This is a genomic window from Pseudomonas sp. NPDC087803, assembly GCF_044742995.1.
GTDB lineage: Bacteria > Pseudomonadota > Gammaproteobacteria > Pseudomonadales > Pseudomonadaceae > Aquipseudomonas.
In genome coordinates, this window is sequence record NZ_JBIUVO010000001.1 from 362,529 (window position 1) to 477,455 (window position 114,927).

Sequence of the window (114,927 nt, forward strand, 5' to 3'; positions counted from 1 at the left end):
ACCATGGGTTTCGTCAACGAGGTTAAGCTGGAGATCTACGACCAGATCCCGCAGGAACTGCGTGACGCCGTCGAAGACGTGATCCTCAACCGCACGCCGGAAGGCACCGACGCCCTCCTCGCCATCGCCGACAAGTACAAGGGCGACGGCAGCGTCAAGGAAGCCGAAACCGAAGAGTGGCGCAGCTGGGAGGTTAACAAGCGTCTGGAGCATGCGCTGGTCAAGGGCATCACCACCCACATCGTCGAAGACACCGAAGAGTCGCGCCAGTCGTTCGCCCGCCCGATCGAAGTGATCGAAGGCCCGCTGATGTCCGGCATGAACATCGTCGGCGACCTGTTCGGCGCTGGCAAAATGTTCCTGCCGCAGGTGGTGAAATCCGCCCGTGTGATGAAACAGGCCGTTGCGCATCTGATCCCGTTCATCGAGCTGGAAAAAGGCGACAAGCCGGAAGCCAAGGGCAAGATCCTGATGGCCACGGTCAAAGGCGACGTGCACGACATCGGCAAGAACATCGTCGGCGTGGTGCTGGGCTGCAACGGTTATGACATCGTCGACCTCGGCGTGATGGTCCCGGCAGAAAAGATCCTCCAGGTCGCCAAGGAACAAAAGTGCGACATCATCGGCCTGTCCGGCCTGATCACCCCGTCGCTGGACGAGATGGTCCACGTGGCCCGCGAGATGCAGCGTCAGGATTTCCATCTGCCATTGATGATCGGTGGCGCGACCACCTCCAAGGCACACACCGCGGTGAAGATCGAGCCGAAGTACAGCAACGACGCGGTGGTCTACGTCACCGACGCCTCGCGTGCGGTCGGTGTGGCGACGCAGTTGCTGTCCAAGGAACTCAAGGCCGGTTTCGTCGAGAAGACCCGTCTGGAATACATTGATGTGCGTGAGCGCACCGCTAACCGCAGCGCCCGGACCGAGCGTCTGAGCTACGCGGCGGCGATCGCCAAGAAGCCACAGTTCGACTGGGCCAACTACGCGCCGGTCAAACCGACCTTTACCGGGACCCGGGTGCTGGACAACATCGACCTCAATGTTCTGGCCGAATACATCGACTGGACGCCGTTCTTCATTTCCTGGGACCTGGCCGGCAAGTTCCCGCGCATCCTCGAAGACGAAGTGGTCGGTGAAGCCGCCACCGCGCTGTACAAAGATGCGCGCGAGATGCTTACCAAACTGATCGACGAGAAGCTGATCAGCGCCCGTGCAGTGTTCGGTTTCTGGCCGGCCAATCAGGTGCATGACGACGACATCGAACTGTACGGCGATGACGGCAAGCCCTTGGCGCGCCTGCATCACTTGCGTCAGCAGATCATCAAGACCGACGGCAAACCGAACTTCTCGCTGGCCGACTTCGTCGCGCCGAAAGACAGCGAAGTGACCGACTACGTCGGTGGTTTCATCACCACCGCCGGCATCGGCGCCGAAGAAGTCGCCAAGGCCTATCAGGACGCTGGCGACGACTACAACTCGATCATGGTCAAGGCACTGGCCGACCGTCTGGCCGAAGCCTGCGCCGAGTGGCTGCACCAGCAAGTGCGCAAAGAGCACTGGGGTTACGCCAAGGATGAGGCGCTGGACAACGACGCGCTGATCAAAGAGCAGTATTCCGGTATCCGTCCGGCACCGGGTTATCCGGCCTGCCCGGATCACACCGAGAAAGCCACGCTGTTCACCCTGCTCGATCCCGAAGCCAGCGAAATGCGTGCCGGACGCAGCGGCGTGTTCCTCACCGAACACTACGCGATGTTTCCGGCAGCCGCCGTCAGCGGCTGGTACTTCGCCCATCCGCAGGCGCAATACTTCGCCGTGGGCAAGGTCGACAAGGATCAAGTGCAAAGCTACACCTCGCGCAAAGGCCAGGACCTGAGCGTGACCGAGCGCTGGCTGGCGCCTAACCTCGGTTACGACGAGTGATCGGCCGGTCAATCCCCGGGGTGCCGGGGATTGACCTTCACCATGCCTTACGCGCCTGACAACGACCTCGACGAACCGGGCCGCGGTGCGCTGCCGGCCGTCTCGGCGATCTGTTCGATCTCCTGTCGCGACAACTCGATAAGCCGGGCATTGCGCGCGGCCGCCTGGTCGAACAGCCGGCTCAGATAGAGTGGGTCGTCGGCACTCAGCTCTTCATCCTCGCCCTCCTCCTGCCATTGCGCTTCATCCAGTTTGCTGAATGCTTCAGGCTGCCGCTCGCGCAGGTAGTCGAGCCAGTAATCGCGCTGAATCAGGTCCTCCAGAAACCGTTCGGAGCGTTCGGCGCTGAGGACTTCGGCCCGGGCGTTGACCAGTTGCTGCGGGGTGACACCGGACGCGAACGTCATGTTTTTCGGTTGTCCCGGCAATTCCAGCCCGTCGTCCCAGCCCCCGGTCAGCCCGATGCGATAGCCCAGGCGCACCTCCGCTTCGTCAAAACCGCTGCTCGCCGCCGCGCTGCGCGCCAGCTCATCGACTGTGTCCAGGCGAAACAGCTGGCGTGACAACGCCAACAAGGCCTGCCCCCTGATACCCGGACGGCCGGCCGGCAAATCGAGCAAGGCGTTATAGGTGAACACTTTGCTCTCCAGGCCGCTGAAGGTGAGGATGCGTCCGTCGACACACGTACCGTGGGTGGCGGAACCGGCGAAAATCACCTCCCTGAGTTCGCTGCTGGCTGCCGCTGCCTCCATGACCACCCAGACCCGCCGGGTCAGATCGGCGTTTGCCACACGAAATTCCTGGGTGTCCTGCAACCGGTCAAGCAAGTGGAAGAATGCTTCACTGTCCGGTTCTGCCGCCAACTGGTCCCAGAGCGTATCCCGCGACGCCAGTTGCTGCGGTGCCAGGTTGGCCAGCCATGGGGCTTTCTGCCGTGCATTCGCCTGCTCCCCGGGAAGGATTTCGTCCGACTCGATACTGCTGGTGGTTTCACTGAGCCCGCCAGCAATGTCGTCGGCCATTTCCTCGAGATCGGACCTGGAGAACCCCAGAACCCGCAGTCGCTCGCCCGAGGCCTGGTACGTCCTGAGCCGCTCGAGGGTTTCCTCCGACAAGTTGTAGTTGTCGGTAAGGTCAGTGCCCTCCATCAAGCGGTCATACCGCCCGTCCAGCGCCTGCTCGGGAATTGTGGTGATGTCGTTGCGACTCAGGTTCAGGCTCTGCAGGTGCTGCGCATCCAGCGCGCCAGCCGGCCACTCGGCCAGGTTATTGTTGCGCAGGTCCAGGCTCTGCAACTGCTCGAAGTAACTCACATCGAACGCGTCGAGATGGTTGTAGCTCAGGTTCAGCTCATGAAGCTGTGCGTGCCCGGCCAGCACGTCATACAAATGGTCGGTGTCGCTGAAGTTGTTGCTGGACAGTTCCAGCCGCTCCAGTGCCGACATTTGCCGAACAGCCTGGGGCAATGCCGCAAGCTCATTGCCACTGAGCGCCAGACTGCGCAGATGGGTGAAGGCCTTGAGAAAATCATTGCTGCCCTCGGCGGTCATCCGGCAGCCTGTCAGGTTCAAGTTGCCGACATGGGCGAAGTCCTGCGGCAGCGCGGGGAAATCGCCCAACTGCAAGCCGTTGAGATCCAGCACGGCATCGGCAGTGGCACTGGGCATGTGCAACCTCGCGCGCCAGCAAGTCAGAATGCGCCAGGCGGCGAGGCTGCGGGATTGCGAGGAAATGGTCCAGTCAGGACCACGGATTTCGCGGGTATACAGCCAACCATTGAGTTGGCGCACGAGCGTTTCAAAGGTCTGGTTCCAGGCGGATATCCGCTGACTCAGTTGTGCATCGGTTTCACCGCTGGTGCGCAGTTGCTCAATGACCACCAGGGCTTGCTCATCGGTAAACGCTGGCTGCATCCGCTGCAGGTTCCGGCGCATCAGGGCCAGCCCTTCTCCTGCGGGGGCCTGAGGGAGTGGCAGCAAATGCCGGGAAATCGACAGACCATCCTCCGCCGGTGGAAACACCGCAGGAACCGGCTCTGCGGCAAACGCCTCCAGCGCGCCATCGGGCAGGCCGATGGTTGATTCGAGCTGCTGTTGCGCCGCCCGCAGTGCCGCGGACGTCTCTGCCGTCAACGGCGCGCCCGTCAGGTTGGTAGTGAGCAGCGAAGTGCTTTCGAGCAATGCCCCACTCAGTGTGGTGATCCGAGTGTCGCGCAAATCCAGCCACGTCAATTGCGGCAGGTTTTCTGCTCCGAGCGGCCAGTTTTGCAGGTGCGTGCCCTGCAGATTGAGTGCCTTCAAACGCTGCAGGCTGCTGACATTCAAAGTGGTCAGCGGGTTGTTTTGCAGATTCAGCTGTTCGAGTGACGGCAACGCACGCAAGCCGGTTTGCAATGACGTTGTGTCGGTCAGCAGATTGTCCGCGAGGTTCAGACGCGACAGCCTGGCCAGCCTTCCCGGTTCGATCGGCCACTCAGACAAAGCGTTTTCGCTCAAATCAAGGTTTTGCACCCCGTTGAATGCACTGACAAAGCGGCGCAACTGCCCGGCCGCCACTCGCTGGTCCTGCAGCAACAGCGTGCGCACATGCGGGAAGGCGTCAGCGGGCAGCAGCGGAAGCTCACTGAGCTTGAGACCCGACAAATCCAGGGTTGAGGCGGTGATTGTCGCTCCGTAACGCTTGAACATGCCCTTGCGCCAATTCATCCTGAGGGCATGCGCGAGGTTGGATCGGCCGATTATCTCCGGCAGCGATTGCGGCGTTATCGGCAGGCTTTGCTGCCAGCGACCGAGCTCGCCGTCGAGCGCCGCGTATTGCTCGCTCAGTGCACTGATCGCACGATATCGCTGTTGTTCGTCAGGCCACTGCTCGAAGAAACGATTGAACACGCCCTCGGGCGATTCGCTCACGCCCTCACCCAGACGCCGCAGTTCACCCTGGCAATAATCCCTGACCATCGCCTCCCGGTCGATGAGGTGCTCGGGATGGCTCTTGACGTACTCGTACGCGCCCTTGAAGTTTTCACGGGAGAATCTTGACCAGTCCAGCGAAAGCCCCGACCAGAGCGTTTCATGCCCCTGAAGCAATCCGTCCGGCACCGTGTTGATCGCCGTGCCCCTGAGATTCAGACGCTCCAGATTCGGCAAGTCCAGCGCGCCGGCGGGCCAGTCGAATAATGAGTAGGCGATGATTTCCAGCTTGCGCAGGTGGCGCAAGCGGCTGACGTCAAACGCGATGGGCTGGTAACTCGACGAACTCACGCTCAAGGCTTCAAGCCTTGTCAGCTCGCTCAAGCGCAGCGGTACGTCGCTGGCAAACGGCATCGTGGTGTAGAGCGTCAGATCGGTGAGGTCCTGCATGCCTTGCAGCGCCGACGGCACCTTGCTGAATCCTTCACCGGTCGCATTGATGCGCAGCGACTGGAGTCCGGGAAAACTGCTCAGCAGTGAATCGGCATTGGCATCGGTAATGCAGCGGCCCCTGATGTGCAGGTCGCGCACGTGCGAGAAATCCGCCGTCAGCGCTGGCAAAGGTTCATCACATGTCAGGTCCAGACGCCCGAATCTGGCCTGAGTCTCGGCCAGTGGCGAATTGCGCCAGCTCTGCTTGAGGTTGCGGATTACAATCGGCTTGCCACCGATCATTGCCTGCAGCGACGGCTCCGGCGTCGGCACGCCCTCCCAGTGCGCCAGCGTAGATTCGAGCTCCTGCCATTCACGCATGCGTCGTTGCAGCAGGTCGTAGATCTGGGCGTCAGTCTTGCCGTCGGCCAGGTGTTTGAGAATGAAGCCGCCCGCCTGTTGGTCGGTGAGTGCCGGGTACACATCCTGTACCCGCGTCACCAGCAACGGGTTGACGCCCTGGCCGCGACCGCTGGCGTAGTAACCCAGACCGTGACCACGCACGCGTTCAGGCGCCTTGAACAGCTTTTTCGCCCCCCAGCGCTTGCTCGCCAATCGCGCCAGTTCACCTCGATTGAGGGCCACATGCTCGATCAGCGCCCGGCGCAGACTCGCACTCTGCGTGACATCGGCAAAACCCAGTGCCTGTCGCGATTGATCAGGCAATGCGTGCAGGATCGACGCGAAAAAGTTGTCGCCCTGACGCGGCATGCCGTTGAGTGCCTCCCCAAGCTCATTGCACGCCTGATACACCGCCCCGTGCTTGATCAGATATTTGCTTTGCCCGGCACTTTCGCTGCCGATGCTGTCGATCAACGGCCCGTGGATGCTGCCTTCGCGCACTTGCAGACGCAGCTGCTCCGACCATCCCGGCAGCCTCTCCAGTGCGCGCAGGGCCAGCCATTTGCTCTCGGCGGAACCAAGATTCTCCATATGCAGCCCCGCGACTGCGTGGTCAAAGCGCCTCTGCCGGGCATATTCGCGGCTGGCTTCGAGAAGCCTCAACGGTAGCCGCTTGCCGCTTTCCAGGCGAGCCAGTTCCTCGGCATCAGCCTCCAGCAGCACCCGGGTCGCCGCCGAACTGCCCAGCCCCGGAGTGGCTGCCTGCAAGCTGACGATTCGCCGGTCGTGCATCGGCGGTTCGGTATACAGCCGTTCAAACATCGCCGCTTGGCGTGTCTTCAAGAAGTCGGCCATTTGCTTGCGCAACTCGAGCGGTCTGGTTTCGACCACACGCGCCGGTTCGGCCCCCAGCAACCCGGTGATTTGCGCTTCATCCAGCGATTCAAGAATCCGCTCGGGCAACTTGCCGTCGAGCAATTCGGCGCGGGTCAGCCTGATGGCGGCTGCGGGTTGCTCATGCGGCAAAATGGATTCCACGCCATAGCTGCTGACGGCGCCGGACAATTGCGGTCCGTCGAAAACCTCGATCACTGTTCCGCGCGGCCAGCGCGGCATTTCGCTGAGCAGTGGCAAGGTCAGCTCGTATTGATCATCGAGGGCGGTGCCTTGCTCGACCTGTTCGATGATGCGTCCGACGCGCTGATCAACCTCGTACAGGCGCAGCGTATCGGCCAATGGCAGAGGTACAGGCTGATGCTCCAGGTGCATCTGGCACAACGCCTCGTCACTGACGCCACTGAGGTCGGCAATGTCGAGCAACTGTTGATCGGTGAAGGCTTCGGTCGAATGGCCGATACGCCGCAACAAGGTCAACCGGTCCCAGCTCTGCGGTCGCTCCAGGCTGTGCCGCCAGGCGCCCAGCCGGTTGTGCTCGAGGATCGGCTGATACGCCGTCGCGTCATGCGGATGCCGGATACGCCAGGTTTTCAGCGAATCGTCGTAAAACGTCTGGTAGACCTTGCCTTGCTGGCGAATGTAAAGCTTCTCATCGAGGCGATACAGGCCCTGCGCGTCAGGGCCCGCAGCGGCAGACAGCATGACATCGCACTCATAGGCGCTGAGATCGGGGCGCCACAGGCGCGAGGTGCCGTCGGCACGTTCGACCGGGTGCAGCTTCTCGATCACCGGCTCGGGCGCTACCCCGCCGAGTTTGCCCAGGCCCTTGCCGACACCGGCCATCACGCCGATCAGTGCCAGGTTCTCCGCGACATCGACCAGATGAGCCTTGGCGGCCTGCTGATCGCCCTCACTCCACTCGATGGCGCCCTCAAAGGATTCGTAGAGCAACTGACCGGCCATTACGGTCATCATGATCTCGCCCAGCACCGGCACGAACATCGACACCAGGTTCAGCGCCAACAGGCCGAATTCCAACAGGTGATTGAGTTTTTCCGCACGCGCCTTGGCATCGACATCCGCCGTGGGTACGGCGTGAGCGCGGGCGTCGGCGATCAATTTGGCACTGTGCTGTTCGTAGAGGTATTGCCACAGGTCGGTATTGTCGGCCCACAGGCCTGACACCCCTTCTCGCGTTACACCAAACGGGTCGAGAAAAGGATTGCTCTGCGGCTCACGCTTGCCCTGACGCTCGGGCGGCAGTTCCTTGATGCGAGTAATGCTGGAGATCGGCGGCAGCAACTGCGCGACCTTCACCCAGATCGAGTGCAATGGATCGCTCGGTGCGTCGGCGGCCACCTGGGTGAACTGACCGTAGTAATAGGGACGCTCGGCGTAGGCGACGAACTGACTGAAAAAACGCTGATAGGCCGTAGGCTCGCCATCGGGGGCTGCAGCATCTGTTGCGGTGAACTTGCGCCGGAACATCTCGCGCATCTGCGCCGAGGTGTAGCGCTTGAGTGGATGTTCAGGGTCATGCGGGATATAGACGATGAATTCATTGGTATAGCGATAACGCTCACTGATGCTGAACACCACGCAACCGGTCATCCGGCGCTGCATCAGGCTCAGGTCGCGAAACCAGACGGATTTGTTGCCCAACCGCGGAAAGATTTCGCCGTCGACGACGGACAGGATCATGCTGTAGTCGTCCGGCTCGATGTCCTTCTTCAGCAGTGCCAGCTCGGCAGCGGCGCGCAACGCGGTTTTCTGTGCGGTAATGAATTGCTGACGCAGCCCATCGGTTGACTGGAAGAATTGCTTGATCCGTTCCTGATAGCGGGCACCGACGTTCAACGAACGACAGAGCGACAAAAACTCCGGGACGGTGATCCCCACGCTGGCCGCCTGGAAGGTGCCGGGGGTCGCCGTTTCGATAACAAACCCGGATTTGCGGTGAAAAGCGTCCGCCTCACACTCGGCCTCCTCGAAGTTGTGCAGCGCCGCCTGCAGTAAAGGCAACTTCAACACTTCAAACGTGGAGACTTCTATCTCCAGCACGCTGACTTCCAGCGGGCGCCGCAGGCACAAGAGGGTCTTGCGCAGATCAAGCGCAATGTCGAAGCGGTCCTTGAGGGCCTTGGTCAGCAGCTTCTCGGCAAACGCCTCGACGTCTTCAAGCGCCGACATCGTTCGGTCCAGACTGGACTGGGCGAGAAAACTGCCGGTAACCCGATCTCGCAAAGCCTGTTGCTGCTCGACCGACAAGCGCTGATGCCAATCCGGCAATTGCGTGCCGGTGCCCTTAATAGCGGCCCGCCGCGCCGAGCTGGCAGACGCCAACCAGCCGGGAATCGTTTGTTCGATCAACTGGCCGTGGAGACTGGCGCCTGCGCCAGGCGCGGTGCGCGGCGTGTTGGTTGCCGTGGGTAATCTCGGGGGATGAGTGGACATCCTGTCTCTCCTGAAAATGGCAGGACAGGAGACCATTTGCGCATCGTCGATCGGCGGTACATATGTATCGCTTCGGCGCCGAGTTATTACCAGACGCTTCAACCACGGCACATCGCCGGGGTTTGACTATGCTGTCGGAACAGCCTTTGAGACGGGGGATTTATGGACGATCCAGTCGACAACAAGCCACCGAGCTTCTGGCAGATGCTGCACAGCGTCATGGCCGCGGCGTTTGGCGTACAGAGCGGGAAAAACCGGGCGCGGGACTTCACTCATGGCAAGCCCAGCCACTTCGTGCTGCTGGGCATTCTGTTTACCGCCGTGTTTGCCTTGACCCTGTTCGCCATCGTCAAGCTGGTGCTGCACTTCGCCGGGGTATGACGGGGCTCAGTGCATCAGGGTCTGCAGGTTGAAAGGGTAACGGTAGGACGCCGGTCGCCCCTTGGCCGAGAGCTTGCGAAACGGCACGCCGTAGTCCGGCGCGGCGCCCATTGCGAGCATTTGCCGGGCATGCGCCTTGTCGATCAGTTGCAACAGCGCAATCTGCCGGTCGCGGCCGCCGAATTGCTGCAGATCGACGCCCTGCTCCACGTCATGCAACTCCACCAGCGCCCAGCCACCCAAGGTGAAATGCCCGCCGAGCAGCGCGCTCAAGCGCCCGTCGACCAGCGCCTGCAAGGCTTCCGGCGACGTATTGACCGCACTGAACAGGGCATCCTTGCCGGGCGTCTTGCCGGTTTCGGCATAGGCGCGCATTGCGCCGAAGGCCATTTCATCGTTGGCCGACCAGACCAGCGACACCTGCGGATACCGGCTGAACAACTGTCGCGCCTGTTCATAGGCACGTTGCCGGGTCCAGCCGCCATACACCAGTTGTCGCAGGCGCACTTGCGGATGCTCGGCCAGGGCGCGGCGCATGCCGTCCTCGCGCAATTGCGCCGACGGGGTGATTTTCAATCCGGAGAAGGCCAGCACTTCGATGCTCTGGCCCGCGGCGACGGGCGGATGCAAACGGATCAGCTCCTTCATCATCAGGTAGCCGCCCTCTTCGTCATTGGGCACCAGGCTGCCGATCCGGTCCGCACGCTCACCCACCAGACTCAGCTGACTCGGCGTCAGCGCAGCGTTGACGATGAACAGCTTGACCCCGCTGCCCTGAGCCATGCGCAGAATCTGCGGGGCGACGTATTGTTCGTTGGCGAACATCAGATAGTCGGGACGCTCGGGGCCTTGCAGGGCAAGTCTGGCCTGAGCCAGGGTCAACTCGACATTGCGCTGGGCATAGACGATCCGCAGGTCGATGTGCAGATCGCGGGCAGCGGCCTGCATGAACTGCGAGTAGCTGACCCAGAACGCTTCCTGGGTCGAACCCGGATTAAGGAACAGCACCGACTCAGCGCGCGCGCCGGTGGCGGCAACCGCGCTTAACAGCAGCAGGCCGAGGTGGAAAAACTTGTACATGAATCATCCGGGCCCAATCAAAAATGGCCGCGCATTATAGCCATCCAGCCAGCGGCTATTGACGCCGGTTGCGGTTTTTTGTCCGACAATCGTCGGAACCGGGCCCGGACGGGTCGTTTATTGATGACTGACCCAGAATACCGCCGTGCCCACCACCAGAATGATCAGAAACAGAATGGCCCAGGCATCGACGCTGCTGTCGCTCTTTCTTGCTTTGATTGGGTTGCTCATTGCATCGCCTCTTGTCGGTTTTATCGGTGATTGCAGAAAGACTCGACCACAGTTAAGACGATGATTGTCCGCACGACAAATGTGGGTTAGTTGACAGCCATTCTCGTTAGGCGATTTGGTTCTTTACATATACTCAAACATCACTTTTGCGCATAACTGCAAACGGGTATATTGCCCCGGCTCCGTTAGGGAGTGCGCGGCCGTGCGCGCGTAATTGCAGAGGCACCATCGGACTCCAGCAAGCGAAAACGCAGCGTTTTCCGAGTAGCCCAAAGCCTGAGAACAGGACTTATATGTACGTATACGACGAGTACGATCAGCGGATCATCGAGGACCGCGTCAAGCAGTTCCGTGATCAGACCCGACGCTATCTGGCAGGTGAACTGAGCGAAGAAGAATTCCGCCCCCTGCGCCTGCAAAATGGCCTGTACATCCAGCGTTTTGCGCCGATGTTGCGCGTGGCGGTGCCTTACGGCCAACTGACCTCGCGTCAGACACGCATGATGGCCAAGATTGCCCGTGACTACGACAAGGGCTACGCCCACATCAGTACCCGGCAGAACGTGCAGTTCAACTGGCCGGCGGTGGAAGACATCCCGGACATCCTCGCGGAACTGGCCACCGTGCAGATGCACGCGATCCAGACCAGCGGCAACTGCCTGCGCAACGTCACCACCGACCAGTTCGCCGGTGTCGCCGCCGATGAAGTGATCGACCCGCGCCCGTGGTGCGAGATCGTCCGCCAGTGGACCACCTTCCACCCGGAATTCGCCTACCTGCCGCGCAAATTCAAGATCGCCGTCAACGGTTCGACCGCTGACCGTGCGGCCATCGAAGTCCACGACATCGGCCTCGAGCCGGTACACAACGCCGCCGGCGAGCTGGGTTTCCGTGTACTGGTCGGCGGTGGCCTGGGCCGTACCCCGGTGGTCGGCGCGTTCATCAACGAGTTCTTGCCGTGGCAGGACCTGTTGAGCTACCTCGACGCCATCCTGCGTGTGTACAACCGCTATGGCCGTCGCGACAACAAATACAAGGCGCGGATCAAGATCCTCGTCAAGGCGCTGACCCCTGAAGTGTTCGCGCAGAAAGTCGATGCCGAAATGGAACACCTGCGCGGCGGCCAGACCACCCTGACCGAAGCCGAACTGCATCGCGTCGCCAAGCACTTCGTCGATCCTGACTACAAGGCTCTGGAGAACCAGACGGCGGCTCTGGCCGAACTCGACCAAGAGCATCCGGGTTTCGCCCGCTGGCGCTCGCGCAACACCCTGGCGCACAAGAAGCCGGGCTATGTCGCCGTAACCTTGTCGCTGAAGCCGACCGGCGTCGCGCCGGGCGACATCACCGACAAGCAGCTCGACGCCGTCGCCGATCTGGCCGAGCGCTACAGCTTCGGTCAGTTGCGCACTTCCCACGAGCAGAACATCATTCTCGCCGACGTCGAGCAGAGCCAGTTGTTCACCCTATGGGGCGAGCTGCGTGAAGGCGGTTTCGCCACGCCGAACATCGGCCTGCTGACCGACATCATCTGCTGCCCGGGCGGCGATTTCTGCTCGCTGGCCAACGCCAAGTCGATCCCGATTGCCGAGTCGATCCAGCGCCGTTTCGACGACCTGGACTACCTGTTCGACATCGGTGAGCTGGACCTGAACATCTCCGGTTGCATGAACGCCTGTGGTCACCACCACGTCGGCCACATCGGCATCCTCGGGGTGGACAAGAAAGGTGAAGAGTTCTACCAGGTGTCCCTCGGCGGCAGCGCCAGCCGTGACGCGAGCCTGGGCAAGATCCTCGGCCCGTCCTTCGCTCAGGAAGCCATGCCGGACGTGATCTCGAAGCTGATCGACGTCTACGTTGAACAACGTACCGAAGACGAGCGCTTCATCGACACCTACCAGCGTATTGGCATCGACCTCTTCAAGGAACGCGTCTATGCAGCGAATCATTAAGAACAACGAGGTTGTCGACGAAACCTGGCACTTGCTGCCCAAGGACGCGACTCTCGACGGTATCTCCAACTGCGACGACCTGATCGTGCCGCTGGCCCTGTGGCGTGATCATGCTCACGCGCTCAAGGCCCGCGATGGCGGTTTGGGCGTGTGGCTGGACGCCGATGAAGAAGCCGAGGAAATCGGTAACGACGTCGCGCAGTTCCAGGTGATTGCCCTGAACTTCCCGGCCTTCACCGACGGCCGCAACTACTCCAACGCCCGCCTGCTGCGTGACCGCTACGGTTTCAAAGGCGAACTGCGGGCGATTGGCGATGTGCTGCGCGACCAGCTGTTCTACATGCGCCGTTGCGGTTTCGATGCGTTCGCCCTGCGCGCCGACAAGGACCCGTACGATGCACTGGAAAGCCTGAAAGACTTCTCGGTGACCTACCAGGCCGCCACTGACGAACCGCTGCCGCTGTTCCGTCGTCGTTAAGCCTCAGGTTTACTGCGCACACAAAAACGCCGGTCAATGACCGGCGTTTTTTATTGCATCGGGTTTACCAGAAACGTTGCTGGGTCAGGCGACTCCACCAGTTCAGCAACACACGATCGACCGAACCGCTGGCCGCCATGCCGATGCGCTCTTGCAGGCTTTTGCGTTCGGCGTAGTGCAGGTGATAGACCTCGGCCTTTTTCGCCCGGTCGGCGAGATATTCGTCGCTGGTCTTGAGCTCGTCCACCAGCTGTTTGTCCAGCGCCGCAACGCCGAGCCAGACCTCACCGGTAGCCACCTCGTCGATGGCCAGTTGCGGGCGATAGCGGGAAACGAAGTTCTTGAACAACTGATGGGTGATGTCCAAGTCTTCCTGGAACTTCTCACGGCCCTTCTCGGTGTTTTCACCAAACACGGTCAGGGTGCGCTTGTATTCACCGGCGGTCAGCACCTCAAAGTCGATGTCGTGCTTTTTCAGCAGACGATTGACGTTGGGCAACTGCGCGACAACGCCGATCGAACCAAGGATCGCGAACGGTGCGCTGATGATCTTCTCGCCAATGCACGCCATCATGTAGCCGCCGCTGGCCGCGACCTTGTCGATGCACACGGTCAGCGGCACGCCAGCTTCGCGAATACGCGCCAGTTGCGACGACGCCAGACCGTAGCTGTGGACCATGCCGCCGCCGCTTTCCAGACGCAGCACCACTTCGTCCTTCGGCGTGGCGAGGGTCAGCAGCGCGGTGATTTCGTGGCGCAGGCTCTCGGTGGCCGACGCCTTGATGTCACCGTCAAAGTCGAGCACGAACACCCGGGATTTGCTCTCGGGTTTGTTCTTCTGCTTCTTCTCGCCTTTCTCGGCCTTGGCCTGGCCCTTGCGCAGGGACTTGAGCTGATCCTTGTCGAGCAGGGTCTGCTCCAGGCGCTCGCGCAGCCCTTTATAGAAATCGTTGAGCTTGCTGACCTGCAACTGCCCGGCCGACTTGCGGCGGCCCTTGTTGCGCAATGCAGCGAAACTGGCCAGCACCACCAGAATGGCGACGACCAGGGTCACGGTTTTGGCCAGGAAGCTGGCGTACTCGGACAAAAACTCCACAGAGACTCCTTAAAGCAATGCGCGGATAAGAGACACGCGCGGGATGGTTCCAGCATACCCATGCGCCGGCTCCTCGGCCAGCCGTGAAACCTCTGGCAACAGGCCTGTAACGGGCATTTCAAACAAGCGTATGTTTTTTCATTGACAGCACTCCGTCATCCTCATAACCTCGCCACAACCTTCAACGTACCGGGATGACGCGGACGTGGGCAGCATCTATCTGATACGACATGGCCAGGCCTCCTTTGGTGCAGACGACTATGACGTCCTGTCGCCGATCGGTGTGCGCCAGGCGGAAATCCTTGGTCAGCACCTCGCTGATCTGGGGATCAGCTTTGATCGCTGCCTGGCGGGCGACCTGCGCCGTCAGCAACACACGGCCACCAGCGCGCTGGAGCAATTCACTGCCAAGGGCCTGTCGGTACCGACGCTGGAGACTGATTCGGCGTTCAACGAGTTCGATGCCGACGCGGTCATCCGCGCGCTGATCCCGGCCATGCTGGCGGACGAGCCGGAAGCCATCGAGATCCTGCGCAACGCTGCGCAAAACCGCGCCGAATTCCAGCGCATCTTCGCTCTGGTCATCGAGCGCTGGCTGGCCGGCACCTACGACACCCCCGGGCTGGAGAGCTGGCTGGGTTTCGTCGAGCGAGTTCAGGGTGGTCTGCAGCGCATCCTCGAGCAAGCCGACGGCAACCAGAAAATCGCCGTGTTCACCTCCGGCGGCACCATCACCGCCCTGCTCCACCTGATTACCCAGATGCCTGCCCGACAGGCCTTTGAACTGAATTGGCAAATCGTCAACACCTCGCTCAACCAGCTGAAGTTCCGCGGTCGCGAGGTGGCTTTGGCCTCCTTCAACAGTCATGCGCATCTGCAACTGCTGAAGGCTCCGGAACTCATCACTTTCCGCTGAGTCCGGATAATCGTGACCCTTGCTGTACTTCTATTACCCAAGAAAGGATCGAACCATGACCTCCGTAGCTGATGCCGTAAAAGCGATGCAAGCCAAGTTCAACCCAGCCGCTGCTGCCGGTCTGGATCTGGTTTTCGGTTTCAACATCACCGACGAAGACAAGCACTACGCGCTGATCGTCAAAAACGGTACTTGCGACATCCAGGAAGGTGAAAACCCAGACGCCAACTGCACCCTGGTACTGGACAGCGAAACTCTGAAAGACATCGTCAGCGGTGAAACCGACGGCATGCAGGCGTTCATGGGCGGCAAGCTGCGCGTTGAAGGCGACATGATGCTGTCGATGAAGCTGTCCGAGCTGTTCCCGTCGTAAGACCTGCAACCGGCTTCAAGAAAATCCCGCCCCTGTGGCGGGATTTTTGCGTCTGGCTCCCAGGTTTCGTCATAAACAGGCCATAGGCGGGAGGGGGCTTGCTCCCGAAGGCGTTGGATCAGCCACAACTTTTGCAGCCTGTCACACCGCTTTCGGGAGCAAGCCCCCTCCCACATTGGTCACGTGGCGCACCCTAAACTGCGGCATACACCTTCTTCTACGTTGGAACTGTCATCAACCAGCAAATGATGCCGCCAGCAGCTCTTGCGTATAGGGATGCTGTGCCGAGCTGAACAGCTTGCCAGTCTCACCGCGTTCCAGCACTTCGCCATCCTTCATCACAATCAGGTCATGGGCCAACGCCCGTACCACCGCCAGGTCGTGGCTGATGAACAGGTAGGTCAGGCCATGCTCCTCCTGCAAGCGCCGCAACAAGGCAACGATCTGCTTCTGCACCGTGCGATCCAGCGCCGAGGTCGGTTCATCGAGCAAGATCAAATCCGGTTTGAGCACCAGCGCCCGGGCGATGGCAATGCGTTGCCGCTGCCCACCGGAAAATTCGTGGGGATAGCGATGCCGCGTCGCCGGATCGAGGCCGACCTCGCGCAGCACATCAATCACCGCCTGCTCACGCTCGGCAGCATTCAAATCGCTGTGAACCTGCAACCCCTCGGCAATGATCTGAGCCACGCACAAACGCGGACTGAGGCTGCCGAACGGATCCTGAAACACCACTTGCAAGCGTTTGCGCAGTGGCCGCAGTTGCTTGCCGTTCAACTGTTCCAGCTCCTCACCGGCAAAGCGAATGCTGCCGTCAGCGTCGATCAGACGCAAAATCGCCTGACCCAATGTCGATTTGCCCGAACCGGACTCGCCGACAATTCCTAGCGTTTTGCCGCGCTGCAAATTCAGATCGATGCCCTTGACCGCCGCAAGGTAGGTTTTCGGCCGCAGCCAACCGCCGCCGAGACGAAAGCGCACATTCAGATCGCGCACCTGCAACAAGTCCTGCGCTTTCTCCCGACGCAGCGCTTCGCCACCCGGCTCGGCATCAAGCAATTCGATGCTGTAGGGATGCTGTGGCGCACGGAACAGCTGCTCGCACGGCGCCTGCTCGACGATCCGCCCGTCGCGCATCACCGCCACCCGCTGCGCGATGGTGCGCACCAGATTGAGGTCATGGCTGATGATCAGCAGCGCCATGCCGAGCCGCTGCTGCAAGTCCTTGAGCAACAGCAGAATCTTGCGCTGCACCGTCACATCCAGTGCCGTGGTCGGCTCGTCGGCGATCAATAGTTGCGGCTCACAGGCCAGCGCCATGGCAATCATCACCCGCTGGCGTTGACCGCCGGAGAGTTGATGCGGATAGGCCTTGAGCCGTTCGCGGGGCTTTTGAATCCCGACCAGTTCGAGCAATTCGAGAATGCGTGCTCGCGCTTGCGCGCCCGCCAGCCCTTTGTGCAGCGCCAGGCTCTCACCGAGTTGCCGCTCGATGGTGTGCAGCGGATTCAGCGAACTCATCGGCTCCTGAAAAATCATCGCGATACGGTTGCCACGCAATTGCCGCAGATAACGCTCATGTACACCAAGCAACTCTTCACCGGCATAGCGAATGCTGCCGTCGATCCGCGTGATGTTCGGGTCAAGCAATTGCAGGATGCTGTGGGCGGTCACCGATTTGCCCGAGCCGGACTCGCCGACCAGCGCCAGGCATTCGCCCGGACGAATATCGAGGTCGATGCCATGCACCACTGGCTGGCCGTTGAAGGCCACACGCAGGTCGCGTATTTCGATCAGGTTATCGCTCATCTCAAGCCCTCGGATCATAGGCATCTCGGCAGGCCTCACCGATGAACACCAACAGAGAAAGAATCAGCGCCAGGGCAAAAAATGCCGTCAGGCCCAACCACGGCGCTTGCAGATTGCTCTTGCCCTGGCCGATCAGTTCGCCCAGCGAGGCGCTGCCGGCGGGCATGCCGAAACCGAGAAAATCCAGCGCCGACAGGGTCGCGATCGCCCCGGTAAGAATGAACGGCAGATAGGTCAGGGTCGCGCTCATGGCGTTGGGCAAGATGTGCCGGCTGATCACCTGTGCATCGCCAACCCCCAGCGCCCGTGCGGCCTTCACGTATTCCAGGCCGCGGCTGCGCAGGAACTCGGCGCGCACCACATCGACCAGACTCAGCCAGGAAAACAGCGCCATGATTCCCAGCAACCACCAGAAATTCGGCTCGACAAACCCGGACAGGATGATCAGCAGATACAACACCGGCAGCCCCGACCACACCTCCAGCAGCCGCTGCCCGAGCAGATCGACCCAGCCGCCGTAATAGCCCTGCAAGGCGCCGGCAGCGATGCCGATCAGCGCACTGGCGGCGGTCAGTGCCAGGGCAAACAGCAGCGACACCCGCGTACCGAAGATCACCCGCGCCAGCACATCCCGCGCCTGATCGTCGGTGCCCAGCCAGTTCTCGCCGCTCGGCGGACTCGGCGCCGGCTCGGTCAAGTCATAGTTGACCGTGTCGAAGCCGAACGGGATCGGCGCAAACCACATTCGCCCGCCCTGCCCCTCGATCAGCTTGCGCACCTGGGCACTGCGATAGTCCGGCTGGAACGGCAGTTCGCCGGCGAAATCCTGCTCGGTGTAGCGCTTGAATGCCGGGAAATACCACTGGCCCTGATACTCGACCAACAACGGTTTGTCATTGGCGATCAGCTCGCCACCCAGGCTCAGGCCGAACAGCAGCAGAAACAACCACAACGACCACCAGCCACGTCGATGCGCCTTGAACCGCGCCCAACGGCGCTGTCCGATGGGAGATAAAGTCAGCATCAGGCAGTCCTCGCGGTGAAGTCGATGCGCGGGTCGACCAGCGTGTAGCACAGGTCGCCGAGCAGTTTTATCAGCAGGCCGAACAGGGTGAAGATGAACAGCGAACCAAACACCACCGGGTAGTCGCGCGACACCGCGGCCTCGTAACTCAGGCGACCGAGGCCATCGAGGGAGAAGATCACTTCGATCAGCAACGAGCCGCCAAAAAACACCGTCACCAGTGCCTGCGGCAGTCCGGCGACCACCAGCAGCATCGCGTTGCGAAACACATGGCCGTACAGCACCTGGCGCTGGCTCAGTCCCTTGGCCCGCGCCGTCACCACGTACAGGCGCGAGATCTCGTTGAGAAAACTGTTTTTGGTGAGGATGGTCAGCGTGGCGAATCCACCGATCACCAGCGCGCTGACCGGCAATACCAGATGCCAGAAGTAATCGGCCACTTTGCCCCACGGCGACAGCTCGGCGAAGTTGTCGGAGACCAGCCCGCGCACTGGAAACCAGTCCAGCGCGGTGCCGCCGGCAAACACGATGATCAGCAGCAGCGCGAACAGAAATCCCGGCATCGCGTAGCCGATGATGATCGCCACGCTGCTCCAGACATCGAACGCCGAACCGTTGTGCACGGCCTTGCGAATGCCCAGCGGAATCGACACCAGATAGGTGATCAGCGTCGCCCACAAACCCAGCGACAAGGTCACCGGCAACTTCTGCCAGATCAGCTCGGTGACGCTGGCGCCGCGGAAAAAGCTCTGGCCGAAATCCAGTTGCGCGTAGCTCTTGAGCATCAGCCACAGGCGCTCACCGGCCGGTTTGTCGAAGCCGTACTGACGCTCGATGTCAGCCACCAGTTTCGGGTCCAGACCACGGGTCGCGCGGGATTCGCCGCCGATGGTTTCCACGTGCCCACCGCCCACCGCCGCGCCGACACCAATACCCTGCAAGCGCGCAATCGCCTGTTCCACCGGACCACCCGGCGCGGCCTGCACGATGACGAAATTGACCAGCAGAATCGCCAGCAAAGTCGGCACGATCAGCAGCAGACGCCGCAGGCTATAACCCCACATGCGCATACTCCTTTTGCTGTTGCTGCATCTGCGTGGCAGTCAGCGCAGTCGGGCTGATTTCCCACCAGGTGTCGAGCCCGGCGTCATACAGCGGCGCCGTCGCCGGGCGACCGAAACGGTTCCACCACACCGTGGAAATCCCCGGCGGGTAATAGTTGGGAATCCAGTAATAACCCCACTGCAACACCCGATCCAAGGCATGGGCATGGCGCAACAGGCTTTCGCGGTTGTCGGCCTGCACCAGCCCTTCGAGCAAGGCATCGACGGCCGGATCGCGCAGCACCATGTAGTTGTTCGACCCGGGATCGTCGGCGCCGTCGGAGCCGAAGTAATTGAACATCTCGCGCCCCGGCGCCTGACTCACCGGGTAGCCAACGACGATCATGTCGTAGTCGCGATTGCGCACGCGGTTGGTGTATTGCGCGGTGTCGACCTGGCGAATATCGAAGCCGATGCCGATCTGCGCCAGGTTGCGCTTGAACGGCAGCAGCAGCCGTTCAAAGCCCTTCTGACCATTGAGAAAGGTGAACTGCAGCGGTTCGCCGTTGGCGTTCACCAGCTGATCGCCACGGGGTTTCCAGCCTGCGGCTTCCAGCAGCTTCAAGGCCTGCAACTGCTCGGCGCGGATGTTGCCGCTACCGTCGGTTTTCGGCGCTTCGAAGACCTCGGTGAATACCTCGTCGGGGATCTTGCCGCGCCACGGCTCGAGGATTTTCAGTTCCTCGGCGTCCGGCAACTCGGTGGCCGCCAATGCGCTGTGCGAGAAGTAACTGCGCTGGCGCAGGTACAGGCTGCGCATCATCTGCCGATTGCTCCATTCGAAATCCCAAAGCATGGCAATCGCCTGCCGTACCCGGCGATCCTGAAACATCGGTTTTTGCAGGTTGAACACGAAACCCTGCGAACCTTGCGCGGCACCCGGCGCCAGATGTTCGCGGAGCAATTTGCCCTGCTCCAGCGCCGCGCCGGCATAGCCGATGGTGTAACTGGTCGCGGAAAATTCGCGGTTGTAGTCGAAGCCGCCAGCCTTGAGTACCTGCCTTGCAACGTCGGTGTCGGCGAAGAACTCCACGCTCACGTGATCGAAGTTATAGAGACCGCGCGTGATCGGCAGATCCTTGGCCCACCAGTCGGCAACCCGCTGAAATTTCACGCTGCGCCCGGCATCGACCGCGCTGATGCGGTAAGGACCGCTGCCCGGCGGGATCTCGAAACCCGCGCCCTCGGCGAAATTGCGCGTACGCCACCAGTGTTCGGGCAACACCGGCAGCGTCGCCAGATCCAGTGGCAAGGTGCGGCTGTCGTTGTTCTTGAAGTTGAAGCGCACTTGCGTCGGCGACTCCACCACGACCTCAGCGACGTCACGAAACTGCTGGCGATATTTGAGGCTGCCCTGAGTGGTGAACAGCTCGAAGGTGTAACGCACGTCTTGCGCGGTGATCGGCGTGCCGTCGTCGAAACGCGCCTGGGGATTGAGGTAGAGACGCAGCCAGCGGCGATCCGTATCCAGTTCCATCCGCTGCGCCACCAGGCCATAGACGCTGTAGGGTTCGTCCTTGCTGCGATAGGCCAGCGGCGCGTAGAGCCAGCCGTCGATATCGGCGACGCCGGTGCCTTTGTCGATGTACGGAATCAGGTGATCGAACGGGCCGCTTTCCAGCGAAGAACGGCGCAGGGTGCCGCCCTTGGGGGCGTCGGGGTTGGCGTAGGCCAGGTGTTGAAAGCCGGCGGCGTATTTCGGCGCTTCGCCGTAGACCGTGAGGGCGGGTTGCGGGGCGGCCCAACTGACTGGGCTTAACAGCGCAAATGCGCTGAACAGAATGAGCCTGGGGAACATTGGCAGATCCTTTTTGCACGGTGTTGCTACTGGCCTCTTCGCGAGCAAGCCCGCTCCCACAAGGAAGTTGTGCCCACCGCTAATCCCCTGTGGGAGCGGGCTTGCTCGCGAAGGCGCCAGTACAGTCACCAAACCTTCTGCCTACCTGAGATGTGCAACAGGCCGGCAATTTTTATAGGGCAGGCTTTAGATCAATAAGTGACTAAAACCCGCCCCCTCTGGGCATTTTTCAGAACTTGTAGTTGATCCGCGTGTACAGCGTCCGCCCGAACGGGTCGCCGTATTTCGGGTCGTAGCCGCTCTGGAAGGTGTAGGTCTGGTTGCTGAACGGTGGCTCGCGGTCGAACAGGTTCTTCGCGCCGAGGGTCACGCTGAGGGTTTTGCGCCAGGTGTAGGTACCGGCCAGATCCCAGACGTTGTACGAGCCAACGTAATCGTGGGTCTCGCGGTCGGAGTCGTGGTAACCGCTGGTGTAGCGGTTTGTCAGGGCCACACCGTAGGGGCCGTAGTTCCAGCTGCCGGTCAGGCTGTGGCGCCACCGAGCCACGGCACCGGCAGAAGAAAAGTCGCCACCACGGAAATCGCCGAGCTTGTCGATGTAGTCGCCCTTGAGCTGCTGTTGGTATTCGTACCGATTGACGTAGGTGCCTTGCAGCGCAATGCCGAAATTGCCGTACGGGGTGCTCGGCAAGCGGTAATCGAAGCTGACGTCGACCCCATTGGTTTTGATCTTGCCGAGGTTGGCCAGGCCCGTGACGATGTGATCAATCGAGCCGTCAGGCTTGCGCACCAGGCGATCCGGGTACAGCTCCGGGTTCTCGAACACCGCCGACTCCGGAAACTCGGCGATCTGGTTGGCGATGTTGATCCACCAGAAATCCAGGCCGGCACTCAGACGTTCGAACGGCTGATAGACGAAACCGGCGGTGACGTTGCGCGCGGTTTCCGGGCTGAGGTCGGTGTTGCCACCGGTGCGGCTGTAGAACTGCTGGGCGCAGTCGCGGTTGGCGATCCCACCGTTGCTCGGATTGCCGCCGGCGCACAGGCGCGGGTCGTTGTAGTTGGCCACGGTGAAGGTGGTGAAGTTCGGGTTGTACAACTCGTACAACGACGGTGCACGGAAACCTTCACTGTAGGCACCACGCACCACCAGTTCCTTGAACGGCTGGAAGCGAAACGAGTATTTCGGGTTGGTGGTGCTGCCAAAATCGCTGTACTTGTCGTGACGCACGGCGGCGGACAATTCCAGGCTGTCGAGTACCGGCACGTTGACCTCGGCGTACTGCGCCGAGACGCTGCGATCCCCGGCGACGCTGGCATTGGGGTCGACGCCCAGGCTCTGCACATCGGCGGCGAACTGGGCGAAATCCTGATGGAAGTCTTCCTTGCGGTATTCGCCGCCCAGCGCCAGCGCCGACGGCCCGGCGCCGAACCAGTCACCGATCTCGCGGCTGACTCGTCCGTCAATCGCCTTCACTCGCCCGACTGCCGTGGCGTAATCGCCGTCGACCGCATTGGCCGCCAGCAGTGCCTGCCCGGCAGCGGTCTGCGCACCGAACGGGTTGATGATGCCATTGGCAATGCCGGCGCTGACGGCGCGGTCGTTGACGTAACCGGCCTCGATGGCATTCACCACTTTGTTCTGGTTATACGACGCGCCGACGTTGTAGTCCCAACCGACCACGCTGCCGTCGAAGCTCAACAGCAAACGCTGGCCCGTGTTGTCATCTTCATGCTGGCGCGCGCCGACCGCGGTTTCGCGCCAGTTCACATCGACCGGTTGCGTCGGGTCGAGCGCGAAGCCGTTGGGCCCCGGAGTGATGCCGTTGCCGGGATAAAAAGCGGAACCCGGATTGACCTGATTGCCCATCAGCGTGCCGGGACCGATCTGCGTGCGGTTCTCGTTGCGGGCCCAGAAGTATTCGAGGCTGACGTTGTGATCGTCCGCAAGCTTGCCGGTGGCTTTGGCGAAAGCCGAGGTCTTCTCGGTTTCCGGCACCAGATCGAGGTAGTTCCACAGGCTCTGACGGCAGATACCGTTGCGCGCCAGCAGACCCGGCGCGTTGCAGCCGGAACCGGCCAACGGGTTGGTGGCGTTGCTGCCCTGGCTCCAGTTGGCCGGCGATGCGGTGCCGGAGGTGTAATCGAGGCCGCGTCCAGGCTGATAGTTGTAGGTGTAGCCGCGGTCATCGGCGGCCAGCCGTTGCTGCTTGTCATAACTGACCACACCGAACACGTTGAACCGGTCATTCTGCAAATCGCCAAAGCCCCAGCTACCGCTGAAATTGCGACTCTCACCACCGCCGGCATGGGTCGGCGTGTCGTAGTTGGTGCTGAGCTGGCCTTCGGTGAGGCTGGTCTTGGTGATGAAGTTGATCACCCCGCCAATGGCGTCGGTGCCGTACAGCGCCGAAGCACCATCACGCAGCACTTCGACGCGGTCGATGGCGGCGAACGGAATGGTGTTCAGGTCGACCCCGGAACCATTGATCGCGTTGGTCGCGTTGTTGCTCAGACGCCGACCATTGAGCAGCACCAGAGTCTTGTTCGGGCCGATGCCGCGCAAATCCGCATACGATGCGCCGCCGCTGCTCGAACCCACCGAACGACCGGAGCCGACCGAGGACTGGTTGGCGGAAATCCGGCTGACCAGTTCTTCGGTGGTGCTCACACCCTGCTCGCGCAGTTCTTCAACTCGCAGAATGGTGACCGGCACCGCGGTTTCAGCATCGACCCGGCGAATCGCCGTGCCGGTCACTTCGACCCGTTGCAACTGGGTGGTCGGCTCGTCGGCCGCGACGGCCGGCAAGGTGTTGATCGCCAGCAGCAAGGCCAGGCTCAAACGGGATCTAACGGGTAAAAAATGGATCATGAACAGCCATCCCTGCGTTTTGGTTTATGCAGGGATGTGCAATCGACAGCGGTGTTTTATAGAGGCCGGTTTAGACCGTTGGGTGATGAGGTTATGCAAAAAACTGGCAACAACACATCAAGCCAATGCCATCTCCCTCAGCAACCGGGTATCCAGCCCAAACCGCTCCTGAGAGACCATCCTGAACTGCCCTTCCGCCAATTCGCAGCTCACCAGCAGATTCCACGAGTGCCGGGCTGCCGCCGAGGGGATCAGTACAAACGGATGCTCAGCGAGTAATGCATCGGCAAACAGTTGTTGATTCGGTGAAGGGTGTGCGGGGCTCAACCAGTAAGGATTCGGCACGTCCTCCGGTTGCACGACTTTCACTTTAGCTTCGCTGATGACCTCAAAACACGTCAGCACATAAGGTTCACTGTCCAGTGCATCAAAACTGCGATTGGCGGCCACCTCCAGAATCGCCGAGGAGGGATCGACTGAGGCATAAACCACTCGCCGCCCGGGTATGTTCCATCGGCCTCCATTCAGATTTGAACCCATTCCGCTGTCCCACGTCCCTCCGTAAACCTCGGGATCCAGCCGCCAGGCATACCAATGCTCGTCCCAGGGCAAGGGATTCATGGGTAAACCCCGTATATAAGTTGCCCCAGGTACTGCTCCACCATCTGAAACCCCAGTGAATGCCGGATAAACTCCATGGGGACGCGACCGCTCAGGTAGGTGCTGGGTTTGCGCAGCCAGTCCTCGGCCCGTGACTGTCCGCCGAAGGCGCGAATGGCCTTTTCCAGCACTACCGCATATTGGTAGGCGACGACGCTCTGCTGCGGGTCAAGCCGTACCGCTTTGCCTTCCTTCAGCAGTCGCCGTACGGTCGTGACAGACTTGCCGGTGATACGTTTGACCATATCGCCTTGCAGGTAAAGCTCAGAGGTTGAAAGCATGTTGACGACATCATTCAGCTCAAAACCTTCTTCGGTCAGGTGAACGATCAGGAAAGCGTCATCGCCGATATTCTGACCACGTACGAGCAGGTCGACCGGTTTGCCTTCAGCCCTCTTCACTCCGTTAAGCCGGGGTACCTTTGCGCTGGGCATCGCGACCTCCTCCACTGGGCATCTGGCACGGTTATCACGCCAGTGAAGGCGATGGGAATAAGCAGGCGTTTCGTATTCGAGGTGGTGAGTTCGCATGATCCATCCGTTATCAGAGGCCTGAGCGTCCAGGCCGTGCACGACTTCAATGTCAGCTCCGATGCTATAGATCTCGCTTCCGACGACCAACCTGAGAATGTCGTCGGAAATATCCCCACTACTGCGAAAATTCTTCCTGTTTCCGTAGGACGTTACTCACGAATACCGCGCACTCAACTGCCGAAGTGATAACTCACATCCAGCCACCATTGCCGTCCGTACGGGTCATAGTTGCCAGTCGGGTAATACGGCCAGCCGGCCGAGTCATCGTGCTTGATCTGGTTGAGCACGTTGTTCACGGTCAACCCGACGCTGGCACGGTCATTGAGCTTGTAGCGCGCACTGGCGTTGAACACCGTCCATGGCGAGAGGCGCCCGTCACCCGCGCCGTTGGTCACCGAGCCGTAACGAATGCCCATCAGCGTCGCCGTAGCCTTCTGGTAATCCCAGGTCAGGCTGGCGTTGACCCTGCTGCGCCAGTCGTAATTGGTCCGCGAAGTGCGCCAGTCCTGCGTCGGCGCCTCGTCGGACTCCTTGTAGAAATGCGACAGCACCAGGGTGTAGCCCAGCGCCGAGCTGAAGGCGCCGTACTGGCCGGCGCCCCAGCGGATGTTGCTCTTGAAATCCAGACCGCTGACCCGCTCGCTGGCGGCGTTGATCGCATTGACCCGCACCCGTTGCAACTGGTTGGGATCAATCGCGGCATTACCGGGATTGCGGTCGATACGCGCCAGGGTCGATTGGCAGTTCGCCGAGTTGATGTCCTGGGTGCCGTTGCGGCATTCGTTCTCTTGCTGCAACAGGCGGTTTTCGTCGACGGTGGTCAGCAGGTCGTCGATCTCTACGCGCCAGAAATCGGTGGAGAAATCGAAGTTGCGCGACGGCGACCAGACAAAACCATAGGTCCAGGATTTGCCGCGCTCGGACTCAAGATCCGGGGTGCCGCTCTGGGTATAGTCGACCCGCCCGCGATCACACGCGCCCTGCACGCCCTGACTGCAACCGTAGTAGTCGATCTGCGCCGGGTAGTAACCGTTGCTGTCGGACTGATAGATATAGTTCAGGTCCGGCGCACGGAAACTGGTGCCATAACTGCCGCGCAGCAACAGGCTGGTGACCGGACGCCATTCCAGGCCGAGGTTGTAGGTTTTCTGCTGCTCGCTGCGACCGCTGAACTTGTACTGGTCCCAACGCCCGGCGGCGGTGGCCAGTACGGTGTCGGTGACCGGAATGCTGAACTCGCCACCCGCCGCATAACGCTTGCGCGAACCACCGGAGCTTTGCGCCGGACTCACGCCATAAAAAGTGCCGTCATTCAGACCGTCGTCCGGATCGACGCGATACTCCTGCTTGCCCGCCTCCAGCACGCCGGCAAATCCGACCGGACCGGCCGGCAGGTCAAACAGATCGCCGTTGACCGAGGCGTTGTAGCTGGTGGAAACCGACTTGCTGTTCTGGGTCAGGTTGCTGCGAAACTGATCCCACTCCTGTGGCGTCAACGGCCGGTCGAGACGCGAAGCATCGGGAGCGAACACCGGGTAGCCGTCGCGTGTGCCCAGTTGCGGGCCGAGGTAGAAATCCTGAATCGAGGACAGCGGTGTGTAGCGCGTGGTTCTGACGCTGCGGTATTCCGAGCGGTTGGCGGCCAGATCGTAGCTCCAGCCGGTGTCGGCGATCTTGTCCGAAAGACCCAGGGTGCCGGTCCAGGAAGTGTCGGTCCACTTGCTGTTGTTGCTGGTGCGCCCGCCGATTTCCTCTGCGCCGTAACGACGATACCAGCGCTCCAGATTGCCGCTGTTCTGGTTGATGAAGTCCGGCGAAGTGAAGGTCGGGCCACGGGTGTTGTTCTGGATGTGATCGAGGCCATACATCAAGTCGGCAAACACCTGACCGCTGTCGCTGAAGTGCCAGGTGCCACGGGTGTAGCCGTCGTAGTTTTCCTTCTGGGTCTGAATTGTCCAGTAATTGTTGTACATCTGATCGGTGCGGCAGCGCCCGGCGTTGTTGAGCAGTTTGTTATCGAACGTGCCTTGATAGGCGCCGCAGCCGGGTCCGAGGTAGCGGTTGTTGCTCAGGTCGCGACGGTAACCGACGTCCGCCAGCGGGCCGCTCTGCATGAAGCCGCGATCATCGGCCCAGATCGGATCGCGGTTGGTCAGCTCCAGGCCGAACAAGCCGTCGAAGTCGCCCCAACTGCCGCCGCCGCTGATCTGCAGGCGCTGATTGTCACCACCGCCGCGCTCGCTGGTGCCGCCCTTGAGATTGACGTCGATACCATTGATCTGCTTCTTGAGGATGATGTTGACCACCCCGGCAATCGCGTCCGATCCGTAGATCGCCGAGGCGCCGCTGCTGAGAATTTCGATGCGCTCGATGACCGCCGAAGGAATGTTCGCCAGGTTGGTGAAGTTGACCTTGCCGTCGTACGGCGTCGGGTAGTCGGCGACGCGCCGGCCGTTGATCAGCACCAGGGTGTGGTTGGGGCCGAGACCACGCAGGTTGATCGCGCTGGCCGCCGGTTGCCAGGTGTTGCCGTAATCCTCGCCCTGGGTCATGCCGGTGTTTTGCGTCTGCGTCGCCAGCGCGTCATAGACGTTCTTGTAGCCGCGCGCTTCCATCTCTTCATGAGTAATGACGTTGACCGGGGTCGCGCCATCGCTTTGCGCACGGGCGATGCGCGAGCCGGTGACGGTGACTTTTTCCATGCGGTAATCGGCGCTGGTCGCCGGGGCCACGGCGCTGACCTTGGCCGCCACCGGTGTACTCGCCTCGCCTTCGCGCACGCTCAGGCCTTGGGCGCTCTGCTCGACTTGCAGGCCGCTGCCAAGCAACGCCCTCTCGACGGCCTGACGCCCGCCCAAGGCACCGCGCACGGCACTGCTGCGTTTGCCCTGCACCAGTTTCTGGCTGAAGGAAATCGGTACGCCGGTCTGCCGCGAGATGTCCAGCAGGACCTCATCGAGCGGGCCACTGGCGATGTCGAAAGTGAACACTTGCACGGCAGGATCCGCAGCGAAAACCGCCTGCGGCGTCAGCCCCATCGCCAACGCGGCGGCGAGGGTCAATCGAGGTAATTGTTGTTTGAATGAGAACATCGAGGGGCTTCCCTGTTGAAGGCGTCTGCAGGGAATGAGCAGCGGGCCGGCGCTTTTTATAGGGCGGTGATTAGGCCAAGAAGTCATAAACCTATAACCGGACTCCACACACATCTGTGTAGGAGCTGCCGCAGGCTGCGATCTTTTGATCTTGCTTTTAAAAGATCAAAAGATCGCAGCCTGCGGCAGCTCCTACCGGGTATTAGATGAACTTGAGGGCTGGATGCTGACCCAGTACGGGTTGTGCCAGGTGACGCGGATCGGCAGCGAACGCTCCAGCAGTTGCAAGGTGCGGTCGCTGTCGTCGAGCGGATACAGGCCACTCAGGCGCAGACCGGCCACCTCGGGGCTCAGGTGCAGGATGCCGCGCCGGTATGGACGCAGGCCGTCGATCACTTCACTCAGCGGGCGGTCGCGCACTTCCAGCCGACCTTGCACCCAGGCGCTTTCCTGCCCGCTGCTGCGCTCGAGGGCCAGGATGTCCTGGGCGTTGAACAGCAGACTCTCACCCGCCTCCACCACTTGCCGGGCACCGCCGGCGGTGACCACTTCGACCTGCGAATGCAGCATCACCAGCCGGGTAGAATCGTCGTTCTGTTGCACGAGAAATTTCGTCCCCAGCGCCCGCATCCGACCGTGCTCGGTCGCGACCACGAACGGCCGTGCAGGATCCCTGGCCACATCCACCAGCAACTCGCCCGTGCGCAACGCCAACAGGCGCTGGGTCGCATCGAATTGCGCCACCACCCGGGTTCGCGCATTCAGGCTCAATGCACTGCCATCCTCCAGGGTGAAATCACGCCGCTCGCCGGTGCCGGTCGCCAGCTCCCCCGCTTGCGGCAGCCAGCCGTAGCGCCGTCCGAGCAGCCCGGCCAGCACCGTGATGCCAAGCACACTCAAGCTGCCACTGACAAAGCGCCGTCGACTCGAAGGTGCGTTCAGGCTGTGCAGCAGGCTGTTGCGCGGTAGCCCGCGCAAGGTCGGGTTGCGCAGCAGGTTCAGGCCGCCGCCCATTTGTTCGATGATCCGCTGGTGCCGTGGGTCTGCCGCGCGCCACGCTTCGAACGCGGCGCGCTCGCCAGCGCTGGCTTCGCCGGACTGCAACAGCGCCATCCACTGCGCCGCCTCGTCGATCACCGCTTCGTCCGGCCTCATGCCTGCATCGCCTGATAGCAGCGTTTGAACGCCTCGACCATGTATTGCTGCACGCGACTGGTGGAAACCCCGAGCCGTTCGCCGATTTCGCTGTAGGTCAAACCGTCGAGCTGATGGTAGAGAAACGCGGCTTTGGCCTTGGCCGACAAGCCATTGAGCAAGCGATCGACCGCCAGCAACGCCTCGATCACCAGCGCGCGTTCTTCCGGCGATGGATGCACCGGTTCCGGCGCCAGCGCCAGGCTTTCCAGATAGGCGCGCTCCAGGTCCTGGCGGCGCCAGCCTTCATAAACCAGCCGCCGGGCGATGGTGGTCAGCAGCGCCCGCGGTTCGCGAATCGCGCTCGGATCCGGCAGGGCCAATACCCGAAGAAAGGTTTCCGAGGCGATGTCTTGTGCACTGTGCGGGCAACCCAGCGTGCGGCCAACGGCTGCGCACAACCAGCGATAGTCCTTTTGGAACATTTGCCCAATCAACCGGTAATGCGGGTTTTGAACATCACCCATGCCTTGCTCCCTGAAACGGGTCCCACCCGCTGCGAAAAACCATCGTTCTGCCGGGATCGTCCGGCTCCAGATCAGGGGGCGACTGTGCAATAGCGCTGCTTACATTTGAAGTAATTAAAAATCAGCATAAGCAAACTATTGAGAATAAGACGTTCCGTCGCCGCAGAAATATTGACTGACACAACCTTGACCCTGATCAGTGGCCCGCCCCCAGGCACTGACTAATCTGCCCGCTCCATCGAAAGCCAAGGACGGCTCACCGAGAGCCCGCGGCTGTCCCTTCAAGGAAGAAACCCATGCGATCACTGAAGATTATTCTGCTGTCCTCGGCATTCAACGGCCTGACCCAACGTGCCTGGCTGGAGCTGCGCCAGGCTGGGCACTCACCCAGCGTCGTGGTGTTCACCGATGAGGCGTCGGTGTGCGAGCAGATCGAACACAGCGGCGCCGACCTGGTGATCTGCCCGTTTCTCAAGGACCGCGTGCCGCATGCGCTGTGGAGCAATGCCCGGCGCCCAGTGGTGATCATCCACCCGGGCATCGTCGGTGATCGTGGCGCCAGCGCGCTGGACTGGGCGATCAGCAACGAGCTGACGCGCTGGGGCGTCACCGCCCTGCAAGCGGTGGAGGAAATGGACGCCGGCCCGGTCTGGGCCACCTGCCAATTCAATCTGCCGGCGGGCTTGCGCAAGTCCGAGTTATACAACGGTCGGGTCAGTGATGCGGCGATTCGCTGCATTCGCGAAGTGGTCGAAAAATTCATCGACGGTTTCCAGCCGGTCGCCCTCGATTACACCGACCCCAAGGTCCGGGGCCGCTTGCAGCCGAACATGAAGCAGGACGACCGCACGTTCAGCTGGCACGACTGCTCGCGCTTCATCAAACGCTGCATCGACGCTGCTGACGGCCAGCCCGGAGTCTTGGCGAGTCTGGCCGGCGGGCAGTATTACGTGTACGACGCGCATCTTGATCAGCGCAGCGGCATTCCCGGCCAGATCCTCGCCGTGCATGACGACGCGGTGCTGGTCGCGACCGGCGATCACAGCCTGTGGATCGGCTCGTTGCGGCGCAAACCACAAGCCGGCGAAGAAACCTTCAAGCAACCGGCGCGTCATGTGCTGGCCGGGCAATTGGCTGACGTGCCGAGCCTCGACTGGTCGATCGCCAGCCAACCGTTCAGCGACGAGGCCTATCAGCCGATCCGCTACCGTGAATCCGGGCATGTCGGTGAGCTGACGTTCGAGTTCTACAACGGCGCGATGAGCACCGAACAGTGCCAGCGCATGGTCGACGCGCTGCGCTGGGCCAAGTCCCGTGACACTCGGGTGTTATTGATCAAGGGTGGACGTGGCAGTTTTTCCAACGGCGTGCACCTGAATGTGATTCAGGCCGCGCAGGATCCGGGCGCCGAGGCGTGGGCGAATATTCAGGCGATCGACGATGTCTGCGCCGAATTGCTCAGCGCCCGGCAACTGGTGGTCAGCGGCGTGACCGGCAATGCCGGAGCCGGCGGCGTGATGCTGGCGCTGGCCGCCGATATCGTGTTTGCCCGGGCCGACATCGTGCTCAATCCGCATTACAAAAGCATGGGCCTGTATGGCTCGGAATACTGGACCTACAGCCTGCCCCGCGCCGTCGGCCCGGCGATGGCCGAGCAACTGACCGAGGCCTGTCTGCCGGTGAGTGCCACGCAGGCGCTGCAACTGGGCATGCTCCAGGAAATCGGCCCGCGCTGCCCGGATGAGTTTTCGTTGTGGCTGCTGCAACGGGCCAACGCAGTGCTGAGCGATCCGAAGTATGCCGCCGTGCGCGAGCGCAAGTTGCGGGTTGATCAGGCGCTGATCCAGCAATGCCGGGAAAACGAATTGCAGGAAATGCAGGAAGACATGCTCTACAACCGCAACCAGTTTGCCGAGAAGTGCCGTCATTTTGTCTACAAGCGCAAGGCCTGCGGCACACCGGCGCGGTTGGTGGAAGACTGGGCGCGGGTGCGTTCGACCGAGTTGGCCAGTTGATTTTGCGGTGACTGCCTTCCCCTCACCCTAGCCCTCTTCCAAGGGAGAGGGAACTGACCAAAGTGTCTGGCGCCCCGCATCGACCTGAAATATCTCGGTCGATTATGGGTTCAACGCTGATCGTTCAAGTCGGTGTATTTCTTCAATATTCCCCAATCAGTCCCCTCTCCCTCCGGGAGAGGGTTAGGGTGAGGGGCTTTTGCCTTTACAATGCCCGCACCTCAGACACCGGCCCGCCCATGGACATCGACCTCGCCCGCACCTTTCTGGAAATCGTCCGTCATGGCAGCCTCGCTGCGGCGGCGCAGAAGCTGTTCGTCACGCAGACGGCGATCACCGCCCGGGTGCAGAAACTCGAAAGTCAGCTGGGCAGTACGCTGTTCGTGCGCAACCGCGCCGGGGCGAAACTGACCGCCAATGGCGAGGCCTTCGTGGTCTACGCCAACCAACTGGTGCAGACCTGGGAAGCCGCGCGGCGCGACCTGCCGCTGCTGGACGGCTATCACAACGTGCTGCACATCGGCGGTGAAGTCAGCCTGTGCAACCCGTTGATGCTGAGTTGGGCCGCTGCACTGCGCGAGAACATCCCCGGGCATGCCCTGCGCATGGAAATCCGCGACGGCGAAAACCTGCTGCGCCAACTCGAACTTGGCGTGCTCGATGCCGCGCTGGTCTATCAGCCGGAATACTGGCCGGGCCTGCAGGTCGAGCAGGTGCTGGAAGAGAAGTTGATTCTGGTCCGTGCGCCAAACCGCCCGGATCCCTACGTCTACATCGACTGGGGTCCGGATTTCCGTCGCCAGCACGACGCCGCCCTGCCGGATAAAGCCAAAGCCGCGCTGAGTTTCAACCTCGGCCCGCTGGCCCTGCAATACATCCTCGAACACGGCGGCAGCGGCTACTTCCGTACCCGCGTGGTGCGCAGCTATCTGGAAAGCGGCGCGCTGGAAGCGGTGACCAAAGCCCCGGAGTTCGGTTACCCGACCTATCTGGTATACGCCCGCGAACGTGACTCGGCGACGCTGCAACAGGCCTTCGATCTGCTGCGTCAGGTGATCGCTACCGATGACGACTGGTCGCAACGCTGGAACCCGTTGAGCTGAGTCGGCCGCTTTACACCGGAGCATGGCGCAAGTGACCTCATGCTGCGGCCTGCACAAACGGCCGGATCGGCTAATCTGCCGGGTATAACAACAATACCCGCAGGTGAACGCATTGAGGCAGACCACCGAGGCATTCCGCAGCCGCTACCGTGCGGCCATTCATCCGTTGTACAACCCGTGGCTGCACGGCGCTTTCGTGCTGCTGTTCGGCGTGTTGGCGATCGGCGCCTTCTGGAGCAGCGCGCAGCAGGTGCAGCCGCTGGAATGGCTGAGCGTGCCGCTGACCCTGCTGTTCTTCAACTTTGCCGTGTACATGGTCCATCGCCATCTCGGCCATCACAAAAAGACCTTCGCCAAGCTCTTCTATGCCCGGCATGCCGGCGACCATCACAGCTTTTTCACCCCCGGCCACATGACGTATGACGGCGCCCGCGACTGGCGGGTGATTCTGTTTCCAGCCTGGCTGATCGTCGTGCATACACTGGTTTTCACCCTGCCGCTGTGGTGGCTGCTCGCGCAGTTCAACGCGAATATCGCCGGACTGTTCGGCGGCAGCATGGTCCTGGGTTATCTGGCCTACGAGGTGTTTCACGCCTGCGAGCATCTACCGCCGAATAATCCGCTGACCCGCCTGCCTTGGATTCGCCAGATGCGTCATCTGCATGAACTGCATCACCGTCGCGAACGCATGCAGGAGCGCAATTTCAATATCGTTTTTCCGCTGATGGATTACCTGTTCGGCACCCTGTACTGGGAGCCGCAACCCGCCCCGTTGCGCTATTCGAGATCGCCCATGACCCGCATGCAGCACCAGATCGATATTGCCGGCGAACCGATCGCCGTGCTCCGCTACGCCGCCAGCGTCAACCACTGGCCCGAGTGGCACCCGTCGTCGTTGAAAATCGACGGCCCGCAAGGCCCGCTGCATGCCGGTGCGCGCTTCGAGGAGGACATCCACGCGGGCGGGCGCGCCGGTCATTTGCGCTGGGAGGTAACCGAGTATCTACCCGGTCGCCGCTGGTGCGCCAAGGCGCGGGGCGATCATGGTTTGTCGTTGCTGCTGACCTACGAGTGCGCGGAGCAAGGTGACGGCACGCGGTTCGTGCGCACGCTGGATTATCAGTTCGAAGGACTGGGCATGCGCCTGGCCAATCTGCTGCTGCTCAAGCGCCGCATCGAACGTGAATCGGCGACCTCGATGCAGGCCCTGCGTGACATGGCACTCAGGCATCTGGCACGGACGGGGCACCCTTCATGAAGCGAGTGTTGCTACTGCTGGTGATCCTCGTCATCGCGTTTCTGTTGCTGATGCCGACCAAGGTGCAGCCAGTGGCGTGGAAGCCATCGGCGGCACCGTCTCTGAAGGAAGGGCCGTACGCGGAAAACCAGCGGCTTAAAGCCGCCAGACAGGTCGGCCCGGGCGATATCGACGGCCCCGAAGCACTGCTGCTCGAAGGCGATTTTCTGATCACCGGCCTGCATGACGGACGACTGATCCGCACCAGCCTCGATGGCAAGGAGCGCAAGGTCCTGAGCGACACTGGCGGCCGCCCGCTGGGTCTGGCGCGGCACCCCAATGGTTTGCTGGTGATCGCCGACGCGGTCAAAGGTCTGCTGTCGCTCGACGCCCAGGGTCGGTTGATTCCCCTGACCACCGAGGCCAATGGCCTGCCCTTCGGGTTTACCGACGACGTGGCGATCGACAAGTCCGGGCACTATGCCTATTTCAGTGATGCCAGCAGCCGCTGGGGTTACGGACATGACGGTGAGGCGATCATCGAGCACGGCGGCGACGGACGCCTGCTGCGTTATGACTTTCAGACCGGCAAGACCAGCGTGTTGCTGGACAATCTGCAGTTTGCCAACGGCGTGACCCTCGGCCCGGATGACGCCTACGTACTGGTCAACGAAACCGGCGCCTATCGCATCAGCCGTTACTGGCTGACGGGACCCAAGGCCGGCACCCATGACCTGTTCATCGACAACCTGCCCGGCCTGCCGGACAACCTCGCGTTCAACGGCAGCAACCGCTTCTGGGTCGCACTGTACGCACCTCGCAGTGCCTTGCTCGACGGTACCGCCAGGCATCCGCTGGTGCGCAAGATGATCGTGCGCGCGCTGACAGTGCTGCCGAAACCGGTGGAGAAACGCGGGTTTGTCCTGGGGCTGGATCTAGAGGGCAAGGTGATCGCCAATCTGCAGGACGCCAGCAGCGGCAATTACTCGCCGATTACCACAGCGCGCGAATATGGCGACTGGTTGTATCTCGGGTCGTTGAAGGCGACGCACATGGCGCGGTTGCCGTTGGCGGATGCATTGAAGTGAGTCTTGGCCAATGTGGGAGCGAGCCTGCTCGCGAAAGCGGTGTGTCAGGCAACAATGATTTCGACTGTGCAGGCCTCTTCGCGAGCAAGCCCGCTCCCACAGGGGGGATTGCATTCCAACTGTAGGAGTGAGCCTGCTCGCGAAAGCGGTGTGTCAGGCAACAATGATTTCGACTGTGCAGGCCTCTTCGCGAGCAAGCCCGCTCCCACAGGGGGATTGCATTCCAAATGTAGGGGTGAGCCTGCTCGCGAAAGCGGTGTGTCAGCCAACAATGATTTCGACTGTGCAGGCCCCTTCGCGAGTAAGCCCGCTCCCACAGGGGGGATTGCATTCCAACTGTAGGAGTGAGCCTGCTCGCGAAAGCGGTGTGTCAGGCAACAATCATTTCGACTGTGCAGGCCCCTTCGCGAGCAAGCCCGCTCCCACAGGGGGGATTGCATTCCAACTGTAGGAGTGAGCCTGCTCGCGATAGCGGTGTGTCAGGCAACAACGATTCGACTGTGCAGGCCTCTTCGCGAGCAGGCTCGCTCCCACAGTTAAGACGTAATCCGCCTGTGGGAGCTGGCTTGCCAGCGATAGCGGTCTGTCAGTTACCGGATCTATCAAACTTGTCCGGATCTTCGTCTTCAGGAAGATCCTCGTCCGGCTCTTCGGGAAAAGTGGTGGTGTGTGCCGGGCTGTTGGGTTCCGGATGTGTCGGCACCGGGTCGAAACCGCCCTGCTCTTCACTGGGGAATCTGGGTTTGTTCATGGGGCACCTCGCAAAGAGTCGCTGAGTAAAGACTCTGTACATTCGAGGTGCCGTTCGGGGGCTGCGTTCAGTCATTTCACCATTGTGAAGCGGTGAAGCGACTGACGGTCAGGATCGAGCCTGTAACTGCGCGACGATCTTGTCTTTGACCTGCAAGCGTTTCTCTTTGAGTTTCTTCAGGGTGTCATCGCTGGGTGCATCCGAGGTCGCCGTCTCGGCCTTGACTACTTCGGCGTCCGCCTGGGAATACTTGTTGATCAGTGCATCCAGAAATGGATCCTCGGTGCGTTTTTGCTGGACCTCTTCCTTCGTTAGCTTCAAATCCTGATACAGGTCATGAGTCACCGGCATGGAACACCTCCGTCAATTGATCGGCAACCAACGCGACCGATTGCGCTGGCAGTTATCAGAATGGCCTTGGTCGGGCCGTTCTGTCGACCTCCTGTCAGACCAGCGGTGGCCGTTCGTCGCCCTGTCGGAAACGCGATCAAACCTTTTCCCGCTTCGCTCCCTCCATTGCATAACGTCAACAAAAACCTGTGTGGAGAAACATCAATGGACGGATTCAACCTGCGTCATCTCGTCTTGGCTGTAGCCCTGAGCACCGGCATGGGCAGTGCCTTCGCCGCCACCTCGAACGACTTCGTCGACAACGCCGCAGCGGGTGGCATCGCGGAGATCGAAACCAGCCGTCTCGCCCTGGAAAAAAGTCAATCGGCAGACATCAAGGCATTCGCCAACATGATGATCACCGACCACAGCAAGGCCAACGATGAACTGGCCGGTATTGCCAAAGCCAATGACATCGAGGTTCCGGACACCACTACCCTGGTCAAGCAAGCCAAGGAAAAGATCCTCGATATGCGCGATGAGTCCTTCGACGCGGCCTACGCCAACAACCAGGTCAAGGCCCACGAAGAAACCATCGAACTGTTCAAGAAAGAAGCCAACACCGTGACCGATGACAAAGTCAAAGGCGCCCCCGAACTGAAAGCCTTCGCGCAGAAAATGCTCCCGGCGCTGGAAAAACACCTGACCGCCGCTAAAGAGTTGCAGGCCAAACACCCGAGCAAATAGACCGGGCGCTGCACACGAAAAAGGCCGCATTCATTGAATGCGGCCTTTTGTCGTTTCAGGGCGAATCAACCGCCGTCGGTGTCGATGTCGGCATCGGTTTCTTCACCGGGCTTCGGACGATCGGGCTCAGGTTCAAACCCCGGGCTGAACTCGTTGTCGTTATCGGTATGTTTGTTCTTCTGATCCACCGCCGGATCGGCACTTTGCGCTTGCTCGGTGCCACCCTTGGGTTGCGCGGGCGGACTCTGCCCCGGCACTTGCGGGTCGATAGCCGGGTCGTTGCGGTTGATCGGTTCGGCGTCCGGTTTCTGCTGTTGTTGCGATTGCTCGTTCATAGCCACCTCGTTTTGCAATGTTGGCGCGACTCAAACGCGCCAGCCTTGTATATTCGAAGCCACTACAGTGCCAATGTTCAAAACATCGCTGGATTCAGGGGCGCCGACTAGAGTTACCGGGGCATTCATTGCGCCGGATCAAAAATATCCTTGAGCAACCGAACAACTATTTTGAACGGCAAAGGTCACTGACTTCGCACCGGTCATTTTTTACAGAACCGGCCCCAATACGCTACGGAGCAACAGGCACATGGCAGCACTGCAGAACAGCACACTCGATGCGATGAAGAACAAACAAACACAACTGCTGGGCGAATGGATCAACGGACTGGAAACCAGCGGCGCCAACCGCAACCTCAAAGACCATGACCTGCAACAGCAGACCAGCGAATTCCTGCAATTGGTCATCAACGGCCTGCAGGACGACAACGGCACCAATATCAACACGCCGGGCTGGGAGTCCACCCGCCAGTTCCTCGAAAAACTCTCCCACAGCCGCGCCCTGCTCGGTCAGGATTCGCAACAGACCGCCAGCTTCATCTTCGCCCTCAAAGGCCCGCTGTTTTCCCTGCTGCAAAATCACTACCGCGAACAACCAGCACTGCTGGCTGAACAACTGTGGGAAATCTCCGAGTTGCTCGACGCGTTCGGCATGCACACCATCCGCACTTTCCAGAAGTCCCGCGAAGCAGTGATCAAGCGCCAGCAGGAAGAACTGCTGGAACTGTCCACTCCGGTGGTCAAGCTGTGGGACGGCGTGCTGGCGCTGCCAATGATCGGCACCCTCGATTCGCAACGCACCCAGGTGGTGATGGAATCGCTGCTGCAACGCATCGTCGACACCGGTTCGGAAATCGCCATCATCGACATCACCGGGGTGCCGACCGTCGACACCCTGGTTGCGCAGCACCTGCTGAAAACCGTGACCGCGATTCGCCTGATGGGCGCCGACTGCATCATCAGCGGCGTGCGTCCGCAAATCGCCCAGACCATCGTCCACCTGGGCCTCGACCTGCAAGGCGTGGTGACCAAGGCCAACCTGGCCGACGCCCTGAAACTCGCCCTCACCCGCCTGGGCATCAGCCTCGGCCAAGCGGTCTGAGCCGATGGAACGTATCCCGATTCTCCAAATGGGCAAGTTCCTGCTGGTGACCATTCAGGTCGACATGCATGACCAGCTCGCCCTCACGTTGCAGGACGACTTGTCCGAGCGCATCAGCAAGACCTCGGCGCGTGGCGTGCTGATCGACATCTCGGCGCTGGACATGGTCGACTCGTTCATTGGCCGGATGATCAGCACGATTTCCGCCCTGTCGAAAATCATGGACGCCGAAACCATGCTGGTCGGCATGCAGCCCGCCGTGGCGATCACCCTGGTCGAACTCGGCCTGACCCTGCCGGGTGTCAGTACCGCACTGAACGTCGAGCGCGGGATGAAACTGCTGCAGGAACGAGTAAACCGGCAATGACCGTACGCAGCAGTGGTACTCAACCCATCCATATCGAGCAGGATGTCGTGCTCGCACGCCAGACTGCCCGCAAACTGGCCACCGAATGCGGGATGCGCCTGATCGACCTGACCAAAATGGTCACGGCGGTTAGCGAACTGGCGCGCAACACCATGGTTTACGGTGGTGGCGGCGACATGGACTGGCAGATTCTCGATGAAGATCACAAGGTCGGTCTGCGCTTGACGTTCCGCGACGAAGGCCCCGGTATTGCCGACATCAAACTGGCGATGACCGACGGCTGGACCTCCGGCAGCGGCATGGGCTTGGGCCTGACCGGGGCAAAACGCCTGGTCGAAGAGTTCGAACTGGACACCGAGCCTGGCAAGGGCACACGTATAACGATCACCCGATGGACATGAATATCGCAGGGTCGCTGACCCAGGTGCTGCTGATCGAAGACAGCAGCCAGATCGGCCACGCCCGGCGCACCGCGCAACGGCTCGCCGAACAACATGGTTTCGATGAGACCGATGCCGGACGGGTGGCGCTGGTCGCCACCGAACTGGCGAGCAATGTGCTCAAGCATGCCAGTCGCGGCGAATTTCATCTGCGGCTGTTGCCGCGCCCGGGCGGGTTCGGCATCGAAATGCTCGCGGTCGATCGCGCCCAGGGTTTTGATCTGGACGCCTGCCTGCCCGATGGCTTTTCCACGGGTGGCACCCAGGGCATCGGTCTGGGTGCTGTAGCGCGCCAGACCGACGTCTTCGACGTGCACGCCGACGCCCATGGCGCGGTGCTGCTGGCGCGTTTGTATCCGCGCGGCGACCGTCAACCGGACTTGCGTTACGGCGTCAGCCAGCACTCGTTGCACAATGACCCGGCGTGCGGCGACACCTGGCACCTGGCGTACAACGGCGCCAACCTCAGCGCGCTGATCATCGACGGCCTCGGCCACGGTGAGGATGCCGAACGCGCGGCCAAGGCCGGCGAGCGGGTGTTCGCCGAGAACCCGTTCGCCAGCCCGGTGCTGCTGATGGAGGACATGCATCGCGACATGATCGGCAGCCGTGGCGGCGCCGCCGCGTTCGCCCAGTTCAATGCCGCCCGCGACGGCCTGACCTTCACGGGTGTGGGCAACATCGGCGCCAGCCTGATCACCGCCGACAAGTCGCGGGGCCTGGCCTCGCATCCGGGCATCGTCGGCGGTCAATACCGAAAAGCCCAGCCCTTTGACTATGCTCACGTGAACGGACATCTATTGATCATGTACAGCGACGGCTTGCAGTCCCGTTGGAATCTACAAGACTACCCCGGTCTGGTGCACCGCCATCCGGCCGTGATAGCCAGCGTCCTGCACCGCGACTTCTGTCGCGGGCGCGACGATGTAACGGTGCTGGTCGTTGCGCTGGAGGCCGCTCATGGCTGATTCGCCAACTCTGAACCTCGCCGAGCAGGCCGCGCTGATCGCCCGTTTGCAGAGCGAGACCGCAGCCCTGCGCGAAGAACTCGACGAAACCAATCAAGGCGTGCTGGCGCTCTACGCCGAGCTCGATACCCAGGCGGAAGAACTGAAGCAGGCCTCGGACCTGAAAAGCCGTTTCCTGTCGTACATGAGCCATGAGTTCCGCACCCCGCTGGGCTCGATCCTGAGCATCAACAGCCTGCTGGCCGACGAACTCGACGGCCCGCTCAGTCCCGAGCAGCACAAGCAGGTGGCATTCGTCAGCAGCGCCGCCCGCGAACTCAGCGACATGGTCGATGACTTGCTCGATCTGGCGAAGATCGAAGCCGGACGGATCACCATTTCCCCGGCGTGGTTCGACATGTTCGATCTGTTTTCCGCCCTGCGCGGGATGTTCCGGCCGATCGTCGATGCCTCGGCGGTGGACCTGATCTTCGAAGAACCGGTCGGCCTGCCGCGCCTGTACACCGACGACAAGAAACTTGCGCAGATCCTGCGCAACTTCATTTCCAACTCGCTGAAGTTCACCACCCGAGGCGAAGTGCGGGTTTCGGCGCGCCTGGAAGGCTCGGACAAAGTACGTTTTGCCGTCAGCGACACCGGTATCGGTATCGCGCCGGAGCTGCATGGTGCATTGTTCGAGGACTTCTCGCAGGTCGACTCGCCATTGCAGAAACGCCTGCGCGGCACCGGCCTCGGTTTGTCCTTGTGCAAGCGCTTCGCAGCACTGCTCGGCGGCGAGGTCGGGATGGACAGCACGCCGGGTGTAGGCTCGACCTTTTTCGTGATCATTCCACTGGCACTCGCCTTGGAGAACGTCGATGAAACGTGACATCCGTCTGTTGATCGTCGACGACAACGTCGCCACGCGCTACGCCTTGCGCCGGCGCCTGGAGCGCCATGGCTACGAGGTGCTGGAGGCCGGCACCGGCAGCGAGGGCCTGGCGCTGATCGCGAGCGAGGTTCTTGATGCACTGATCCTCGACGTCAACCTGCCGGACATGAGCGGCTTCGACATCGTGCGTATCCTGCGCGCCGATGCACGCACCGCGTTGCTGCCGGTGATCCACGTATCTGCCGCGTCGATCCAGACCGGCGACATCATCACCGGCCTGAACGCCGGTGCCGATGCGTACCTGATTCATCCGGTGGACCCTGACGTTTTGCTGGCGACCCTGCGCACCCTGCTGCGGGTGCGTGACACGGAAAACGCGCTGCGCGAAAGCGAGGCACGTTTCCGCGAGATTTTCGTCAACGTCTCGGCGCCGATTGCCGTACTCGATGCCAACTTGAAGGTGCATGAGTGCAACCACGCCTTCACGCAGATGATTCAGGACAATCGCAACCCCGAAACCCTGAGCGAATGCTTCGACGAAGACCAGGGCGCGATCCTCAATGAGCTGCGCCTGCGGTTGGTCGATGGCGAGCGCTGGAAAGGCACGCTGAACATGCGCGTGCAGGGCGAGATCCGCGAAACCGAGTGGCAGATTTCACCGTACCGCACGCCGCAACTGAGCCTGGTGTTTGTCGAGGACGTCACTGAACACCGCCATCGCGAGCGTTCGCACCTGGCGCGGCTGGACGACACCACCACGCAACTGGCCAAGGAAGTCGCTGAGCGCGTGCGCGCCGAATCACAACTGCTGCAAGTGCAGAAAATGGACGCGCTGGGCAAACTCACCGGCGGCATCGCCCACGACTTCAACAACCTGCTGACCGGGATCATCACCAGCCTCGAGCTGATTCAGAAACGCATGGCCGACGCGAGGCCGGACAAGGTGCAGTTCTACGCCGAAGCGGCACTCAATTCGGCGATGAGCGCGGCCTCTCTCACCCATCGTCTGCTGGCTTTCGCCCGTCAACAGCCGCTGGACACACGGCCGGTGGACATCAACGAGCAGGTACGCTCGCTGGAAGAACTGCTGATGCGCACCATCGGCGAACGCATCAGCCTCAAGCTTGAACTGACCAGCAAACCGGCGATTGCGCTGGTCGATCCGGTGCAACTGGAAAGCGCGGTGCTGAATCTGGTGATCAACGCCCGCGATGCGCTGCCCAAGGGCGGCAATATCTGGGTCAGCACCTATGCGGCGTATTCCCATGGTGATCCGAACCTGGCTGATGGCGCATATGTTGCGTTGTCGGTACGCGACGATGGCACTGGCATCGAGCACAGTGTGATCGACAAGGTCTTCGACCCGTTCTTCACCACCAAACCGCTGGGTCAGGGCACCGGGCTGGGGCTGTCGACCATCTACGGGTTCGCCCGCCAGTCCGGTGGCGATGCACACATTCGCAGCGTGGCACGACGCGGTACCGAAGTGACGATCATGCTGCCGGCCACCAGCGACCCGACCGGATCTGATGTTGCCCCGGTGGTGGTCGATCCGCAGGGCTCGGGCGAGCATGTGCTGATTGTCGAGGACATGCCGGCGGTGCGCATGTTCGTCACCGAGGTGCTGGAGGACGCGGGTTATCGTTGCACCCAGGCAGCGGATATCGAAACCGCGCTGGAGCGTTTGCAGAATGACCCGACGATCAACCTGCTGCTGAGCGACGTCGGCCTGCCGCGCATGAGCGGCCGAGAGCTGGCGGACGTGGCGCGGGGCTGGCGGGAGGAGTTGCCGATCCTGTTCATGACCGGTTATGCCGAAACTGCGATCAATCGCCAGGTTTTCCTCGGCAGCGGAATGGACATGCTGGTCAAGCCCTTCCAGATCAGCGAACTGCTGGACAAGGTCCGCCGCACGCTTGATGGCGCCTGACACACCGCTTTCGCCAGCAAGCCCGCTCCCACAAGATTTATGTACACCCGATAACCTGTGGGAGCGGGCTTGCCCGCGATGGCGTCGGTACATTCAGTCTCTCATTGCCTGACATACCGCTATCGCTGGCAAGCCAGCTCCCACAGGACTGAGGTGATCTGCAGATGTTGTGCACCCCGCAGAACCTGTGGGAGATCAGCGAACTGCTGGACAAGGTTCGTCGCACGCTTGATGGTACCTGACACACCGCCATCGCCAGCAGGCTGGCTCCCACAAGATTTATGTACACCCGATAACCTGTGGGAGCGGGCTTGCCCGCGATGGCGTCGGTACATTCAGCCTCTCATTGCCTGACATACCGCTATCGCTGGCAAGCCAGCTCCCACAGGACTGAGGTGATCTGCAGATGTTGTGCACACCGCAGAACCTGTGGGAGATCAGCGAACTGCTGGACAAGGTTCGTCGCACGCTTGACGGTACCTGACATACCGCCATCAGGTTGCTCGGTTGAGAACACAGACCCTGTAGGAGTGAGCCTGCTCGCGATGGCGTCAGGTCAGTTAATGCATTTCTGGCAGACACTCCGCTATCGCGAGCAGGCTCACTCCTACAAGGGATTGCGGTGTGTCATCTTCCAAGTACACCGCAGACCCTGTGGGGGCCGGTCGGGACGGTGTCGCTATCGGTTCAAGGCCCGCGCCAGAAACGGCGCCGTACGGCTCTTCTTGCTCGCTGCCACTTTTTGCGGCGTGCCCGCCACAACAATCCTTCCGCCCTGATCACCGGCCCCCGGACCGATGTCGATCACCCAGTCACTCTGCGCCACCACGCGCATTTCATGCTCGACCACGATCACCGTGTGTCCCGCCGTGACCAACGTGTCCAGCTGTTCCAGCAGCCGATCGACATCTCGCGGATGCAGGCCGGTGGTCGGTTCATCCAGCACATACAAGGTTGCGCCACGCTGGTTGCGCTGCAACTCGGTCGCCAGTTTGATCCGCTGCGCTTCACCACCGGACAATTCGGTGGCCGGTTGTCCCAGTCGCAGATAACCGAGGCCAATGTCGCGCAACACCTCCAGCGACCGGCGAATCCCCGGCTGCTCGCTGAACACCCCCACCGCCTCATCCACAGTCAATTGCAGCACCTGCGCGATGCTCAAGCCTTGCCACTCAATCGCTAACGTCTGCGGGTTGTACCGCGCGCCATGGCAGGTCGGGCACGGTGCATACACGCTGGGCATGAACAGCAATTCAACGCTGACAAACCCCTCACCCTCGCAGGTCGGGCAACGGCCCTTGGCGACGTTGAAGGAAAACTGTCCGGCGTCATACCCCGCCGCCCGTGCCTCGGGCGTGGCGGCGAACAGTTTGCGCACGTTGTCGAACAGCCCGGTGTAGGTCGCCAGATTGGAGCGCGGGGTGCGGCCGATGGGTTTCTGATCGACCTGCACCAGCCGCTTGATCGACTCCAGCCCTGAAGTGACCTGACCACTGCTGGCCTGCGGCGCGTCATCCTCGAGGCTGAGTTCTTCAGACTCCGGCTCAAGCGCTGGACGCCCCAACTGCGCCCCCACCAGTTCCAGCAAGGCCTGACTGACCAGACTCGACTTGCCCGAGCCGGATACCCCGGTCACTGAGGTAAAACACCCCAGAGGAAATTTCGCGCTGAGGTTGTGCAGGTTATTGCGGCTGATGCCATCGAGTTGCAGCCAACCGCTCGGCTTGCGCGCAGTGCGGGTCTGTCGCTGGCTTTCAGCGAACAGATAGGCACGGGTCTGCGACATTTCGATCTCGGCCAGCCCCGCCGGCGGGCCGCTGTACAACACCTGTCCGCCCTTCTCGCCCGCCGCCGGACCGACGTCGATCAACCAATCGGCGCGGCGCATGGTTTCCAGATCATGCTCGACCACAAACAGCGTATTGCCGTCGGCCTTCAAGCGCTGCAAGGCTTCGAACAGCGCCTCGCCATCCGCCGGATGCAAACCGGCGGACGGCTCGTCGAGCACGTAGATCACGCCGAACAATTGCGAACCCAATTGCGTCGCCAGGCGCAGTCGCTGCAGCTCGCCGGACGACAGTGTCGGCGTGCTGCGTTCCAGTGCCAGATAACCGAGGCCCAGAGCGGTCAGGGTGCTGACCCGCTCGAGCAAGTCCTCGGCGATCCGCTGCGCCGCCAGGCGTTTTTCCAGCGACAGGTTCGGCGTATGACGCACATCCGGCGCACTGGCGTGGCCGCTGGCACCGTGGGCCACACGTTGCTGACGGGCGTCGCGGGTTTGCGCATGGCTGAGGGTTTCGCCGCTTTCTTCGGCCTGCTCCAGGTACGTCGCCGCTGCCACTGGCCGCAGCACCTCGGCCACTTGCAGCAACGGCATCTGCGACAACTCGCCAATGTCATAGCCGGCAAAGGTCACCGACAATGCCTCACGCTTGAGGCGCTTGCCGTCGCACAACGGGCATGGGCTGCCGAGCATGAACTGCGCAACGCGCTTCTTCATCAGCGCGCTTTGCGAATGAGTAAAGGTGTGCAGGATGTAGCGGCGGGCGCCGGTGAACGTGCCCTGATAACTTGGCTCCATCTTGCGCTTGAGGGCGACCCGAGTCTCCTCCGGGGTCAGCCCGGCGTACACCGGCACGGTCGGGGTTTCTTCGGTGAACAGAATCCAGTCGCGCTGCTTTTTCGGCAGTTTCTTCCAGGGAATATCGACGTCGATGCCCATGGTCACGAGGATGTCGCGCAGGTTCTGCCCCTGCCACGCCAGCGGCCAGGACGCCACGGCGCGCTGGCGGATGGTCAGGTTCGGATCAGGCACCATCAGCGCCTCGGTCACCTCGTAAACCCGCCCCAGACCGTGGCACTCGGGGCACGCGCCTTGCGGAGTGTTGGGTGAGAAATCCTCGGCGTAGAGCATCGGCTGCCCCGGCGGATAACTGCCGGCGCGGGAATAGAGCATGCGGATCAGGCTCGACAAGGTGGTCACGCTGCCCACCGACGAACGCGTGCTCGGCGTACCGCGCTGCTGTTGCAGGGCCACGGCCGGCGGCAGACCTTCGATGGAATCGACGTCCGGCACACCGACCTGATCGATCAGCCGTCGCGCATACGGCGCCACCGACTCGAAATAGCGCCGCTGGGCTTCAGCGTACAAGGTCGAAAACGCCAGCGACGACTTGCCTGAACCGGATACCCCGGTGAACACCACCAGCGCATCGCGGGGGATGTCGACGTCGACGTTCTTCAGATTGTGTTCACGGGCGCCACGCACCCGGACCATACCGGTGGGCGCTTTGGAGGTGCGTTTGGCAGTCATTGGCTGTCCCTGCAGAAAAATTAGGGGCGAAGCTGAACCCTGTGGTGAGGGGATTTATCCCCGATCGGCGGCGCAGCCGCCGCAGCCACTGCAAATGCCATGGAGCTGGAAAAATGCAGGGGAGTGCTACGCACTCCATCGGGGATGAATCCCCTCGCCACAGGGAATTGGAAGTCAGCCAGCTAGGCACTGAGCACCGATCGAATCATCTGCAACAGCGCCTGTGGACCATACGGTTTGCTCAGCAAATGCGTGTCGGGGCTCAACTGGTGGTTGCGCGAGATGATGTCGCGGGTGTGCCCGGAGGTGAACAGCACCGCCACCGGCGGCGTCTGCACCTTGGCCCATGCGGCCAGATCGGAGCTCTTGATCAGCCCCGGCATCACCACATCGGTGAAAATCAGATCGACTTGCGCGCCGTCCAGCAGCATCTGCATCGCCACGTCGCCATTGCCGGCGGTCAGCACGCGGTAACCTTCCTCGCGCAACAACTCAACGGCCGAGGCGCGCACGGCGTCGTTGTCCTCGACCACCAGAATGCTTTCGTGGCCACCGCCCTGCTGCTTGCCGACACTCGGTGATTCATCGAGGACCGGACGCAGGCTGCGCGGAAAGTACAGTTGCACCCGCGTGCCTTCACCCACGGTGCTTTCGATCTCGACGTGGCCGCCACTTTGCTTGACGAAACCGAACACCATACTCAGGCCAAGCCCGGTGCCCTGGCCGTCAGCCTTGGTGGTGAAGAACGGCTCGAACACTTGCTCAAGCATTTGCGGGGGAATGCCTGCGCCGGTATCGCTGACCACCACCCGCACAAAATCACCGGCAACGATGCCTTTGCCGGCGCAGAAATTGCTGTCCAGACGAGTATTGAGAGCGCTGAGGACAATCGTTCCCTCGCCCTTCATCGCGTCCCGCGCGTTGATCGCCAGATTGAGAATGGCGTTTTCCAGTTGATTGCGGTCGACGCTGATGTGCCACGGGTCGTGCGGCAATTGCACGTCGATCTGAATGGTCTCGCCCAGCGCGCGCTGCAGCAGTTCGCCAACGCCATCGAAGATCTGCCGTGGATCGCAGACCGCCGGCGACAGCGGCTGACGCCGGGCAAACGCGAGCAATTGCGATGACAGCTTGGCCCCGCGTTCGACCGCCGCCAGCGAGGCGCTGACCCGCCGCTGCACGTTGGCATTGCCCGGTTCATGGCGCGCCAGCAGATGCAGGTTGCCGGCGATCACTTGCAGCAAGTTGTTGAAGTCGTGGGCCACCCCGCCGGTCAGGCCGCCGATGGCTTCGAGTTTCTGCGACTGGCGCAGTTGCTCCTCGGCCGCCAGTCGCGCGCCGACTTCGTCGGCCACCCGCTGTTCGAGGTTGCGGGTGAATTTGAGCAGGGATTCTTCGGCGTTCTTGCGCTCGTGAATGTCGATCAACACGCCGGGGAATCGAAACGGCGAACCGTGTTCGTCGAACTCGCAGGCGCCGCTGGCCAGCACCCACAGATAACTGCCGTCCGGGCGCTGTACCCGGTACTCGGCGTTGTAGGGCTCACCGGTCTGCAGCGAATGGCTGACCCGATCATTCACCCACGCCAGATCATCCGGGTGGATCCGCGCTTCGCAGTAGGACTGCGGCAGATTGCTCAGGTCCTGATCCGGTGGATAGGAAAACGTGCGGGCGAAACGCTCATCCGCCGACAACACATTGTTCTTCACGTCCCAGACAAACGAGCCGAGCAAGGCCCCGGCATTCAGCGCCAGACGCACCCGCTCGTTGTCTGCCCGATAGGCGTCTTCAGCCGCCTGACGCAGGCGCTCGGAGCGCACTAAGTCGGTGGTCTCGACCACCATCGCCATCACCCCGGCCGGCACACCGTCATCGTTGGCCACCGGGCTGTAATACAGATCCATCCAGACGTCTTCGGGCACGCCATCGCGCAGCAGCACCAGTTCCTTGTTGCGAAACGACAAGGTGCCGCCCGCCAGGCAAGTGTCAACCACATGTCGGTTGAAATCAGCGACTTCCGGCCAGCCCAGCTCCACCGGCACCCCCAGCAGATACGGGTGGCGGCCACCGGCAAACAGCGAGTAGGCATCGTTATAGATCATGTACCCGGCGCGGCCCCAGAGCATGACCATCGGCAGCGGCGACGCCAGCATCAGCTGCACCGCACTGCACAGGCTCGCAGGCCAGTGCTGCAGCGAACCGAGCTCGGTATCGCTCCAGTCGAACGCACGAATGCGCCCGGCCATCTCGCCTTTCCAGCCGTCACAGCCATGGCTATCGGATAAAAACTGCATCGACTGCTCGTTGTCCTGTGATGTTTGCCCGATAAATCGCAACGCTGAACGAACGCGGCGCCCGTGTGTTTCGAGCGCCGCCGACCGCATTGGTTTCATTGAAGTTATAGCCGATTTCGCGCCCGTTCCGGGTTCAGACCCCGATCAGGTGCTTGAGCGGATGGTAGCCAGTTTTCATCTTCGCGGCGACGTCGAGTATCGCCTTTTCGATACCGTTGAGGTGCAGGCAGGTCAACTCGATGGCGGCGTTCTGGTCGCCCGCCTCGATGTATTCGATCAGGCGCAGATGTTCGTTGTCGCGGCAAGCTTCATGGCTGTCGTCATCCAGTGCGGCGACATACAGCGAGGCGCGGGAAATCAGCTTCTGGAACCAGTCGAGCAGCACCGGGTTGTTCAGGCTGCGCGCCAGCTTGATGTGGAACTCGCCGAGCAGGTAAATCAGTTGCTCGTGATCGCCCGCCGCGTGGGCTGCGTCTTCCAGCAGCAGGTGCTCGCGCAGGACCTGCATCGCGGCGGTGTCCTTGCGACGACAGAGTTCGGTGACCATACCGATTTCGATCAGGCGCCGGGTTTCGAACAGCGAGCGGATCTCTTCGTTGCTGGGCAGCGACACCGAGGCACCCTTGTTGGGCTCGGTGGTGACCAGCCCCTCAGCTTCCAGTTGTTTGAGCGCGGCGCGTACCGACGTGCGGCTGACATTGAACAGCTCGGCCAGCGACGCTTCACCCAGCTTCATCCCCGGACGCAGCGAACGCTTGCTGATCGCCTGGTAAACCCCTTGGTAGACGCGGTCGACCGTGGTTTCCAGTTTCTTCTCGGTCATTCGAACACTCCTTTAGCCTCGGGCAAACACGCTGTTCCAGCGTTATGCGCCGTTTGCGCAGATAAGTGTGGCGCAGGATATCGCCTTCGGCGTCGAGATGCAGGGGATGAATCGCAGGTCAGGTGGGGTCAAGTGAGCGGGAGGCCATAATGATGCAAAAAGATCGCAGCCTGCGGCAGCTCCTGCATTGGGATGCGTTTCCCTGTAGGAGCTGCCGCAGGCTGCGATCTTTTGATCTTCAGTCAGTACCGTATTTCGGCGAACGCGGGCCGTACAACAGGCCTGCGCGTTGACCAGCCGACAACAGACGATTGCTCGCCACACCGGCCATCGGGTATCCGGCATCGGTCGAACTGTTGATCACCTGTTTCACCGCGGCGGTGATCAGCATGCCGACCAGGCCGCCACCACCGTTGTTGCCGCCCTCTTCGCTCGACGCCCGCGCCGAACCGGTCCACAGCGTGGTGCCGGATTTCAGATCCACCAGTCTGGCGGTGGCGGTCACCGCGGTTTCGCTGCTGATGACCATGTAACGCGTACCGTACTCGGTCACGGTGATGTACAGCGCAGCGTCGGCGCCGAAGATTTCCTTCAGCTTGTTGGCCGGTGCCTGATGAATGTCATCCGGGGTGGTCAGGCCGTTCTGGCGGAAAGTCTCGTCCACCAGGGCGATCGGCAGCACGTAGTAACCGGCCTCGGCCAATGGGAACGTCACTTGCGACAACAGGCTGTAGGAAGCCTTGACGTCTGGCGAGGTGTTCAGCGGTGGCAGCACCAGAATGGTCTTCGGGCGCGCCTGTTTGTACGCCGAATAATCCACGGTTTTCGGCGCAACGCAGCCGCCGAGCACGGTCAGGGCCAAACCGGCGGCCAGCAGTTTCAGGGTGCGCGAGATCATTTGGCGTCTCCGGTCTTGGCGTTTTTAAGCAGAAAATCCATGTACGGGCCGGACTCGGGGAACAGCGCTTTCTCGGTGCGGAACTGCTGCACCATCTGATCGTCCTTGCCCATGCTCAGGTACAACAAGCCCAGGTGCGCATGGTAGCCCGGCGGCACAGCCTTGCCGGTGGAGCGGATCTTCTGCAGGTCGCGCTCCAGCACTTCGGCCTGGGCTTCTTTCGGCTCTTCGCCTTTGAAGTATTCGTAGACCTGCGGTTGGTAGTCTTCCCACTGGTACAGGGTTTTCGGGCTGCTGCAACCGGCCAGCAAGGCGCTGGCCGCCAGCGTCAGGGCCAGCAGCGACCGCGACAAAGTCAGATTCATGGGGTGTTGCTCCTTGCAATGAATAGCGATCAGTTGCCCGGTTTCCAGGCGCCGGCATTCATGCCATCGACCAGACGATTGATCGCCTCGCGCATGGCCAGATCGAGGACTTTGCCGTTGAGGGTGGAGTCGTACGCGGCAGTGCCGCCGAAGCCGATGATTTCGCGGTTGGACAAGGCATACTCGCCAGCGCCCTGAGTCGAATACACCACTTCGGACGTGCTGATGTTGACGATGTTCAGGTTGACCTTGGCGTAGGCGACCTGAGTCTTGCCACGGCCGAGAATGCCGAACAGCTGATGGTCGCCGGTTTCCTTGCGGCCGAACTCGGTGACGTCACCGGTGACCACATAATCGGCACCCTTGAGGCGCTGGGCCTGGCCTTTGATCGCGGCTTCCTGCTGGATCTCGCCCATGTTGTCGCGATCCAGTACCGAGAAACGGTTGGTCTGCTGCAAGTGAGTGATCAGGATGGTCTTGGCCTGGCCGCCGAGACGGTCAACGCCATCGGAGAAGATCCCGCGCATGTAGCTGGAGCGGTTATCGAACTTGCCCACCGCCATCGGTACGCGAGCGCCGGTCCAGACTTGCGTGGCGCTCTCGACCTTGGCCACCGGCAGTGCGCGGGAGCTTTCGGTGGCGCACCCGGCCAGGGAGCCGGCGAGGGTGCCGAGCACGGCAATCGCAACGCCTGAGACCAACATCCGGGAGATCATTCTCACTGTGTATTCCTTCTGAAAAAACGGTGTGTCCCGGCACGGCAACGCGGTGGGGAGCGGAAAAGGGGCGGCATTATGACAAAGTGCCATCAGTCACGACAGATTTTTTTTGACGCCAATCAATTGGCTGCCCTGAACACCACAAATCCCCTCTGTAGGAGCTGCCGAAGGCTGCGATCTTTTGACTTGGGGTTTTAAAAACAAGATCAAAAGATCGCAGCCTTCGGCAGCTCCTACAGGGGGATCGGTGTTAGTGGAAATCGCGGCTCTGCACGCGAATGCCGTCGAGCAGCGGACTCAGGTCGCTCAGCCGGCCGGCGATCAAATGCCGGACTTCGCCCTCGCGCTCCCAGCGGCCGTCGACCTTGAGCAGTTGCGAGCCAACCAGCACCTGACGCTGGCGCTCGGCCAGGTCGCGCCAGACCACAACGTTGACGTTGCCGAACTCGTCTTCGAGGGTGACGAAGGTCACGCCGCTGGCAGTGCCCGGTCGCTGCCGCCCGGTGACCAGCCCGGCGATGCTCACCGGTCGACCGTGTTCGACGTCCAGCAACTCCTGCGAACTGCGGCAACGCCGTGCCTTCAGCTCACCGCGCAACAGCGCCAGCGGATGCGGCCCCAGCGTGGTGCCGATGGTCGCGTAATCGGCCTGCAAATCCTCACCGACACTCGGTTTGGGCAGCAGCACATCCGGCTCTTCCTGACTCGGCAACCCGGCAAACAGGCCCAACTGTTTCTGCACTCCGGCCACTTCCCAGCGTGCGCGATGGCGATGCCCGGCCATCCCGCGCAACGCCCCGGAATCGGCCAACAGCGCGTGGGCGCGACTGTCGAGCGCCGCCCGCTCGCCCAGATCGGCGACATCGGCAAACGCCCCGCGCGCCCGGGCCGCTTCGATGCGCCGGGCGTCGTCCTCGCGAAAGCCTTTGATCATCCGCAGGCCCATGCGAATCGCTGGCTGCGCGCCACTGATCGGTTCCAGGCTGCAATCCCAGTCGCTGGCGCGCACGTCCACCGGACGAATCTGCAACTGATGGCGGCGCGCGTCCTGAAGGATCTGATCCGGGCTGTAAAAACCCATCGGCCAGCTGTTGATCAAGGCACAGGCGAACGCCGCCGGTTCGTGGCACTTGAGCCAGCAACTGGCGTAAGTCAGCAAGGCGAAACTGGCAGCGTGGGATTCGGGAAAGCCGTAACTGCCGAAACCCTTGATCTGCTCGAAGATCTGCGCGGCGAATTCCTCGGTGTAGCCGTTGTTCTTCATCCCGGCAGCCAGGCGTGCCTTGTGCGGCTCCAGCCCACCGTGGCGCTTCCACGCGGCCATCGAGCGGCGCAACTGATCGGCCTCGCCGGGGCTGTAGTCGGCGGCGACGATGGCGATCTGCATCACCTGCTCCTGAAACAACGGCACGCCGAGGGTGCGTTTGAGCACCACTTCAAGTTCCGGCGAGGGATAGGTTTCCGGTTCTTCCTTGTTACGCCGGCGCAGGTACGGATGGACCATCCCGCCCTGAATCGGCCCGGGGCGGACGATCGCCACTTCAATCACCAGATCGTAGAACTTCGCCGGTTTCAGCCGCGGCAGCATCGACATCTGTGCCCGCGACTCGATCTGAAACACGCCGATGGTGTCGGCGCGGCTGATCATCTCGTAGGTCGGTTTGTCTTTGTCTGGAATCGTCGCCAGGCTCAGATCGAGATGGCGATGACGACGCAGCAGATCGAAGCAACGGCGGATGGCACTGAGCATGCCGAGGGCGAGGATATCGACCTTGAGCAGGCCGACCGCGTCGAGGTCGTCCTTGTCCCACTGAATGATCGTGCGCTCGGCCATGGCGGCATTCTCCACCGGCACCAGACTGTCCAGCGGTTGTTCGGAAATCACGAAGCCGCCAGGGTGTTGCGACAGGTGTCGGGGGAAGCCGATCAATTGCCCAGTCAGACTCAGCACCCGGCGCAGCACCGGGCTGTCGGGGTCGAAACCGCCTTCCAGCAAACGCGGCAGCGGCGGTGTTTCATCGCTCCAGTGGCCACAGCAATCGGCCAGCGCATTGATCTGATCCGGCGGCAGACCGAGGGCCTTGGCCACATCACGCACCGCCCCGGCGGCGTGGTAGGTGCTGACCACCGCCGTCAGCGCCGCACGCCGCCGACCATAACGGCGGAACACGTATTGCAGGACTTCTTCGCGGCGTTCGTGTTCGAAGTCGACGTCGATGTCCGGCGGCTCGTTACGCTCTTTCGACATGAAGCGCTCGAACAGCAGCGTGGTGCGGTCCGGGTCGATCTCGGTGATGCCCAAGGCAAAACACACCGCCGAGTTGGCCGCCGAACCGCGGCCCTGACAGAGGATTTTCTGCTGGCGGGCGAAACTCACCACGTCGTGCACGGTGAGGAAGTAGCTTTCGTAGCCGAGTTCGGCGATCAGCTTCAGTTCCTTGTTGATCTGCCTTAGCACCTTGAAGGGCGCGCCTTTTTTCCAGCGCCAAGCGATGCCTTCTTTAGTCAACTGCCGTAGCCAGGAACTGCCGGTATGGCCCTGCGGCACCAGTTCCTTCGGATACTCATAGCGCAACTCGCTCAGTTCGAAAGTGCAGCGCCGGGCCAGTTTTACCGAAGCTTCGAGCAACGCCGGCGGATACAGTTCGCGCAACACGTCGAGGCTGCGCAGATGCCGCTCGCCATTGGGGTGCAGGCGCAACCCGGCCTCGGCCACCGGGACGTGATGGCGGATCGCGGTCATGGTGTCCTGCAGGGCGCGCCGGCCACGGGCGTGCATGTGCACATCGCCGCTGGCCACGGCGGCAATCTGCAACTGCTCGGCCAGGCTCAGCAGTGCCGCCAGCCGACGCTGATCGTCCTGCCCGCGATGCAGCTGCACCGCCAGATGCAGGCGCGCGCCGAAGGTCTGCTTCAGCCAGCGCCCCTCCTCCACGTCATCGACGCTGTCCGGCACCCACAGCGTGAGCAACCCCGGCAACGGCTCGTTGAAGTCCTCGCGCAGCACTTGGTACTGGCCCTTCTGCGTACGCCGTCGGGCCTGAGTGATCAAGCCGCACAAGGCCTGATAGCCCGCAAGGTTCTCTACCAGCAGCACCAGTTTCGGGCCGTTGTCGATGCGGATTTCGCTGCCGATGATCAGCGGCAACTCAACCGATTTGGCGGCTTGCCAGGCGCGGACGATTCCGGCCAAGGTGCATTCATCGGTGATCGCCAGCGCCTGATAGCCGTGTTTTTTCGCCCGCTGGAACAGCTCAAGGGCACTGGAGGCACCGCGCTGGAAACTGAAGTTCGACAGGCAGTGCAACTCGGCATAGCCGTCGTTCATGCAAACCAGCCCTGCAGCCACAACGGACCGCCCTCGCCCACCGCTCGATAGGCCCAGCCCTGCTGTCCGGCACGGTTCTGAATCAGGTAGTAATCGCGGCGCACGTCGTCACCGTCCCACCAGCCGGACTCGATGCGCTCCGGGCCCATGAGGATCCGCGCCGAACCTTCCGGCACGCTTTGCGGCTCGCCGAGCAGCCAACCCGGACGCTGCACGCTCGGCAAACCGCTGCAACGCTGTTTGTCGACGCCGTTCTGCCAGGCGCACTCCGGGCGATGGTCGGCCTGGAAGCGCAGGCCCTGCACCGCCTCATCGCCGAGCCGCGCGCGCAGGCGTTCGCGCAATTGCTCCCAAGGCAAGGTCTGTTGCGGACGGTCATCGAACAGTTCTTGAAACTGCGGCACGAAACTTGGCAGGTCTTCGGCGCGCAGGCGAAAACCACGCACCGGGGCCTCGACCTGGACTTGCTCCAGTCGCCCACGGGCCAGTTCGAAGAGCATTGCCGGATCGCGCTCGGCGCTGAGCAGGCCGACCTTGATCAGCGTGTCCGGCAGCCCGGCGTGCTCCAGATGCAGCTCGAAACGCTGCACGCCGCTGTCACGTCCGCAAAGGAACGCCGACAGGTCAGCGGTCAGACGCCGTAACGGGAATAGCAGCGCCTGATGGGATTGCACGTCGAAATTGAGTTCGATGCGTACATCGAAACGATCTGGCGGCAGATAGAACGCCAAGGCCAGCGGCCGTGCACCGTACAAGGTGTCGAGATGCTTGAGCATCGACGCTTCGAAGCGCCGGGCCAGGGCCTGACGCGGCAGGCTTTGCAGCTGGTTCAGATTGCGCAGGCCCATGCGCGTCAGCGCCGTGGCGACCGGCGGCTCCAGCCCGACGCGGTCGAGGGGCAACTGCCCGAGATGATGTTGCAGGGCTTCACCGTCCGGCACCACCAGCCCGTCGTAGGCATTGGCCAGCACCCGCGCCGCCACCGGGTTGGGTGCAGCGACGATGCGATGGCGGAAACCCAGATCGGTCAGTTCCTTGCGCAGACGCGCTTCGAACTGCGACCAGGAGCCGAACAGGCCCAGGCTCGACTCGATCTCGAACACCAGGGTTCGCGGGTAATGCACGCTGACCTGAGCGCTGAACCGATAAGCCCACGCGGCGAGAAACTGTTGCCAGTGCTCGACCTCAGCAAGGTCGTAATCGGCAGTGGCAAAGCCTTTGGCCAAGGCCTGCGCCGCGGTCATCGACTGCCCGGCGCGCAGACCAAGTTTGCGCGCCGCCGGATTGACCGCTTGCAGCACCCGACGCTGCGCCGGGCCACTGAGCAGCACCAACGGCTCAGCAGGATCGGCACGCTGACGCAGCACCGCGTCGAGGGCCAATTGCGGGAACAGAATACACACCCAGCGCATGACGACCTCAGTGCCCCACGGCAAACGCAATCGGCGCCGTGCGCGCCAGTCCGCCACGGCATTTGAGCACGCGCAACTGGGCCGGTCTGGCGTCGATGGCAATGCGCAGCGCCGCCGGCGACGGGTTGATCGCCTCGCTCAGCGGGCGCCAGGCAAACGCCAGGGTCTGGCCGGTTTCCGCCGCCACCTGCAAGCGCCGCAACGCCCGATCATCGGCCTTGTGCGGCCAGCACAGCACCGCGCCGCAACTGCCCGAACGCAGGCATTGTTCAGCCGCCCACAAGGCATCACGCTCGCTGGCCTGAATCACCGACAACTGGCGCAGATCGACCCCGGCGTTCGCCCACGCCTGCGGGTACGGCACGAACGGCGGTGCCACCAGCACGATGCGCTCGCCCGCCGTCGACAGCCGCGCCAGGGTCGGCCACACCAGTTGCAGCTCGCCGACCCCGGGGCCGGCCAGGAGGATTTCGCTCAGCGCCGCTTCCGGCCAGCCACCGCTGGGCAGTGCCGCATCCAGCGCGGCATGGCCGGTGGGTTGCGGGCTGGCCGCCGGTGGCGCAGGCCGGCCCTTCCAGACCTGGCCGCCATTGAACAGCGTATCGAGAGCAACGACGGCGCCCATCAGCCTTGCCTCACCAGACCACAGAACACGCCTTCGATGGCCAGATCCTGATCATCGCGCACGACAATCGGCTGGTACGCCGGGTTGCGCGGCAACAGCCGAACCTCATCGCCGACGCGCTCGAAGCGTTTGATCGTCACTTCACCGTCGAGGCGCGCCACTACGATCTGGCCGTTGAGCGCTTCGGGATTGCGCCGCACACCGACCAGATCGCCGTCGAGAATGCCGTCCTCGATCATCGAATCGCCCTGCACGCGCAGCATGTAATCGGGGGTGCGGGAGAACAGCGCCGGGTCGAGCATCAGGCGATTATGGATGTCGGCATCGGCGCCAATCGGCGCACCGGCAGCCACTCGGCCGAGCACGGGGATATCGAGCAGTTCCGGCCGCGCCGGCTGCCCGAGCAGGCGAATGCCCCGGGCCTGGTGCGGATTGACCTCGATAAACCCGGCTTCGGTGAGCGCCAGCACATGCTTGCGCGCCACGCTGCGCGAGGCAAAACCAAAAGCCTCGCTGATTTCAGCGAGGCTTGGGGGCTGACCGTGTTCGGCGATACGTTCGCGGATAAAGGTCAGGATGGCGGTACGGCGGGGAGTCAGGTTCGTCATGGAGTACATTTGTACTCCTGTGGGATTTTACTGACAAGCACCGCCAGTCGGCCCAAGCCGACCATCCAAAAAAATCAAAAGATCGCAGCCTCGTTGCACTCGTCAGCTCCTAAAAAGAAGGCGACTCGGGAATCGTGTAGGAGCTGCCGCAGGCTGCGATCTTTTGACTTTGTTTTTAAAGGCCAGATCAAAAGATCGCAGCCTCGTTTCACTCGTCAGCTCCTACAAAGAGGCGACTTGGGAACTGTGTAGGAGCTGCCGCAGGCTGCGATCTTTTGACTTTGTTTTTAAAGACCAGATTAAAAGATCGCAGCCTCGTTGCACTCGTCAGCTCCTACAGAAGGAGACGACTCGGGAACTGTGTAGGAGCTGCCGCAGGCTGCGATCTTTTGACTTTGCTTTTTAAAGACCAGATCAAAAGATCGCAGCCTGCGGCAGCTCCTACAGGGGGAATGGGGGTCAGTTCAGGCCGCGTTCGGCGAGGAAGGCGGCGATGTAATCGATGAATGCCACCACTTTGGCCGTGGCCCGTCGATGGCTCGGGTACACCGCGAGAATGTGCGGGCCGAAGGTGTCGGGGTCGATTTCATAGCCAGCCATGACCCGCACCAGACGCCCGTCGGCAATGTACGGCGCAGCGCTCCACAGCGGCGTGTGCAGCAAACCGCATCCGGCCAGGGCGCCGGCCAGCAGCAGGTCGTAATTGTCGCTGCGCAAGCGCGGCGCCGTCGGTTGGGCCAGGCTCAGGCGCTGGCCGTCGCGCTCGGCCCACCAGAACTCGCGGCTGAGCAACGGGTGCTGATACAGCAGCCATTCATGCTGCTCGAGGGTTTGCGGGGTGACCGGCAAACCCTTGCGCGCCAGATAGTCCGGGCTGCCGCACAGGGCCAGACGATTGCTGCCGACCACCCGCGCAATCAGCCCCGGCAAGTCGTCATGGCCCTCGCGCAAGGCCAGGTCGTAACCGCTTTCCAGCAGATTGACGAACGCATCGCACAGGTCCACTTGCAGGCTGATCTGCGGGTATAGCTGCAAAAAGCCGTCACACACCTGATCGAGAAACGCCCGCCCGTACGCCAGCGGTGCGGTGATTTTCAGGCTGCCGCGCAAGCCGTGCTGCAACTGCTCAATTTCCTCGCTGGCCTCCTCCAGCCGCTGCAACACCAGCCGCGCGGTTTCCAGATAAACGCGGCCGATTTCGGTCAGTAGAATCCGCCGCGTACTGCGTTCGAACAGCCGCGCGCCAAGTTCCGACTCCAGATGATTGACCGCTTTGGTCAGGGCCGACGGGGTCTTGCCCAATTGCTCGGCCGCGCGGCTGAAACTGCCGAGTTGCGCGGTGACCACGAACATTTTCAATGCACCCAGCTTGTCCATACTTTTTCCACTCAGGCAAAAATGTTTTTCATGAGGGAGGCGTTCTGTCGGCCAGTGTCAGCCACTAATCTGGCCATCAGACGCAATAACAAGGAAATCTTCAATGAAAAGATTCATCCCGAGTCTGTTGGTGAGCGCTATAAGTTTTGCCTCGATGGAAGCCATGGCCGCCACCGATCTGGTACTGGTCAACGGCAAGATTTTCACTGCCGACCGCACGCAACCGAAGGTGCAGGCGCTGGCCGTGGAAAACGGCAAGGTGCTGAACGTCGGCACTGACGCGCAAATCAAGGCGCTGATCGAACCCGGCACGCAGGTGATCGACCTCGGCGGCAAGACCCTGATGCCGGGCTTGATCGACAGTCATTCCCACGCGATTTTCGGCGGCCTGGAAATGCTCTCGGCGAACATGGAGGACGAAGTCGTCGCCCTTGATGAACTGGAAAAACGCCTGCGCGCCTGGCGTGCCGACGGCAAGGCCCGGCATGGCGACGTGCTGAGTATCGCCGGTATGAGTTCGGCCTACTGGGCGCAGGCCGAAGCGTTGGGCAATACCTTCAACCAGGGTGAATGGGCTGCCGTGCCGGTGGTATTCATCGGCAGCGACCACCACACCGCGTGGGCCAACAACGTGATGCTCAAGCGCGCCGGCATCGACGCGGCGTTGCTCAAGACCCTGCCCGCTGCGGAACAAGACACGATCGGCAAACTGGCCAGCGGCGAGCCCAACGGTTTTCTGGTCGATGCCGGCTGGGACCGGGTCGCCGCGAAAATGCCGGTGCCGAGACCGGCCGACATGCTTAACGCGGCCAAGTCCGCCGTGCGCTTCAACAACAGCCTCGGCATCACCGCGTGGATGGACCCCGCCGCCAACGCCGCACCGGGCGAGCCGGTCTTCGCACTCAAGCCCACCGAGAACACCGTCGGCGTGCTGCCGGCCTACAAAGCGCTGGCGGAAAGCGGTGACATGAGCGTGCACGTCGCCGCGCTGCTGGTGGCCAATCCGAAAAGCCTGCCCGCCGACCTCGACACGCTGGATAAGGTGCGCCAGCAATTTCAGGGCATCCCCAACCTGAGCCTGCCCGGGATCAAGATCTTCGCCGACGGTGTGATCGAGTACCCGGCGCAGAGCGCGGCGATGATCGATCCGTATCGCAACTCGCACAAACAGGGCGAACTGCTGATTGATCCAGAGCATTTCGGCGAACTGGTCAGCGCCATCGACCAGCGCGGCTGGCTGGTGCACATCCACGCCATCGGCGACCGCGCGGTGCGTGAATCGCTGAACGGCATCGAACAGGCGCGCAAGGATCGGCAGAGCGGCATCACCCACTCGATCACCCACCTGCAGATGGTCAACCCGAAAGAATTCGCCCGCTTCAAACCGTTGAACGTGATCGCCTCGATGCAACTGCTGTGGGCCAGCGCCGATGATTACACCACCGACATGATCAAGCCTTACGTCAGCGCCCTCGCCTTCCGCTATCAATACCCGGCGCACTCGCTGCTGAAACAGGGCGCGACGATTGCCGGTGCCAGCGACTGGCCGGTGTCGTCACCCAACCCGTTCAACGCCATGGCCCAGGCCATCACCCGCGTCGGTCCGCTGGGTGTGCTGAACGCTGACGAGCGTCTGGACCGCGAAACCATGTTCTACGCCTACACCGTCAACGCGGCGCGGACCATCGGCCTGGACCAGCAGATCGGCTCGCTGACGCCGGGCAAACAGGCCGACTTCATCGTGGTCGACCGCGACGTGTTCAGCGTCGACGAAAAAGCCCTGCATGACACCCGGGTCCTGCAGACCTGGTTCGGCGGCCGTCAGGTCTACACCGCCACCCAATAACAACACTGTTCCCCCCCGCTTTTGTGGGAGGGGGCTTGCTCCCGAAGGCGTCCGGTCAGCAAACATGTCGATACCTGACCCACCGTCTTCGCGAGCAAGCCCGCTCCCACAGGGACTTTCACCCTACCCAAGCATTTCCACTGCATTTTCCAGCCCCCATAACAATCACAACATCGGGACTTCACATGAAAGCCTTGCCCCTGTTCGCCCTGAGTTTGTTGAGCGTGCTGCCCTTGAGCAGCTTTGCGATCCCCTTGAACGATGACTTCGCGCTGTTGGTGGATCTCACTTTAGCCAGCGACTACCGCACCCGCGGTATCTCGCAAACGCAAAACGACCCGGCCCTGCAAGCCGGCCTGACCCTGATGCACAGCAGCGGTTTATACGCGGGTGCCTGGAGCTCCAACGTCGATTTCGGCGGTGGTCTGAAAACCCGTCAGGAAGTCGATTACTACGCCGGCTGGCTGTGGCAGGCCACCGAGGATGTCGGCCTCGATCTGGGCTACATCAAGTACGCCTATCCCAAGGAAAGCCAGTTCAACCAGAGCGAGGTTTACGGAATTCTCGGCGTCTACGGGGTGAAGCTGGCGGCGTATTACTCCAGCGATGCACCGGGGATCGACAGCAAACAAAGCTCGCTCTACACCTATGTCGGCTATGAAACCGGGTTGCCGTTCGATTCGGGGTTGAAACTGCGCTACGGCAATATGGACTTCAAGGATCCGCACCTTTATTCGGCGTCCGGGCATGGCGAGGACAGCTATCGGGAGTGGGAAGTCAAACTGACTCACAACCTGGCCGGAGTGGTGCTGGGTTTGAGCTACATCGACACCGATCTGTCGCAGAGCCAGTGCCTGAGTAACTGGGGGTTCAGGGATGTGTGTACCGCCACAGTGGTCGCCAGCCTCAGCAAATCCTTCTGACCCACCAAAGTACCCACTGTAGGAGTGAGCCTGCTCGCGATAGCGGTGTGTCATTCAACAACGACGTCGGCTGACCCACCGCTATCGCGAGCAGGCTCACTCCTACAAGGTTTTGAGTTGATCTGAGTGTTTGTTACGGGATGTTTACGGAATTTTTACTAATGTTCTTCTACAGTTACGCGCGTAACCGCGTGCGTTTTCTATTCGGCTGGAGGAATGTCTGTAATGGCTTTGGGCAAAGGACTGCGTTTACCGTCCATCACGTCAACCCGACTGGTGCTGCTGTTTTCCCTGGCTCTGGTGGCGCTGTACAACCTGGCGACCTGGAAGGCGCTGGGCACGTTGATCACCCTGCAAGGCGCGCACAAACTGGCGTTTTTCGCCTCGTTCGGCGTGTTTCTGTGGGCGGCGATCACCCTGTTGCTGACCCTGGTGTCGTTTCGCTGGACGCTGAAACCGGCGCTGAGCGTGGTCGCCGTGCTCTCAGCCTGCGCCGCGTATTTCATGAACGAATACGGGATCACCATCGACACGGTGATGATCCAGAACGTGTTCGAAACCAACCCCGGCGAAGCCGCCGCGCTGTTCAACAGCAAGCTGCTGGCCTATGTGTTGCTGCTCGGTATGCTGCCGGCGGTGCTGATCTGGCGCTGGCCGGTGAGTTATCGACCGTTCTTTCGCGGCCTGCTCAACAAGCTGCTGGTGATTGCCGCTTGCGTGCTGGTGATCGCTGCATCGGTGGGCGCGTTCTACTCGACCTACGCGCCGATCTTCCGTGAAGAAGACAAGCTCACCCACTTCATCAACCCGACCAACTACATCTACGCCATCAGCAAATACACCAAGCAACGCCTGGGCATCAAAAAGCACTTTGTGGTGCAGGCCATCGGTGAAGACGCGGTGATGAGCGCGAAAGCCGCCGGCCGCGAGAAGAAGTCGCTGATGGTGTTCGTGGTCGGCGAAACCGCCCGAGCCGATCATTTTTCGCTGAACGGCTATGCCCGCGAGACCAACCCCGAACTGAGCAAACTGGACATCCTCAACTTCACCCAGGTGCACTCCTGCGGCACGTCCACGGCGGTGTCGGTACCGTGCATGTTCTCGATGTTCCCGCGTGAGGACTACAGCGACAAGAAAGGCAAAACCTACGAAGGTCTGCTCGACATCCTGCAGCGCGCCGGCGTGCAGGTGCTGTGGCTGGACAACAACAGCGACTGCAAGGGCACCTGCCTGCGCGTGCCGCACCGCGACATCGCGAAGAACCAGCCGGGGCCGTTCTGCGACGGTAACAACTGCCTCGATGAGGCGCTGCTGGCCGATCTGCAGAACTACATCGACAGCCTCAAGGGCCACGCGATCATTGTCCTGCACGCCGACGGCAGCCATGGTCCGGAATACTACGAGCGCTACCCGCAAACGCTCGAACGCTTCAAGCCGATCTGCCACACCAACCAGTTGGGCAGTTGCAGCCGTGATGAACTGGTGAACGTGTACGACAACACGATTCTCTACACCGACCACTTCCTCGCCAAGGTCATCGAATTGCTCAAGCGCAACCAGGACACGCTGGATACCTCGATGCTGTACGTGTCCGACCACGGCGAATCACTGGGCGAAAACGGCCTGTACCTGCACGCGGCACCGTATGCATTGGCGCCCGAGGCGCAGACTCATGTGCCGATGGTGATGTGGTTCGGCAACAACACCCTGGCGCAATTGGGGATTGATCGCGATTGCCTGCAAGGCAAGACCGGGCAGCCGGATCTGAGCCATGACAACCTGTTTCATTCGGTGCTGGGGTTGTTTGAGGTGAAGACCGCGCTGTATCAGCCGGGGCTGGATGTGTTTCGCGGGTGCCGGCCAGCCATGACGGCCGGGCAATAACCCAAATTCCGAAACCCCTAAAATCCCTGTGGGAGCTGGCTTGCCAGCGATGGCGGTCTGTCATTCACATAGATGCCTGATGTGCCGGCCTCATCGCTGGCAAGCCAGCTCCCACAGGGAAAGCAGTGTTCTCAAGAACTGAGCTGTGCCAGATAGTCCCACGGGTAGATCCCGCGTTGATGGCCGTCGCTGAACACCAGTTGCACGCCATAACCCTGCGGGTTGATTTCGATCAAGCGGACGCGCTCATCCACCAGTGGCACCGAGCCGCGCAGGCGAAACGCGCGGCACTGCGAGCACGGGCACTGGCGGCGCAGTTCGGCGTGGTTCAACAGCGACTCGCGGCCGTCCGGCCAGCTCAGGCGCAGGGTCTGCTGGCTCTGCGAATTGCCCACTGACAGCGGATTCATTGCAACTGACTCAAGGCAATCCGCACCGCTTTGCGCACTTCCGGATCGCCGTCATCCTGCGCCGCCTGCAACGCCGCCACGGCGCCGCGATCATGCAACTCGCCGAGGGCCAGCGCGGCTTCCTTGCGCAGGTTGCTGATGCGATGGCCGAGGGTTTCGATCAACGCGTCCAGCGCTGATGCAAATCGCAAGCGACCGAGGCTGCGGGTCGCGCGCAGGCGGACTTGCCAGTAGTCATCGCCGAGAGCGGCGATCAACGCTGGACCGGCGTCGCTGTGGCCGACCTTGCCCAAAGTCGTCGCCGCTTCTTCACGTACTTGCCAGGCCTCGTCCTGCAGCGCCTGACGCAGGGCCGGCAGCACCTCGGCGCCGGACGCCAGACCGAGGGCGCCGGTGGCGGCGCGGCGCACTTCGGTGTCCGGGTCGGCGCTGGCCAGTCGCGCCAATGCCGGCAATGCGTCGAGCTGTTTGAGCCAGCCCAGAACGCCCACGGCTTCGCGGCGTACGTTGGCGTCGGTGTCGTTGAGTGCCGCGACCGCAGCGGGCGCGGCGTCGGCGAAACGCAGCTCGCGCAAGGCACGGAACGCGGCGATGCGTACGCTGACTTCAGCATGATCGGTCCACGGCAGAATCACCCGCCCTGCCGCTTCAGTTTTGAGCAGGCTCAGACTCTGCGCCGCGGCTGCCTGCACGGCCGCAGATGGATCGGTCAGCGCCTGGCACAGCGCAGCCACCACCGGTTGGTCTTCCCACGCTTCCAGCAGCCGCGCGGCTTCGGCGCGAACTTCTTCGGCGGGATCTTCGCTCAGTTTTTCAACCAGCCACAGCAGGCCATCCGGCTCTTCCAGATCCGCCAGCTCGATCAGGGCAATGCGCCGCACACCGGCATCGTCAGCGGTCAGACGCGGTTGCAGGGCGAGGATGTCGTCGTTATCGGTCACAGCAAAAAATGAGGTCATAGGGCAAATCGCGGCAAAGGGTTTTCAGGAGGCAGGCCGAGCGGGTTGAGGCGCGGCAGCGGTCGGGGGTTGTCATGGCGCAGCAGGTCGAGGCAATGGCGCTTGAGGCGCGAGAATTCGGCACTGGTCACCAGTTCGCTGGTGCGCGGACGCGGGAAGTCCAGACGCAGGTCTTCGATGATTCGCCCGGGCCGCGCGCTCATCACCAACAGGCGATCGGCGAGGAACAGCGCCTCGTCAATGTCGTGAGTGACGAACACCACGGTGGTGCGAATCCGCGTCCAGATGTCCAGCAGCAGTTCCTGCATGTTCAAGCGGGTCAAGGCATCCAGCGCGCCGAACGGTTCGTCCATCAGCAACAGCCGTGGACGGTTGACCAGCACCCGCGCGATTTCCACCCGTTGTTGCATGCCGCCGGAGAGCTGATCGGGCCAGCGTTCGGCGAAGCCGTCGAGGCCCACCAGTTTGAGAATGTCGTCAGCGGCGCGATGCCGTTCAGCCTTGCCGATGCCGCGCATCTTCAGGCCGAAAGCGACGTTGTCGCGCACCGTACGCCACGGAAACAACGTGTGATGCTGAAAGACCATGCCGCGCTGCGGCGACGGCCCGGACACCTCGCCGCCGTCGACTTTGAGGCTGCCGGTGTGGGCGTGCAGGTGCCCGGCCAGCGCACCGAGCAAGGTCGATTTGCCGCAACCGGACGGGCCGAGAATGCACACGAACTGTCCCGGCTCGATCTGACAATCCAGCCCCTGCACGGCTTCGAAAGCATGTTGGCCTTCGCCGAGAACGATCGACAATTGGCGAATATCGATCCGCCCTTCCGGGGTTTGCATTGCGCTCATCAGGCTTTTCCTCGTGGTCGGTGCCAGGGCGTGAACAACCCACCCAGACGCTTGATCAGCAGACTGCTGCCCATGCCCAGCACACCGATCAGCAACATGCCGACGACGATGTCGGCGTAGTTCTGAATGGTGTAGGACTCCCAGGTGTAGTAACCGATGCCGAACTGGCCGGAGATCATTTCCGCCGTCACCAGACAGAACCACGAGGTGCCCATGCCGATGGCAAGACCCGTGATGATGCTCGGTGCGGCACCGGGCAAAATCACTTCCAGCAGAATCGCCCGGCGCCCTGCCCCGAGGCTTTTTGCCGAGGCGATCAGCCGTGGGTCGACCCCTTCCACCCCGTGCACGGTGTTGAGCAGGATCGGGAACAACGCCCCGGTGAAGGTGATGAACACCATCGACAGCTCCGACGACGGGAACATCAGGATCGCCAGCGGAATCCACGCCACCGCAGGGATCGGCCGCAGCACTTCCAGCGGTGGCAGCAACAGGTCTTCAGCCCATTTCGAGCGGCCGATGGCCAGGCCCAAGGCAATGCCGATGATCAGTGCCGCGAGATAGCCGGCGAACACGCGGCTGAGACTGGCGGTCAGGTGCTGCAGCAACTTGCCGGAGTCGCCCAGACCCAGCGCCGCTTCGATCACGGCCAGCGGGGTGGGCACGTTGGCGAAGGTGACCAGGCCAAGGTTCCAGTGGTGGCTGGCGGCGAGTTGCCAGAACAGCAGGCAGAGCAGCAGGGAGGCTGTCCTCGGAACCCAGCGCTTAATGGATCTGAACATAAATATTCCTTTCACCACGTCCCCTGTAGGAGCTGCCGAAGGCTGCGATCTTTTGATCTTGCTTTTTAAAATCAAAGTCAAAAGATCGCAGCCTTCGGCAGCTCCTACACGGGGGAGCGGTGTTCTCCGGGTTAGCGGGTGGCTACAGCCTGAGCGGTGGCATCGGTGAAATCGAAGACCTTGCCGCCCTGCGCCGCCGCATATTGCTGGGCCTGGCCCTTGAGCAGGAACGCGCTCAGGCGGCCCTTGGCATCGCTGGCGAACCACGCCTGATCGGCGAGCAATTTGATCCCGCTGTCACTGGCCTGGGCATACACCGCGCGGATGTTTTTGCCTTCCTGCTTCAGTGCGGCGAGCGCGGTGAACGCCGACTCCGCCGAGGCGTACTGGCGCACCTTGTCTTCGCCACGCACCCAGATTTCCGCGACATGGCTGAAGTCAGAGATAGGTTTGCCAGTCGCCGCATCCGTGGCCTTCAACGGCGTTTGCGCGTAGTTGGCGAGTTGCGCGGTGTAGTCCAGATTCGAGGCCTTGAAGGCGGCGCGGATGTACTGATCGTCGATGAAGGTGTTGAGGTCGAGGCCGCGATCAGCCTTCTTCAGCAGCTTCAGGGTGTCGATCGCGGTGCCCACCGCCTGGCGATATTCCGGCTTCCAGCTCAGGTCGCGGGTCTGTACGCCGAGCGGGCCGTGGAACAGGTAGTTGACCTCGGCATCGACGCCGGTGACCTTGGCGATCAGCTCGCTGTACTTCTCAGGTTCAGCAGCCAGCAACTGGTTGGCCTCGATGCTCGCACGCAGGTAGGCGACGACGATTTCCGGGTACTGTTTCGCGTAGGCCTGATCCACCAGCGCGCCGTGGAAAGTCGGTGCATTGGCCTGGGCGCCGTCGTAAATCTTGCGGGCGAAACCACGGCTCGGGAACAGTTCGGCGAACGGCACGAAATCGGCGTGGGCGTCGATCTTGCCGGCCTGCAACGCGGAGCCGGCGACTTCCGGTGGCTGGGCGATGATGTTCACGTCTTTCAGTGGATCCCAGCCCTGCGCCGCCACCGCGCGCAGCAGCATGCCGTGGGCGGTCGAGGCGAATGGCACCGAGATGGTCTTGCCCTTGAGTTCGCTCAGCGCCTGCACGCCGGACGCACTCGGCACCACGATGCCGTTGCCGCTGCCCTTGATGCTGCCCGACAGCACGCTGATGAACAGGCTGTGCTTGCCGGCGGTTTCGAACGCCACCCCGTTGAACGCCCCGGGGAAATCGGCCATCGCGCCGAAGTCGAGTTTGCCGGCGACCATCTCGTTGGTCAGCGGCGCACCGCTGGTGAAGTTTTTCCACTGCACGTCGTATTTCGCGTCTTTGTAGGCGCCGTCGTGTGGCAGGTATTTGTCGAGCAGACCGAGCTCTCGAATCAACAGCCCGCCGGCGGCGCAGTTGATGGTGGTGTCCTGGGTGCCGATGGCGATGCGGATGGTTTCGGCAGAGGCCGACAGGGTCAATGAAGCCAGTACCAGACCGGCGAGTGCTGCACGCAACATGGTGTGTTTCCCCTCGAATCATTTATTGGATGTTCGTCTCCGCCGCGATCAGGGCGCGGTGGGAAACGAGGGGGTTTCAGTTATTCCAGCGTCCGGTGTTTCCGGGTAGCTCAGGGTGTCGTAAATCTCTGTAGGAGTGAGCCTGCTCGCGATAGCGGTGTGTCAGATGGCGCTGTGTTGGCTGACACACCGCTATCGCGAGCAGGCTCACTCCTACAGGGGAAAGCGTTCAGCGCAGGAGATAGGGGATGTCGACTTTCACCGCGCCAGTCGGGCAATCCTTCTCACACGGCATGCAGTACCAGCATTCATCGAAGGCCATGTAGGCCTTTTGCGTGGCCGGGTTGATCGCCAGCAGGTCCATCGGGCAGACGTCAACGCACACGGTGCAGCCTTTTTCGGCGATGCATTTGTCTTCGTCCACGGTGACTGGGGCGTTGGAGCGGAAGAAAATTTCCTGGGCTTGGTAGGCCATGGTTCGGACTCTCTCTGGTGATGCATCAAGCGGCGAAAGCGCCGACCCGCAAGCGGTCGTAGGCCTGCATTTCTTCGGCATCGAGCGGGATGATGTAAGGCTCGACGGGTTTCTTGAAACTGGTCATGCGGCCGTCTTCGCCCTTCTTCAAATGGCAGTGGCAGAACCACTCGCTGTCGTTGCGCTGCGGGTGATCGACGCGGTAGTGGTACAGGCCCCAGCGGCTTTCGGCGCGGAACAGCGAGGCTCGCGCAGCCATTTCGGCGCAGTCGCGGATCACGCTGGTTTCCATGGCACGCATCAGTTCGTGGGCGTTGTTGGCCTTCATCTGATCGAGGTCGCGTTCGATGTCGCTGAAACGCTGCAAGCCGATCTGCATTTTCTTGGTCACTTTCGGTGGTTGCAGGTAGTCGTTGACGAAGCGCCGCAGCTTGTACTCGACCTGCGCCGGCGGCAGCCCGTGTTCGCGATCCAGCGGTGCGTAGACCCGCGCTTGTTCCTTTTCGATCTGCGCGGCATCCAGCGTCGAGAACTCGCGCCCGGCGACGAAATCCGCCGCGTTGTGCCCGGCGAACCAGCCGTAGGTGAACGCGCCAAGCATGTAGTTGTGTGGCACAGCGGCCATGTCACCCGCTGAATACAAGCCTTTCACCGAGGTCTCGGCCCGCTCGTTGACCCACACCCCGGACGCCGAATGACCACTGCAAAAGCCAATCTCGGAAATGTGCATCTCGACCATCTGCGTGCGGTAATCAGTGCCGCGATTGGCGTGGAACTGACCGCGACTCGGGCGTTCGTTGCTGTGCAGGATTTCCTCGATGTTCTGGATGGTTTCCTCGGCCAGGTGATCGAGTTTGAGGAACACCGGGCCGTTGCCGCTTTCCAGTTCCTGGTGGAACTCCCACATCATCTGTCCGCTCCAGTAGTCGCACTCGATGAAGCGTTCGCCCTTGTTGTTGGCGGTGTAGCCGCCGAGCGGGCCGGTGACGTAGGCACAGGCCGGGCCGTTGTAGTCCTTGATCAACGGGTTGATCTGGAAGCATTCGAGGTTCGCCAGCTCGGCCCCGGCGTGATAGGCCATGGCGTAGCCGTCGCCGGCATTGGTCGGATTCTCGTAGGTGCCCATCAGATAGCCCGAGGACGGCAGCCCCAAGCGTCCGGCCGCGCCGCAGGCAAGGATCACCGCTTTGGCCTTGATCACATGGAAGTCGGCAGTGCGGCAGTCGAAGCCCATCACCCCGTTGACCGCACCCTCCTCGTCGGTCAGCAAACGGGTGCAGACCAGCCGGTTGGTGATACTCACCCGCGCGCGTTTCAACTGCCGGTAAAGGACTTTTTTGATGTCGTGCCCTTCCGGCATCGGCAGCACGTAGGCGCCCATGTGGTGGACTTTTTTCACCGCGTAATCACCGGTCTCGTCCTTCTCGAACTTCACGCCCCAGCGGTCCAGTTGCTCGATGGTTTCAAAACTGTGAGTGGCGTAGGCATACACCGCCGCCTGATTGACGATACCGTCGTTGGCGATGGTGATTTCTTTGGTGTACTGCTCCGGCGTCGAGTGCCCGGGAATGATTGCGTTGTTCAGGCCGTCCATGCCCATGCTGATCGCGCCGCTGCGTTTGACGTTGGCCTTGTCCACCAGCAGCACGCGCAAATCACGGTTCTTCTCTTTGGCCTTGATCGCCGCCATCGGGCCGGCGGTGCCGCCGCCGATCACGACGATGTCGTATTCCTGCTCTAAGGTCTTGCGGGTCATGTCACGCCCCTTTTTGCCGGTCGATCCGCAGGCGGTACTGGAACGCATCGCCACGGTAGTAAAGGTGTTCAAAGTCCAGCGGCTGGCCGTTGGCGTCGTGGGTCAGACGCTCGATGCGCATGATCGGCGAGCCGGCTTCGACGTTCAGCGCCTGGGTCAGGTCGCTGTCGGCCAGCACTGCGTCGATGGCCAGATCGGCGTGACCGAGGGCGATGCCGCAGTCGTTTTCCAGAATCAGGAAGATGTCGCGGGTGACCAGATCGGCCTTCTCCAGGCGTTCGCCGATGGCTTTGGGCAGGTAGGTAATTTCCAGCGAAATCGGCTCGCGGTTGATCAGCCGAACGCGTTTGATCTGCGCCACGGTCTCGCCTTCGGCGACTTGCAGGCGCTCGGCGACACGTTTGTCGGCAGAGATGAATTTGAAGCTGCGCAGGCGGTTAATCACCTCGTAACCGCGCCCGGTCATGGATTCGGCGAGGCCTTGCAGGCTGCTGACGTTCTGGAAGGTTTTCGGCTTGGCGACGAAGGTGCCCTTGCCGTGGATCTTGAAGATCAGCCCTTCTTTCTGCAGATCGCCCAGCGCCTGGCGCACGGTGATGCGGCTGACTTTGAACAGCGTGCCGAGTTCGCTTTCGGACGGCATCTGGCTGTCTTGCGGGTATTCGCCATCGAGAATGCGCGCACGCAGCACGTCGCGCAGTTGGGTGTGCAGCGGGACGCTACTGAGGGACAGGACGTTATCGGTCATCGGGGATCACTTGTTATAACGAGTTATGACGTGATCTTAGAGACGTTATGACAAGCTTGAGAAATACCGAATGGGCATAACCTTAGACACGACGACACACAGACCTTTGTGGGAGGGGGCTTGCTCCCGAAGGCGGTGTGTCAGGCGATGGAAATGCCAGCAATGCCGGCCTCTTCGGGAGCAAGCCCCCTCCCACAAGGAAATGATGTTGTGGTCTGGAGGATCAGTACCGTTTGAGGATCTGGTCCATCACCCAATCAGTTTTGAGGGCTTGTTCGGCGACAGCGGGATGCTGCGAATCACCACGGATATGCGCGTTCATGCCGAGGACGTGGTGCCACTGAATGTGTTCGTGATGGGGGATTTCCAGACTGATCTGTTCGTCGGCAAATAGCTGGACCGGATGCTCATCGAATACGGAAAAACTGATGCGCCCTCCACTGCCGATTATCTCCACCCGGTCCTCGCGCCGATCCGCGACAAAGCTCCAGCAACCCATGCCCAGCGCTCCGGAGGCGAAGCGCCAACTGGCGCTGACCGCATCCTCGGCGGCATATAACCCGGCCTGGCACGCGGTGAAACCGGCGACTTCGACGATGTCGCCGAGCAGGTACTGGAACAGGTCGAAACCATGGCTGGCGAGGTCGGCAAAGTAACCGCCACCGGCCACGCTCGGGTCGGTTCGCCAGTTGGCGCTGCCGTCCAGATCCGCCGCCGAGGGGGCCTTGGTCAGCGTCCAGCTCAGCTGCCGCACCTCGCCGATGCGGCCCTGTTGCAACCATTGCCGCACTTGGGCAAAACGCGGCAACGAACGGCGATAGTAGGACACGAACAAATGCAGACCGGCGTCGGCAAACGCCTGCTGCATTTCGCGGCTTTGTCCGGCGTGGAGCGCCATCGGTTTCTCGACGCAGCAATGTTTGCCGGCGGCGGCGACTTTCAGGCTGTAGGCGTGGTGACTGTCGGGGGGCGTGGCGATGTACACCGCGTCCACCTCGGGGTCGTTGATCAGCGCATCGACATCGGTGTAGACCCGGGCGATGCGATGGCGCGCGGCGTAATCGCTCACCGCTTCAAGGCGCCGGCCCATCACCGCCACCAGCGCCGAGCCGGGCGCCTTGTAGAAGGCCGGCCCGCTCTTGCGTTCGGTGACGCTGCCGCAACCGATCATGCCCCACCGCACCACGTCCATGCTCAACTCCCTTGGTTTGAAACACTCAGCCGATGCGCAAGGCGCGCAGATCGAGGTGGCCGTCCTTGATGGGCGGGCACCAGTAGTAGCCGCCGGTGATCGGCCGGCTGATGCGATACAGACCATCGGTGATGCCGTCTTCCAGACCGCTCATGCGCCGCAGTTGGGCTTCAAACGCGTCCAGCGAAACACCGAACGCGAGAAACATCAGACCGGCACGCTCGCCTTCGATCCACGGCATCGAACGACGCACGACGAAGGCTTCGGGGGCGAAGCTTTCCTGCGCGGTGCGTTTGACGTGGGCGGAGACTGGCGCGTCGTCGATCTCTTCGTTGTCGCTGAGGCGACGGCCCATGATGTTGTCCTTGTCTTCAGCGGACAGCTTGTGGAAACCCTTGAGGTCGTGCTGCCACTGCTGGATCGCGGCGAAGCTGCCACCGACCAGCCCGTCAGCGCCCTCGCCCAGCAACGCGGCGGCAATCGCGGCGTCATCGTGCGGGTTTTCGGTGCCGTCTTCGTAGCCGGTCAGGTCATGGCCGTCCTTGTGGCGGAAGGTTTCCTGCGCCTGCACCAGGCGCAGCGCCGGGGCCAGCGCGGCTTCGAAGGCGTTGCAGCGATTGAGCAGTTCGCCACGGTCGACACCGTGCAGCCAGACCCAAAGTGCGTGCTGGGTCGACGGGTTATCCACGCCGACGCCGGTCATCGCCGGGAAGCTGCGCAGACCGTCGATCTGCACATTCAGGGCCTTGGTCAGGGATTCACCGAAACCGATCACAGCCGACTTGCCGTCCACCAGATTCATCAGGTTGTCGATCGCCTGCGGCAGTGCGGCTACCGACTCAAGGGCGAAAAACAGGTGACGTGCTTGCGCAGGAACAGGGGTGGCGAGAATGCCCGGCTGGTAGTAACTCATGTGAACTCCTTGGGAAAGTGCGCGGGAGTTTACCTGTAGCCGGAGATTTTGTGGGGGCTCTGAAAGTCAAAAGATCGCAGCCTGCGGCAGCTCCTACACCGATCCCTGTAGGAGCTGCCGCAGGCTGCGATCTTTTGATCTTCAAAGGGTAACGATGCTCTCCTGGCGCCACGCACTCGGGCTCATCCCCGTCCAGCGCTTGAACGCCCGACGAAAGCTACGCACGTCGCTGTAACCGACCTCTTCGGTGATGCGCTCGATGGGCATGTCCGGATTGGCCAGCAGACTCATGGTCCGCGCCTGGCGCACCTGTTCCAGCAATGCCTCGAACGTCAGAGCATGCTCGGTCAGACGGCGGCGCAGAGTGCGGCTGCTCATGTTCAGGTCGCCGGCAATCTTTTCGATATGACTGCCGCGGCTCAAGTCCCGGGCAATCGCCCGCTCCACGGCCTGGATCAGATCGAGTTTCTGGTGCACCTGCGCCGCTTCCAGCTCCAGTAAAGCGACCGCCTGACGCAACGCCAGCGAATGATGATTGGGCAGGTTGACGTCCAGCCAGCGGGCATCGATCAGCATGCGGTTGTGCAGACAGCCGAAGCGCACATCCGGCCCGAGCAAGCGGTGGTATTCGCTCAAGTAATCCGGCGCGGCGTGCACGAACTCCACGGCAATCGCCTTGAACTCGGTGCCCACCAGTGCCCGGCCATACACCAGCAGGCTGGCGAAAAACTCCTCGACGGCGAACACCTGCACATCGGCGAACGGCAAGCGACATTCGGCATCGAGGCGCACCTGCTCGCCGACCACATCGACGCTGGACACCACGATCCCGCCGGAGGTGTGCTGGTGGCGGATGCCCAGGGCAAAGGCATCACGCAAGGTCTTGCACAGCGACAATACATGTCCGAGCAAGCCCAGCGTGCCCAACACATTCTGCGCACCAACCCACAACCCCAGGCCCTGATTGGGCAGCACTTTGAGCGCGCGCTGAATCATCGCCACGGCCTGCCGGTAGGAAATCCGCTGCGTCGGATCCTGCAGATCTTCGAGGGTGAACCCCAGGCCACGGCACAGGCTTTCGGGCTCGATGCCTTTGTTCTGCACGACTTCGGCGAGGGTTTGCAGGAGAAACGGCGAGACCAGCGCCAGTTCGAAAGTGGGGTCTTGGACTTTTACGTTCATGGGGGCTGACATTCCGGATCACGCTTGATTGTTATTTTTGTAACCGGTTATGTCGAAGGAAGTTAGCACAGGGTTGGCCGACTGTCCGCAGATGTCCCCCTAACTGTCCGCCAATACCCTGCCCCGTCGGGCGCCAAGCGCTTATTTCTATGGTGCCGGACGTTCTGCGTAGCGGCGCCCCGTCCCACCACAATAATAATGAGGACAGCCATGAGCCCGAACCGCGCCACATTCCCCTTGCGTCTGGCACTGACTTTGCTCGGTTGCACCGCGTCGCTGCCGGCCCTGGCCACCGAGGCCGGCGTCGACAACATCGGCCCCGGCACCGACGGGTTCTTCATGCTGCCGCTGGAAGTCGACAGCCTTCCGGAGAACATGGTCGCGTTCAACCTCTACTACAACCATTACAAGTCGACCAAGCTCAACATCAGCTCGCTGGGCGGCAAGGTGCCGAATGTCGAGATCGAATCCACCGCCGTCATCCCGCGCATTGATTACCTGAGCCCGGTGCGCGTGTTCGGCGGACGTCTGGCCGGCTACATCGCCCAACCGTGGCTGAAGCAGGAAGTCTCGGTATACGGCCTCAGCGATACCCGCGAAGGCATGGGCGACACCACCATCGCGCCGATCATCCTGTGGGACATGGGCAAGAACCTGACCCTCGGGGCCGCACTGGAAGTCACCGTGCCCACCGGCGAATACAGCGTCGATCGGCTGGCCAACACCAGCAACAATTTCTACACCTACAAACCGCTGTTCTCGTTCACCTGGCTGCCGACCGACAAGACCGAGGTGTCACTGAAGACCACCTACAGCTTCAACGAGAAGAACAAGGACACCGACTACAAGTCCGGGCAGATCTTCCACTTCGATTACTCGGCCAGCTACAAGATCACCGACGATGTGATGCTCGGTCTTAACGGCTACTACCTCAAGCAGACCACCGACGACAAACAGTACGGCCACACCGTGCAGTTCGCCGGGCAAGACGTGAACGACGGGGTACGCGGCCAGGTGTTTGCGATTGGCCCGGCGCTGCACTTCACCTTTCTCAAGTACGCCAGCGCGGAGATTCGCTGGGCCAAGGAGTTTGACGTGGAAAACCGCCCCGAAGGCGAAATGCTCTGGGCCAAGGTCAGCATCCCCTACGCCTTCTGACCTCGACCTGTAGGAGCTGCCGCAGGCTGCGATCTTTGGATCTGGCTTTTAAAAAACAAAGTCAAAAGATCGCAGCCTGCGGCAGCTCCTACAGGGAGCGGTGTTGTTGGGGAATCCGATGACGACGTGCGTCGACTTTCCCTTAGAGGCAAGGGAAACGTCTGACATCTTTCCCGCCAGTGCTTGGGGATACTTGGCACTTCGTCTTGCCAGTGACGACAGCGAGCCACATCCCCCTTAGACTGCTTCACATTGATCATGGAGGTCACTATGAGCGCCGAACTTTCACTTATCGCTTCAGACTTCGAAACCCCAGAGCAGGCCGCCAGCTACGATCGCTGGTTCCGGGCACAGGTACAGGCCTCGATGGATGATCCGCGGGCCAACATCCCCCACGAGCAGGTGATGGCCGAAATGCGCGCCCTCATCGAATCGAAACTCCACAAAAACAGTGCGGGTTGACTGGCGACCTGAAGCTCGCACTCAACTCTGGCAAACCCTGAACTACATCGCTGACCGTAACGCCGTTGCGGCCAGTCAACTAAACGCCGCCATCGAAGCGGCTACTTCGGCCCTCCCACGTCACCCCTACCTTTATCGCTTCGGCAAGGTCGCCGGCACCCGGGAAATTGTTGTCCATCCCAATTATGTGGTGGTTTATCGGGTGACTGACTGCATCGAGATCCTGAACCTTCTGCATGCTCGACAAGCTTATCCCTGATTCTCTCCATTCCACTCAAAAAAAGGGCGACCCACCGGCCGCCCAAAGTACTACACGAGAGTCCTTTACAACGTCAGTTGCCCGCGCTCCTCCTCGGTCAACTGCTGTTTCGCCTGTTCATCCAGCGTCCCCGCTCCCAGCACCTGCACCGGGCTGTTCGGGTTGTAACCGGTGGCCGGGGCACGGTTGGCACCATCACGGCTCGGCGCCAGTTGTTCGTTGCCGAAGCTCAACACCTGCACGGTGAACACCGACGCCTGGTTCTGCCGCGCTGCTGCTTGCTGCTGACGCGCCACGTCCTCAGCAGCCTGGGTTGCCGAAGATGCCGCCGAACTGGCCGAGGTGATCGCCCCGGTGTTCACCGCCGATACCACCGGTACCCCGGTCGCCTTGCCTTGCACCGAAATGTTGGCAGCGTTGACCACCGTCAGTGCAGCGATGTTGACGTTGCCCGACACACGAATCCCCGCCTCGCCCGCATCGATCGTGCCCAGCGGCGCGATCAGGTCGATGTCGCCGGGTGCGACTTCGGCAATCGGGTTGAGCGTGGCGATACCGGCGCCGGTGCTCGGTACCGATGGCGACAAGGTCACGTTGCCCCAAGTGTCGTACACCCGTTTCGGCGGGGTGTAGACCACGGTGGTTTTCGAGCCGCGACCGGCGTTGATGTCACCCTCAGCCGACCAGCCGAGGATCGAGCCACCGAAGGTGGTCATGATCCGGCTCTGGCCGAGCAAAATACTGCCCTGGGAGTAGAGCTGAATGTTGCCCGAGCCTTGGGTGATGATCCCCGCCGTGGACGGCGGCGCCGCGCCTTCGATGCCGAATACCTGACCGCCGCCCGGCGTGAGCATCTGGATGTCGCCGCCGAACAAGGTCTTGACCCCGGCACCACCGTACAGCGTGATATCGCCGTCGTAGCGCAGCGGATTGCCCGCCACGTCGGTGCTCGGGAACAGTGCGGCAATGGCGTTGCGACCACGCAGATAACTGCCTTTGCGCGGCCCGTCGGCGTCGTTGTATTCCAGGCCACCGGCGCGCAATTCGGCGAAGTACACCTGGCGGGCGAAGATCGCCTGCTCGGCACTCGGCAGCGCGGCGTAGAACGCCTGTGCCTGCTCGGCGTTGCCACTGAAGCCATAGCCGAGGGTCAGCCAGCTCTGCAATTCGTCGAGGTAGGTCTTGACCACTTTGCCCGGCTGGCCGTTGAGAGCGGCATTCGGATTGGCAAGGTTCTGCGGGTTCAGGTAACGCGCGATGAACCTTGTGTAATCCGGCCCCTGCGCGCCCGTACCCGCCTGCAATACCACGCTGGCACCGGGCCGCGTATCCCCGGCCACTATCGCGCCGAGGCTGGTGATGCTGGCGCGATTTTCCATCAGGATGTTGCGCCCGGCATTGATATCCAGCGTGCCGGGGCCGGCAATATCGAAGCTGCTGTAGAGAATGTCGCGGCCCGCCGAAACCCGCGATACATCTCGCGGATCGTTATGAACGAACAGATTGCCGGTGGAAAAAATGTCCTCCTTGCCGCTACTCATTTCCACTGTCGGCACGGCCGCAGGCTGCCCCAGGGTAGTGCCGGAAGCAACGATGTCGCGTCCGGCGATCATCCACACAGACCCCGCCGCTTCGTACCAGGTGCGTCTGGAAGTGGAAAAGCTCAATGTTTCGCCACTGCGAACGCCCACCAGGTCCCCCGTCAGCGCATAGAATCGCGCCGGCCCCTGTACGTCGTTCAACCCCGAGTAGCTGTTGGGACCAAAGGCAAACAGCGGATATCGCACGTTGCCCTCTGGCGCCACGCCATCGTCGCTGTAGTTGGTGCGCAGCGGGTTGCCGGCGTTGCTGTTGGCGTAGGCATTGAATGCCGGGTTGAACGGGGTAGCCATGGCCATCGGGCTGGCCCCCGACTGGTTGATCGCATAGCCACCGGCGTAGATAGAGTCACCTGCCAGCAGTTCAAGCTGTCCCGACTTCGACGGCGCCAGAAGCAGTGAGTAACCTTGCAGCGGGTAGTTGTTTACGCCAGTGAACGTCGCCGATGGCCCCGCATAAATGGATCCCTGCCCCGCCACCGCGCGCAGAATCGATGGATAGACAAACCGGCCGTCGGTAGGCGAGCTATTGCGGCCCGTGATCAGGCCGTTGGATGTACTGGATTCGGCTATCTGTGTGCCCGGCGTCAGGTTCCCGCCAGCCGAGAACAGATCGATTGCGGTGTGGTCGGTCCACAATGAAAAGCCACTGAGGATCCCGCCCTGTTGAACGCTGGCGTCGGCCGCCATGATCGGGCTGGCGTTCATCAGACTGACTCGACCAGGATCCGCGGCACCGCCCAACACCAGATCACCGCGGCTGCTCAGGCTCATGCCCGAGTCACCCGGAATCAGCACCACGCCCCCGGAAGCACTACCGGTGGTCGAGGTAAACGGATCAAGTGCGCGGGTTTCCCGAAGATCATTGAACACGGCGCCGGCGCCGTACTGCAGGTTGATGCCGCCGAGTGCTCCCCCCGTCATGTGTGCCGCGCCGCGCAGGTTGATCAGCGCGCCCTGTAGATCATGATTCGGTTGGCCGAAGCCGGTTTCTCCGGCCCGCGCTTGCAGCGAAGGGTTGAGCGTGCCACCGATACGAATATCCATGTCACCCCCACCGGTCATCTGCACGCTGCCATCGCTGGCGACTCGACCGGTGCTGCCTACCGCGACGATCAGCCCCTGTCTGCGCGGGTAGAAAACGGCATCGCCCATCGGTTTGAGCATGCCGGCATCACCACTCGCCCGCAGGCTGATATTGCCACCGCCCAAGGTGCCGAAACCGGTGAAACCCACCAGGTACGGTTCAGTATTGATCTCCCGATCTGAGTTCATCTGAGTGGAATAACTGCCGAAGTTGATCCACCAGGCCGTCGGCACATCCGGGCTGCCCGTGCCTTGGCGCCACAGCCAGTTGCCCACAGCCACACTGGCCATCTGCTCGCGGAACCCGCCCGCCGTCGATTGGGCTTTCGTCCCGACCGAATCACCGGAGACCGAGCCACCGGCATTGATTGTCAGGTTGCCGCCCATCTGCGGATACCAGGCCTGATAAAGGCTGTCGCTACCGCCGTCGACCCATTTTTCATAAGCGGCACCGGCCGTGCCCAGCACCGAATTGTTATCCGAAAGATGCCCGCGCGGCTGGTTATAGAGCGGATCGATACTCGCTGATTGGGTGCCGGCGGTGTAAACGCCGAACGGTGAATCCATGCTCAGATTGCCTGCTGCGATCAGGTCGAGATCACCCGTGCCGGTGCGCAGAACACTGAACATCTGCGTATGGGCCTTGGCCGTTTTCCCGGGATTGTTGCCGATGCACAGTTCCGGCTGCAGATCACAAATGAATTGAGCCTCCTCGGGAACCGGTTCGTAGTCCGGCCCCATTCCACTGCCTGGCGCCCAGACCCAACGGGCCATGGGTACGCACAAGTCGGCAATCTGCTGGCAATACTCGAGCATGTCATCAGGGACCGGCTCGTAGGGAGTAAAAAAGGGATTATCAGGAGCCCAGACCAGCTTGCCCGTCGCCGTGGTGATGTTGGCGCCGTAATGACTGTCCGCCAGCCGCAGATTGCCTTCAGCGGTCAGCGGTTTGACCGCACGGCTGTCGGCCGCAGCAAGATCTGCGCCCGCGACCACGCGCATCGACCAGGAAGCACTGCCGGACGGCAACATGCTGGCCACCGCCCAGTTCTTGCCTTGCTGTGTGCCGTTGAACGGCCGCAACTCGATCAGCGAAGTGCCTTCGGCGAGCTTCACATCGGTCATCGAGGGAATCAGCGAACCGCGCAGCAAGGCCAGTTCGCCCTTTAATTTCACCCCGGAGAACGTAGTCAGATCTGCGTCGTAAACGCTTGGCAACGGCACACCCTTGGGCCAGTTCATCGCCTGCAAAGCGGTGGCCTTGTTCAAGCGGATGCCGGCCCCCAGACGCGTGTCGGCAGGCAATGTCACGCTGTCGCTGAGCAGCGTACCGGCGGCGTACAGCAGATTACCGTTGCGGTCGTGAATCGCCCCCGCCAGCACGGTTCCGGCGCTGAAGGTATACGCCTCACCCAGCACCGCCTGAGTCGGCAACAAGGTGCCACTGGCCAACACCGCGCCCTGAATGGTTACGTCGTAATTGAGCGTGACACCTATCGGGAACTGTGTGCCCTCGGCCAGCGAAACGCCGGCCCCCGGCACAATCAGATCGCCACCGAACGGTTGCACGCCGGCAATCAGTTTCCAGCCGGCATCATCCTGGGTTTCCGGCGGCGGCGCGAAGCCGTCGTTGATGCTGCCGTAAATATCGAGGTTGCCACCGGCGCGAATGACCAGACTACCGGCCTCACCTGAACCGTAAACCGATGGGTCCAGCCGCGTGTGCGGATTGAGACTGGCATAGCGATAACCCGAAAGGTCCAGATCGCCCTCCACCACCAGATCACCGTCTGCGGTCTTGCTGGCGATTTCCACCCCGGGGCGCAGATGGAACGCATCGGCATACGTGGCGTTGTTCAGCCCGGCGAGTTTGCGTTGCAGCAGATCGTTGTTGCCCAGTGCGGCGTTGATAAAGTCGTTGCTGTCGCCATGAATGCGCTCGAGCATGGCCTGATCGATGACTTGATACGGTCGGCCACTGACCGCCGGGTCGACACCATCGCGGGCATCGGTGTAGCGGCGCATACCGTTGAGGCCGATGGAGCGTGCACCCTGGATGGTCAGCGCACCGCTGGCGTCGATGGCGATGTCATTGCTGCCCAGACGCGGCGCGTTCAGCTCCAGCGTGCCGTGCAGCATTCCATCGTGTTGCCCGGCGAGGAAACCGGGCACGGCATCAGTGCCGTGGCGCAGGTCGATACGCGCCCCGCTGCCCAACGTGAGCAGACCATCACCGGAGTTGAGTTCGACCGTGGCGCGGTTCGGCGCATCGATGATCTTGCCGTAGCTGTCGACCCGCAGTACACGACCATGGGCATCGAGTACGCTGTTGCCCGCCAGGGTCAGACCATTTTTCGCCGACAGACGAATGCTGCCGACACGCTCGCCGCTGGCGTCGATCAGACCGGCCACCGTCAGGCTGCCATTGTCCACCGAGACATTGACCTCACCGGCCTTGAGACCGTCGCCGATCACCAGGTTGCCTTGTTTGAGCTGCAGGCTGCGGCTGCCGAACACCTGACCTGCGTTCAAGCGCTGATTGAGCGCGGCAAACTGCTCAGTGGCGTCACCGCCCAGTCGTTGCGCGCGAATGTCCACGCCACCGGCCTTGTACGGCACCAAGGTGCCGCCGGCGTCGTAGTAACCGCTGCTGCCACCGACAATCTCGCCTTGCAGATCGACCATCCCGGCCGCATCGGCCAACGCGACGACGCTGACGTTACCGGCCTGATTGTTCTTCGCCGACAGATCGATCCGCGAGCCCGCAGCCTGACGAATACTGCCGTTGGCGCTGTACAGCGATACGTCGCCGCCCCAGCTGTATTTGCTGACATCGTTGAACGGCAAGGTACGTCCGGCCAAGTCCAGCACGGAATTGCCACCGAGGGTCAAATCGCCTTCGGACTTCACCGTCAGCTTGCCGCTGGCCAATGCGATACGGCTGTCGAGCACGACATCGCGGGCTTCAAGGTTCAACTCCGCACCCAGGGCGTTGGCCACGCTGGCAGCCCCGGCGCCGCTTAAGGTCAGGCTATTGCCGGCCTTGAGCAGGCTGACTGATGCTGCCTCGCCAGTGAGCAACGGCGTACGCAGATTCAGATTGCCGCCGCTGTAGCTGTAACCCTTGAGCGGATCGTAGGCGCCCTGCTCCTGATACACCGCCAGGCTGCCCTTGTGATTGGCGGTGAAGCGCTCGCTCGCGCTCAGGTTGACGTTGGCGAACCCCAGCGCCAGACGATTGTTCTGATCCAGCCCGCTGGCCTGAGGCATCGGGCCGTAACCCAGCTCGATCCGCTGGGCCTGAATGTCCAGCGTGCCGCTGCCGGTGCCCGCGCCGCCCGTGATGACTGCGCCCGGGCTCTGGGTAGCGCCGTTCCAGATCAGGTTGGCAGTACGGATACTCGCCACATCGTTGGCATCGCCCAGACCGTAGATTGCCGGAGTGACCAGCACCAGATTCTGCAGTTTGCTCTGGCCGGTCTGCGGGTCGATCGTGTCGAGGCTGACGCTGCCGTAGAAATTGAAGGCGTCGCGAGTGGTCAGGCTCAGGGTTTCCAGGGCCGGCGCGCCAAACTGCGTATCACCGCGCAGCAAGCGGTCGAGTACGTTCTGGTTGAGCGTGAGGCCGGCGGGCACGCGGCTGCCCGCCGCTGCAAGTGCTTCGGCGCTGCCGGCATTGACCGAGCCGACCGACAATGCCAGATGACGGGTGCCGAAACGCACCGCTTCACTGAGTTCAAACTGGTTATCCGTGACGGCAGTAATACTGCCGTTCGAATACAGCAGGGCCGGATTACTGCACGCATTCGTTGCGCAAGTGCCGATCCGGATACTGCCCGCACCGCTGATCATGCTGGCCAGCTCCGGCGCGAGCACCTGGGTCCAACCATTGGAAACGAGCAGCACGCTGGAGGCTTTCGGCTCATAAACGAAACCGGCCAATGAATCGTAGGCCACGTTGCCGCGGCCCAGCGTATTGATCCCGCCCCCCGCCTCGACCGTGATGCCGCCAAGCGTTGACGTGGTGCGCAGCAGAACCTGCGGCGCAGACAGAATCGCCCCTTCACGCAAAACAATACTTTCACTCGTGCCCAGGAAGCCGATGACGTTGGCGGTAGTGTTGTACAAGACATTCGGCATCGCACCGATGGTCAACTGTCCCGCATTGAGACTGTTGAGCGTGTCGGCATACAACGACACACCGTTGAAGCCGGTGGTCGGTGCACGGCCCGCGCCCAGTATCTCGAAGCTGCTGCCGGCGTAGCCGCCACGTACCACCGCCGTGCCGGCCATGCCGCCCTCGGCAGCGTCGAACAGTGCGCGCCCGTCGAACTGCAAAGCGATGTCTTGCTTGCCGCCGGGGGCCAGGCGCAGATCCAGTGTCTTGCCGTCCCTCGGTGCCAGCGCGCGTGGCACACCGCGCCGGGCGGCGTCGCTCTGGATGAATTGGGATAAACCGGTTTCGTTGTACTGCGAGTAACGACGCAACACATCGGCTGACGTGAGAATCACCTGACTGGCCAGGCTGTCACGCAGGCCGGTATTGGCAATCGACATCTGCCCGCTGCTGGCCCATGAACCATTGCGCAGTGGCAACGCCCCCGTTGTCACGCCGGGTGCTGCCTGACCGTTTACCTCAACCCGGAACGCACCAGGCATCAGGGCAAACGTTGACGGCAACAGTGTGTAAGTTCCCGCCGCCAACCCCGGCACACCGGCGCCAATGGTGATCTGCTGGCCAATGCGCGGATCGACCGCACCTGCTTCGGCCAGCATCGGCGCATAGCTGCTCTGGTTGCCGGGCACGATGGCATACACCGGGTTGTTCGCCAGCCCCGGCAGGCTGAAGGTGCCGTCAGCCGCATTGCGCACCAGCGGGTTGAAACGTGCATCGGTGGAACCCCCGCGACCGGACACGAAACCGGCGCCACGCAGATCGCCACCGCCGGACAGGTCGATGACCGCGCCGCTTTGCACATCGGCGAACTGCGTGCCGATCGACACGCCTGATGTTTCGCCAGAGATGCCGTCGAGCACCACGGATTTGCCGTTATAGCGATAGTCGATACCGTCCGTGGTGCCACCGTATGGCATGACCAGGCCGGCACCGCTGACCGAAGTCAGACTGCCCGGCAGGAGACGAACCTCGTGAGTGGTGCTGAGCAAATCGTCACCCAATACGATCTTGCCCAGCGGTGCACGCAAGACACCGCCCTGTTCGATGTACGCGGCGGAAAAAATCAGCTTTCCGAATGCCGAGTACGGCACTGCAGCCGGTGCAGCTCCGTGGCCGCTGATCCGCAAGGTGTGTTGAGAAACCGGAACCTCGCCCTGATAACCGACGCGCACCTCGGCCTGAATACCGGTGGCGGGATAGATCTGCGCCGCACCGAGGTTCAAGTCGCCCGGCGTCCACAGCCGGGTTTTCTCCGCGCCATCATTCGGCGCGAGGAAGCGCAGGTCGCCGCTGCTGTCGAGGCTCACCAGACCGAAAGCCCGACGGCTGTACTCAACGGCCGGCGCCGGCCGTTGCAGGATCGAACCCTGAGTCCCGAAGGACAGGCCATTGCCCACGTCCAACAAGTTCGCGGAGGCATTGAATGTTGCGTCGGACAATCGGGCCGTCGGGCCAGGGAGCAACCGTGGGCGCATCATGCCGAAGCCTGCAAAGTAGGTGCCCACCCCTGACAGACGCAGGTATGGAGCACTCAAATCGACCCGTGCCGAGCCTTTGGAATTCTCGGCGAGAGACAGCGCTCCGGCGAACAGACTGAGGCTCTGATTCATGCGCAGATCGACGTCACCGTCAAACGACAACAGGCCGTTGCTCAGCAGGCTGAGATTGTCGAACCCTCCCGTCATCAGGCTATCGGCACTCAAACGGGCTTGACCGTAACGCAAGCCATCGGCGCCTTCGCCGGGTTGCAGGTTCGCGGGAAGCAGCCCGTTCCCTGCCGCCTGGCCAATGATCATTTCCCTCGGTGCCCGCACCGCGTTGCTCGCCGAATCGGAATACAGCGGCGTCTCCAGCGCCAGTTCCAGACGACCACCGGCCGCGCCGACGCCACCCGCTGCCGCACGCAAGTTGCCTTCAACGAAAAGACCGTTATAAGCACTCAAACTGATGCGCCCGCCGTCCGTTGCGATACGCGTCGGGCCTTGACCGGCGATATCCACAACGGCCTCGGTGCCCGAGGCATCCAGCCGCGCGCCCGGACGCACAATCACGTAGGCATCGGCAGCCGTGGCGGTTGCCAGTTTCGCATCGATCTCGCCGCCGATGATGATGCTGCCGCCCTTGCCGACCTGCCCGTAAGTGCGGCCCAGGGTGTCGGTCGCCGTATTCGCACGCCCGGCGACATCCAGCACGGCCTGCTCGCCGATCCAGATCGAGCGATCATGTGCGTTCGGATCCGCCGCTTGAATCGAAGTGGCCGGCTGGATCGAGCCGAATTGTTGCTGACGAATATCGATCGTGCCGCCCCAGGCATTCAGTTCACCGTCGACGGTGATCTGCCCGGCACCACGCAGCTTGATGCTCTGCCCCGGGTCGACGCTGATGCGCGAGCCACGGCCCAGGGTCAGGGGGCTGTTGGCCGCGTCTATCAGCCCGACCAGCGTCGCGCCACCTTGCAGTGTCAGGCTGGCGCCGGCGCGTTGGGTCAGCACGCCCTTGGTCGGGTTTTCCTGGAACAGCGTCGGTGTCCACAGCTCCAGCGCCGTGCGCGGATCGACGCCACTGACCTGGTTGGGTGCCGCATCACCGAAACGGTACACCGGCAGAGTCACATCAATCGCGGCGCCTTCGGCAACGTCGAGCCCGCTGAGACCGATCAGGTTGTAGGCGGAGAACCCCTTGCTGAACAGGTCGGTGGACAGTTGCAGGGTGTTGTCTGCCAGGGCTTTATCGGTCTGACCAACGAGAATTCTGTTGGCCTGCACCGTCAGGGTACCGCCGCCCGTGACGCCGTAACCGCGCAGTTCGCCATCGAGGTTCAGACGGGTTTTGCCCGGCGCGGAAATCGCACTGGACTCCAGCGTCAAATCACCGCCCTTGCCGCCCCGGGTCTTGCCATTGGCGAGCATGGCGCCACCGGAAGAAACGTCGAGCAGGCTGCCGGCAGCGACGTCGATATCAGCGCTGCTGCGGATCGATATCAGGCCACCGTTCAGATACGCGAGGCGGGCGTTATCGTCCGGGTTGGTGCGCAGGTTGCTCCACAGCCCTCGGGTGTCGAGATGCACGCCCTCGGCGATGCGGGTTTGCGTGGTTTTTTCGGCTTTGGCCGCCAGGCGAGTGTCGGTGTTTGCGCCACCATTGAACTGATTGAGTACGTTGCCCAAACGCAGACTGCCGCCGCGAGCAGTCAGGTCGGCGCCGATCTGAACATCCGGGGCGTAGAGGGTGATGTCGCCACCGCTATCGACCGTCAGCGCACCGTCAACGGCGATCTGATCCTTGGCCGGAACCTTGAGCGCACCAAGGTGGAACCCGTTGAGCTGATCGTTATCAAGATACAGCTTGCCCTTGCGGGTATCGGACACCGCGCCGGTGAGGTCCAGATCATTTCCGGCAACCGGGCGCGCGCCACCGATCTGCACCTGATCGAGCAATGGATTGAGGGTGTAGAGCAGGCCATTCGACGCCGCGACGAAGGTCGGGTCGTAACTGCCGACAATTAATTGCGCCCGCCGCGCCAGCGCGGTCTGGCTCTGCTCATAGCCATCGAGCACCGGCTTCGGCGCCTGATTCTGCCGTTCGCCCTGATACACCTCGCCAATCATTTGCCCGTCGAGTACCGCATTGGCGGTGGCGATCACCAGTTGCCCGGCATCGCGACCGACGGTGTAACCCGACTCGAAACGTGAACGCGGGGCAATCAGCGGGCTGTAGTAATAACTGGTCTGGCCCCAGCGTTGGCTGCTGTCTTCATAGCCTTTGTACAGGCCGGTGTAGAGCAGGTCCCCCGGCGCACGCGACACTTCATACAACTTGCCGTCGGCACCACGCAGCCAGCTCTGGCGGATCTCGCCGCTCTGCACATCCAGGGTGCCGCCGGACAGGTTGATCAACGAACCTTTTTCCGTGACCACATCGTTGCCGGCAAAACTCACTGTGCCGCCCTGAGCCATCCATTCGCCGACGCTGTGGGCCTGAGTGCCGAGATAACCACCGACTTCGAGCAAACCGCCCGCCGTGTACCAGCGATCGGTGGCATAGCCGTTGGTGCCCGCCGGCACATACACCAGATCACGCACATCGACCCAGATGTCATTGCTGTTGAGCGCGCCTTTCTCGCGGTTGACCGAGGCATCGCGCTGCTCGTTGCCTTGCACGTTGATCTTGATGCTGTTGTTTTCCATCGCCACTTTGACGCCGAGGGCACCGGACACATCGATCATCGCGCCGTCGCGCACCAGGCTGCGGCGTTGCGCATTGACCGCGACCTGGCCGCCGGTGGCCAGGGTGATCGAGCCATTCTGAAACTCGACAGTGCCGCCGCTCTGCAGCTCGATGCGTGACTGGTCGCCACGGATCCGGTTGTTCGCGCTGACATTGGTCAGGGCCGCGTCGCGCTGGCTGTCGAGGGCGGTGAGATCACTGCTGTCGAGCAGGATTGCCGTGGCGCTGCCCTGCCCCAGCGTGACGCTGCCGTTGCCGTCACTGCTCGGGTTGGTCAGGTGAATCGTGCCGCGCGTCGCCACTGAAGTGCTGGCGAGCAATACACCGTTTTGCAGCACCTCGTGCCCGGTCAGGGTGATGTCCCCGGTGGCGGACTGGATCAAGCCGTTGTTGGTGACGTTGCCCGCCACAGCACCCGCCTTGAAACCGGGAATGACTTCGTTGCCGAAGGTGGTGGACAGCGCATTACCCTCAGTGCCCGAGCCCTTGCGAATGTAGAAACGGTCACCGGCGGCCAGCACGGTCTGGCCCTTGGCGGTGCTGATGCTGCCGTCGTTCTGCACTTCGCTGCCGAGCAGCAAGGCGTAACCACCGGCAGCGGTAGACGCCGCCGGTTTGTGGGTTTCGATGGAAGCACCGCGTTCCACCAGCACTTTGCCGGCGGCATCGGTGAACGTCGGCTGGGTGCCGCTGCTGTCGAAATACAGCCCTCGGTCGCGGAACTGGATATCGGTGATATTCGCCGCTGCCGCCACCAGGTTGCGCACGTTGACCTGACTGCTGCCGCTGAACACGATGCCGTTGCGGTTGATCAGCATGACCGTGCCGTCGCCCTTGATCTGGCCCTGGATCTGGCTGGCCCGTGCATTCGGATCGTTGACCCGATTGAGCACTGCCCAGTTCGCCTGCTGAGCGAATTCAACACTGGTGTTGCGCCCGACGTTGAAGGTTTCCCAATTGAGGATCGCCTTGTCGGCGGTCTGCTCGATCTTCACCGTGGTCTTGCCATCGGCCTGGGTCTGTTGCGGGCCCTTGGCGTTCTGCCAACCCTGGGACAGGCTGTTATCGACTTTCAAACCGCCCTCGCCCAGACCGTCCGGCACGACCTGCACCGTGCCCAGTGCGGCAGCGCGTCCGGCCGCCTGCGCCGCTTGTTGCGCGGCAATCGCAGCGACGGTGTTGTTCAGGGTCTGGATCGAACGCTGCAATTGCTGATTGGCCTTTTGCTGCTGGGCCAATGGCGGGGTCATCCCCGGCAATCCGCCCACGCCCGGACGCGCGGCCGCGGCCTGCTGTGCGGCGCCCTTGGCGGCAAACCAGCTCGAACTGAACGCCGTCTGCGCCTGCGCACTGCCCGCCACCAGACATAACGCCACGGCGTGCGCCAATGGCTTGAGCAGCCACAGCGACGGTTCCAGGGTTTCACGTCTGGATGGCAGAACATGGGTACGACGACGGGATGGGCGAGCGAGCATCACTACGAGATCCTTTTTGATTGCCACACTTTGGTTGCCAAAGATGCCGCAGGCCTGCAAAAACCTGCTGTTACGACATAGGCAGTTGGCGAGAGGCGCGACCGAACGGATGTCACACAAACTTCATGTTCGGCGTGTATTCGAGCCAAAAAAAATGACGGCAACCCGAAGGTTGCCGTCATCGGTATTACGACAGCGCGAGCTTACAAAGGACGACCGATAGCGTTGCAGACGCTGGCGTTGTTGATGTCCAGGTTGTTGCCCGAAGTGTTGGTGATGAAGTTGGCGGTGACTGCGGTTTTCCAGGCGTTAGGCACGGCGACGAATTTGTGCGCCTGAGTCGCGGTGTTGTTGCCCGGGTTGCTGTAGTGGGTGGTCAGGAAGGCTTTGACGTCGGCGGCCACGGCTGCATCCTTGTAGCACTGACCGAAGATGAAGTTGGTGTAGGCAGCCAGTTTGTAACCCGAAGCCGGGTTAGCCACCACTGGCGACCAGTTGACCGGGTTTGCAGCCTGGGCAGGCGTCGAAGGCGCGGACACCGACGACAGTGCCAGGGTGACGTTGAGCGAAGTTGGCTGAACGCCGTTGACGCGAGCAACGACAGCGTTGCTGGTGGCGTCGACACCGTCCGGACCGACATAACCGATCGAACCGTCAACGGCGTTTACGGCAGGGGCGACGTCGGCAGTGTTAGCCACGCCAACCCAGTTCGACGGCAGCGCCGAACCGGCTGGCAGACGTGCGTTGGTGAAGGTGGAGTTGGTAGCGAACTGAGTCGGGCAGACCGAGTTCAAGTGACGGCTGAGGATTTCCGAAGTACCGCTGGAAACGTTGCGATAAACAACGCGGATCGGCGTGGTGTCGGCAGTGCCGAGCAGCGCGCCCCAGGTGGTTTTAGCGCCGGAGAAGGCATCGCACAACTGAGCGCTGGTCAGGTTCAGCGCAGTCTGGCCGGCTTTTTTGTAAGGGATGGCAACCGAAGTGGCCACCGAAGGCAGTTGAATCAGCGGGCCGTACGAAGCGCCGTAGGTGGTGTTGTAGGTGCTGATTTCCGAAGCGCTGAGGATCGAGTCGCTACCGGCGAAGTGCACGGTGCCGGTGGTGCTGAAGCCCGCTGGATTGTTGGTCAGGAAAGCCGTCTTGCCACCGCCGCTGCCGATGGCGGCGTAGCTGAAGTTGGCAGGCAGGATGCTGTCAGCCGAACCTTTGTACAGAGAGGCTGGCAGCGTTGCACCACCACCGGTGACGGCCATGGCTTGAGCGGAAGCCAGCGCGGCGACGGTCAGGGAAGCTGCGATCAGAGTGCGCTTGAACATGAAGAATCTCCTTTTCAACGTTGGTTGTGAACACAGGTTTTCAGGGGTCTTGCATGACACTGGGAAGACTCACCGCTGACCTTCGCAAGCGGGGTCCGTGGTTAAGTCGCACTGAGAAATTCGCATCTTGCGGTGACAGATAAAGGAAAAAACCTCGGGAGCTGCGCGGGCTTTTTCAGGGAGATTTCTCGGGTGTTTGCGGGGGATTGCGAGAGGTCTGGATCGTGGGTTTGGCTGAAATTGGCTGCAGCCGTTGCGGGGTGGTTGCAGATGACAGAGAGGAGAACCCGAGGATGGGGGAATCCTGACTCGGGTGATGCTGAAGCCTTGGAAAAAAGTCTGAATTATTTGTTGTTCTGCATGGCCCTATCGCTGGCAAGCCAGCTCCCACAGGTTCTGTGGTGTGACACAGATCGCATTAACAACACTGCCCCCCCTGTAGGAGCTGCCGAAGGCTGCGATCTTTGATCTTGATCTTCAAAAGCGCAAGCAAGATCAAAAGATCGCAGCCTTCGGCAGCTCCTACAGGGAGGGTTATTGCACCAACTGGTTGATCTCGATGATCGGCAACAACACCGCCATCACAATCACCAACACCACCCCGCCCATCACCACAATCATCAACGGCTCGAGCAATGCGGTCATGCCCATCGCCCGCCGTTCGATATCCCGCGACAGGGTCTGCGCCGCGCGTTCGAGCATCGGCGGCAGTGCACCGGTTTTCTCGCCGCTGGCGATCAGGTGAATCAGCACCGGCGGGAACACGTTCTCCACCCGCAATGCCGCCGCCAGGTTCACCCCTTCGCGGACCTTGGCCGTGGCATCGCTGACACTCAAACTCAAGCGATCATTCGACAGCGTCTGCCGCGCCGCCTCCAGCGCCCGCAGCAACGGCACGCCGGCTCCGCCGAGAATCGCCAGCGTCGAGGCGAAACGCGCCGTGTTCAGCCCGAGGATGAAACGACCGATCAGCGGCAACTTCAACACCCGATGATGCCAACTCAAACGCGCCGCCGGGTTGCGCAAATACAGGCGCCAGCACCAGAAAGCGCCCGCGATCAGCGCCGCACACAACCAGCCCCACGCCCGAATGAAATCACTGGCCGTCAGCATCGCCAAGGTCAGTCCCGGCAGATCCTGCCGCGCCTGGGAAAACGCACTGACCACCTGCGGCACCACATAACTGAGCAAAAAAATCACGATGCCGATCGACACCAGTCCGACCACCCCCGGATAGATAAACGCAGTCAGGATCTTGCCGCGCAGGTTATTGCGCTCCTCGATGTAATCCGCCAGCCGCTCCATGACCTGCGCCAGATCACCGGACTCCTCCCCGGCGGCGATCAACGCCCGATAGATCTCCGGAAAATCCCGTGGCCGCGCGGCCAATGATTCGGCCAGGCGCATGCCGCTGCGCACATCGGCACGCACCGCGCTGAGGGTGTGAGCGATGTGTTTTTTCTCGGCCTGCTCCACCGTTGCGCTGAGCGCTGCTTCCAACGGCAGGCTGGCGCCGAGCAGACTCGCCAGTTGCCGCGTAGCCCAGGCCAGGTCGTTATCCGACATACGCGCACTGAACAGACCGCCGCCGCCATGCTGGGCGACGTTGCTCTCCTTGTGCACCGACAACGCGGTCAAACCACGGCTGCGTAACACGCCGAACGCGGCGGTTTGACTCTCGGCCTCCAGATGCCCGGATTCGATCTTGCCAGTGGCGTCGGCGGCTTCAAAACGATAGCGATTCATCAGGCGTCCCGGGTCACACGAAGGATTTCTTCAGGGGCGGTGGCGCCGCTGCGAATCCAGCGCTCGCCGTCCTCGCGCAGGCTGAACATCCCGGCCTTTGACGCCGCCGCACGCAAGGCCTGCTCCCCGGCCCCTTGGTGAATCAGGGTGCGGATGTCGTCGTCGATGCAGAACAATTCGTGGATGCCGGTGCGACCGCTGTAGCCGGTGTGGTTGCATGCCGCGCAGCCCACTGGCCGCCACGTCGCGGGCGCTGCGGGATCCTCTTGTTTGCACTGATTGCACAACCGGCGTACCAGTCGCTGCGCCAGTACGCCGAGCATCGACGAGGCCAGCAGGAACGGCTCGACGCCCATGTCGATCAAGCGGTTGACCGCCGATACCGCGTCGTTGGTATGCAGCGTCGCCAGCACCAGGTGACCGGTGAGCGAGGCCTGCACGGCGATTTGCGCGGTTTCCAGATCGCGGATCTCGCCGATCATGATGATGTCCGGGTCCTGGCGCAGAATCGCCCGCAATGCCAGGGCGAACGTCATGTCGATCTTGGCGTTGACCTGAATCTGGCTGATCCCCGGCAGGTCGTATTCAACCGGGTCTTCCACAGTGAGGATGTTGCTGGTGCTGGCATCGAGGCGCGCCAGCGCGGCATAGAGGCTGGTGGTCTTGCCGCTGCCGGTGGGGCCGGTGACCAGCACGATGCCGTGGGGCTGGCGGATCAAATGATCGAGTTTGGCCAGCACCTGCGCGTCCATGCCCAGGGTTTCCAGATGCAGGCGCCCGGCCTGTTTGTCGAGCAAGCGCATCACCACCCGCTCGCCATGTCCGGTCGGCACCGTTGACACGCGAATGTCGATCGGTCGCCCGGCCACGCGCAACGCGATACGACCGTCCTGCGGCAGGCGTTTTTCGGCGATGTCGAGCTGGGCCATGATCTTGATCCGCGACACCAGCGCACCGTGCAGCGCCTTGCGCGGCGAGACCACGTCACGCAGGGTGCCGTCGACCCGGTAGCGCACCACCGAATGGGTTTCGAACGGTTCGATGTGAATGTCGCTGGCCTCATCGCGCGCGGCCTGGGTGAGCAAGGCGTTGATCATGCGGATTACCGGCGCACCGTCCTGAGTGTCGAGCAGGTCGGTGATTTCCGGCATGTCCTGCATCAGCCGGTCGAGATCCACTTCGTTCTCTGCCGCACCGACCACGGCGGCAGCGCTGCCGGTGTCGGCGTAGGCCGTGGCGAGCAGGCCGTCGAGTTCGTCATCGCGCACCCGCTTGAGCGACGATGCACCGAACTGCCGCCGCACCTCGCTGATCGACCAGCCCGGGGTCGACGGGCAAACGGTCAGCACGCCGTCGCACAGCAGAATGCGCTGGGCCTTGGCCCAGGCGTAGGGAAGTGCACTCATCTAAAGCCCTCCCCCGTGGCAATACGATCCCGTGCAGGAGCTGCCGCACGCTGCGATCTTTTGCTTTTAAAGATCAAAAGATCGCAGCCTTCGGCAGCTCCTACAGGTCCGGCGTTGTTCCTGATTCCTGTGGCACCAAGTTTCCCTGTGGTGAGGGGATTTATCCCCGATGCGCTGCGCAGCAGCCCCGAAACCTGACATCCGAATACATCTGGCTGACCGCGTGCATAGGTTTTAGGGCTGCTGCGCAGCCCATCGGGGATAAATCCCCTCACCACAGGGTTACTTCTCAGATTGAGGACTCGTTTCAAAAGCGTGTGCTCCCTTCAATCGGCACAGCCTTGATAGTCGCGCGGGGGCCCGAAGCCGGAACCGGACTCGGAACCCCCTGCGCCGCCGTCGGCAACTGCGGCGCCTGCATGTCCGGCATCGCCCAGCTGCGTTCCGGTTGCAGCCCGCCCTGGGCGCGGCGCATGAAGTCGTAGCGGTTGAGGGTGATGCTGCGCCCCGCTTCGCTGTCGCGGATGATGTACGGGCGCAGGAATACCATCAGGTTGGTCTTGGTGATCGCCCGGCGTTCGTTGCGAAACAGTGCACCGATCCCCGGCAGCGTCCCCAGCCACGGCACCGCTTCGTTGCTCTGGCTGTAGCCGTCCTGCAGCAGGCCGCCGAGGACCATGATCTGGCCGTCGTCGAGCAGGATGCTGGTGTCGATCGCGCGCTTGTTGGTGACAATCCCGGCCGACGCCGCGCTGGCCGAAGCGCGCTCGTCGATGCTGCTGACTTCCTGATAGATATCGAGCTTGACCGTACCGCCCTCGGAAATCTGCGGCCGCACATTCAGCTTCAATCCCACCTCTTCACGGGTCACGGTCTGGAACGGGTTGTTGCTGGTCCCGCCACCGCCCGTGACGTAGCTGCCGCTGACAAACGGAATGGTCTGGCCGACAAAAATACTCGCCGCTTCGTTATCCAGGGTCAGCAGGTTTGGCGTCGACAGCACGTTGGTGCCGCCCTTGCTCTTCAGCGCCCGGGCCAACACTTTCAGGTCGAGGATCTTGCCGATGCCGGGGATGTCGACGGTGCCGTTGACGTAACCGAGGTTCAAACCCTGTGGCAGCACATCGAGGCTGGTCTTGCCGTTGAGGTTGATCCCTGACCCACCGAGGTTCGCCCCGCCGATCACGCCTTTGCCGCCGAGATTGCCGGTCTGCCACTGCACGCCGAACTCGCTGGCATCGTCCTCGCCGACCTCGACGATCAGGCTCTCGATCACCACTTGCGCACGGCGCTGGTCGAGCAGGTCGATGACCTCGCGCAGGTTGCGATACAACGGATCCGGCGCGGAAATCAGCAAGGTGTTGGTGGTCGCATCAGCCTGAATCGTCACCCCGCCAGCGCTGAACGCGACATTCTGCTCGCTGGCCTGATTGCCGGCGCTGCTGGTCGAACCGCTGCCCTGCGCGTAACTGCCGCCGGTGCTGCCGGTGCTGCCGGTGCTTGAGGTGGTCGAGGTGTTGCCACTGGCTTGCGTACCGCTCTGCCCTGTCTGGCCGCCATTGTTGCCGTTGCTGCCCATGGCGCTGAGCACCGAACGCGCACTGTCGCTGGTGCCGCTGTCGCTCTCGCCAGTCAGCAGCCCGCGCAAGGCCTGCGCCAGTTTCGCCGCTTGCGCGTTACGCAAATAAACCACGTGCAGATTGCTCGGATTGCTCTGCGCGTTGTCGAGTTTGTAGATCAGGTTGCGCGCCAGCTCGGTGCGCTCGGGGCTGCCGGCGCGGATGATGATGGTGTTGGAACGCGGGTCGCCGATCACCGCGATTTTCTGCGTCGGATCATTGCCCGGCGCGTCGAGCAGGTCAGCGACCATCGGCGCGATGTCGGCAGCGATACCGTTCTGGATCTGCACCACGTCGGTGTCGATCGCGCTCGGCGTGTCGATGGTCTGGATCAACTGGGCGACCCGGGTCAGGTTCTCGGCGTAATCGGTAACCACGATGGTGTTGTTACCGGGGTAGGCATTGATCGGATTGTTCGGCGAGACGATCGGGCGCAACACCGGAATCAGGTTCACCGCGTTCTCGTATTGCAGGCGAAAGGTGCGCGTGAGCATGCCGTTGCCGGCGGGTTTATCGGGGCTGTAGATCGGCCCGCCGAGCAGTTTCGCGTCGGCCTCCGGCACCACCTGCGCGACGCCGCCGACATCGACCACGCTGAAGCCCTGCATGCGCAACGCCGCGAGCAACATGTCGTAGGCCTGCCGCGCCGGCACCTGACCTTCCGAGACCAGCGTCAGGCTGCCCTTGACCCGAGGGTCGACCAGAAATTGCTGGCCAGTGGAACGCGACAACGCGCGCACCACCGCTTGAATATCGGCGTCGACAAAATTCAGCGTCACCGGTTGATCGCCCAGCGGATTGCTCGGCAGTGTGCTGCCGCGAGGGGCGCCTCCACTGCGTGCGCGTTCGGTGATGTTGTGCATCTGCCGTGGTTGCGGCGCCACTTGTGCCTGGGCGCGTTGCCGATCGAGCAGCGCGTCACCGCTGCGCTGGGTGTTGGCCAGTGGCCGGCCGAGTTCGCTGTCCACCAGCAACGGCGGCTGGTTCGGCGGCGTGGTGGTGTTGCTGCACGCGCTCAACGCCATCAGCAGCATCGGCAACGCCATGCGCGCCGGTTTGGATCCTGACCCCTTCATGAAGCTTCCTTAGCGCCCAGCGCCTGATCCATGCGAACGGTGCCTGACAATGTGCCGGCAGTGACTTCGGTCGAAGCGTTGTCTGCGCGTTGCAGACGGGCCTCGACCACTTGCAGAGAAAGTTGTGCCGGGTTGCTCAACAGCCAGTCGAGCACGGCATCGGCCGGCGCCGCGTCGAACGTCAACTGCCACGCGCCGGCCTCCCCGGCCTGCAATTGATAGTGCCCGGCCAGACCGCTGGCCTGCAGCGTTTGCTCAAGAGACTGCGCAAGACTTTGCCCCTCGGGGCGTACGCTGACCTCGCGCAACAGCACTTCCAGGGCTTCGGTCTGCGCGCGTAACTTCGGGGTTTCGGCTTGCCAATAAGTGATTTTTTTCAGCGGCGGCTGGATCAGCGCGCCCCACACCAACAGCGCCAGCAGCACCGCCGCCATGCCGCTGACCATGCGTTTTTCGCGCAGGGCCAGCGCTTGCCAGCGCGCCTGAAGTTGCGCGCTGAAGCGCTGCCAACGGGCGCGATAAACCGCCAGCGATGCCTTATTCATCTTCTGCTCCGCTGTCGTCAGCGCTTTCATCGGGAGTGCTGACTTCGTCGCTCGGGCGCAACAGCCAGCCTTCATCGTCAGCCGTTGCGCTGATCCCGAACTGAGCCAATGCGGCTTGCCAATCCTTGTCCTTGTCATTGGCGCTGCGCCGGGCATCGGCCAGCAGACTCAACTGCAAGCTGCCGTCGACAAACGTCAGGCGCTCGACCGTGCCGGCCATGAACGGCATGCCGCTGCCGGCCTGCAACACCAGCCGATTGAACGGCTGCGCCGGATCCTCCGCCGCGCCCTTCTGCCGCGCCGCCAATTGCTGACGCGCCTGTTGCAGCGGATTGAGGATCACCGGCAACTCGGGAAAGGCCTGCTTCACCCGCAGCGCCATCCGCGTCTTGAGCTGCTGGCCCTGACTGGCTTCGCGGGCGGCATAAAGATTCAATCCAATCACCCACACCGCCACCGCCAATGCGCAAAGCCCCAGCGCCCGGCCCCAACCGCGATGCTCGCTGCGTTGCTGTTGCACCGCACCCTGCAAGCCCCAACCCGGCAACGGCCCGGTCCAGCGCTGCGCCTCGGCCATCGGCAATTGCGCTTGCGGCGGTGGCGCCGAGCCGATCCAGTGCAGCGGCGTGCCGCAGGTCAGCAGCCAATCGCCAATCTCGTCGTCAAACAGCGGCTGCACCCGCGCCACTTGCACGCTTTCGCGCAGCAACAAATGGCCGTCCTGCCGACAGGCCACCGTGCCCGGCAGCACCGGCAAGCTGTATGACGCCGGATACAAACCGCGCAGGTTCAGACCGGCCTGCTTCAGCAATTGCCCCAGATGCTGCAAGCGTTGACGCGGCGCCCAGGCGATCTGCACCTGCCCCGCTTCATCCCGCGAACTGTGAGCGATGTGCATGTCATTGCAGTCGCCGAGCATCAAGGCCTGCGCCGCGCATTGCACCGCCGCTGCGGTCTTGTTCGCCGGCAACGGTGGCAGGTCGATGCTCGCCAACAGGCTGTCCGCCGGGTGCAGGAAAGCGCTCACTGGTGGCTGCTTCGCTGACTGCCCCAGTTGGGCAAAGGTCTGACGCTGCTCACGAATGACCTGCCCTTGCCGGTCCAGCCACGCACAGTCCATCTCACTGTCGAGACTCAACTCCACCAGTGGCGGCAAACTCACACGCAACTGACTCATACGCCCACCCGCGACCAGATCACCTGCGGCAGGCGATCCTCGCTGCGATGCAGCAACGCATCGAGGCTGACCCGACGCTGATCACGTCGCGCCTCGCCACGCAGGCGGAACCAGTCACTGGTGATGCCGACCTTGACGCTGGTCAGCTCCAGATTGGGCATGCGCAAGCGGTTGACGAAATCGCCACGGTTGATAAACCAGCGCCCGGCATCGCGCTCATTGATCAGCGCCTGCGCGCGCTCCAGCGACAACCCCGGCACATACGCGGCCAACACTGGCGCGGTGGCGGTGTTGCCGTTGAGCCAAGTAGTCGCCGGAATTACCGTGAGATACGGCGCCAGTTTGCCGATGACCGCCTCATTCACACCCTCGACGCTGCGCAAATCATCGACACTGCGCAGCATCGGCAACTTCGGATTCTGTGGCTTGCGCGAAGCATTCGGCGACGTGGCGCGGCCACTGTCAAAGGCGTTTTTGCTCGTGGTATTTTCGGCAATCTGCGCGTTCAACAGATACGGATAAGAGCCGATCACCCGCTGACTGATGCGCTGACTCAACCCGGCGCTGATGCCGATCAACGCGCACAACCGCTGAAACGCCTGCACCTGCGCCTCATCGACACGCTCGTTGGCCACCAGATTGCGCAGGTTGAACTTGCCCTGCTCATCCTCCAGCCGCCCCTCGAAACCCTGCGCATTCAAGCGCTGCGCCCATGGCTGATCGAGCCGGGTCAACGGATCACGCTGCCGCGCATCCCAGAGCAACTGCCGGCTGATCTCCAGACCGCCGTGCAACACCCAGCGCCCCTGCACCCGCTGCTGATCCGCCTCCAGCGCGCGGGTCGAAACGCTCTGCCGGGTCAACATCCCCGCCGCAATCACCGCGACCACCGCCGCAATCAACAGCGCACTGATGATCGCCATCCCCTGCTGGTTCGATTGGCTGTTCATCACCGGCCTTACAGCTGCCAGGAACCGATATCGGCATTCACGCCGTCGCCGTCAGGCTGACCGTCGGCACCGAGGGAAAAGATATCGATCTCGCCATTCGCGCCGGGGTTGAGGTACTGATAAGGACGACCCCACGGGTCATTCGGCAAACGCTCCAGGTACGAACGCCAGTTGCTGTTCTTCGCATCCGCCGGCCGCTCCACTAACACTTTCAAACCCTGAGTCATGCTCGGATAACTGCCGTGATCGAGGCGATACAACTTCAGCGCCTGCATCAAACCACCAATATCCTGCTTGGCCGCCGTGGCCCGCGCCTGATCCGGCCGGTCGAGCACCTTGGGCACCACCATCGCCGCCAGAATCCCGAGAATCACCACAACCACCATGATCTCGATCAGGGTAAAACCCTGCTGCCCACGGGGCATCCGGCTCGGTCGTCTGGGCTGTTTGAACTGCGCGATATCCATCTCGACATTCCCTTGGCTTGATTCGATTCGACGCGCAGTGTTGCAAGAAGATATGTCAGGGATGTTGAAAATCCTCGGGAGTTTTCGTCGTCAAGCCGTCAAGGACGCGGGTTAGGGTCGAGGGCTGTGTTTTGGGTTTGGGCCATTTATGCGCGCGTGTTCCCGAGAGGCGGGTTTCACCCTGATTGAAGTGCTGGTGGCGCTGGCGATCATTGCCGTGGCGATGTCGGCGGCTGTGCGCGTGGCGGGGTTGATGACGCAGAGCAGCGGGGTTTTGCGGGATCGGTCGGTGGCGATGATTGCGGCGCAGAGTCGGATGGCGGAGCTACAACTGGAAGGTCGATTACCGATAGGACTAAAGGCGCAGGACTGTGACCAAGGACGCCTGCTACTGCGCTGCGAACAAGCCATCGCCACGGCTGAAAATGGACGATTGCTCAAGGTCGGCATCCAGGTTTTCGACCGCAACCAGGATGCCCCGCCGTTGGCCCGCCTGGAAACATTGCTCAACCGGCCCGAAAGTCCCTAAACATCCTTTTTCTGTCTCCACGGCACCCGGACGGCTCGCGATAGCGCTTGATAGACGACCGGTTTCTCATGGTGCTTACTCGAACAGTCCTAAATATTCCGCCCAACCATACAAAGCCAGAATTCCCAGCAGGGAAAATGCATTCAATCGATATGGAATTTCGACCCACCGCCGCAAATTCATCGGAAGGCGCCGGACATCTTCGAGGGCGTTCTGATTATCCAGTAACAGACGCGAAGGACGTTTACTAAGCAAAGCAGTGATCAGGCTGAGTCTGTACCTTCGTGCCCAAAAACCGGAACGTCCCTTCTGCGGGCAGTTGTGGAGCAGAAAGCAATTTTCAAGGTGCAATTCAATTTCGGAAAGCTTGAAATACCCGACATAGATCATCACCAGAACATTGGAGATGATCAGCACCAGTAACGCAATGCCAGTGGCGGCGAACAGAAGTTTGATTTCAGTCATTTGAGATTACTTCGTAAACGATTTCACCTAGGGCTGACTTTCTCTCTGCCCCTTTATAAAAAACCTCTGTATTTCCCATAAAGCCAAACCACCCACGTTCCACCGCACACGACATAGCTGACATGAAATGGGCTCGTCGCCCAGAACCTGAGTTCTCTGGGCAGGCGTTCAACGGCGTCGATCAGCAAGGGTTCCTGCCGTTGGATACTCTTGGATGTAATCAACCGGCTGACAGCGGTCATCCGCTGAGTTCTCGAGTAAAAACTTCCCCCTGATGAACCACAGTCCATGGATAGATACAGCCACTCATCAAAGTGTTTTTCCAGAGCAGCGAGTTTTGTATAAACGGCGTAAAAAATCATTGCGCAGTTGATCACGCCTAATAGAATCAGCGCCCCACATGCCCAGGCAAATGCTATTTCGGTTATTTCCATTATTCGGAATACTCATGAATTTCCTGACCCAAAAACTCACCTAGCTCCGACATCTGAGTTCCTGTCTCCACCGACGCTGCCGCACCGACCACAAGCACACACACCAGTCTCCCCATTCCTTTCAATTTCGCGCATACCGCCAGACCTGCTTTCCCTCCGAGATACCCACCAGCGAGAGCGCCAGCCGTACCGCCGACCATCTTCCCTCCTTCTACAAACCTTACTTGCCTGCATTCCGCCTCGCGGTCGGACGCGCATACCTCGTGGATTTTTGAGCTGGATGCGCCCAGTTGCAGACCTATGCCGAGATAACCACCTCCCTTCATGAACTTCGCTGCCCTGGCAACACCCGCAATGTGGGTTGCATACCCAGGCAGTTGTGCCGGTGCACCTGCTTTGCCCCATCGGTGAACAATTCGGCGGCTGGACAATCCCAGTGCACGTTTGAGTTTTGGATGATCTGGCAAACCGGTGCCTTTGCGTACCAGCGGCCCAAGGCTGGCATCCAGTTTCGTCATCAGACGTTTGCGCTTGGCAAAGAACTCTGAGGAATGTAGATGACCATGTTGGGTGTATTGCTGCTGATGCAGTTTCTCCAACTCTTTGAGGGTATTTTTCAATCCTTCCAGATGCTGGCCGATCATGAATGACGCAACGCCCAGTGCGCCCGCCGACACCTCCAGAAACGGCTCAATGACGTCATGATGCTCAACCATGAACGAAGCCTCTTCATCCGAGAGATCCTTCAACGCCTCGTTCACCTTCTCCGCAGCGGCCATCATCTGTGCTTCTTCGCGCCGGCACATGTAGTTGCGAGAGTCACTGAACAAGACCATTTGCCCAGGTTTGACCCGCTCACCGAGATGTCGATTGAGTGAGCGGAATTCGCGAAGCAGAGAGTCGCCGGGCCTGACTTCGTACAACTCCCGTTCAAGCGCTTCGAGCGTCATGGGTTTCTGAACGATGTGGAAGCCCGATTCGGCGGGTTGCGGCAAGGAGTAGGCGTGTTCCTCCACCAGATGTTGCGCGGGAGGAGGCTCGGGTTTGGGCTTGAAGGCGTTCCAGGAGGCACCGCCGCTATCTGCAACCTTGCGCGGTTTCACCACCGCCCACTCACCGTTACGCACAGCATCGATGAGTTTTCGCTCATTCGCGCCTTGCATGTAGTTCGAACGATGCAGGCCCATGGCGTTTAACAAGTCGTCGAATCCGGGCAAGTCGTCCGGGCGATTCAATGCCTGGCGGAACTCTTCCATGGCTTGGTAGGAATCAAGGATCTGGTCGCGCTGACCATGCAGCTCGCTTTGCGGAATGAGTCTGGCCACGTCCGTCTCCTGTTCTGAAAACGGGGGACTTTGGCGAACGGACTCAACTTTGAATGCAGGATGGATCGCTGTTCGTTGTAGGGGAAATCCGGTTTTCTGGCTTGCAGACGCCGCGCTCAAATCATCAATGTTTTATGGCGGTGCTGGTTGGGGCAGAAAATAGATTCGCCGCCAATGTTTGCTCCCACAGGTGTCAGCGTCGTACACAACATCTGCAATCAGCATAAAACCCTGTGGGAGCGAGCCTGCTCGCGAAGGCGCCAGAATGACCACCCAATCAATCAGCAGGTGATCCCACCCCTCGCATCACCCCGGCAACTGCAAATTATCCAACGCCCGATTCACCGCCAACTCCCCCAGCATGATCAACTGCGCAATCCCCGCCAGCGCATGACGCTGCGACACCGGCAACAGGCTGGCGATGTTCTGCGCGAGGGTTTTGGCCGAAGCGAGCGTTTCACTGGCATCGACCAGCAGCTCTTCGGTTTTGTTGTCCGCCGTCACGGCATACATCCCGCGGGTTTTACGCGGCGGCGGCGTGGAACCGGGCGGACAGAGATAATGGTCGAGCGCGCGGTCGGCGGCTTCGTGGAGTTTTTTTGAGTCGATGGATTCGTAGGGGGAAACCGAGGCGGTTTCGGGTGGGTTGGGTGTTGGTTTGATCATGAGTGAATCTCCAAATCATAGAAAAGGAGCCATCATCTTTCGCTACCAAACGAAGGGGTGGTGGCCATACGAAGGTTGGTAGACCGGTGACTTGGAGAACCGGCGCGCCCGAAGACGCCCTGCGCATGGCCACCATAAATACAAAGCCCCAAAAAAGGCCCGTATCGGGTGACGCTATGCGCCAAGTCTAGCCGGGCTACCAAACCCGATCGCTGATTCGTCAGCGACCGGTCCACAATAGAATCCGACCCAAAAGCGCACAAGCCGGCGGATTCTGGCGTAGCTGTAGGCAACGGCGCAAGGATGTGTAGCCTGAGAGAGTGTTTGGAAATGTCTTTTTAAACGGTGGTGTTTAACGAGATCCCTTTCCGTTACATCACCCTAAATAGATCAGCCCCTTATTACATCCCCCACTAGCAGTTTCATAATCACGCGCTGATACGTCGACCAAACAAATCACTTCAATGTTAATTCTAAAAAGTTATAAAAAACTGTCAACTCTAACAGGTTCTAAATTCAAACCTCGCCCTTAAGCTTATAAAAACAGAGCATCACGAAAGCAACCAATTACCGAAGGAGAGGAAAAATGTTTAACCTCGATAAAAAACTCATTGAATTACTAATACTGGCACTTGGAATGATTGGCGCTACTTATAATGCCCAAGCCACTATCGTCACGTACAAAATCCCATCGCCTACATATGATGGACCGGAAGCTTACAACCTCCCCAAGAAGGGAGATGCCATAGCGCAAACTTTTACGGTGCCTAATGGTGCAACCAAAATAACCATCACAGCGACTGGGGGTGGCGGCGGCGGAGGGGGCGGCGGCGGCGCATTATCAAGCATTGTCAACAGTCGAGCTAGTGGCGGCGGAGGGGGTGGGGGTGGGAGTACCGTCAAGTGTACTTTTAATCTTGATAATCCAACAGACGTTAATTTTATTGTCGGTAATGGGGGAAGCGGAGGAACCAAGGGGGAATTAAGTAATGATGGGCAAAGTGGCAAGGAAGGAACAGAGGTATGGTTCTTATTCACTAAGTACGATAATAAAAACGGCTTCAAGTACACTCGAGTAAGTGCAAGAGGAGGATCACCTGGACTAGGCGGCTCACGAGGAACGATAACCGGAGCTGGGCCCGGCGGCTCAGGCGGCGCTGGCGGTCGCGGAGACGTCATGCCCGACGAGCCCAGCTGCACAATAATGAATGGAGAATCTGGCACGGATGGAGGTTCAAATGGTCCCTCTCAAAAAGCTGGATCAGCTGGCAAGGCTGGATCGAACTCATGCGGCGGAGGGCGCGGCGGTGCTGGTGGTGAAGGAGGCACCATCAATAATAGTTCTTACGTAGGAACTAACGGGACTTCTGGAACAAAAGGCGGGTACGCTTGCATTACCTTTGAGTACTGACCATGTAAAACTCCGCTTTTTAGGACGTGGCCGATGAGGCTCCCGCCATACGAAATCTGACGCTCTCCGATACGCCGATCACCTCGCAGTTGTTGGTTGAGCTGCAAAAAGGACTGCCTGATCGGCCGTATCTCAAAAGCAACCGATACATTCCTAACAGGCCAGATGCACTACAACAACCAAAACAACAAGCTAACTGAACCTCCACCCCCGAAAATCACGGCCTCACTAAACTCGGCAACACCACCCCCTCCCCCAACCTCTCCACCCCCAACCGCACCCTCTCCCCACCCTGCTCAATCACCACCCCATCCCCCTCCACCGCCACCAACTTCACCCCAGGCCCCACCCGCTCCCCCTGCAAAAAACTCCTCGGCGGCCCATCGTTCAAACTCAAAATCGCCACCGCCCCGCGACTCCCTGCCATCACCCCGCTCACCTTGATGTCCACCGGCGCTGTCTGGTTGGAAAACCACTGCAACGCCGGGCTATCAGTGCGCGCCGCGAGCATTTGTGGGGGCGCGGGTGGGGTGTGGGATTCGGCGGAGGTCAGGAGCAGCGTTGACCAGGTCGCGACGCCGACCAGGGCGGCGAGCAGTGCGAGGGCCTGGACGGTTTGCGGGGGGGAAATGCGGGTGGTGAGCATCATGGGCTGAATCTCCTTTTTGTCCCTGCTGACAGGCTACGCGGCAATTCTCACGGTTTTATTTCACACGCCTTACATGTTGGCCGTGCAGGATGTTTTTTTGGGACGGGGCTGGACGCAACGGAGTGCGCAACCGATGAATGTGGGTAAGCAACAGGGTTTTACGCTGATCGAGTTGATGGTGGTGCTGGTGATCATCGGGATTGCCAGTGCGGCGATCAGTCTGAGTATCAAGCCGGATCCGCTGCAATTGCTGCGCAAGGACGCCGAGCGGGTGGCGCAGTTGCTGCAGGTGGCGCAGGCGGAGGCGCGTGCGGATGGTCGGCCGATTGTTTGGGTGAGTGATGGCAAGGGGTTTCGGTTCATTCGGCGCAGTGACGGTGGTCGGGGTTTTGAGCATTTCAAGGATGATCCGCAGTTGCGGCCGCGCGCCTGGCAGAGTCCGACGCTGGAGGTGCGGGTGGAGCCGAAGCAGAAGGTTGTGCTTAACGCCGAGTGGATCAATCCGCCGCTTCAATTGACCTTGTCTGATGGGCTGAATCGGCTGAGTGTGCTGCGTGATGCCAGTGGAAGGATCAGTGTGCAATGAACGATCAACGGGGCTTTACCCTGATCGAGGTGATGGTCGCGATTCTGCTGATGGCGGTGGTCAGTTTGATTGCGTGGCGCGGGCTGGACAGTGTGACGCGGGCGGACAGTCATTTGCTGGCGAGCAGTGAGCAGAGTGACAGTTTGTTGCGGGCGTTGAATCAGTTGCAGCGTGATGTGGAGATGCGCGCGGGGATTGAATTGACCGAGCCGAAGAAGGTTGGCGTGGATGATGAGCCGCCAAGTGCGCCGCCTGCGCTGACGGTGCGGAGCAGTGATAGCAAGGGGTTTCGGCTGGATATTATTCGCAGTGCGGCGGATCAGCCTGGGGCTTTGCAGCGGGTGCGTTGGTGGGTCAAGGGGGATACGTTGTATCGGGCGGTGGCTGAGGCGCGCAGTCGTTATCCGTTGCCGGCGCCGGGGGCTGGGGTGGCGGTGTTGGAAGGTGTGAGTGATGTGCAGGTGCGGGTTTGGGAGGTGGATAAGGGTTGGCGGCAGTTGAGTGGGAATCGGCGGGAGGATCCGTTGGGGTTGGAGGTGCGGTTGACACGGGAGACGGCGCAGGGGGTGGAGCGGTATCGGCAGGTGATGGGGCCGCTGCAATAATCTGGATTACTGAGGTCCCTGTGGGAGCTGGCTTGCCAGCGATGGGGTATTCACATCCAACATCTCATTGCCTGACATGCCGCTATCGCTGGCAAGCCAGCTCCCACAGGGTTTTATGGTGTTTGTGGGTGTTGGGTTGGATTAGCTGAGGACGACGACGCCGCCCGGTAGCTCTGTGCATTTGACGCCGTAGGCGTCGCGGATCAGCAGGGCGACTCCGGCGAGTTGGTCGAGGCTGAAGCGGGCCTGGACGCGGCGTTGGCCGAGGTCGCGGTTGAGCAGCAGCAACATGCCGGGGCGGTAGCGGTTGATCTCGTCGATCATCTGGCTGAGGGTTGCGCCGTTGAATACCAGTACCTGTTGGCGCCAGTTCATCACTGCTGCGGTGTCGACGCTTTGCACCGCGCCCACTTGCTGCGCGTCGTAGGTCAGTTGCTCACCGGGCTGCAAACGCAGGCTGCGGCCATCGACATTGACGTCCACCAAACCATCGAGGCAGGTCACGCAGACTTGCTGATCGGTGTTACGCAGGTTGAACCGCGCCTGACTGGCGCGCAACCACCCGCCCCCGGCCTGCATCGCCAATGGCAACCGCGCGGTCTGTACTTCAACCTCACCGCTGACCAGTTCGAAACCCTGCACCCCGTCGTCGCCAGAGCGCTGATTGATGCGGGTCTGGGTGTTGAGTTCCAGGCTCACGCCGTCCGCCGGTTCGAAACGCTTCTGCTGGCCGACTTCGGTGATGTAATCGGCGCCGAGCCCTTCGAAGCCACCGGGAATCGTCCCGCGCACCAGCAAAAACGCCGTCGATGCGGCGATGGCGCCGCCGAGAAACGCGCGCCGGCCAAATCGCCGTGGCGACTGCAGCATTTCAGCGGCAGGCTGCAGGTTGTGCCACAACACCTTGGCCTGCTCGAAAGCTTGGGCATGTTCGGCGCTCTGCGCACACCAGTCGCGCAACGCCCGGGCGTCGGCCACGGTGGCGCGGCCGGAGGTCAGCAGGACCAGCCAGTCGTGGGCTTCGCTGTGCAGATTGTCGGCCGCCGATGGCTTGGCAGGTGTCAGTCGAAAGATGTTCAAACGCGCAGATTCTCAACGAATTGATCGGGCACTATTCAGATGACGGTTTTCCGGCCCCGCGACCGAACCGCTGAAACACTTTTCTTTCCAGTTTCGCTGCGCAGTGGCCCAACGCGGCTTTGATTTCCTTCTCGACCATGCGCGTGGAGATGCCGAAGCGCTGGGAAATTTCCAGGTGCGGCGCCTCTTCCAGCCGCGCCGCGATGAAGATTCTGCGGCGCCGCGCTGGCAGTTCGTAGAGGGCACTGAGCAGCGACTGGATTTCCTTTTGCCCACCGACCACTCGCGCTGGGTCCAGCGCCTCGTCGCCGATTTGCAGCAGCTCTTCGACTTCCTCGCCGGTGAGCAGGCGCGCATCGGCCTGACGGCGGTCGGCGGCGATGTTCAGGGCCATGCGATAGAGGTAGGCGTTGGGCCGCAGCAGGTTCGGCGGCGTTTCCATGCGGTCGACCCGCAGGTAGGTTTCGTGCAGCACGTCGTTGGCCAGATCCTCCGAACCGAGACGCCTGCGCAAGCGCACCCGAAAGTCCTCGTAGGACGTCAGGAACAGCTGGACCATCGAACCTTGTCCGGTGTCTTTCATCCCCCGGAAACTCCTTCCCATTTGGTGCATTCCATGCGTTTCCCTGACGACTCCGGTAACAACAGCAACGTGACCGGCTGACGCAACGCGCTGGGCGTCGGCCGGTCGATCCTGAGATTGCGAAAGCTCTCCACCAGCGCGGTATCGCGCCGTTCATCACCGGTCGAAGTGACCAACCGGTTGTGCTGCACCACGCCGTCACGCCCGACCCAGACCTGCAACACCGCGCGATAACTGCCTGGGCGAGTCAGTGGTGAACGGCACAGGTTGCGCTCGATCGCAGCTTGCACCGCGGTGGCGTAGCTGCGACTCACGGCGGCGCTGGCCGGCGTGGTTTTGTCCGTGGCCGACGGCACGTCCTCGACCTGCGCCACTTGCAAGGTGAACGCATCGTCGCGGGCATAGCGCGCCATCAAGCCACTGCCACCTAGCAGGCGGCGCAAGGCATCGGCAGCGGTGTACTGGCCATCGACCGCCAGTGAGCGCCGGCCACGACTCAACTGACTGTCGACCAGCACCGCCACCCCGGTGGCATGGCTGTACTGATCCAGCGCCTTAGCCAGGTCCTGCGCCGGAATGTGCAGCGTCATGCGCAAGTCGGCGGGCGCGGGTTCGGCTGTCGCAGCACTGCTCAACCAGCCAAGCAGCAGCCCCAGACTCACCCGGCGCACAAGAGTCGCTGAACGCTGAAGACCGTCCCTGGAACTGCCTCGCTGCACGGCTGACGTACCCCTGAAAACCGTCATCCTGATGGCTGTTTATGAATCTGGTGTGACGGGCGGTGCAAAAAAACCATCACGGGATTTGCGCAAGGCTTGCACTAGACTCCACTCAGTGAACGGCCGCTTCGGGCCGGCCAGGAGGCTTGCATGAAATCACTGTGGAAATTCGCCCTCGGAGGGCTGCTGCTGAGCGCCTTCGCCAGTGCCCACGCCGAGCAGCCGCTGGGCTGTGTGGAGGTGACGGTGGGCGGCTACAAGGCGCCGAATTACGATTGTTTGAGTCAGCAGATGGGCAACAACCCGGAAGGCGCTGCCGCTGCGCAAAAGAATCAGGAAGCGCTGAATGTGCCGGTGAACAAGCGGCCACCGAATCAGGTCGGGCTGGCGACGCCGGCGGCGACCAGTACGCGGATGGGGAATACGTTTGGCACATCGGTCAAACCACAGCGCCCACCAAACTGATGATCCTGTAGGAGCTGCGGCACGCTGCGATCTTTTGACTTTGATTTTTTAAAAACAAGATCAAAAGATCGCAGCCTTCGGCAGCTCCTACATTCGATCCCAGGTAGGAGCTGCCGAAGGCTGCGATCTTTCCACCAAACTGAAGACCAAACTTTGTGGCGAGGGAGCTTGCTCCCGTTGGGGTGCGCAGCGCCCCCAAACCTGCCGAACCGGTTTTAACTGACAGACCGCATGCAAAGGTTTTGCGACTGCTGCGCAGCCGAGCGGGAGCAAGCTCCCTCGCCACAGGTTATGTCAGTCGCTGGGGGTTTGGCGAAAGCTTACTGCGAGGCGATTCCAGCTGTTGATCGTGGTGACGGCCATGGTCAGGTCGACCATTTCCCCTTCGCTGAATTGCTCGCGCGCCAACTGGTAAACCTCGTCCGGCACATGACTTTCCGCCAGCAGCGTCACCGCCTCTGCCCAGCCCAGCGCAGCGCGCTCGCGGGGATTGAAAAAGCCGCTGTCGCGCCACACCGCAATCGCATACAAACGCCGATCACTCTCCCCGGCCCGCCGCGCGTCCACCGAATGCATGTCGGTGCAGAACGCGCAGCCGTTGAGCTGCGAGGCGCGGATCCTGATCAGTTGCAACAGCGGCGCCTCGATGCTCAGGTCGCTGGTCAGCGCCTCCATGGCGATCATCGCTTTCATCGCCTTGGGCGATGCGTTGTAGTAGTCCAGACGCGGGGACATGGCAGGTCTCGGGAGCGGAATGATGAGTTCACGGTAAGCGCAGGGCTGGCGGCGTTACAGCCCCAATTCCACGGAATATCGCTACACCACTGCCCAATGCACATACATAGAACCTGTGGGAGCGGGCTTGCTCGCGAAAGCGTTGTTTCAGGCACTAAAGTATCAACTGACACACCGCATTCGCGAGCAAGCCCGCTCCCACAGGGGGGATGGTGACCAATTTCGGGTTTTTGTGCTGCGCAACTACTGCCCATCACGCAACAGCGGTAATCTGGCCGACACTTCAATCGCCCCCCGGAGCCGCGTCGGTATGGAACTTCACGTCGTGATCAATGGCCGCAAGGACCTCGCCGGCCAGTTGTACAACCAGCTGCGCGGCGCCATCGAGTCCGGGCGTCTGGCCGCCGGCACGCAGTTGCCGCCCAGCCGTCTGCTGGCCGAGCAACTGGGGATCTCGCGCAAGACCATTTCCGACACCTACGCGCAGCTGACTTACGAAAACTTCCTCACCGGGGTGATCGGCAAAGGCACCTACGTCAACGCCCGCCCGGCGCAGATCCAGCGCAAGCACAGCCACACCGAACTGGCCAGCGCCGAGGTGATCGAGCGCTGGCGCAACCTGCCGGTGTTTTTGCGCCATCCGTCGCTGGAAGGTTCGCTGCGCTACGACTTCATCGGCGGCGCCACCAGCAAGGGCCAGTTCCCGCATGACGACTGGCGCCGTTGCGTGTCGCACGCGATGCGCCAGATGGCTGGCTCCAAAGGTTTCTACAGCGTGCCCGAAGGCCTGCCGGCGCTGCGCAATGCGATTGCCCGGCACATCGCTTTTTCGCGCGGGATCAACTGTCAGGACGAGGACATTGTGGTGTGCAACGGCGCGCAGCAGGCGCTGGACCTGATCACCCGCGTGCTGATCAGCCCCGACAGTCTGGTGGCGATGGAAGATCCGGGTTATCCGCCGGCACGCCTGCTGTTCGGCACACACGGCGCCGAAGTGGTCGGTGTGCCAGTCGATGCCGAAGGGATGCAGGTCGAACAGATTCCCGAGGGCACGCGGCTGATTTACGTCACCCCGTCGCACCAGTTTCCGCTGGGCATGCCGATGAGCCAGGCGCGCCGCGAAGCCCTGCTGGCCCGGGCCTATGAGCTGGGCGCGATCATCATCGAGGATGACTATGACAGCGAATTCCGCTACGAAGGCCGCCCTACCGATTCGCTGCACAAGCTCGATCAGCGCGGCATCGTTGCCTACGTCGGCACCTTTTCCAAGACCCTGCTGCCGGAGCTGCGCCTGGGTTACGCAATCCTGCCGCCGGCAATTCTCGAAGCGGTGATCCGCGCCAAACAGCTCACCGACCTGCACGCCTCGACCCTGCCGCAATGGGCGCTGGCCAAGTTCATCGCCGAAGGTTGCCTGCTCAAGCACATCCGCCGCTGCCACGCGATTTACGCCCAGCGCCGCGAGCGGATTCTGGCGCGCATGACCACGGATCTGGCGCCGTGGCTGGAGGCGATACCACCCAGTGCCGGGTTCCACATGGCGGTGCTGTGCAAGGTGCCAATCGACCTGCCGCTGGTGATCGAACTGGCGAAAAAAGTCGAGGTGGGCCTGTACTCGATCAACGGCTTCTATTACCAGCAACCGCCGAGAAACGGCCTGTACTTCGGCTTCGGCGCCATCGAAACCCTCGATATCGACACCGCTCTGGATCGCCTGCGCGACATCCTGCAACAAGTGGCGTGAATCATTGGTCTGGGCGATTAACCGCCGATTGGTTATTGGTGATCTCGGGGTGCGAGCCTATTCTGCACGGGCGTTATCCCTCAATGAGCAGGATTCGTCCGGCCTGATTCAGGAGTGTGAGCAATGTCCAACGAAGTGATCAACACCGTCCAGGTGCGCGCCGCCGCCGGCCGTTCGGATGAACTCGGCCAGCAGTTGCAGAAGATCGTCGACACCCTGCGCCAGACACCCGGCTGCGACTCCTATATGGTCGACCGCTGCCCCGAGGACAGCCAACGCTGGACGGTCAGTGCGCGCTGGCAGTCGGAAGCGGCGATGCAGGCGCACTTCAACCGGCCTGAGGCGCAGGGGTTTATTGACCTGATCGACAGCCGTCTGGCCAATAGTGTGGATTTCAACTCCTTTCCAATCGTCTGATCTGCCCCTGTGGCGAGGGAGCTTGCTCCCGCTCGGCTGCGCAGCAGTCGCAAACCGGCCAGTGTGATTCGTCTGAAGAAATCAGGTGCCAGGTTTTGGGGGCGCTTCGCGCCCAGCGGGAGCAAGCTCCCTCGCCACAGTTGTTTCTCATCCGGCCTGGATTGGTCACCCGATCTTCCCGAATATTGGCCGTTTGAATACCCCGCCCCGCAGACTACTGTGATCACCACCCCCTCCTCCCACAGGTGATTCGCCATGAAAGCCCTGCACCTCTTCACCGCCGTTCTCGCCCTGTCCCTGTCTGCCGCCGCCCTGGCTCACGATCCGTCCGAGAAAGTCACGGTGCTGCAAGACCAGATGCTGAAAAACGCCCCCGGCAAGAAAGCCATGATGATCGAAGTCGACTACCAGCCCGGCCAATCCTCGATCGCCCATAAACACGACGGCACCGCCATGGCCTACGTGCTTGAGGGCGAAGTGATTTCCCAGGTCAAGGGTGAACAGGCGATCACCTACAAGAAGGGCCAGTTCTGGTACGAACCGGCCGGCTCCGAACATCTGGTGTCGAAAAATGCCAGCCAGACCAAACCGGCGAAGTTGTTGGTGTTCATGGTATTGGCCCCGGACGAGCAAGTTTTGATCCCCTTGAAAAACTGATGGTTGTTTGCACAGCCATAAATAAAAAGGCGCAAAACCTTGTTTTGCGCCTTTTTATTTCCCGAGGCAATTAACCGATTTGCCTTAAAGCCAATAAAACTAATGCATCGCCCGAACTCGAAAAATTGTCAGCTTATTTACAGGTTGGCGGGTTTAGTCTGAGTTAACTGTCGTGCGCCCGCTACCAACAGCCACGACAACTCTGACTTTCCGACTGAAGTTGCTTCACGGGAGACTCACCATGAAACTTGCCTTTGCCAGCACTTTGGCGATATCGGTTTTAGCCTTGTCCGCCTGTTCAGTACCCACCGCACCCAAAGCGGTCTCGTCCCTCGATAGCCTGTTCACCCAACCGGTCGGCCGCAGTAGCGCCGCCCAGGTGAAAAGTGGTCCCGGTGTGTCGTTGGGCGTGGTCTACAGCCCCAGCACCCAGACCAACCGCGAATACTTGCGCGACTATCAGGCCAACGCCGGCACCGGTTTCGGCCAGAGCCTGCTGGTGCAGCCGATCCACGACGCCTACGTCAACACCTCGAAACCGGACATGGCCGTGGACTGGGTCAAGGCCTCGCTGCAGCGGCAGTTCGGCTCGGTGACGGTCTATCCGGACATGCAGAGTCTGCGCGCGGCGCACCCCGATGTGGTGGCGATCGTCGATACCCACAGCCAGTTGATCACCTCACGCAGCTCCGACATCAAGGCTGATGTCAGTGCGGATTTTTATGATGCGAAGTTGAACTACATCGGTACGGCGAAAGGTTCTGAAGCGAAGGAACTGACGCCGGTGTGGGCCGACTTCAAACGCTCGGAAGAAATCGTGGCGGATATTAATCAGCAGCAGGATGTGCAAGTTCGGGCATTGCAGAAGTTTGATCAGTCACTGAGTAATTTATTGACCGGACCGACAAGTAAAGTGTCGATGCTCGATAACAAACAAGAACATAAGTTGTATTGACACAAAGGCCCTCTTCGCGAGCAAGCCCGCTCCCACAAGTTTTGTGGTGATATCCGAATCCTGTAGGAGCTGCCGAAGGCTGCGATCTTTTGACCTTAAAGATCAAGATCAAAAGATCGCAGCCTTCGGCAGCTCCTACAGGGTCTGGGTGAATTCACAGATGTAAAAAAACCCCGGCATCTCACGACACCGGGGCTTCTTCATTCAACCACTACTCAGGCCAGTTCAAGCTCGGCATTCGCAGCAGCCGCAGGCACCACCGCTTGCCCGCTCAACGCGAGGTCCAGCAGCTCACGGTTAGCCACGGCGTACATGGCGTAGTCAGTGCCGCTCGCCGCACGGATTTCCACCAGCATGGCGCGCCAGCGCTCGATCATGCCTTCGTGCTGTTCCATCCACAGCGCCAGACGTGCTTCCACGTCCAGTGTGCCGTCGCCCTGTTGCAGGACGGAGATGGTGATCGCACGTTGCTGCCAGTCCACATCATCACGGAACGCTTCACGGGCCAGGGCCTGCCAGTTGTTTTCAACCGGCAGTGCGCTGATCTGTTGCAGGTACCAGGTGATGTCCAGCGCACTGCCCACGGCGAAGTAGGCCTTGGCCACTTCGGCCGGATCCTGGCCAGTGACGTCGGAGGCTTCGATGATCGGCAGCAGGGTGTACAGGTGCGAGGTACCCGCCACCATACGCGCCAGCAACTCCGGTACACCGGCAGCGACGTAAGCCTGATAACGCGCCTGCCAGTTTTCACGGATTTCGCCGCTCAGCAGTTCGTCGAGCTTCAGACCCAGCTCCTTGAGGTGCGGACCGAAATGCGCGACGTCACGGGCAGCGTTCTGCTCGTTGCGACGGGCACGCAGGAACCAGCGTGTAGCACGACGGCCCAGACGCATCAGCTCGTCCATCAGCTCCAGTTGCACGTCAGCGGAGACCTGATAGTCCAGCGCTTCAATCTGACGGAACCAGTGCGGGAGGTGGAAGATGTCACGCACGATCACGTAGGCGCCGGCCACGTTCGCCGGGCTCATGCCGGTCGACTCTTTGAGTCGTTGCACGAAGGTGATGCCCATGTGGTTGACCAGATCGTTGGCGATCTGGGTGCTGACGATCTCGCGCTTCAGGCGGTGACGACGCATGGCTTCGGAGAACTTGCTGACCAGGGTCGGCGGGAACGCCGTTTCCATATCGCGGGTCAGGTAATCGTCGTCCGGCACCAGCGAGTTCAGCAGCTGTTCCTTGAGGTCGATCTTGCTGTACGAGATCAGCACCGACAGCTCGGGACGGGTCAGGCCATGGCCGGCCGCAACGCGCTCGTTGATCTGCTCTTCGGTCGGCAGGAACTCGATGGCACGGTCCAGCTTGCCCCGGCCTTCCAGATCGCTCATCAGACGCTTGTACTCGGCAATGCGCTCGTAGGCACGACGCGCCGCCAGGGACAGGGCCTGGGTCTGCTTGTAGTTGTTGCCCAGCACCAGACCACCGACTTCGTCGGTCATGCTCGCCAGCAACTGGTTGCGTTGCTTGTCGGTCATGTCGCCGGCCTGAACCACATCCTTCAGCACGAACTATATGTTCACTTCGAG

Annotated in this window: 88 protein-coding genes and 1 pseudogene; 32 read left to right on the forward strand and 57 right to left on the reverse strand. The window is 61.6% G+C overall.

What is annotated here, in order from left to right; genetic code table 11:
* Nucleotides 1-1,926: vitamin B12 dependent-methionine synthase activation domain-containing protein (locus tag ACIOUG_RS01545; protein WP_401061963.1), on the forward strand; the 1,926-nt coding region annotated here is incomplete at its 5' end.
* A 47-nt stretch (nucleotides 1,927-1,973) separates the two neighbouring features.
* Here the strand turns inward: ACIOUG_RS01545 and ACIOUG_RS01550 are convergent.
* A complete protein-coding gene (locus tag ACIOUG_RS01550) occupies nucleotides 1,974-9,020 on the reverse strand; it encodes an NEL-type E3 ubiquitin ligase domain-containing protein (protein ID WP_401061965.1) in 7,047 nt (2,348 codons plus the stop codon).
* A 162-nt stretch (nucleotides 9,021-9,182) separates the two neighbouring features.
* Between ACIOUG_RS01550 and ACIOUG_RS01555 the strand changes: the two genes are divergently transcribed.
* Nucleotides 9,183-9,401 (forward strand): DUF2970 domain-containing protein, encoded by a 219-nt coding sequence (locus tag ACIOUG_RS01555; protein ID WP_042559414.1) that lies wholly within the window; start codon nucleotides 9,183-9,185, stop codon nucleotides 9,399-9,401.
* A 6-nt stretch (nucleotides 9,402-9,407) separates the two neighbouring features.
* Here the strand turns inward: ACIOUG_RS01555 and ACIOUG_RS01560 are convergent, their stop codons facing one another.
* The gene (locus ACIOUG_RS01560) at nucleotides 9,408-10,481 is read right to left on the reverse strand and encodes an ABC transporter substrate-binding protein (RefSeq protein WP_401061967.1); all 1,074 of its coding nucleotides are present in this window, start codon (nucleotides 10,479-10,481) and stop codon (nucleotides 9,408-9,410) included.
* Nucleotides 10,482-11,005: 524 nt separating this feature from the next.
* Here ACIOUG_RS01560 and ACIOUG_RS01565 point away from each other — a divergent pair.
* Both ACIOUG_RS01565 and ACIOUG_RS01570 read left to right on the forward strand, forming a co-directional pair.
* On the forward strand, nucleotides 11,006-12,664 hold the full coding sequence (locus tag ACIOUG_RS01565; RefSeq protein WP_401061969.1) for a nitrite/sulfite reductase: 1,659 nt from the start codon (nucleotides 11,006-11,008) through the stop codon (nucleotides 12,662-12,664).
* Nucleotides 12,648-13,142 carry a DUF934 domain-containing protein gene (locus ACIOUG_RS01570; protein WP_401061971.1) on the forward strand — a complete coding sequence of 165 codons (495 nt, stop codon included), beginning with the start codon at nucleotides 12,648-12,650 and terminating at the stop codon, nucleotides 13,140-13,142. Before ACIOUG_RS01565 ends, ACIOUG_RS01570 begins: the two co-directional genes overlap by 17 nt.
* Before the next feature lie 64 nt (nucleotides 13,143-13,206).
* Here the strand turns inward: ACIOUG_RS01570 and sohB are convergent, their stop codons facing one another.
* Nucleotides 13,207-14,238: a protease SohB gene (sohB, locus tag ACIOUG_RS01575; protein ID WP_401061973.1), complete on the reverse strand. Its 1,032-nt coding sequence runs from the start codon at nucleotides 14,236-14,238 to the stop codon at nucleotides 13,207-13,209.
* Nucleotides 14,239-14,443: 205 nt separating this feature from the next.
* Here sohB and ACIOUG_RS01580 point away from each other — a divergent pair, with 205 nt between their 5' ends.
* Both ACIOUG_RS01580 and ACIOUG_RS01585 read left to right on the forward strand, forming a co-directional pair.
* On the forward strand, nucleotides 14,444-15,154 hold the full coding sequence (locus ACIOUG_RS01580; RefSeq protein ID WP_401061975.1) for a histidine phosphatase family protein: 711 nt from the start codon (nucleotides 14,444-14,446) through the stop codon (nucleotides 15,152-15,154).
* Nucleotides 15,155-15,209: 55 nt separating this feature from the next.
* Nucleotides 15,210-15,527, forward strand: a complete 318-nt coding sequence (locus ACIOUG_RS01585; RefSeq protein ID WP_401061977.1) for an SCP2 sterol-binding domain-containing protein — start codon at nucleotides 15,210-15,212, stop codon at nucleotides 15,525-15,527.
* A gap of 234 nt (nucleotides 15,528-15,761) precedes the next feature.
* On the opposite strand, the gene ACIOUG_RS01590 is transcribed toward ACIOUG_RS01585, so the two are convergent.
* The 10 genes from ACIOUG_RS01590 to ACIOUG_RS01635 form a co-directional block, all read right to left on the reverse strand.
* Nucleotides 15,762-17,336 carry an ABC transporter ATP-binding protein gene (locus ACIOUG_RS01590; protein ID WP_401061979.1) on the reverse strand — a complete coding sequence of 525 codons (1,575 nt, stop codon included), beginning with the start codon at nucleotides 17,334-17,336 and terminating at the stop codon, nucleotides 15,762-15,764.
* 1 nt (nucleotide 17,337) lies between these two features.
* Nucleotides 17,338-18,360, reverse strand: coding sequence for an ABC transporter permease (locus ACIOUG_RS01595; RefSeq protein ID WP_401061981.1), 1,023 nt, complete (start codon nucleotides 18,358-18,360; stop codon nucleotides 17,338-17,340).
* On the reverse strand, nucleotides 18,360-19,424 hold the full coding sequence (locus ACIOUG_RS01600; RefSeq protein WP_401061983.1) for a microcin C ABC transporter permease YejB: 1,065 nt from the start codon (nucleotides 19,422-19,424) through the stop codon (nucleotides 18,360-18,362). The genes ACIOUG_RS01595 and ACIOUG_RS01600 overlap by 1 nt, the downstream gene beginning before the upstream one ends.
* Nucleotides 19,411-21,261, reverse strand: a complete 1,851-nt coding sequence (locus ACIOUG_RS01605; RefSeq protein ID WP_401061985.1) for an extracellular solute-binding protein — start codon at nucleotides 21,259-21,261, stop codon at nucleotides 19,411-19,413. Before ACIOUG_RS01605 ends, ACIOUG_RS01600 begins: the two co-directional genes overlap by 14 nt.
* A gap of 229 nt (nucleotides 21,262-21,490) precedes the next feature.
* The gene (locus tag ACIOUG_RS01610; RefSeq protein ID WP_401061986.1) at nucleotides 21,491-24,133 is read right to left on the reverse strand and encodes a TonB-dependent receptor; all 2,643 of its coding nucleotides are present in this window, start codon (nucleotides 24,131-24,133) and stop codon (nucleotides 21,491-21,493) included.
* Nucleotides 24,134-24,250: 117 nt separating this feature from the next.
* Entirely contained in the window at nucleotides 24,251-24,754 is a 504-nt protein-coding gene (locus ACIOUG_RS01615) for an RES family NAD+ phosphorylase (RefSeq protein WP_401061988.1), read from the reverse strand.
* Entirely contained in the window at nucleotides 24,751-25,227 is a 477-nt protein-coding gene (locus ACIOUG_RS01620; protein WP_401061990.1) for an antitoxin Xre/MbcA/ParS toxin-binding domain-containing protein, read from the reverse strand. Before ACIOUG_RS01620 ends, ACIOUG_RS01615 begins: the two co-directional genes overlap by 4 nt.
* Before the next feature lie 269 nt (nucleotides 25,228-25,496).
* On the reverse strand, nucleotides 25,497-28,418 hold the full coding sequence (locus ACIOUG_RS01625) for a TonB-dependent receptor domain-containing protein (protein WP_401061992.1): 2,922 nt from the start codon (nucleotides 28,416-28,418) through the stop codon (nucleotides 25,497-25,499).
* A gap of 192 nt (nucleotides 28,419-28,610) precedes the next feature.
* Complete coding sequence (locus ACIOUG_RS01630; protein WP_401061994.1) at nucleotides 28,611-29,573, reverse strand: FecR domain-containing protein; 963 nt, start codon at nucleotides 29,571-29,573, stop codon at nucleotides 28,611-28,613.
* Nucleotides 29,570-30,079: a sigma-70 family RNA polymerase sigma factor gene (locus ACIOUG_RS01635; protein ID WP_367084338.1), complete on the reverse strand. Its 510-nt coding sequence runs from the start codon at nucleotides 30,077-30,079 to the stop codon at nucleotides 29,570-29,572. The genes ACIOUG_RS01630 and ACIOUG_RS01635 overlap by 4 nt, the downstream gene beginning before the upstream one ends.
* Nucleotides 30,080-30,375: 296 nt before the next feature.
* On the opposite strand from ACIOUG_RS01635, the gene ACIOUG_RS01640 reads away from it, so the two are divergent.
* The 4 genes from ACIOUG_RS01640 (at nucleotide 30,376) to ACIOUG_RS01655 (ending at nucleotide 35,522) form a co-directional block, all read left to right on the forward strand.
* Nucleotides 30,376-32,094, forward strand: coding sequence for a hydrogenase maturation protein (locus ACIOUG_RS01640; RefSeq protein ID WP_401061996.1), 1,719 nt, complete (start codon nucleotides 30,376-30,378; stop codon nucleotides 32,092-32,094).
* Between the two features lie 239 nt (nucleotides 32,095-32,333).
* Nucleotides 32,334-33,197: a LysR family transcriptional regulator gene (locus ACIOUG_RS01645; RefSeq protein ID WP_401061998.1), complete on the forward strand. Its 864-nt coding sequence runs from the start codon at nucleotides 32,334-32,336 to the stop codon at nucleotides 33,195-33,197.
* Between the two features lie 112 nt (nucleotides 33,198-33,309).
* A complete protein-coding gene (locus ACIOUG_RS01650; protein ID WP_401062000.1) occupies nucleotides 33,310-34,455 on the forward strand; it encodes an SRPBCC family protein in 1,146 nt (381 codons plus the stop codon).
* A complete protein-coding gene (locus ACIOUG_RS01655) occupies nucleotides 34,452-35,522 on the forward strand; it encodes an SMP-30/gluconolactonase/LRE family protein (RefSeq protein WP_401062001.1) in 1,071 nt (356 codons plus the stop codon). Before ACIOUG_RS01650 ends, ACIOUG_RS01655 begins: the two co-directional genes overlap by 4 nt.
* Nucleotides 35,523-36,108: 586 nt before the next feature.
* On the opposite strand, the gene ACIOUG_RS01660 is transcribed toward ACIOUG_RS01655, so the two are convergent.
* Both ACIOUG_RS01660 and ACIOUG_RS01665 read right to left on the reverse strand, forming a co-directional pair.
* Nucleotides 36,109-36,273 (reverse strand): hypothetical protein, encoded by a 165-nt coding sequence (locus tag ACIOUG_RS01660; RefSeq protein WP_167734148.1) that lies wholly within the window; start codon nucleotides 36,271-36,273, stop codon nucleotides 36,109-36,111.
* Between the two features lie 108 nt (nucleotides 36,274-36,381).
* Nucleotides 36,382-36,624 (reverse strand): DUF465 domain-containing protein, encoded by a 243-nt coding sequence (locus ACIOUG_RS01665; protein ID WP_027613686.1) that lies wholly within the window; start codon nucleotides 36,622-36,624, stop codon nucleotides 36,382-36,384.
* Nucleotides 36,625-36,828: 204 nt separating this feature from the next.
* Here ACIOUG_RS01665 and ACIOUG_RS01670 point away from each other — a divergent pair, with 204 nt between their 5' ends.
* On the forward strand, nucleotides 36,829-37,350 hold the full coding sequence (locus ACIOUG_RS01670) for a DUF4142 domain-containing protein (protein WP_401062003.1): 522 nt from the start codon (nucleotides 36,829-36,831) through the stop codon (nucleotides 37,348-37,350).
* A 65-nt stretch (nucleotides 37,351-37,415) separates the two neighbouring features.
* Here ACIOUG_RS01670 and ACIOUG_RS01675 read toward each other — a convergent pair whose 3' ends face one another.
* Nucleotides 37,416-37,685, reverse strand: a complete 270-nt coding sequence (locus ACIOUG_RS01675) for a hypothetical protein (protein WP_401062005.1) — start codon at nucleotides 37,683-37,685, stop codon at nucleotides 37,416-37,418.
* 250 nt (nucleotides 37,686-37,935) lie between these two features.
* On the opposite strand from ACIOUG_RS01675, the gene ACIOUG_RS01680 reads away from it, so the two are divergent.
* Genes ACIOUG_RS01680 through ACIOUG_RS01705 form a run of 6 tightly spaced genes read left to right on the forward strand, consistent with a single transcriptional unit; the run spans nucleotide 37,936 to nucleotide 43,363 of the window.
* Entirely contained in the window at nucleotides 37,936-38,787 is an 852-nt protein-coding gene (locus ACIOUG_RS01680; RefSeq protein ID WP_401062007.1) for an STAS domain-containing protein, read from the forward strand.
* A 4-nt stretch (nucleotides 38,788-38,791) separates the two neighbouring features.
* Entirely contained in the window at nucleotides 38,792-39,154 is a 363-nt protein-coding gene (locus ACIOUG_RS01685; protein ID WP_285415285.1) for an STAS domain-containing protein, read from the forward strand.
* Nucleotides 39,151-39,555, forward strand: a complete 405-nt coding sequence (locus ACIOUG_RS01690; protein ID WP_003225570.1) for an anti-sigma regulatory factor — start codon at nucleotides 39,151-39,153, stop codon at nucleotides 39,553-39,555. The genes ACIOUG_RS01685 and ACIOUG_RS01690 overlap by 4 nt, the downstream gene beginning before the upstream one ends.
* Nucleotides 39,552-40,562, forward strand: a complete 1,011-nt coding sequence (locus tag ACIOUG_RS01695) for an ATP-binding protein (protein ID WP_401062434.1) — start codon at nucleotides 39,552-39,554, stop codon at nucleotides 40,560-40,562. Before ACIOUG_RS01690 ends, ACIOUG_RS01695 begins: the two co-directional genes overlap by 4 nt.
* Nucleotides 40,555-41,430, forward strand: coding sequence for a sensor histidine kinase (locus ACIOUG_RS01700; protein ID WP_401062009.1), 876 nt, complete (start codon nucleotides 40,555-40,557; stop codon nucleotides 41,428-41,430). Before ACIOUG_RS01695 ends, ACIOUG_RS01700 begins: the two co-directional genes overlap by 8 nt.
* Nucleotides 41,420-43,363, forward strand: a complete 1,944-nt coding sequence (locus ACIOUG_RS01705) for a response regulator (protein ID WP_401062010.1) — start codon at nucleotides 41,420-41,422, stop codon at nucleotides 43,361-43,363. The genes ACIOUG_RS01700 and ACIOUG_RS01705 overlap by 11 nt, the downstream gene beginning before the upstream one ends.
* A 679-nt stretch (nucleotides 43,364-44,042) precedes the next feature.
* On the opposite strand, the gene ACIOUG_RS01710 is transcribed toward ACIOUG_RS01705, so the two are convergent.
* The 11 genes from ACIOUG_RS01710 to ACIOUG_RS01760 all read right to left on the reverse strand — a co-directional run bounded on the left by ACIOUG_RS01710 (nucleotide 44,043) and on the right by ACIOUG_RS01760 (nucleotide 59,125).
* Nucleotides 44,043-46,676, reverse strand: coding sequence for an excinuclease ABC subunit A (locus ACIOUG_RS01710; RefSeq protein WP_401062012.1), 2,634 nt, complete (start codon nucleotides 46,674-46,676; stop codon nucleotides 44,043-44,045).
* A gap of 182 nt (nucleotides 46,677-46,858) precedes the next feature.
* Nucleotides 46,859-48,970 (reverse strand): ATP-binding protein, encoded by a 2,112-nt coding sequence (locus ACIOUG_RS01715; RefSeq protein ID WP_401062013.1) that lies wholly within the window; start codon nucleotides 48,968-48,970, stop codon nucleotides 46,859-46,861.
* Between the two features lie 133 nt (nucleotides 48,971-49,103).
* Nucleotides 49,104-49,793, reverse strand: a complete 690-nt coding sequence (locus ACIOUG_RS01720; protein WP_401062014.1) for a GntR family transcriptional regulator — start codon at nucleotides 49,791-49,793, stop codon at nucleotides 49,104-49,106.
* A 238-nt stretch (nucleotides 49,794-50,031) separates the two neighbouring features.
* On the reverse strand, nucleotides 50,032-50,691 hold the full coding sequence (locus ACIOUG_RS01725) for a DUF799 domain-containing protein (protein WP_401062016.1): 660 nt from the start codon (nucleotides 50,689-50,691) through the stop codon (nucleotides 50,032-50,034).
* Entirely contained in the window at nucleotides 50,688-51,056 is a 369-nt protein-coding gene (locus ACIOUG_RS01730) for a DUF4810 domain-containing protein (RefSeq protein WP_003225593.1), read from the reverse strand. Before ACIOUG_RS01730 ends, ACIOUG_RS01725 begins: the two co-directional genes overlap by 4 nt.
* 29 nt (nucleotides 51,057-51,085) lie before the next feature.
* Nucleotides 51,086-51,772, reverse strand: coding sequence for a CsgG/HfaB family protein (locus ACIOUG_RS01735; protein ID WP_167797100.1), 687 nt, complete (start codon nucleotides 51,770-51,772; stop codon nucleotides 51,086-51,088).
* A gap of 253 nt (nucleotides 51,773-52,025) precedes the next feature.
* On the reverse strand, nucleotides 52,026-55,124 hold the full coding sequence (locus ACIOUG_RS01740; protein ID WP_401062018.1) for an error-prone DNA polymerase: 3,099 nt from the start codon (nucleotides 55,122-55,124) through the stop codon (nucleotides 52,026-52,028).
* Entirely contained in the window at nucleotides 55,100-56,515 is a 1,416-nt protein-coding gene (locus ACIOUG_RS01745; protein ID WP_401062020.1) for a Y-family DNA polymerase, read from the reverse strand. Before ACIOUG_RS01745 ends, ACIOUG_RS01740 begins: the two co-directional genes overlap by 25 nt.
* 7 nt (nucleotides 56,516-56,522) lie before the next feature.
* The gene (gene imuA / locus ACIOUG_RS01750) at nucleotides 56,523-57,140 is read right to left on the reverse strand and encodes a translesion DNA synthesis-associated protein ImuA (RefSeq protein WP_401062022.1); all 618 of its coding nucleotides are present in this window, start codon (nucleotides 57,138-57,140) and stop codon (nucleotides 56,523-56,525) included.
* The gene (gene lexA, locus ACIOUG_RS01755; RefSeq protein ID WP_108590421.1) at nucleotides 57,140-57,757 is read right to left on the reverse strand and encodes a transcriptional repressor LexA; all 618 of its coding nucleotides are present in this window, start codon (nucleotides 57,755-57,757) and stop codon (nucleotides 57,140-57,142) included. Before lexA ends, imuA begins: the two co-directional genes overlap by 1 nt.
* Before the next feature lie 450 nt (nucleotides 57,758-58,207).
* Nucleotides 58,208-59,125 (reverse strand): LysR substrate-binding domain-containing protein, encoded by a 918-nt coding sequence (locus ACIOUG_RS01760; RefSeq protein WP_401062024.1) that lies wholly within the window; start codon nucleotides 59,123-59,125, stop codon nucleotides 58,208-58,210.
* Nucleotides 59,126-59,228: 103 nt separating this feature from the next.
* On the opposite strand from ACIOUG_RS01760, the gene ACIOUG_RS01765 reads away from it, so the two are divergent.
* The 3 genes from ACIOUG_RS01765 (at nucleotide 59,229) to ACIOUG_RS01775 (ending at nucleotide 63,778) form a co-directional block, all read left to right on the forward strand.
* The gene (locus ACIOUG_RS01765; protein WP_401062026.1) at nucleotides 59,229-60,971 is read left to right on the forward strand and encodes an amidohydrolase; all 1,743 of its coding nucleotides are present in this window, start codon (nucleotides 59,229-59,231) and stop codon (nucleotides 60,969-60,971) included.
* A 185-nt stretch (nucleotides 60,972-61,156) separates the two neighbouring features.
* Nucleotides 61,157-61,894 carry a TorF family putative porin gene (locus ACIOUG_RS01770; protein ID WP_401062028.1) on the forward strand — a complete coding sequence of 246 codons (738 nt, stop codon included), beginning with the start codon at nucleotides 61,157-61,159 and terminating at the stop codon, nucleotides 61,892-61,894.
* Nucleotides 61,895-62,119: 225 nt separating this feature from the next.
* Nucleotides 62,120-63,778, forward strand: coding sequence for a phosphoethanolamine transferase (locus ACIOUG_RS01775; RefSeq protein WP_401062029.1), 1,659 nt, complete (start codon nucleotides 62,120-62,122; stop codon nucleotides 63,776-63,778).
* A gap of 131 nt (nucleotides 63,779-63,909) precedes the next feature.
* Here the strand turns inward: ACIOUG_RS01775 and ACIOUG_RS01780 are convergent, their stop codons facing one another.
* From ACIOUG_RS01780 to ACIOUG_RS01830, 11 genes are all read right to left on the reverse strand, one after another.
* The gene (locus ACIOUG_RS01780; protein ID WP_401062030.1) at nucleotides 63,910-64,188 is read right to left on the reverse strand and encodes a DUF971 domain-containing protein; all 279 of its coding nucleotides are present in this window, start codon (nucleotides 64,186-64,188) and stop codon (nucleotides 63,910-63,912) included.
* Nucleotides 64,185-65,147 carry a HEAT repeat domain-containing protein gene (locus ACIOUG_RS01785; RefSeq protein WP_401062032.1) on the reverse strand — a complete coding sequence of 321 codons (963 nt, stop codon included), beginning with the start codon at nucleotides 65,145-65,147 and terminating at the stop codon, nucleotides 64,185-64,187. Before ACIOUG_RS01785 ends, ACIOUG_RS01780 begins: the two co-directional genes overlap by 4 nt.
* A complete protein-coding gene (locus ACIOUG_RS01790; RefSeq protein WP_401062033.1) occupies nucleotides 65,144-65,992 on the reverse strand; it encodes an ABC transporter ATP-binding protein in 849 nt (282 codons plus the stop codon). The genes ACIOUG_RS01785 and ACIOUG_RS01790 overlap by 4 nt, the downstream gene beginning before the upstream one ends.
* Nucleotides 65,992-66,774: an ABC transporter permease gene (locus ACIOUG_RS01795; RefSeq protein WP_401062035.1), complete on the reverse strand. Its 783-nt coding sequence runs from the start codon at nucleotides 66,772-66,774 to the stop codon at nucleotides 65,992-65,994. Before ACIOUG_RS01795 ends, ACIOUG_RS01790 begins: the two co-directional genes overlap by 1 nt.
* A gap of 131 nt (nucleotides 66,775-66,905) precedes the next feature.
* On the reverse strand, nucleotides 66,906-68,309 hold the full coding sequence (locus ACIOUG_RS01800; RefSeq protein ID WP_401062037.1) for an ABC transporter substrate-binding protein: 1,404 nt from the start codon (nucleotides 68,307-68,309) through the stop codon (nucleotides 66,906-66,908).
* Nucleotides 68,310-68,538: 229 nt separating this feature from the next.
* Nucleotides 68,539-68,784: a ferredoxin family protein gene (locus ACIOUG_RS01805; protein ID WP_003225615.1), complete on the reverse strand. Its 246-nt coding sequence runs from the start codon at nucleotides 68,782-68,784 to the stop codon at nucleotides 68,539-68,541.
* Between the two features lie 25 nt (nucleotides 68,785-68,809).
* Nucleotides 68,810-70,540, reverse strand: a complete 1,731-nt coding sequence (locus ACIOUG_RS01810) for a fumarate reductase/succinate dehydrogenase flavoprotein subunit (protein WP_401062039.1) — start codon at nucleotides 70,538-70,540, stop codon at nucleotides 68,810-68,812.
* Nucleotide 70,541: 1 nt separating this feature from the next.
* Entirely contained in the window at nucleotides 70,542-71,288 is a 747-nt protein-coding gene (locus ACIOUG_RS01815; RefSeq protein WP_401062041.1) for a GntR family transcriptional regulator, read from the reverse strand.
* Nucleotides 71,289-71,511: 223 nt separating this feature from the next.
* Nucleotides 71,512-72,480, reverse strand: a complete 969-nt coding sequence (locus tag ACIOUG_RS01820; protein WP_401062043.1) for a Gfo/Idh/MocA family protein — start codon at nucleotides 72,478-72,480, stop codon at nucleotides 71,512-71,514.
* Nucleotides 72,481-72,505: 25 nt separating this feature from the next.
* On the reverse strand, nucleotides 72,506-73,393 hold the full coding sequence (locus tag ACIOUG_RS01825) for a Dyp-type peroxidase (protein ID WP_401062045.1): 888 nt from the start codon (nucleotides 73,391-73,393) through the stop codon (nucleotides 72,506-72,508).
* A 141-nt stretch (nucleotides 73,394-73,534) separates the two neighbouring features.
* On the reverse strand, nucleotides 73,535-74,575 hold the full coding sequence (locus ACIOUG_RS01830; protein WP_401062047.1) for an AraC family transcriptional regulator: 1,041 nt from the start codon (nucleotides 74,573-74,575) through the stop codon (nucleotides 73,535-73,537).
* A 210-nt stretch (nucleotides 74,576-74,785) separates the two neighbouring features.
* Here ACIOUG_RS01830 and ACIOUG_RS01835 point away from each other — a divergent pair, with 210 nt between their 5' ends.
* The 3 genes from ACIOUG_RS01835 (at nucleotide 74,786) to ACIOUG_RS01845 (ending at nucleotide 76,454) form a co-directional block, all read left to right on the forward strand.
* Nucleotides 74,786-75,733: a transporter gene (locus ACIOUG_RS01835; protein ID WP_401062049.1), complete on the forward strand. Its 948-nt coding sequence runs from the start codon at nucleotides 74,786-74,788 to the stop codon at nucleotides 75,731-75,733.
* A gap of 270 nt (nucleotides 75,734-76,003) precedes the next feature.
* Nucleotides 76,004-76,195, forward strand: a complete 192-nt coding sequence (locus ACIOUG_RS01840; protein WP_401062051.1) for an antitoxin — start codon at nucleotides 76,004-76,006, stop codon at nucleotides 76,193-76,195.
* Entirely contained in the window at nucleotides 76,185-76,454 is a 270-nt protein-coding gene (locus ACIOUG_RS01845; RefSeq protein WP_401062053.1) for a type II toxin-antitoxin system RelE/ParE family toxin, read from the forward strand. The genes ACIOUG_RS01840 and ACIOUG_RS01845 overlap by 11 nt, the downstream gene beginning before the upstream one ends.
* A gap of 65 nt (nucleotides 76,455-76,519) precedes the next feature.
* Here the strand turns inward: ACIOUG_RS01845 and ACIOUG_RS01850 are convergent, their stop codons facing one another.
* The 9 genes from ACIOUG_RS01850 to gspG all read right to left on the reverse strand — a co-directional run bounded on the left by ACIOUG_RS01850 (nucleotide 76,520) and on the right by gspG (nucleotide 99,319).
* Nucleotides 76,520-89,017 (reverse strand): filamentous haemagglutinin family protein, encoded by a 12,498-nt coding sequence (locus ACIOUG_RS01850; RefSeq protein ID WP_401062055.1) that lies wholly within the window; start codon nucleotides 89,015-89,017, stop codon nucleotides 76,520-76,522.
* Nucleotides 89,018-89,220: 203 nt separating this feature from the next.
* Entirely contained in the window at nucleotides 89,221-90,333 is a 1,113-nt protein-coding gene (locus ACIOUG_RS01855; protein ID WP_401062057.1) for a substrate-binding domain-containing protein, read from the reverse strand.
* Between the two features lie 534 nt (nucleotides 90,334-90,867).
* On the reverse strand, nucleotides 90,868-92,079 hold the full coding sequence (gspF, locus tag ACIOUG_RS01860; protein WP_401062059.1) for a type II secretion system inner membrane protein GspF: 1,212 nt from the start codon (nucleotides 92,077-92,079) through the stop codon (nucleotides 90,868-90,870).
* Entirely contained in the window at nucleotides 92,079-93,485 is a 1,407-nt protein-coding gene (gspE, locus tag ACIOUG_RS01865) for a type II secretion system ATPase GspE (protein WP_401062060.1), read from the reverse strand. Before gspE ends, gspF begins: the two co-directional genes overlap by 1 nt.
* Nucleotides 93,486-93,792: 307 nt before the next feature.
* A complete protein-coding gene (gspD, locus tag ACIOUG_RS01870) occupies nucleotides 93,793-96,180 on the reverse strand; it encodes a type II secretion system secretin GspD (RefSeq protein ID WP_401062062.1) in 2,388 nt (795 codons plus the stop codon).
* Nucleotides 96,177-96,725 (reverse strand): type II secretion system protein GspM, encoded by a 549-nt coding sequence (gspM, locus tag ACIOUG_RS01875; RefSeq protein WP_401062064.1) that lies wholly within the window; start codon nucleotides 96,723-96,725, stop codon nucleotides 96,177-96,179. Before gspM ends, gspD begins: the two co-directional genes overlap by 4 nt.
* Nucleotides 96,718-97,902 carry a type II secretion system protein GspL gene (gene gspL, locus ACIOUG_RS01880; protein ID WP_401062066.1) on the reverse strand — a complete coding sequence of 395 codons (1,185 nt, stop codon included), beginning with the start codon at nucleotides 97,900-97,902 and terminating at the stop codon, nucleotides 96,718-96,720. The genes gspM and gspL overlap by 8 nt, the downstream gene beginning before the upstream one ends.
* On the reverse strand, nucleotides 97,899-98,852 hold the full coding sequence (gene gspK, locus ACIOUG_RS01885) for a type II secretion system minor pseudopilin GspK (RefSeq protein ID WP_401062068.1): 954 nt from the start codon (nucleotides 98,850-98,852) through the stop codon (nucleotides 97,899-97,901). The genes gspL and gspK overlap by 4 nt, the downstream gene beginning before the upstream one ends.
* Before the next feature lie 8 nt (nucleotides 98,853-98,860).
* The gene (gspG, locus tag ACIOUG_RS01890) at nucleotides 98,861-99,319 is read right to left on the reverse strand and encodes a type II secretion system major pseudopilin GspG (protein ID WP_401062070.1); all 459 of its coding nucleotides are present in this window, start codon (nucleotides 99,317-99,319) and stop codon (nucleotides 98,861-98,863) included.
* A gap of 148 nt (nucleotides 99,320-99,467) precedes the next feature.
* Here gspG and gspI point away from each other — a divergent pair, with 148 nt between their 5' ends.
* The gene (gene gspI / locus ACIOUG_RS01895) at nucleotides 99,468-99,848 is read left to right on the forward strand and encodes a type II secretion system minor pseudopilin GspI (RefSeq protein ID WP_401062072.1); all 381 of its coding nucleotides are present in this window, start codon (nucleotides 99,468-99,470) and stop codon (nucleotides 99,846-99,848) included.
* Nucleotides 99,849-99,923: 75 nt separating this feature from the next.
* Here the strand turns inward: gspI and ACIOUG_RS01900 are convergent, their stop codons facing one another.
* From ACIOUG_RS01900 to ACIOUG_RS01915, 4 genes are all read right to left on the reverse strand, one after another.
* Entirely contained in the window at nucleotides 99,924-100,313 is a 390-nt protein-coding gene (locus ACIOUG_RS01900; RefSeq protein ID WP_401062074.1) for a hypothetical protein, read from the reverse strand.
* Between the two features lie 53 nt (nucleotides 100,314-100,366).
* Entirely contained in the window at nucleotides 100,367-100,747 is a 381-nt protein-coding gene (locus ACIOUG_RS01905; protein ID WP_401062076.1) for a hypothetical protein, read from the reverse strand.
* Entirely contained in the window at nucleotides 100,747-102,072 is a 1,326-nt protein-coding gene (locus ACIOUG_RS01910; protein WP_401062077.1) for a hypothetical protein, read from the reverse strand. The genes ACIOUG_RS01905 and ACIOUG_RS01910 overlap by 1 nt, the downstream gene beginning before the upstream one ends.
* Nucleotides 102,073-102,378: 306 nt before the next feature.
* Complete coding sequence (locus ACIOUG_RS01915; RefSeq protein ID WP_095136351.1) at nucleotides 102,379-102,738, reverse strand: DUF6124 family protein; 360 nt, start codon at nucleotides 102,736-102,738, stop codon at nucleotides 102,379-102,381.
* Between the two features lie 586 nt (nucleotides 102,739-103,324).
* Here ACIOUG_RS01915 and ACIOUG_RS01920 point away from each other — a divergent pair.
* On the forward strand, nucleotides 103,325-104,149 hold the full coding sequence (locus tag ACIOUG_RS01920) for a hypothetical protein (protein WP_401062079.1): 825 nt from the start codon (nucleotides 103,325-103,327) through the stop codon (nucleotides 104,147-104,149).
* A gap of 217 nt (nucleotides 104,150-104,366) precedes the next feature.
* Here ACIOUG_RS01920 and ACIOUG_RS01925 read toward each other — a convergent pair whose 3' ends face one another.
* Nucleotides 104,367-104,798 carry a type II secretion system protein N gene (locus ACIOUG_RS01925; protein WP_401062081.1) on the reverse strand — a complete coding sequence of 144 codons (432 nt, stop codon included), beginning with the start codon at nucleotides 104,796-104,798 and terminating at the stop codon, nucleotides 104,367-104,369.
* Nucleotides 104,799-104,931: 133 nt separating this feature from the next.
* Between ACIOUG_RS01925 and gspH the strand changes: the two genes are divergently transcribed.
* Together gspH and ACIOUG_RS01935 are read left to right on the forward strand one after the other, a co-directional pair.
* Complete coding sequence (gspH, locus tag ACIOUG_RS01930) at nucleotides 104,932-105,384, forward strand: type II secretion system minor pseudopilin GspH (protein ID WP_401062083.1); 453 nt, start codon at nucleotides 104,932-104,934, stop codon at nucleotides 105,382-105,384.
* Nucleotides 105,381-105,989, forward strand: a complete 609-nt coding sequence (locus ACIOUG_RS01935; protein ID WP_401062085.1) for a prepilin-type N-terminal cleavage/methylation domain-containing protein — start codon at nucleotides 105,381-105,383, stop codon at nucleotides 105,987-105,989. Before gspH ends, ACIOUG_RS01935 begins: the two co-directional genes overlap by 4 nt.
* A 141-nt stretch (nucleotides 105,990-106,130) precedes the next feature.
* On the opposite strand, the gene ACIOUG_RS01940 is transcribed toward ACIOUG_RS01935, so the two are convergent.
* Genes ACIOUG_RS01940 through ACIOUG_RS01950 form a run of 3 tightly spaced genes read right to left on the reverse strand, consistent with a single transcriptional unit; the run spans nucleotide 106,131 to nucleotide 108,314 of the window.
* The gene (locus ACIOUG_RS01940; RefSeq protein ID WP_401062087.1) at nucleotides 106,131-107,069 is read right to left on the reverse strand and encodes a FecR family protein; all 939 of its coding nucleotides are present in this window, start codon (nucleotides 107,067-107,069) and stop codon (nucleotides 106,131-106,133) included.
* Between the two features lie 31 nt (nucleotides 107,070-107,100).
* Nucleotides 107,101-107,652 carry an RNA polymerase sigma factor gene (locus ACIOUG_RS01945; RefSeq protein ID WP_003225656.1) on the reverse strand — a complete coding sequence of 184 codons (552 nt, stop codon included), beginning with the start codon at nucleotides 107,650-107,652 and terminating at the stop codon, nucleotides 107,101-107,103.
* Complete coding sequence (locus ACIOUG_RS01950) at nucleotides 107,649-108,314, reverse strand: secretin and TonB N-terminal domain-containing protein (protein WP_401062089.1); 666 nt, start codon at nucleotides 108,312-108,314, stop codon at nucleotides 107,649-107,651. The genes ACIOUG_RS01945 and ACIOUG_RS01950 overlap by 4 nt, the downstream gene beginning before the upstream one ends.
* Before the next feature lie 207 nt (nucleotides 108,315-108,521).
* Between ACIOUG_RS01950 and ACIOUG_RS01955 the strand changes: the two genes are divergently transcribed.
* Nucleotides 108,522-108,836: a hypothetical protein gene (locus tag ACIOUG_RS01955; RefSeq protein WP_003225661.1), complete on the forward strand. Its 315-nt coding sequence runs from the start codon at nucleotides 108,522-108,524 to the stop codon at nucleotides 108,834-108,836.
* Nucleotides 108,837-109,130: 294 nt separating this feature from the next.
* On the opposite strand, the gene ACIOUG_RS01960 is transcribed toward ACIOUG_RS01955, so the two are convergent.
* Entirely contained in the window at nucleotides 109,131-109,571 is a 441-nt protein-coding gene (locus ACIOUG_RS01960; protein ID WP_401062091.1) for a carboxymuconolactone decarboxylase family protein, read from the reverse strand.
* 310 nt (nucleotides 109,572-109,881) lie between these two features.
* On the opposite strand from ACIOUG_RS01960, the gene ACIOUG_RS01965 reads away from it, so the two are divergent.
* The 4 genes from ACIOUG_RS01965 to ACIOUG_RS01980 all read left to right on the forward strand — a co-directional run bounded on the left by ACIOUG_RS01965 (nucleotide 109,882) and on the right by ACIOUG_RS01980 (nucleotide 113,344).
* Entirely contained in the window at nucleotides 109,882-111,315 is a 1,434-nt protein-coding gene (locus ACIOUG_RS01965; protein ID WP_401062093.1) for a PLP-dependent aminotransferase family protein, read from the forward strand.
* Nucleotides 111,316-111,438: 123 nt separating this feature from the next.
* Nucleotides 111,439-111,732 (forward strand): putative quinol monooxygenase, encoded by a 294-nt coding sequence (locus ACIOUG_RS01970; protein ID WP_401062095.1) that lies wholly within the window; start codon nucleotides 111,439-111,441, stop codon nucleotides 111,730-111,732.
* 255 nt (nucleotides 111,733-111,987) lie between these two features.
* The gene (locus tag ACIOUG_RS01975; protein ID WP_103520890.1) at nucleotides 111,988-112,389 is read left to right on the forward strand and encodes a cupin domain-containing protein; all 402 of its coding nucleotides are present in this window, start codon (nucleotides 111,988-111,990) and stop codon (nucleotides 112,387-112,389) included.
* A gap of 241 nt (nucleotides 112,390-112,630) precedes the next feature.
* On the forward strand, nucleotides 112,631-113,344 hold the full coding sequence (locus ACIOUG_RS01980) for an ATPase (protein WP_401062097.1): 714 nt from the start codon (nucleotides 112,631-112,633) through the stop codon (nucleotides 113,342-113,344).
* A 215-nt stretch (nucleotides 113,345-113,559) separates the two neighbouring features.
* Here the strand turns inward: ACIOUG_RS01980 and ACIOUG_RS01985 are convergent.
* Nucleotides 113,560-114,927: pseudogene (locus ACIOUG_RS01985) on the reverse strand (NAD-glutamate dehydrogenase domain-containing protein); the annotation flags it as partial.

Excerpts from the sequence above, each read along its gene's own strand:
- ACIOUG_RS01550 (WP_401061965.1), bottom strand. The coding sequence starts at position 9,020 with ATGTCCACTCATCCCCCGAGATTACCCACGGCAACCAACACGCCGCGC.
- ACIOUG_RS01555 (WP_042559414.1), top strand. The coding sequence starts at position 9,183 with ATGGACGATCCAGTCGACAACAAGCCACCGAGCTTCTGGCAGATGCTG.
- ACIOUG_RS01560 (WP_401061967.1), bottom strand. The coding sequence starts at position 10,481 with ATGTACAAGTTTTTCCACCTCGGCCTGCTGCTGTTAAGCGCGGTTGCC.
- ACIOUG_RS01565 (WP_401061969.1), top strand. The coding sequence starts at position 11,006 with ATGTACGTATACGACGAGTACGATCAGCGGATCATCGAGGACCGCGTC.
- ACIOUG_RS01570 (WP_401061971.1), top strand. The coding sequence starts at position 12,648 with ATGCAGCGAATCATTAAGAACAACGAGGTTGTCGACGAAACCTGGCAC.
- ACIOUG_RS01585 (WP_401061977.1), top strand. The coding sequence starts at position 15,210 with ATGACCTCCGTAGCTGATGCCGTAAAAGCGATGCAAGCCAAGTTCAAC.
- ACIOUG_RS01590 (WP_401061979.1), bottom strand. The coding sequence starts at position 17,336 with ATGAGCGATAACCTGATCGAAATACGCGACCTGCGTGTGGCCTTCAAC.
- ACIOUG_RS01595 (WP_401061981.1), bottom strand. The coding sequence starts at position 18,360 with ATGCTGACTTTATCTCCCATCGGACAGCGCCGTTGGGCGCGGTTCAAG.
- ACIOUG_RS01600 (WP_401061983.1), bottom strand. The coding sequence starts at position 19,424 with ATGTGGGGTTATAGCCTGCGGCGTCTGCTGCTGATCGTGCCGACTTTG.
- ACIOUG_RS01605 (WP_401061985.1), bottom strand. The coding sequence starts at position 21,261 with ATGTTCCCCAGGCTCATTCTGTTCAGCGCATTTGCGCTGTTAAGCCCA.
- ACIOUG_RS01610 (WP_401061986.1), bottom strand. The coding sequence starts at position 24,133 with ATGATCCATTTTTTACCCGTTAGATCCCGTTTGAGCCTGGCCTTGCTG.
- ACIOUG_RS01615 (WP_401061988.1), bottom strand. The coding sequence starts at position 24,754 with ATGAATCCCTTGCCCTGGGACGAGCATTGGTATGCCTGGCGGCTGGAT.
- ACIOUG_RS01620 (WP_401061990.1), bottom strand. The coding sequence starts at position 25,227 with ATGCCCAGCGCAAAGGTACCCCGGCTTAACGGAGTGAAGAGGGCTGAA.
- ACIOUG_RS01625 (WP_401061992.1), bottom strand. The coding sequence starts at position 28,418 with ATGTTCTCATTCAAACAACAATTACCTCGATTGACCCTCGCCGCCGCG.
- ACIOUG_RS01630 (WP_401061994.1), bottom strand. The coding sequence starts at position 29,573 with ATGAGGCCGGACGAAGCGGTGATCGACGAGGCGGCGCAGTGGATGGCG.
- ACIOUG_RS01635 (WP_367084338.1), bottom strand. The coding sequence starts at position 30,079 with ATGGGTGATGTTCAAAACCCGCATTACCGGTTGATTGGGCAAATGTTC.
- ACIOUG_RS01640 (WP_401061996.1), top strand. The coding sequence starts at position 30,376 with ATGCGATCACTGAAGATTATTCTGCTGTCCTCGGCATTCAACGGCCTG.
- ACIOUG_RS01645 (WP_401061998.1), top strand. The coding sequence starts at position 32,334 with ATGGACATCGACCTCGCCCGCACCTTTCTGGAAATCGTCCGTCATGGC.
- ACIOUG_RS01655 (WP_401062001.1), top strand. The coding sequence starts at position 34,452 with ATGAAGCGAGTGTTGCTACTGCTGGTGATCCTCGTCATCGCGTTTCTG.
- ACIOUG_RS01660 (WP_167734148.1), bottom strand. The coding sequence starts at position 36,273 with ATGAACAAACCCAGATTCCCCAGTGAAGAGCAGGGCGGTTTCGACCCG.
- ACIOUG_RS01665 (WP_027613686.1), bottom strand. The coding sequence starts at position 36,624 with ATGCCGGTGACTCATGACCTGTATCAGGATTTGAAGCTAACGAAGGAA.
- ACIOUG_RS01670 (WP_401062003.1), top strand. The coding sequence starts at position 36,829 with ATGGACGGATTCAACCTGCGTCATCTCGTCTTGGCTGTAGCCCTGAGC.
- ACIOUG_RS01675 (WP_401062005.1), bottom strand. The coding sequence starts at position 37,685 with ATGAACGAGCAATCGCAACAACAGCAGAAACCGGACGCCGAACCGATC.
- ACIOUG_RS01680 (WP_401062007.1), top strand. The coding sequence starts at position 37,936 with ATGGCAGCACTGCAGAACAGCACACTCGATGCGATGAAGAACAAACAA.
- ACIOUG_RS01685 (WP_285415285.1), top strand. The coding sequence starts at position 38,792 with ATGGAACGTATCCCGATTCTCCAAATGGGCAAGTTCCTGCTGGTGACC.
- ACIOUG_RS01690 (WP_003225570.1), top strand. The coding sequence starts at position 39,151 with ATGACCGTACGCAGCAGTGGTACTCAACCCATCCATATCGAGCAGGAT.
- ACIOUG_RS01695 (WP_401062434.1), top strand. The coding sequence starts at position 39,552 with ATGAATATCGCAGGGTCGCTGACCCAGGTGCTGCTGATCGAAGACAGC.
- ACIOUG_RS01700 (WP_401062009.1), top strand. The coding sequence starts at position 40,555 with ATGGCTGATTCGCCAACTCTGAACCTCGCCGAGCAGGCCGCGCTGATC.
- ACIOUG_RS01705 (WP_401062010.1), top strand. The coding sequence starts at position 41,420 with ATGAAACGTGACATCCGTCTGTTGATCGTCGACGACAACGTCGCCACG.
- ACIOUG_RS01710 (WP_401062012.1), bottom strand. The coding sequence starts at position 46,676 with ATGACTGCCAAACGCACCTCCAAAGCGCCCACCGGTATGGTCCGGGTG.
- ACIOUG_RS01715 (WP_401062013.1), bottom strand. The coding sequence starts at position 48,970 with ATGCAGTTTTTATCCGATAGCCATGGCTGTGACGGCTGGAAAGGCGAG.
- ACIOUG_RS01720 (WP_401062014.1), bottom strand. The coding sequence starts at position 49,793 with ATGACCGAGAAGAAACTGGAAACCACGGTCGACCGCGTCTACCAAGGG.
- ACIOUG_RS01725 (WP_401062016.1), bottom strand. The coding sequence starts at position 50,691 with ATGATCTCGCGCACCCTGAAACTGCTGGCCGCCGGTTTGGCCCTGACC.
- ACIOUG_RS01730 (WP_003225593.1), bottom strand. The coding sequence starts at position 51,056 with ATGAATCTGACTTTGTCGCGGTCGCTGCTGGCCCTGACGCTGGCGGCC.
- ACIOUG_RS01735 (WP_167797100.1), bottom strand. The coding sequence starts at position 51,772 with ATGATCTCCCGGATGTTGGTCTCAGGCGTTGCGATTGCCGTGCTCGGC.
- ACIOUG_RS01745 (WP_401062020.1), bottom strand. The coding sequence starts at position 56,515 with ATGCGCTGGGTGTGTATTCTGTTCCCGCAATTGGCCCTCGACGCGGTG.
- imuA (WP_401062022.1), bottom strand. The coding sequence starts at position 57,140 with ATGGGCGCCGTCGTTGCTCTCGATACGCTGTTCAATGGCGGCCAGGTC.
- lexA (WP_108590421.1), bottom strand. The coding sequence starts at position 57,757 with ATGTACTCCATGACGAACCTGACTCCCCGCCGTACCGCCATCCTGACC.
- ACIOUG_RS01760 (WP_401062024.1), bottom strand. The coding sequence starts at position 59,125 with ATGGACAAGCTGGGTGCATTGAAAATGTTCGTGGTCACCGCGCAACTC.
- ACIOUG_RS01765 (WP_401062026.1), top strand. The coding sequence starts at position 59,229 with ATGAAAAGATTCATCCCGAGTCTGTTGGTGAGCGCTATAAGTTTTGCC.
- ACIOUG_RS01770 (WP_401062028.1), top strand. The coding sequence starts at position 61,157 with ATGAAAGCCTTGCCCCTGTTCGCCCTGAGTTTGTTGAGCGTGCTGCCC.
- ACIOUG_RS01775 (WP_401062029.1), top strand. The coding sequence starts at position 62,120 with ATGGCTTTGGGCAAAGGACTGCGTTTACCGTCCATCACGTCAACCCGA.
- ACIOUG_RS01780 (WP_401062030.1), bottom strand. The coding sequence starts at position 64,188 with ATGAATCCGCTGTCAGTGGGCAATTCGCAGAGCCAGCAGACCCTGCGC.
- ACIOUG_RS01785 (WP_401062032.1), bottom strand. The coding sequence starts at position 65,147 with ATGACCTCATTTTTTGCTGTGACCGATAACGACGACATCCTCGCCCTG.
- ACIOUG_RS01790 (WP_401062033.1), bottom strand. The coding sequence starts at position 65,992 with ATGAGCGCAATGCAAACCCCGGAAGGGCGGATCGATATTCGCCAATTG.
- ACIOUG_RS01795 (WP_401062035.1), bottom strand. The coding sequence starts at position 66,774 with ATGTTCAGATCCATTAAGCGCTGGGTTCCGAGGACAGCCTCCCTGCTG.
- ACIOUG_RS01800 (WP_401062037.1), bottom strand. The coding sequence starts at position 68,309 with ATGTTGCGTGCAGCACTCGCCGGTCTGGTACTGGCTTCATTGACCCTG.
- ACIOUG_RS01805 (WP_003225615.1), bottom strand. The coding sequence starts at position 68,784 with ATGGCCTACCAAGCCCAGGAAATTTTCTTCCGCTCCAACGCCCCAGTC.
- ACIOUG_RS01810 (WP_401062039.1), bottom strand. The coding sequence starts at position 70,540 with ATGACCCGCAAGACCTTAGAGCAGGAATACGACATCGTCGTGATCGGC.
- ACIOUG_RS01815 (WP_401062041.1), bottom strand. The coding sequence starts at position 71,288 with ATGACCGATAACGTCCTGTCCCTCAGTAGCGTCCCGCTGCACACCCAA.
- ACIOUG_RS01820 (WP_401062043.1), bottom strand. The coding sequence starts at position 72,480 with ATGGACGTGGTGCGGTGGGGCATGATCGGTTGCGGCAGCGTCACCGAA.
- ACIOUG_RS01825 (WP_401062045.1), bottom strand. The coding sequence starts at position 73,393 with ATGAGTTACTACCAGCCGGGCATTCTCGCCACCCCTGTTCCTGCGCAA.
- ACIOUG_RS01830 (WP_401062047.1), bottom strand. The coding sequence starts at position 74,575 with ATGAACGTAAAAGTCCAAGACCCCACTTTCGAACTGGCGCTGGTCTCG.
- ACIOUG_RS01835 (WP_401062049.1), top strand. The coding sequence starts at position 74,786 with ATGAGCCCGAACCGCGCCACATTCCCCTTGCGTCTGGCACTGACTTTG.
- ACIOUG_RS01840 (WP_401062051.1), top strand. The coding sequence starts at position 76,004 with ATGAGCGCCGAACTTTCACTTATCGCTTCAGACTTCGAAACCCCAGAG.
- ACIOUG_RS01850 (WP_401062055.1), bottom strand. The coding sequence starts at position 89,017 with ATGCTCGCTCGCCCATCCCGTCGTCGTACCCATGTTCTGCCATCCAGA.
- ACIOUG_RS01855 (WP_401062057.1), bottom strand. The coding sequence starts at position 90,333 with ATGTTCAAGCGCACTCTGATCGCAGCTTCCCTGACCGTCGCCGCGCTG.
- gspF (WP_401062059.1), bottom strand. The coding sequence starts at position 92,079 with ATGAATCGCTATCGTTTTGAAGCCGCCGACGCCACTGGCAAGATCGAA.
- gspE (WP_401062060.1), bottom strand. The coding sequence starts at position 93,485 with ATGAGTGCACTTCCCTACGCCTGGGCCAAGGCCCAGCGCATTCTGCTG.
- gspD (WP_401062062.1), bottom strand. The coding sequence starts at position 96,180 with ATGAAGGGGTCAGGATCCAAACCGGCGCGCATGGCGTTGCCGATGCTG.
- gspM (WP_401062064.1), bottom strand. The coding sequence starts at position 96,725 with ATGAATAAGGCATCGCTGGCGGTTTATCGCGCCCGTTGGCAGCGCTTC.
- gspL (WP_401062066.1), bottom strand. The coding sequence starts at position 97,902 with ATGAGTCAGTTGCGTGTGAGTTTGCCGCCACTGGTGGAGTTGAGTCTC.
- gspK (WP_401062068.1), bottom strand. The coding sequence starts at position 98,852 with ATGAACAGCCAATCGAACCAGCAGGGGATGGCGATCATCAGTGCGCTG.
- gspG (WP_401062070.1), bottom strand. The coding sequence starts at position 99,319 with ATGGATATCGCGCAGTTCAAACAGCCCAGACGACCGAGCCGGATGCCC.
- gspI (WP_401062072.1), top strand. The coding sequence starts at position 99,468 with ATGCGCGCGTGTTCCCGAGAGGCGGGTTTCACCCTGATTGAAGTGCTG.
- ACIOUG_RS01900 (WP_401062074.1), bottom strand. The coding sequence starts at position 100,313 with ATGACTGAAATCAAACTTCTGTTCGCCGCCACTGGCATTGCGTTACTG.
- ACIOUG_RS01905 (WP_401062076.1), bottom strand. The coding sequence starts at position 100,747 with ATGGAAATAACCGAAATAGCATTTGCCTGGGCATGTGGGGCGCTGATT.
- ACIOUG_RS01915 (WP_095136351.1), bottom strand. The coding sequence starts at position 102,738 with ATGATCAAACCAACACCCAACCCACCCGAAACCGCCTCGGTTTCCCCC.
- ACIOUG_RS01920 (WP_401062079.1), top strand. The coding sequence starts at position 103,325 with ATGTTTAACCTCGATAAAAAACTCATTGAATTACTAATACTGGCACTT.
- ACIOUG_RS01925 (WP_401062081.1), bottom strand. The coding sequence starts at position 104,798 with ATGATGCTCACCACCCGCATTTCCCCCCCGCAAACCGTCCAGGCCCTC.
- gspH (WP_401062083.1), top strand. The coding sequence starts at position 104,932 with ATGAATGTGGGTAAGCAACAGGGTTTTACGCTGATCGAGTTGATGGTG.
- ACIOUG_RS01935 (WP_401062085.1), top strand. The coding sequence starts at position 105,381 with ATGAACGATCAACGGGGCTTTACCCTGATCGAGGTGATGGTCGCGATT.
- ACIOUG_RS01945 (WP_003225656.1), bottom strand. The coding sequence starts at position 107,652 with ATGAAAGACACCGGACAAGGTTCGATGGTCCAGCTGTTCCTGACGTCC.
- ACIOUG_RS01955 (WP_003225661.1), top strand. The coding sequence starts at position 108,522 with ATGAAATCACTGTGGAAATTCGCCCTCGGAGGGCTGCTGCTGAGCGCC.
- ACIOUG_RS01960 (WP_401062091.1), bottom strand. The coding sequence starts at position 109,571 with ATGTCCCCGCGTCTGGACTACTACAACGCATCGCCCAAGGCGATGAAA.
- ACIOUG_RS01965 (WP_401062093.1), top strand. The coding sequence starts at position 109,882 with ATGGAACTTCACGTCGTGATCAATGGCCGCAAGGACCTCGCCGGCCAG.
- ACIOUG_RS01970 (WP_401062095.1), top strand. The coding sequence starts at position 111,439 with ATGTCCAACGAAGTGATCAACACCGTCCAGGTGCGCGCCGCCGCCGGC.
- ACIOUG_RS01975 (WP_103520890.1), top strand. The coding sequence starts at position 111,988 with ATGAAAGCCCTGCACCTCTTCACCGCCGTTCTCGCCCTGTCCCTGTCT.
- ACIOUG_RS01980 (WP_401062097.1), top strand. The coding sequence starts at position 112,631 with ATGAAACTTGCCTTTGCCAGCACTTTGGCGATATCGGTTTTAGCCTTG.